Genomic DNA, 115,343 nt, shown 5'->3' on the forward strand with positions numbered 1-115,343 from the left:
GTCGTCGATGCGGGCGCGGAGGCTGGCCTGGTCGACCTTGCCGGCCAGGGTGGTGGGGATGTTCTCCACCGGGATGACGGCGGCGGGCAACATGTAGCTGGGCAGGCGCTGGGCCAGGGCCTCGCGCCAGGCGGTAGTGTCCGGCAGGCCGGCGCCGGTGGCGAAGGCGTAGAGCGCCTGGTTGCCGGCGGCATCCTTGTGCACCAGCACCACGGCCTGGCGCACGCCCGGCTGCGCCTCGATGGCGGCGGCGATCTCGCCCAACTCCACCCGCTGGCCGCGCAGCTTCACCTGGCCGTCGGTGCGGCCCAGCACCAGCAGCTCACCCCCGGCCGTCCAGCGGCCCAGGTCGCCGGTGCGATAGCGCCGTTCGTTCGCCGTGGTGGGGAAGGCGCGCTTGGTCAGGTCGGGCCGGTTGAGGTAGCCCCGGGCCAGGCTGGCGCCGGCCACCCAGATCTCGCCGATGGCGCCGGGCGGAACCTGCCGGCCCTGGGCGTCCAGGATCATGACGCGCACGTTGGGCAGGGGCCGGCCGGCCGTCAGGCGTGGCGCGTCGGCATCGATACGGCCGATGGTGGTGGCGGCCGTGTTCTCCGTGGGGCCGTAGCCGTTGTAGCAGGCCAGGCTGCGGGCATAGTGGCGGGCGTCGGCCGCGATGGGCGCCTCCCCCACCGTCATCAGGATGCGCAGGGGCGGCAGCGCCGCCCGCTCGAACAGGCGCAGGTATGAGGGCGCCATGGCGGCGACGGTGATGCCCCGGCCGGCGATCAGGCCCGGCATCGCCGCGATGTCGTCCATCTCGGCCCGCGTCAACGGGGACAGGGCGGCACCCGCCGCCCAGGCCATCACCACATCCGAGATCCACAGGTCGAAGGTGGGGGAGGCCAGGGTCAGCACCCGGTCTCGCGGCGTCAGGGCGAAGCGCTCACCCAGGCCCACGGCCAGGTTCATCAGGCCGGCATGGGTGATGACCACCCCCTTGGGCGTGCCGGTGGAACCGGAGGTGTAGAGGATGTAGGCGGCATCCGCGCCGACATCCTCGGGCAAGGCCTCCGCCGCCAGGGCGGCATCGCGGACATCCCCCGGCCGCAGCAGGGGCAGGCCCAGGGTGGCCAGGGCCTCCGGCGGGGTGTGGCCGTCCAGCGCCAGGATCATCCGGGCACCGGCGTCCTGGGCGATGAAGGCCAGCCGGTCGCCCGGCAGGTCGCTGGTCAGGGGCACATAGCAGCCGCCGGCCCGCCATACCGCCAGCACGGCGGCGGGCAGTGCGGGGGACCGGTCGGTCAGGATGCCCACCACCTGGCCCCGGCGCAGGCCCTGCCGGCGCAGGGCCGCGGCCAGGGCGCCGATCTCGGCATCGACCTCGGCGTAGCCGCGGACACCGGCGGCCGTGACCAGGGCGGGGGCGCCGGGCTGGGACCGCGCCAGGTCCTGGAACAGGCGATCGAAGCGGGCCGCCGCCGGCGTCAGCGCGGGCCCGTGTTCCCACAGCGCCACCTGGGCGGCCTCATCCGGCAGCAGGGTGGGCAGGGGCTGGTCGGCGCTCCCTTGCGCCACGTGGCGGGCCAGGGCCGCCAGCGACAGCGCCCAGGTCTCCACCGTTTCGCTGTCATATAGCTCCGCATCCACCACCCATTGCAGCACCAGGCGGCCATCGGCCAAAGCCTCGTGCGTCAGGGCCATGTCATGCGCGGCGGCCAGGGGGCTCAGGCGATAGGTGGGGCGTTCGGGGATGGCGACCGTCGTCGTCGTCAGCGCCCAGTCCGCATCCCCACCGCTTCCCGCCGCCATCGGCGTCTCGCTGACCAGCAGGTTGTACAGCGGGTGGCGGCCAGGCTGGACCAGCGTGGGATGCCGGTGGCGGAAATCCGCCAGCATGCGGGCGATGGGGTAGCGGGAGTGGCCGAGGCCATCGGCCAGCGACTGCTGCACCCCGGCCAGGACGTCGGCCAGCGTGTCGGCCAGGGTGTCGCCCTCTGGCAGATGGCAGGCCAGGGGCAGCATGTTCAGGTAATAGCCCACCACCCGGGCCTCGTCCGCCGTCTCACGGGTGGAGGCGGCGGTGCCCAGGGTGAAGCGGGCCCGGCCGGTGCGCCGCCGCACCTCGATCGCCATCAGCGCCAGCATCAGGGCATGCAGGCTGGCGCCCTGGCCCTGGGCGATGCGGCGCAGGCCGGCGGTGGTGTCGGCATCCAGGCACAGGCGCAGGCTGTGGCTGCCCTTCGCGGCCTGGCCACCGCGGCCCAGCGGGCGCGGCGCGTCCAGCGGCCATTCGTCGAAGGGGCCGTTGCCCTCCGGCGCCGGGCTGGCCACCAGATGGTCCAGCGTGTCACGCCAATAGGCGGCGTCGGCATCGGCCGCCGGGCTGGCCAGGTAAGCCTCTTCCCGCGCCGTTGACCGGGCCAGGGTGCCGGACAGCGGCTGCGGCGTTTCCCCGCGCAGCAGGGCGGTCAGGTCCTCGATCAACACGGCCAGCGACAGGCCGTCACCCACGGCGTGGTGCAGGCCCAGCCAGAACACCGCCTGGTCCGGCGCCCGCACCAGGCCCGCCCGCCACAGCGGCGGCTGGCTGAGCGGGATGGCCGTGGCGGCATGGGCGCGCGCCTGGGCCAGCGCCGCGCCGGCATCGGCCGCCGTCTCGACCAGGAAGTGACTGTCGACCAGCGCCCCGGCGGCGTCCGCGTCCAGCACCGGGCGGCGCAGACCGTCCTCACCGGCCTCTTCGAAGTGGCAGCGCAGGGCGTCATGGCGGCGGACCAGGGCGGTCCAGGCACGGCGCCAGGCGGCGTCATCCGGCACGGCGCCCGTGACCGTCAGGGCCAGCGCCATGGTGAAGGCGCGCGTGTCCAGCCCGGCGCCCTCCGCCACCCAGAACTCCCGCTGGCCTTCGGTGGCGCGGTCGCTGCCGTCACCGACCACCAGCGCCTCGCCCTGGCCCAGTTGGGCCACGCGGCGGGCGAAGCCGCGCAGGGAGGGATCGCTGAACAGCTCGCGCGCCGGCACGGGATGGCCGAAGGCCTTCTCCAACTGGTGCGATACGGCGATGGCCAGCAGGCTGTGCCCGCCCAGGCGGAAGAAGTCGTCCTCGCGCCCCACGGGGCCACAGCCCAGCACCTCCCGCCAAACCGCCGCGATGCGTTCCTCCACCGGGCCTTGGGGTGGAGTGGTGGCACGGTGCGCGCCGTCCTGCCGCAGGCGGTATTCGTCGATGCGGGCGCGGAGGCTGGCCTGGTCGACCTTGCCGGCCAGGGTGGTGGGGATGCTCTCCACCGGGATGACGGCGGCGGGCAGCATGTAGCTGGGCAGGCGCTGGCCCAGGGCCTCGCGCCAGGCGGTGGTGTCCGGCAGGCCGGTGCCGGTGGCGAAGGCGTAGAGCGCCTGGTTGCCGGCGGCATCCTTGTGCACCAGCACCACGGCCTGGCGCACGCCCGGTTGCGCCTCGATGGCGGCGGCGATCTCGCCCAGCTCCACCCGCTGGCCGCGTAGCTTCACCTGGCCGTCGGTGCGGCCCAGCACCAGCAGCTCGCCCCCGGCCGTCCAGCGGCCCAGGTCGCCGGTGCGATAGCGCCGTTCGTTCGCCGTGGTGGGGAAGGCGCGTTTGGTCAGGTCGGGCCGGTTGAGGTAGCCCCGGGCCAGGCTGGCGCCGGCCACCCAGATCTCGCCGATGGCGCCGGGCGGAACCTGGCGGCCCTGGGCGTCCAGGATCATGACGCGGATGTTGGCCAGGGGCCGGCCGGCCGTCAGGCGTGGCGCGTCGGCATCGATACGGCCGATGGTGGTGGCGGCCGTGTTCTCCGTGGGGCCGTAGCCGTTGTAGCAGGCCAGGCGGCCGGCATAGTGGCGGGCGTCGGCCGCGATGGGCGCCTCCCCCACCGTCATCAGGATGCGCAGGGGCGGCAGCGCCGCCCGCTCGAACAGGCGCAGGTATGACGGCGCCATGGCGGCGACGGTGATGCCCCGGCCGGCGATCAGGCCCGGCATCGCCGCGATGTCGTCCATCTCGGCCCGGGTCAAGGGAGACAGGGCGGCGCCGGCCGCCCAGGCCATCACCACATCCGAGATCCACAGGTCGAAGGTGGGGGAGGCCAGGGTCAGCACCCGGTCTCGCGGCGTCAGGGCGAAGCGCTCACCCAGGCCCACGGCCAGGTTCATCAGGCCGGCATGGGTGATGACCACCCCCTTGGGCGTGCCGGTGGAGCCGGAGGTGTAGAGGATGTAGGCGGGATCGGCGCCCACATCCTCGGGCAGGGGCTCGTCCGCCAGGGCGGCGGCCTCCCGCACTCCCTCGGGCCGCAGCAGGGGCAGGCCCAGGGCGACCAGGGCATCGGGCGGGGTGTGGCCGTCCAGCGCCAGGATCAGGGCAGCACCGGCGTCCTGGGCGATGAAGGCCAGGCGGTCGCCCGGCAGGTCGCTGGTCAGGGGCACATAGCAGCCGCCGGCCCGCCAGACCGCCAGCACGGCGGCGGGCAGTGCGGGGGACCGGTCGGTCAGGATGCCCACCACCTGGCCCCGGCGCAGGCCCTGCCGGCGCAGGGCGGCGGCCAGGGCGCCGATCTCGGCATCGACCTCGGCATAGCTGCGTACGCCGGCGGCGGTGACGAGGGCCGGGGCGTCCGGCTGGGCCCGGGCCAGGTCCTGGAACAGGCGGTCGAAGCGGGCCGTGGGCGGGGTCAGCGCGGGCCCATGTTCCCACAGCGCCAGCTGGGCGGCCTCATCCGGCAACAGGGTGGGCATGGGCTGGTCGGCGGCCCCGCGCGCCACATGCCGGGCCAGGGCCGCCAGCGACAGCGCCCACCTCTCCGCCGTGTCCCGGCCGTAAACGGTGGCGTTGACGAACAGCTGCAGCGCGTGGCCGCCGTCGGCCCGGGCTTCGTGGGCCAGCACCATGTCCTGGGCCGGGGCGTTGGTGGTCAGGCGATAGTCCAGCGCCCCGATGGCCGGGAGCTGCTGTGGCACGAAACGCCAGGCGGCGCCATGGCCGGCGTCGCCGCCCATATCGCCCGGGTTCTCGGTCACCGCGATGTCGAACAGGGGGAAGCGCCCCGGCTGGACCAGGTCGGGGTATTGGTCACGGAAGTCGGCCAGGATGCGGGCGGTGGGGTAGCGGGAGTGGGCGAGGCCGTCGGCCAGCGACTGCTGCACCCCGGCCAGGACGTCGGCCAGCGTATTGCCCTCTGGCAGATGGCAGGCCAGGGGCAGCATGTTCAGGTAATAGCCCACCACCCGGGCCTCGTCCGCCGTCTCGCGGGTGGAGGCGGCGGTGCCCAGGGTGAAGTGGGCCCGGCCGGTGCGGCGTCGCACCTCGATGGCCATCAGGGCCAGCATCAGGGCGTGCAGGCTGGCGCCCTGACCCCGGGCGATGCGGCGCAGGCCGGCGGCGGTGTCGGCGTCCAGACATAGACGCAGGCTGTGGCTGCCCTTCGCGGCCTGGCCACCGCGGCCCAGCGGGCGCGGCGCGTCCAGCGGCCATTCGTCGAAGGGGCCGTTGCCCTCCGGCGCCGGGCTGGCCACCAGATGGTCCAGCGTGTCACGCCAATAGGCGGCGTCGGCATCGGCCGCCGGGCTGGTCAGGTAAGCCTCTTCCCGCGCCGTCGACCGGGCCAGGGTGCCGGTCAGCGGCTGCGGCGTTTCCCCGCGCAGCAGGGTGGTCAGGTCCTCGATCAACACGGCCAGCGACAGGCCATCGCCCACGGCGTGGTGCAGGCCCAGCCAGAACACGGCCTGGTCCGGCGTCCGCACCAGGCCCGCCCGCCACAGCGGCGGCTGGCTGAGCGGGATGGCCGTGGCGGCATGGGCGCGCGCCTGGGCCAGCGCCGCGCCGGCGTCGGCCGCCGTTTCGATCCGGAAGTGGCTGTCGACCAGCGTCCCGGCGGCGTCCGCGTCCAGCACCGGGCGGCGCAGACCGTCCTCACCGGCCTCTTCGAAGTGGCAGCGCAGGGCGTCATGGCGGCGGACCAGGGCCGTCCAGGCACGGCGCCAGGCGGCGTCATCCGGCACGGCGCCCGTGACCGTCAGGGCCAGCGCCATGGTGAAGGCGCGCGTGTCCAGCCCGGCGCCCTCCGCCACCCAGAACTCCCGCTGGCCTTCCGTGGCGCGGTCGCTGCCGTCACCAACCACCAGCGCCTCGCCCTGGCCCAGCTGGGCCACGCGGCGGGCGAAGCCGCGCAGGGTGGGATCGCTGAACAGCTCGCGCGCCGGCACGGGGTGGCCGAAGGCCTTTTCCAACTGGTGCGACACGGCGATGGCCAGCAGGCTGTGCCCGCCCAGGCGGAAGAAGTCGTCCTCGCGCCCCACGGGGCCGCAGCCCAGCACCTCCCGCCAAACCGCCGCGACGCGTTCCTCCACCGGGCCCTGCGGCGGGCCACCGACCGGACCGGCGACAGCTTGCGCGCCCGACAGCGCCAGCAGGGCGCGCAAGGCCGCGCGGTCGACCTTGCCGGACGGGGTCATGGGGATGGCATCCACCACCACCAGGGCCGCCGGGATCATATAGGCGGGCAACCGGCCGGCCAGCGTCTCGCGCCAGCCCCCGGCCAGCCATTCCGGCGCGCCATCGGCCTGCGGTCGGACGAAGGCCCACAGGCTCTTGCGGCCGGGTTCGCCGTTGGGGTCGCCATGGGGGGCGGCCTCCAGCGTCACCACGGCCTGGGCCACGGCGGGGTGGGCCTCCAGCGCCGCCTCGATCTCCCCCAACTCGATGCGGATGCCGTTCAGCTTGACCTGATGGTCGCGCCGGCCCAGCACCTCCAGCACCGGCAGGCCGCCATCATGGCCGCCACGCCAGCGGCCCAGATCGCCGGTGCAGTAACGCCGCTGTCCGCCCTCACCGATGAAGGCGGCGGCGGTCAGGTCGGGCCGGTTGAGATAGCCCTCGGCCAGGTTCAGGCCGCCCAGCCAGATTTCGCCCACGGCGCCGGGGGCCGCCAGGGCGCCGTCGCCGTCGCGGATTTCCGCCAGGGTGTTGGGCAGGGGGCGGCCGGTGGCGAGCACGCCGTCCAGCCCCGCCAGGGGTAGGGCGCCCATGGTGCTGGTGATGGCGTTTTCCGTGGGGCCGTAGGCGTTGACGTAGCGTAGGCGGCCACCGTAACGCGTCACGTCGCCAGCCAGCGGCGCCTCGCCGCCCGTCACCAGGATGCGCACGCCGTCGGGTAGGGCGCCATCCAGCAGGCGCAGGTAGGTGGGCGTCAGATCGGCGACCGTGACGCCCCGGTCGCGGATCAGGTCCAGCAGCGCCGCCGGCCGCTCGATGACTTCCGCCGTCGCCAGGCAAAGGGTGGCGCCGAAGACCAGCGGCAGGCCGATGTCGGACAGGGACACGTCGAACGCCGGGGACGCGAACATCAGCGTGCGGTCGTCGGCGGTCAGGCCATAGTCCTCGCCCACGCCCAGCAGGGTGTTCAGCAGGGCGGCATGACCCACCCGCACGCCCTTGGGCAGGCCGGTGGAACCGGAGGTGTAGAGGATGTAGGCGGTGTCGGTGGACCGCCCCCGCGGCAGGGCGATGTCGTCCCGGGCCGCCCGCTCCACGGTCGCCAGCCCATCGGCCGTCAAGTCCAGGACATGGGTCGCGTCCGCGTCGCGGATCATGAACGTCCGCCGGTCAGCCGGCAGGTCGGCGGCCAGGGGCAGATAGACCGCGCCGGCCAGCCAAAGGGCCAAAAGCGTCGCCGGCAGGTCGACGGCACCGCGCGGCGTGACGACGGCCACCACCGCGCCCGGCGCCACGCCCTGGGCCACCAGGCCGCGCGCCACCCGGTTGGCGCGACCCAGCAGTGTGGCGTAGGAAACCTCGCCCCCACCCGCCAGGATCAAGGCCGGATGCTCCGGCCGGGCGGCCGCCTGCGCGGCGATCAGGTCGACCGGGCGGGCATCGGGCCGGAAGACGACGGGGCCGGCCTGCCAGCGCGCCAGCAGCGCCTGCTCGGACGGCAGCGCGGAAGGCACGGCACCGTCCATGGCCGGCTGATCCGCCAGCCAGGCGGCCAAGTCCAACAGGCCCTTCAGCCAATGGTGTGCCGTATCAACATCATAGATGGCAGCGTTCATCTGCCACTTCAGCACCAGGCCACCATCGGGTAGAGCCTCATGCGACAGCGCCATGTCCTGGCCGGCCCCATGCGGCGCCAGTTCATAGTGGATGCCGCCGGCCTCGGCGCCGCTCAGCCGCGCCAGACGGGTGCCGGCCAGGTCTGCGCGGTGCGCGCCGGGCAACTCCGGCGTCTCGGTCACGACGATGTCGAACAGGGGGAAGCGGGCGGGGTCGCGCAGGGCCGGGCGCTCGCGCCACAGATCGTGGCACAGTCGGGCGAAGGGGTAGCGGGCATGGTGCAGTGCCCGGGCCAGCTCATTCCTTACGGTATCAAAACGGTTGGCGAGAGCCTGGTCGTCCGCCAGATTGAAGGCGACCGGCACCAGCGTCACGGCGTAGCCCACGGCTTCCGCCACCGCCGCGTCCTCGCGCAGGGACACGGTGCTGCCGATCAGGAAATCACGGCGACCGGTGCGGCGGAACACTTCCGAACCCAAGAGCGTCAGCATCAGCGCGTGCAGGCTGCCCTGACCCCGGCGGGCCAGGCGGCGCAAGGCGTCGGTCTGTTGAGCGGGCAACACCGCCTCCAGCCGGTGGCTGCGGGCCGACGCGTCCAGGCGGCGGGGGTGATCCAGGGGCCACTCTTCGAACGCCGCGTCGGGCAGGGCCCGCAGGATGTCGCCCCAGGCCTGGGCATCGCGGGCGGCGTCGGGGCCGGCCAGATAGGCCGCCTCCTGCCGGGCCAACGCCACGGCATCCACGGCGGGGGCCGGGATCTCATCCCCGCGCAGCAGCGCGGCCAGGTCCCGCATCAGCACCTCCAGCGAGGCGCCGTCGCCCGCCGCATGGTGCAGGGCCAGCCAGAAAAGGGTGTCCCCCTCGGCGATCGTCACGACGCCGGCGCGGTACAGCGGCGCCAGGCGCAGGGACAGCGGCGCGCACTGCCGGTCGCGGATATGGGCCAGGGCGGCGGCGCGGTCGCCGACCGCGGTGAATTCCAGTTTCGCGACCGCAGCGTCCCGGGGGGCCGTCACATGCCGGCGCACGGTGCCGTCCGCGTCGGTGGCGAAGGTGGTGCGCAGGGCCGCGTGCCGGGCCACCAGCGCCTGCCAGGCCGCGTTCCAGCGCGCCGCGTCCGGCAGCGGCCCCACTACGCGGCGGATCAGGGGCATGGTGAAATGCCCGGTGTCGAGGCCGGCGGCTTCCGCCAGCCAAAACTCCCGTTCGCCCAGCGTGGCCAGGGTGGGGTCCGCATCGGCGTTCCCGTCGGCGCCCCCGTCGGCAATCGTGGCGCCGTCCGCGACGGTCTCCGCTGCCGCCAGGTGGGCCGCGAATTGGGCGAGGGTGGGGGCGATGAACAGGTCGCGCGCCGGCACGGGGCGGCCCAGGGCCTGCGCCAGCTGGTGCGCCATGGTGACGGCCAGCAGGCTGTTGCCGCCCAGGGCGAAAAAGTTGTCCTCCCGCGCCACGCGCGGCTCACGCTCGCTCAGGCCCGGCCCCAACAGCGCGGTCCAGACGCCGGCCACCGATTGCTCCAGCGCGGTCGCCGGCGGGGTGCGCGCCCCTTCTTCCAGGGGCGGTGCCAACGCCAGCAGGGCGCGGGCGTCGACCTTGCCGCTGGGTGTGGTGGGAATGGCGGCCACGGGCGTATAGCTGGCCGGGATCATGTGCGCCGGCAGGCGGGGGGCCAGCCAGGCCTGCCACCCGTCGCGGGTGGGCAGGGCCTGATCGTTCTTCGCCACCAGGAAGGCGCGCAGGGCCACGTGCCCGGCATCGGTGGAGACCAGGACCGCGGCCTGGTGCATCGCCGGATGGGCCAACAGGGCCGCCTCGATCTCGCCCAGTTCCACCCGCTGGCCGTGCAGCTTCACCTGCTGGTCCATGCGGCCCAGCAGTTCCAGGCGACCATCGGCCGTCCAGCGGCCCAGGTCGCCGCTGCGGTAGGCCCGGCCCTCGGCCGTCATGACGAAACGGTCGGCCGTCAGCTCGGGATTGTTGAGGTAGCCCCGGGCCACGCCGGCGCCGGCCAGCCATAGCTCGCCCACCTCACCCGGCGGCACGGGTGTGCCGTCGGCACGGCGCAGGCTGACGCGGGTGTTGGCCAGGGGGCGGCCGATGGACAGCGGGCGGCGGGGGTCGGCGTCGCCCTCCACCAGGCCGATGGTGACGATGATGGCGGTCTCGGTCGGCCCATAGGCGTTCCAGAAGGCGATGGGGGGGCCATGCCGGGCGGCGTCGCTGTGGCGCGGCGCCTCGCCGCCGGTGTTCAGGATGCGCAGACCCTGGAACGGCGTCTCGGCGCTGACCCGCAGGTATGAGGGGGCGTGGAAGGCGCAGGTGACGCCCAGGCGGGTGTAATGGCGCTTCAGCGCCCAGGGATCGTCACGCAGCGCTGGGCCGATGGGCGCCAGGCCGCCGCCGTTCAGCAGCGCCATACCCAGTTCCCAGGGGCTGGCGTCGAAGCCCGGCGTCGCCACCAGGCTGGTGCGGTCGGCGGCTGTCAGACCCACGGTGCCGGCGTGGGACAGGATGGTGTTGACGTAGCCGCGATGGGTGACGGCGACACCCTTGGGCCGGCCGGTGGTGCCCGAGGTGTAGATGATGTAGGCCACGTCGTCCGGTCCGGCGCCGGCATGGTCCACGGTCCTGGCGGGGGGCAGGGTGCCCGCATCCAGCACCGGGCCGAGGCCCGTCAGCAGCGCTGGCGGCGGTGCCTGTCCGTCCCCCGAGGGAACGGTGATCAGCACCTTGGCGCCCGCATCGGATGCCATGTAGGCCAAGCGCTCGACGGGCAGGTCGGCGGCCAAGGGCAGGTACACGGCCCCCGCCTTCCAGATGCCGAGAATGACCGCCGGCAGGGCCGGCGCGCAATCGGTCAGGACGGCGACGACACGGTCCGGCCCCAGGTCCTGGGCCAGCAGGCGGTTGGCGACGCCGTTGGCGGCGGCGTCCAGGTCGGCGTAGCTCCGGGTTTCCTCCAGGGTCAGCACGGCCGCGGCGTCCGGCTGGCGCCGGGCCCAATCCTCGAACAGGGCCTGGGCGCCGACGGCCGGCCGCTCCACGGTGGGGCCAGCCTCCCACGCCGCCAGCACCGCCGCCTCGTGCGCCAGCAGGGCGGGGGGCGTCTGGCGCAGCCGGTCCGGATCAGCCGCCAGCCATTCCGCCCAGGCCACCAGGCTGTCCAGCCAGGCTTGCGCTGTCGTGGCGGCGTAGACGTCGGGATTCCAGTGCAGGACCAGGCGCAGATCCTCGCCGGCCTGGTTATCGGCCGTCTCGGCCCATTCATAGCTGAAGGCCAGGTCCACGCCGGCCAACGGCGGCAGGCCCAGGCCAGGCAGGGGATGGCGGCGCAGGCCGTGCGCCCCTCCCTCCGAGAGCGGCGGCGGGTTGGCCGTCAGGGTGATGTCGAACAGGCCGGGACGTTCCGCCGCGCGCCGGCCGGGCCACCGCTGCTGAAACTCCCGCGCGATCCAGCTGCCGGGATAGCGGGCGTGGCCCAGGGCGGCGCGCAACGTGTCGCGACTGTGCGCCAGCCGGCCGGCCAGGGTGTCGTCCGCCTTATCCAGCACCAGGGGCAGCACGTTGACGTAATGGCCGATGGCGGCCTCGGCGCCTGAGGGGCGGATGGAAAAGCCGCTGCCGATGATGACGCGCGGCCGGCCGCTGCGCCGTTGCGTCTCCCACCCCAGCAGGGCCAGCAGCAGGCCGTGCAGGCCGGTTCCCGCCTGGCGGGCCAGCCGGGCCAGGACCCGGGCCGTGGCGGCGGGGATGACGGCGTGGCGGGGGGCGGCCGGCGCCAATTGGGGCGTGGCGGGGCGGCTGTAATCGGTGGCGAGATCCGCCAGAACGTCATCCGCACCGGCCGCCGCCGCGTCCAACTGGTCCTGCCAATAGCGCTGATCCGCCTCGCGCGCGGCAGAGGCGAGGTAGCGCGCCTCGGCCATCGTGGCGGCGCGGATGCCGTGCGCGGCCGGGCCAGCGGCATCACCCCGCAGGCGGCGGGCCAGATTGTCCTGCAAATGGCCCATGGCCAGGCCATCCACCACCGCATGGTGCGCCACCACCCAGAACAGCAGGCGTCCCCCGTTGGCGGGCAGGCGGATGAGGCCGGCGCGCGCCAGCGGCGCCTGGGTCAGGTCGAAAGGCTCGGCGACGGCGGCGGCCAGCCGGTCCCGTGCCTCCCCCTCGTCGGCGCAGTCCCGGAGCAACGGATCCGGCACCGCCAAATCAGCCACGGTGTGCCAGTGGACGGCGCCGTCGGCCTGCTCCCGGAAGGCGGTGCGCAGGGCGGGGTGATCGGCGACCAGGCCGCGCCAGGCGACCCACCAGTCCTCAACCGTGGCTTGACCCGCCGCCTGTTCCAACACCCGGACCACATGGTGGCCCACCCCGGCCAGGCCCAGGCGGTGGGCCAGCCAGAAATCGGCCTGGCCCGCGGTGGCGGGGCCTTCGTCGCCCGCGCCGTCCTCGTCGGGGGCGGCCCCCCCGGCCGCCAGATGGGTCGCCAGGGTGCGCACCGTCAGGGTGGACAGCACGTCCTGGACCGTGGCCGCGTGACCCAGGGCCTGCAGACGCAAGGCCACCTCGATGGCGCGCAGGCTGGTCCCACCCAGGCTGAAGAAATTGTCGTCGCGCAGGATCAGGCCTGGGCCCAGCACCGCCTGCCAGGCGGCGGCCACAGCCTGTTCCACATCCCCTTGCGGCAGGGTTTCGGGCGTCGCGACACGGGCCGCGCGCTGGTCGCGGGCCAGCGTCAGCAAGGCCTGGCGATCGATCTTGCCGGCGCTGCTGGTGGGCAGACGGGGCAGGGCGATGACCCGCGCCGGCACCATGTAGGCCGGCAGCAGGGTCGCCAGATAGGCCGTCCAGTCGATGCCGGGCGACACCGTGCCGGCCACGAACCCCACCAGGCCGCCGTCCACCAGCACGACGCTGGCATGGGAAACGTCGGGGTGGCGGGCCAGCGCGCGTTCGATCTCCGCCAAAGCCACGGCTTGGCCGGAGACCTTGACCATGTCGTCGCGGCGGCCCAGCGCCTCCAGCAGGCCATCCTCGCGCCAGCGGCCCATGTCGCCGGTGCGGTACGCCCGGCCGAAAGCGGTGTCGACGAAGGTGCGCGCGGTCAGGTCGGGCTGGTTCAGATAGCCGGGCGACAGTCCCTCACCCAGGACATGGATCTCGCCCACCTCACCCGCCGGCACCGGGGCGCCCTCGCCATCCAGGACGAGCACCCGCACGCCGGGGAAGGGACGGCCGCTGGGCAGGCGGTCGGCATCGGCCCAGCCCTCCGGCGTCACGCGCAACAGGCAGATGGTGCCGCACACCTCGGTCGCGCCGTGCATGTTCCAGTAGGCGACGCGGGCGCCGTAGTGCAGGGCGTCGGCGACGTTGGGCCGCTCCCCCGCCGTCATCAGGCAGCGCAGGCCGGCGGGCACGCGCCCGTCCAGCAGCCGCAGGTAGGATGGGGTGAACGAGGCTACGCTGACCGCGTGGCGTTCCATCAACGCCAGCAGGGCGGCGGGATCGTCCAGCAGGGCGCGGGTGGCCGGCACCTGGGCGGCGCCCAAGTACAAGGGTAGGCACAGCTCGCGAAAGCCCAGGATGAAGCCCGGCGCGCTGGACAACAGGAAACGGTCATCGCGGTGGAACCCCTGCGCCTGGGCGTGGCCGCGCGCCATATGGGCGATGCCCCCGTGGCGGATCAGCACACCCTTGGGCCGGCCGGTCGAGCCGGAGGTGAACAGGATGGCGGCGATGTCGTCAGCCGTTCGCCCCGGACGGGGCGTGGGGGCGGCGTCGAGGGCTTCGGTGGCCAGGACCGTGATCGGATCGATCAATCCGCCGGCCAGCCCAGCCAAGCGGTCCATGACCTCCACCGGCGGCACCGAACCGTCCAGGGCCACGATGAAACGGATGGCCGCGTCCTCCACCATGGCCAGCAGGCGGGCGGGCGGATGGTCCGCGGCCAGTGGCACATAGACGGCGCCCACGCGCTGGATGGCCAGGAACACAAACGGAAGTTGTGCGGAACGGTGCACAAATACACCGACCGCCTCGCCCGGCGCCACGCCGCGGTCGGCCAGGAGGGCGGCCAGGACGTTCGCCTTGCGGTTGATATCGGCGGCGGTCTGGATGCCGCCGTCCGTCAGAATCGCCGGATGGTGCGGACGGCTTTGAGCATGGTGATCAAAGGCCTGATCGATGGCGACAAAATCCTGAAGGTCGCGCGCAGGCTCCATCATCGGTGACAGGCCGATGTTTCTGATGGCTTTGGCGCCTAGAACAGACCCGGGCATAGAAGCACCATCGGTGAATTTCAGATAAACAGATAGATGTGGCAAAAGATACCACCCATAATGGCCGACTAAGGTCCCATCGTTCGATTGGATTCAAAAATTAGCACGCACCATGTAGTCGATATTCTAATTGGTGAGTTGGTTTATGCTATTGATTTTCTGAAATATGTTGGTCTTCCATGACTGTATTAAGGCATTTATATAAATAAACCTTGATGTTTTGCCCATGGAACGCAAAGTCGGCAACACGGAGCAGTATGTCGGCTTCGTCACCAACCAAGTTCATAAAAGTTGCATTAACGTGGCGTCCATGCCCGCACTAATGGGTGGCATGGGTATAGTGCGGTGCGCGGAACATCACAAGGATTATTTCCCTGGCACGTTGTATCCAATCGCCTCGACGCATCTTAAGCCTTTCGTGCGGGCGCGCGCCGAACGGGATATAGGCGGCAACCACGGCGTGTAGTAAGGAAAGAAGCGGAAGGCGGGGCTGTCGGCCTGGCGTTCAGGCACCGCGGCCGGGTGCTGTTTCCCGCATCCGCGTGAGGACGGGCAGCACAAGCAGGGCGACCAAGGCGATCATGACGCCGGGAACAAAAAGCCAGGCTGTGCGGCTCACCAGCGCGTGGGCGATGAAAGGCGTCAGCCCGCCGAACAAGGCCGTGGCCCCTGTGGCCCCCAGCGCCAGGCCCGTCAGCCGCCCTTCGCCAGGAAACTGCTCGGCCGTCGCCACGGCGCCCACCGCGCTGACACCGCCCGCCACGGCCGCCAGCAGAATGGCCCCGACCAGGGCCCGGCTTACGGACCCGCTGGCCATCAGCCAGAACAGGGGCGCCGGCAACAGCGCGCTTCCCAGGGTGAGGCCGATCAGCACGGGCCTGCGGCCCAGGCGGTCCGACAGCAAGCCGACGACCGGCGTCACGGCGATGACCACCACCGCGGCGATGGTGGACAGCCACAGCGACACATCTTCACTCAAGGATCCTGTGGAGGTGAGGAAGGCCGGAACATAGGTGATGCCGATATAATAGGTGATCGACCCCAGGGCGGAGATGGCGAACGACCGGAAGATGCCCGCGCGATGGTGGGTGAGGGCGTAGGCCAGCGGCCGGACCGGCGCCGCCCCGGCCGCCGCCTGCCGCTCGAAATCCGGCGACTCCTCCATGGCCGACCGCGCCACCCAAACACCACCCGCCAGCCCCGCCCCCACCAGGAAAGGGACGCGCCAGCCCCAGGCGGCGAGATCCGTTGCATCCAATAGGTGCACGGTCACCGCGGACACGCCGACAGCCAACAGCCCGCCCACCTCGCTGGCCGCCGAGGCGCAGGAGGTGACCAGACCCCGCCGGCGCGGCTTGGCCCCCTCCAGCAGGTAAGCGACGACGCCGGTATATTCCCCACCCACGGAAAAACTCATGACACAGCGCAGCAACAGCAGCAGCCACCCGGCGGCGGCACCGATGGCCGTGTGGGTCGGCAGCAGGGCCGTGGCCACCATCGCCAGGCTCATCATGGCCATGGACAGCAGCATCATGCGTCTACGCCCCAGACGGTCGCCGACATGGCCGAACGCCACGGCCCCCAGCGGCCGCAGCAAATAGGCAATGGCGAACCCCGCCAGCGCGGTGATCAGCGACCCCTTGTCATCCCCAAAAAAGATGCGGGCGACGGTCGGCGCGAAATAGAGGTAGAGCGTGAAGTCGTACCATTCCACCACCGTGGAGAACGCCGCGATCGCCATCGAGCGCCGGGAAACGGTTGGATGCGCCTCGGGCAGGGGCTTCAGCTCATCCACCAGGCTCTCCCTTGTCGCCGATCCATGCCGCACCGATCCCGTGCCAAGGTAACGGCCTTGGTGTCCGCACTCCAGGACGGAAACCATCGGGCCTTGAATGTCGCACTTCGGGATTGAATCCACCCCGAATGCGCGACATGTTTCAACCGGATAGAAGTGTCAGGGTATCCTGCAAAGTAGAACTGTCAGTGCGGGGGTGGGGCGGGCCGCGAAGCCAGCGGCGGAGCGGACCGGCCCACCCCCGCAGGGCGCCCCGGCAAACCCCGCTTGCGCCCCGCTTTGCCCCCGGTCTGGACATAGCCAACGCGCTCACTGTTGGTCTGGACCTTCGGTGCCGGCATCGCCTCCTGCGTCTCCCGGATCTCAGCCAACACCGCCGACAGCCGCTTATTCTCAACCACCGCCGCGTGGCTCACCCGCTGGTTCTTGTCAAACGCGGTGTAGGGCAGGGCCACTCCCTGCCAGCGGAACTCCAGCCGCCCGTCCGCAAAGGCGTAGCTGTCCACATACTGCCCCACCAGGCCCCGCGTCACCGCCGTCTCCGCCAGCATCACCCGCCGCCGCTCATAAGACAGCGTCAACTGCCGCCCCACATACCGCCGCTCCCGCCAGCATAGAATGTCCCGCAGCCGCTCCGTCGACACCGTCAGCGGACGGTGCACATCCTCCGGCCGGGCAGGGGCCACCGCAAACCGCCCGTTGAACCGCTCCATGAACCCGGGCAAAAAGGCGTTCCCCGCCGCCATGTCGCTGATCCCCGCCAGCCGCAACTCCTTCACCAGCCGGTCCTGCAGCGTCCGGTTCACCCGCTCAACCCGCCCCTTCGCCTGACTGGAGTTCGCGCACAGGATCTCGATCCCCAACTCCGCCAAGGCCCGACCGAACTGCGTCATCCCTTGCCCCGTCCGCGCCTCCGTCTTCGCCACCCGGAACACCGTGTGCTTGTCGGAGTAAAACGCCACCGGCCGGCCATGTCGCGTCACGTATCCCTCCAGCGCCGCGAAGTAGCTGAACGCGCTCTCCGACGCCGCAAACCGCAGTTCCATCAATCGGCCCGTCGCATCGTCGATGAACACCAGCAGGCTGCACGGGCCAGCCCGGTCCTCAAACCACCGATGTTCGCTGCCGTCGATCTGAACCAGTTCGCCCAAGCGCTCCCGGCGCAGGCGAGGGCGATGGAACTGACGCCGCTGATGCCGCGATACCCACAACCCCGCCGCGGACATCCACCCCCGCAGCGTCTCCCGCGACACAACCAGGCCGTGACGCTCCGCCAACTGCTCCGCCGCCAGCGTCGGACCGAAATCCGCATAGTGCCGCCGCACCAGCTCCAGCGCCAACTCGCGCAGCCCAGACCCCAACGTGCGGTTCGACGGCCGACCCCGCGCCCGGTGCACAAGAGCACCACCTCCGCCCGATCGATACCGGCTCAGCAACCGCCATACCTGACGCTCGCTCAAGCCCAAAACAGCTGCCGCTGAGCCAGCTGTCAGACGGCCACCCACAACATCCGACAGCACCTCAACCCGACGAACGTCCCGTTCGCTCATCACGACCCAGCCCACCGCAGCCTCCCACGTCGGACACAGCCAACCGGAAGACTGACAGTTCTACTTTGCACAAGTCTGACATTTTAACTTTGCGCCTACACGACAAAAACCGGTAAGGTATATTATGGAAATAATTATCTGAGCCATCCAGGACTTGACCGCTGGGGTGGCGCTAAAAGAGCGGCCGGGTGTAGGCCCATGTGTCCTTGCCACTGGGGCGGCCGCCCGCGACCTCGCCCAGGTCATCGTCCGACAGATCGATCGGCCGCGCCGGAAGAACCAGGGTTTGGACGGTGGCGGTGTCTTCCACCACCTTGATGGCGATACCCGTCGGGACCGCCAGGCCCTCGGCCTCCATGACGGTGGCCGGGTCGGCCAATAGTCGGGCCTTGTAGTCTTCATCGGCCCAGGCCCTGGCGATGATCCGGCCAGTGATCTTCATGCTTCCGTCGTTTGTCATGTCGTGTCCCCACGGCCCCGTTCGCTTATGCGGAATAAATGCGCTTGTGCATCCGTTGCCGGGCACCGGCCCGACATCATCTGTATTAGGGCCCACATGTACTGGACGCCTATCCCGCGCGAGAGTATTTGGGGAGGTGGATCCTGTCTGTAGAACAAACGCGCGACAATTCACATTGCCGCCCGCTTTCGCTGTCACATGCTGGGATGGACGGGGCGACGCCTGTGCCGTCGCCCGCCCGTGGGCCGATGAGTAGGAGTCCCTGACCGTCCATGCCCGATGGAAGCGCCCCTTTTCCGCCCGTCCTAGGCGGCGGTGGACCCAATCACCACCCCGGCATGCGCAGCACCGGCTTCACCGTCCGCCCGGTTTCGGCGTCGTGGATGGCCTGGTTGATCTCGGCCAGGGGGTAGAAGGTGATCAGCCGGTCAAAGGGGAACTGCCCGGCAAGATGCAGGTCGATCAGCGCCGGGATGAAATGGTGCGGGTCGGCGTCCCCCTCGACGATGCCGCGCACGGCGCGGCCGCCGCTCATCAGATGGCCGCCGTCCACCGGCAGGGCCTGGCCGAAGGGCATGGCGCCCACCAGGCCACAGACGCCACGCGGCGCCAGGCAGCGCACGGCGTCGCCGACAACGGCCGGACGGGCCGTGGTGTCCAGGGCGTAATCGACGCCGATACCGCCCGTCAGCGCCATGATCTCCTCCACCACCGATGTCCGGGTGGGATTGAAGGCATGGGTGGCGCCCAACTCCCGCGCCAGATCCAGGCGCGCCTCCACCACGTCGATGGCGATGAGGGGTGCGGCCCCCATGACCCGGGCCGCCATCACCGCGCTGAGGCCCACGGCCCCGGTGCCGAAGACGGCCAGGGACCGGCGCGGTCCCACCCGCAGGGCGTTCATCACCGCCCCCGCCCCGGTCAGGACGCCGCAGCCCAGCGGTCCCAGGATCTCCAAGGGCACCGTCGCCGGCACCGTGACCACGTTGCGCTCATGGCACAGGGCGTGGGTGGCGAAGGAGGACTGGCCAAAGACGTTGCCGCCCAGCGGTTGGCCCGCCCACCTCAAGCCGCTACTGCCGTCGGCGCGCCGGCCGCTGAAGTTGCGGCCGAAGAAGTCATGGCAATAGGCTGGAAGATGGTCGTCGCAGGAGGGACAGGCGCCGCAGGAATTGAAGCTCATGACCACGCGGTCGCCCGGGGCGACGCGGGTGACGCCGGCCCCCACCCGCATGACGATTCCCGCTCCCTCATGCCCCAGCACCGCCGGCGGCGGCACCGGCAATTCCTGGTCGCGCATGGCCATGTCGGTGTGGCAGACGCCGGTGGCCACCACCCGCACCAGCACCTCACCGGGGCGGGGGTCCTCGATCTCCACGGTTTCCAGGGTCAGGGGGGCCTTGACGCCGTGGGCCACGGCGGCGGTGATCTGCATGGCTGTCGCGTCCTTGGGCGCGGGCATCAGAAGGGATAGGCCGGCGCCTGGGGCTGGGTGGTGGTCCAGCGCCAGGTGGTGAACTCATCCCAATTGGCGGGGCCGCTGATGCGGCTGCCGTTGCCGGACGCCCCCATGCCGCCGAAGGGCGCCTGGGGCTCGGCCACGACCGTCTGGTCGTTGATGTGCAGGTGGCCGCTGCGCAGGCGGGCGCCCAGGCGGCTGGCGCGGTCGACGTTGGCGCCGATGACGCCGGCCGCCAGGCCGTAGCTGCCCCGGTTGGCCAGATCCACCGCCTGGTCGTCGTCGGCGAAGGCCGTGACCACCGCCACCGGCCCGAAGATTTCCTCCTCGAACGCCGGCATGCCGGGGGTGACGCCGGCCAGGACGGTGGGGGCGTAGCAGCGGCCGTCATGCGCGCCGCCGGCCAGCAGGACGGCGCCGGCCGCCACGCTGGCCTCGACGATGGCATGCACCCGCGCCACCTGGCCGGGGTCGATCAGCGGCCCGATAACGGCCCCGTCCAGCGGATCGCCCACCGGCAGGGCCCGCGCCTTGGCCACCAGGCGGTCCACCAGGGCGTCGTGCAGGCTGTGGTGCACCAGGATGCGGCCGGTGCTCATGCAGATCTGGCCCTGGTGCAGCCAGGCGCCCCAGGCGGCGTTGCGGGCGGCCAGGTCGATGTCCGCATCCTCCAGGATGACCAGGGCGTTCTTGCCGCCCAGTTCCAGCTGCACCTTCTTCAGGTGGCGCCCCGCCAGCTCCCCCACCGCGCGGCCGGCGCCGGTGGAGCCGGTGAAGGTGATCATGGCGATGTCCGGGTCGGCGCACATCGCCTGCCCCACCTCCGCCCCGCCGGGCAGGATGTGCAGGAGCCCCGAGGGCAGGCCGGCGGCGGCGAAGGCCTGGGCGATGAGGAAGCCGCCGGAGACGGGTGTGCGGGGATCGGGCTTCAGCACCACGGCGTTGCCGGCCGCCAGGGCCGGCGCCACCGCCCGGATGGACAGCACCAGCGGGAAGTTGAAGGGGGAGATGACCCCCACCACGCCCAGGGGCACCCGCTCCGCCACGCTGGTGCGCGGCGGGGCCGAGGCCAGGATGTGGCCGCGCGGCTCCAGCGCCATGGCGGCGGCGTGGCGCAGGAAGCCCAGCGCGTGCTCATGCTCCACCTGCGCCTTGCCGCCGGCGGAACCGCCCTCGCGCATCAGCCAGCGCACCACGGCGTCGCCCATGGCCCCCATCACCCGGGCCGCGTCCTCCACCACCTGGGCGCGGGCGGCGCCCGGCAACGCGGCCCAGGCCGGTTGGGCAATCCGCGCGGCCTGGGCGGCGGCGCGGACGTCCGCCGGATCCGCCCGCCCCACCCGGGTCAGGAGCCGGCCGGTGGCCGGCTCCGTCACCTCGATCGCCCCGCCCTGGGCCACGACCCAGGCGCCGGTGAAAATCCGCCCCTCGCCCCGGGCATCCCACGGGTCGTCTAGGGCGTCAGACGCGTCGGACACCAACTGCTTGATCATTTCTTCTTTCCCCGGATCAGTACTTGTATTTCAGGGTGGCGAACCACTGGGCTGGCGGGCTGTAGGTGCCGAAGATGACGCCGGCGGCGTCGTTCTCGTTGCCGGTGGTCAGGTAGCGGTCGTTGGTGATGTTGCTGCCGCCCACGGTGGCCTGCCAGCGCTCGTCCGCCGTGGTGTAGGTGACGGAGGCGTTGACCACGTTGGTCGACTGCCGCTCCAGCAGGGCTGTGTTGGCGGTGTCGTTGTACATGGGGTTGGTGTGGGTGTAGTCGACGGTGACCCGCAGGCTGGCGCCGTTGGCCAGGCTGGCGGTGTAGGCCGGGCTGACGCTGAACTTCAGGTCCGGCGTCTTGGGCAGGCGGCTGTCCAAGGTGACGCCCACCACGCGGGGATCGACGCTGGTGTAGCGGGCGTGCAGGTATCCCAGCGTGCCGTCCAGGGTGAAACCGCCGCCCAGCAGGGCCTGCGCCTCCACCTCGCCGCCCCAGATCTCGGCGTCGCCGGCGTTGTGCAGGGTGGGTGAGACCCCTTCCTGGAAGTTCAGCTGGATGCCGGTGTAATCGGTGTGGAAGCCCGCCACGTTCAGGCGCAGGCGCCGGTCCAGCAGTTCCGACTTCACGCCCAATTCCACCGTCTCGGCCTTTTCCGGGCCGAAGCCGGGGGCGGTGCTGAGCGGGTTGGACAGGCGCGTCGTCCAGCTGCCCGACTTGAAGCCCTTGGACCACGAGGTGTAGGCCATGACGTCGTCGGTCAGGTGGTACTCCGCCCCCAGCCGGGGCGTGAAGATGTAGAAGTCCTTCGTGTTGACGCCGGCGGGGTAGTAGCGCAGCGGTTCCCCGGCCACGGGGAAGCCCAGGGCCGCCCGGCAGGCCTCCGACACCGGATAGCAGCCGGAAATCTTGTAGTTCAGGCCGTTCAGGTCGGACTGGAAGCCCTCGAACGTCTTGTGTTCCCAGGTGTAGCGGCCCCCCAGCGTCAGGCCGATGCGGTCGGTCAGCTGATAGTTCAGATGGGTGTAGGCGGCCAGCGAGGTGGTATCCAGCTTGTTGGGCCCATCCAACTGCAGCAGCCCTTCGTCGAAGGTGACGTAGTCGTGCAGGTTGCCGCCCTCGTTGAAGAAATAGAGGCCGTTGACGAAGTGCAGGCGGCCGTCCAGGGCCTTGCCCGTCAGCTGGAACTCCTGCGAGGTCTGGTGCTGGTCCATGCTGAACGACAGCTCGGCGATGGTCAGCGGGCTGCCGTCGGCGTCCAGGCCCGTGCGCCACAGCAGGCGGCGATAGGCCGTGATGGACTTCAGGTTCAAATCCTCCCCCAGCTCCCAGTCCAAGGTGTTGGCGATGCCATAGGACTGCAGGCGGGAGAAGCTGAGGCCGTTGCCGTAGGTCTTGTCGATATCGCCGGTCAGGAACTGGTTGCCGAAGGTCAGGCGCGGCCCCGTGGTCAGGGCGGTACCCACCACCGCCCGGGGAAGGGTGCACAGGTTGGTGAAATTGGGGTTGCCGCCCACGCCGCTGATCGCGTTCAGGGTCGCCGCTGGCAGCGTGACGCAGGCGTTGTAGAGGGCCGACAGGCCGCCGCCCGTCACCGTGCCCAACAGGCTGTTGGCCGTGGCCGACTGGTCCTCCTGCGTGTAGTCGGCGACCAGCGTGTCGGTGACGGGGCCGGACCCCTTCCAATAGAGCTTGGCCCGCACCGTCTGGCTGTTCTGCCCGCCCTGGGTGTCGGAGGTGCCGCTGCCGGAACGGGTGAAGGCGGCCGCGTCGGTCACCGTGCCCGCCGCTCCGGGATAAGGCACCACCTGCTGGTAGCCGTCCCGCTTCTTGGAGGAGACGGTGATGGTGCTGAACAGGGTGTCGGTCAGGGGGATGTCGGCGGAGGCGCCGACGTCGATGCGGTTGAAGCTGCCGCCGGTGATGGCCGCCGTGGCGTGATACTGCTCCGACGGCTGGCGGGTGACGATGCTGATGGCGCCGCCGATGGTGTTGCGGCCGAACAGCGTGCCCTGTGGGCCCTTCAGCACCTCGATATGGTCGACGTCCATCAGGTCGCCGTTGGCGCCCACGGTGCGCGCCAGATAGACGCCGTCGACATAGACGCCCACGCCAGGGTCCAGGTTGAAGGCGAAATCGTCCTGGCCGATGCCACGGATGGAGGCTGAAAGGACGGAGGTGGAGCCGGAGAAGGGCGAGCCCGCGTCCAGGGTGACGTTGGGGGCCAGGCCGCCGATGCGCTGGACATCATCGATGCCCTTGCCTTCCAAGGCGGCGGCGGAAAAGCTGGAGACGGCGATGGGCACGTCCTGCACGTTCTCCGCCCGCTTCTGCGCGGTGATGATCACGTCCTGCAGCTGGTCGATCACGGGGGGCGTCTCCGCCGCCAGGGCCGCCGGCGCCATCACCAGGGCCGAGACGCCGGCCAGCAGGGCCCAGCGCCGCAAGCCCAGCCCACGCATCGCTATCCTCATCCTCATCTCCTCCCGTTCCCGTCCGGGCCTTGGAAACCGGCCCGGTTGTCGATGACGGCAGGAGAACACGGGGTGCCGCGCCGGATTCTTGGAACGGAGCGAAGGGGTTTTGACGCGGGGCGAAGGGAAAGGGCGGCGGTTCACCGCGGGCCGCGATAGTGGCCCCAGGCGACCCGCAACGCCGCGCGCGGATCCCCCTCTTCCCGGTCCTCGGTGTCGATGACGCGCGTCAGGCGGGCGGCCGCGTCGTACGTCGGCCAGCCGGGCGACACCCCGTCGGCGAAATCCAGGAAGGCGCCCTGGAAGCGCCGGCTGACCCGCTTGGAGGTGCGGCGGCGGAACAGGTCCAGGCGGCCCAGGTCCCCCTCCCCCGTCGTGCCGAACAACAGGGGCAGGTCCAGCGCGTGGGTGGCGCCACCGAACATCAGGCGGGCCAAGGGGGTGGCGTAGTCGATGCGGTACATCCAGGTGTCGGCGACGGCCGCATGCCCCTGCGCGATCAGGACGGACGGTGCCCAGAAGATGAAATCGCCGCCCATGTCGATCGCCGACCGGCGGGAGGGGTAGCCGCGATAGGCCGGGGCCACGCGGGCCCGTACCTCTGGATCCGTGGCCTGGAACATGGCGTCCAGCCGGTTGACGCGGCTGGGCAGCAGGGGCAGCCCCTTGTCCAGGATCGCCCCCTCGCGCGCCATGGTGCCGATGACCAGCGGTATGGGATGGGCCTTCCCCTGGCGGAAGGCGTCCACCGGATGCCAGGGCAGGAAATTCCCGTCGATGACCGGTGACGTCGCCAGGACGCCGGGGTAGGCGTCCGGCCCCTGGTCAAAGAACAGGCGGAAGGACGCGTCCACCAGGCGATCGGCCGGCAGGTCGTGCAGGGCCCGCCCCACGGCCGCCTCGTCCGCATGATCGATCTCCAGCGCGGCCAACAGGTCGCGCGCCAGTCCCGCATGGCGTTCCGGGCCGTAGGCGCACTGCGCGGCGGGGCTCATCACGAAGGCGCGGTGGAACAGGCCGGCGGCGGCTGGCGCGCACATGAGACACAGCACCGACATGGCGCCGGCCGAATGACCGGCCAGGGTCACGTTGCCCGGATCCCCGCCGAAGGCGGCGATGTTCCGTTTCACCCACGCCAGGGCGGCCACCTGGTCACGCAGGCCCACATTGCTGTCCAGGGGGCGGCCGGGCGTGGACCAGGCGCTGAAGTCGCTGAAGCCGAAGACGCCGATCCGGTAGTTCAGGCTGACGAAGATGACGTCCCCGTCCTTGACGATGCGGTCGCCGCGATAGAGAGGGCCGCGCGAGCCGCCCAGGGCGAAGGCGCCGCCGTAAAGCCAGACCACCACGGGGCGTGGCGCCCTGGCGGGCGCCAGGGGTGCCGTGATGTTGAGGGTCAGGCAATCCTCCGACATCGGCGTCGTGTCGCCGGCGCCGCCCATATGCTCGAACCCGCGCCGCTGCATGGGGATGGGGCCGAACTCATGCGCGGCGCGGACACCCCACCACGGTACGACGGGGCGCGGCGCGCGCAAGCGCAATGCCCCCACCGGCGGCGCGGCGTACGGGATCCCGCGCCAGGCCCGCACCCCGTCCTCGACCATGCCAAAGACCTCGCCCCCTTCCGTCCGCACATGAAGGGTATCCGTCTGGTCCATCGCCAACATCCCGAGTCCCCTTGGCCATCGCGCCGCATGCGGGTCCCGAGCGGGCCGCCGGACGCAGCTAACCATGCGCGCGGGCGGGAGTTCTTGGCAGGGAGCGAAAGGAACTTGGCGTGGGGCGAAAAGACGCCCCCGGCCGCCCCCATGGCGACATTTTCGCCATCACAATTGTTGTGCAATATAACAATCATGGCTATGGTGAGGGCAAGCGGCGTTCCGGTGGGCAGACGACGGCCCATTCCGCGGACGCCCGAAACAGGGAGGAAAGAGAGCCATGGGCCTCATGGAGCGCTTTTCCGTGGACACCATCGCGCCGGAACAGCGGCGGGAGAGCTGGAACGACATCGTCGCCCAGGCCTTCCCCAACGTGGCCGTCGACCCCCGGGACCAGGATTTCACGGCCCATCTCGTCCGCCAGCCCTTGGGCCGGTTGGACTTCGCCTATGTCAATTCCAGCCCGGCCAAGGTGTGCCGCCTGCCGCAGGGTCGCCCGCAGGCGGCGGAGGAGCCCTATTTCAAGATCCACGCTCAACACCGGGGCCGCAGCCTGAACCGCCAAGGGGCGCGCGAGGCCTGGCTGAACGATGGGGACTGGACGCTGTGCGACAGCCGCAGCCCCTACTCCATCGCCTTCGCCGACACCAACCAGATGCTGGTGGTGAAGCTGCCGCAATCGCTGCTGACCCGGCGGGTGGCGGATCCGGAACGCCTGGTCGGGGTGCGCATGGCGGCCGACCGGCCGGAATCCCGCATGTTGCTATCGCTGCTGCGCTCCCTGGCGCCACAGGCCGATCTGCCGACGGAAGCCGGCTGGACCGGCGCCGTGGCGGACATCCTGCTGGACGTGCTGGCCCTGGCCTGCCGGGCCGACACCGCGTGTGAACCGCCGCCGGACGGGGCCGGCGTCCCCGCCCACGGCGCGCTGGTCCACTGGACCCGCCAGGTGCGGGGGCATGTGGACGCCCATTTGCGCGACCCCTGCCTGAACAGCGCCCGCATCGCGACGGCGCTGGGCATCTCCTCCCGCTATGTGCAGATGGCCTTCGCCAGCCTGGGCACCACCGCGACCGCCTACATCCTGGCGCGGCGCCTGGAATTGGCGGCCGCCACGCTGCGACGGACCCGGGACGCCGCCGGCACCATCAGCGACATCGCCTACGACGTCGGCTTCAACGATCTGTCCCATTTCAGCCGCAGCTTCCGCGCCCATTTCGGCGTCAGCCCCCGCGCCTACCGCGCGGGCCGGCCGGCCGCCTGAACCCCGCCAGACACCCGTATCGAATTAACCCATGAGGGGTCGCGAGGACCCCGTGACAGGAACAGGACCATGACTGCCGATACCGTTGCTTACCATGTCGCCGATGGCATCGCCTGGGTGCGCTTCAACCGGCCTGAAAAGCGCAACTGCATGAACCCCACCCTTAACCGCCGCATGATGGAGGTGCTGGAGGAGCTGGAGTTCCGCGACGATGTCGGCGTGCTGGTCCTGTCGGGTGAGGGCAGCGCCTGGTCGGCCGGCATGGACCTGAAGGAATATTTCCGCGAGACGGAGGCCAAGGGCCTGGGCGCCGTGCGCCAGTCGCAGCGGGAAAGCTATGGCTGGTGGCGCGCCCTGCGCTGGTACCAGAAGCCGACCATCGCCATGGTCAACGGCTGGTGCTTCGGCGGCGGTTACGGCCCGCTGTACGCCTGCGACCTGGCCATCGCCGCCGAGGAGGCCAAGTTCGCCCTGTCGGAGATCAACTGGGGCATCCTGCCCGGCGGCGGCGCGACCAAGGTGGTGGTCGATCTGATCCCCTTGCGTGATGCCATGTACCATGCCCTGACCGGCGAATTGATCGACGGCAAGAAGGCCGCCGAATGGCGGCTGGTGAATGAGGCGGTGCCGCTGGAGCAGTTGCAGGACCGGGTGACGCAGGTGGCCAGGATGCTGCTGGAAAAGAACCCTGCGGCGCTGAAGGCCACGAAGGACGCGGTGCGACGGGTCAAGGAAATGACCTACGATAATGCCGAGGACTATCTGGTCCGCGCGCAGGAAGCGGCCAATTTCCATGACAACACCGGCCGCAAGGAAGGCATACGCCAGTTCATCGACGAGAAAAGCTACAAGCCCGGCCTGGGCGCCTACCGGCGGGGATGAGGGCCCCGCCGCCCCCTCCCACCCCTTCCCCTCGGCAACCGCGAAGCCCGCCGCCATGACCGTGCCCCCCTCCTTCCTGCCCGCACCGGACCCGGTCGCCTTCCAGGCGGCGGCGCAGCCGGACACGCTGGCCCTGGCCGACCTTACCAGCGGCCGGCGGTACACCTATGCCGCGCTGGACCAGGCGGTGAACCGCTGCGCTGCCTGGCTGGCGGCGACGTTGGGCGCCCCCGCTAGCCAGCGCGTCGCCGTCCTGGGCCGTAACGACGCGGCCATGATCGTGCTGCACCTGGCCGGCGCGCGGCTGGGGTCCATCTTCGCGCCGCTGAACTGGCGCCTCACCGTGCCGGAACTGGCCTTCCAGGTGCGGGACGCCGAACCCGCCCTGCTGCTGGCCGATGCCGAATTCCTGGAAACCGCCCGCCGGGCGGCGGAGGGCACCGCGACACGCGTCTTGACCCTGGCGGCGGCGGAAGCGGACTGGGACCGGGCCGCCCCCTTGCGCCCAGGCGGCCCGCCCCACGCCGACACGCCCAGCACCCTGCTTTACACCTCCGGCACCTCCGGCCGGCCCAAGGGCGCCTTGCTGACGGAAAGCAACCTGTTCTTCACCACCGTCAACTTCGGCCTGATGAACAAGATCGGCGGCGGATCCGTCGTGCTGTGCGACATGCCGCTGTTCCATGTGGTGGGGTTGGTGTCGCTGGCGCGCACGCCGCTGACCCACGGCGGCACGCTGCTGGTGTCCCGGGGGTTCGAGCCGTCGACGACCTTGTCGCGCCTGGCCGACCCGGCGCTGGGCATTACCCACTACATGTGTGTGCCGCAGATGGCCCAGACGCTGCGCCAGCACCCCGACTACGACGCGGCGCGGCTGCGGCGGCTGGTGGCCCTGTGCACCGGCGGCGCGCCCATGCCGGCCGCCCTGATCCAGCGCTTCTGCGACGACGGCATCACCATCGCCGACGGCTACGGCATGAGCGAGGCGGGGACCGTGCTGGGCATGCCCCTCGGCGACCGGGCCCGCATCGCCGCCAAGGCGGGGTCGGCCGGCATCCCCGGCCCCACGGTGCGCCTGCGCCTGGTGGATGACGACGGACAAGACGTGCCCGACGGCCAGGTGGGGGAGGTCTGGATTAGCGGTCCCAACCTGTCGGCCGGATATTGGCGCCGGCCGGAACTGCCCACGCTGGCCCAGTTGGGCGGGTGGCTGCGCACCGGCGATGCCGCCCGGCGGGACGCCGACGGCTACTACTACCTGGTGGACCGCAAGAAGGACATGTTCATCTCCGGCGGCGAAAACGTCTATCCGGCGGAGGTGGAGGCGGCGGTCATGGAGCTGGACTGCGTGGCCGAGGTCGCGGTCATCGGCGTGCCGGACGAGCGGTGGGGCGAAACCGGCTGGGCCTATGTCGTGGTCCGGGCCGGGCAGACCGTGACCCCGGAACAGGTGCTGGCCCACCTGGACGGCCGCATCGCCCGCTACAAGCGCCCCCAGCGGGTGCTGATCGTCGGCAGCCTGCCCCGCACCGGATCGGGCAAGGTGCAGAAGCATGTGCTGCGGCAGCAGGCGGCGGAGGAGTGACGCCCAGGGAAAAGGCTGGCGGCCCTGCGATGGACCGCCAGCCCTGACCTCGCCTCAGAACTTCGTGTCCAGCCGGATGTAGACCTGCCGGCCCAGCGCATCCTCCAGGCTGGGCAGATAGCCGGTGAACTTGGCCCAAGGCGGGTCGCGGTCCAGCAGGTTGACCGCACCCACGCTGACCCGGACGGCATCCGTCGCCTGGAAGGCGTACTGCGCGTCCCACACCACCCAAGCCCCCACGGTGGCCGAACTGGCCGCCCCCAGGTTCACGCCGTAATCGTCGACCACGCCGGAGGTGTAGCGCATGGTCAGGGTGGCGGTGTGGGGCCCGTGTTCCCAGGTCAGGTAGGTGTTGTCGCGCCAGCGCGGCGTGACGGGGGCGAAGCTGTTGGCGTTGCGGTGGCCCACCACCTCGTAGGTGGGATCGCCGGGGTTGTTCTGGATCTCATAGCTGCGGATGTAGGCCAGCGTGCTGCGCAGGGTCAGCGCGTGATCGTCCAGGTCCCAGGTATAGGCGGCGGACACGTCGATGCCGTCGGTCTTGACCGCGCCGGCATTGAAGTAGCCGACATTGACCCCCACCAGCGTGCCGCTGGCGTCGCGGATGACCGCCGGCCCCGTCGGGTTGGCGTTGATCACCGCCTGCGCGTTCTGCAGCGCGATCTTCTTCTGGAAGTCATAGTTCCAGTAATCGACCGAGACCTCGGCGTGGCGGATCGGGTTCCAGGTGATGCCCAGGTCGTAGTTGGTGGAGGTTTCCGGCTGCAGTTTGTTGTTGGGCACCGTGTTGACGTTGCGGAACGTGCCCTTGTCCCCGGCCACCAGCGGGTCATACAGGTTGGACGTGCCGCTGGTGGCGGCACTGCCCACCGACTGGGCCAGGGCCGGTGCGCGGAAGGCGGTGCTGGCCGCCGCCCGCAGGGTCAGCTCCGGCGTCGCGTGCCAGTTGACGCCGATCTTGGGGTCCACGCTGTCGAAGGGGCCGTAATCCTCATATCGGATGGCGCCGTCGACATAGAGATCCTTCAGGATGGGCAAGCCCAGCTCGGCGAAGCCGCTGCCGATCTGGCGGGTGCCCGATCCCGACACGCCCGGCGGCAGGTAGGCGGTGCGGCCGCTGGTGCGGAAGGCGTCATAGAGGATGGACCGGTATTCGTTGCGGAACTGGCCACCCACGGCCAGCGCGCTGGTGCCGCCGGGCAGGTCGAACAGCTTCCCCGTCACCACGCCTTCCGCGATCATGTATTCCGACACGGTGCGCGAGGTGGTGTAGGTGAAGAACTGGTCGATGACCGCCTGGCTGTTGACCTTCTGGTCCTTGCCGAAGGGGCTGAAATAGGAGCAGCCGTTGGTGCCGGGGGCGAAACTGGCGGTGCCGTTGAAGGACACCGGGCAGCCGGCGCCGCCATAGCCGTTGACGGCGTATTGCAGCGACACCAGGTCGGTTTCCTTGACGTCGTAGACCTGCTGCTCCCGCGAATAGACGCCGTCCAGCGAGTATTCCCAGTCCCCCCACAGCTTGCCCTTGGCGCCCAGCACCAGGTGGGTGCCGGTCAAATCCGTCTTGTCGTCGTCATGGGGACCGTTCACGCCCATGACACGGCCCAGGAAGGTGACCGGCACGCCGAACGGATTGCCGGGGTTGCTGGCGGGCACGATGATGCTGCCGCGGGTGATGGGCGTGCTGGCGACGCCGTAGCGGTCGGAATCCTGGAAGTAATAACGGCCTTCGAAGAAGATCTGCTGGGTGTCCGTCAGGTCGTAGGTGCCGCGTACGTGCGACAGCACCTGCTTGTAGGCCGGCTGGATGGGGTTCATGGCCTGGTAGCTGAACTGGCAGGCGCCCAGGGGGAAGCTGTTGCCCACGAACACGCCGCCGGTGCCGGGGACGTCGCAGCTGGGGTCCGCCACCTGCACGTTCTTGGTGGCCGTCGCCGTCGGGTTGGCCCCGGCGGCGACGCGGGCGGCCACGGTGTTGTTGTACAGCTGGGTGTAATCGATGGCGCCGTTGACGCCGTTGTTGATGACGACGTCGCCGCCGTTGGCCGTGTGCGGGGCCGAGGACAGGATGAAGTTGCCCGGCTGCGACGTGCCCGAGGGGCTGTAGAAGTTCGTCACCCGGCGTTGGGAATTCTGCAGGTTCTCCTGGTGTTCGTAGCTGAACGACCCCACCACGTGGAAGCGGTCGCCGCCGCCGCCGAACATGCCCTCCACCAAATACTTCGGCGCGCCGTCGATGAAGGTGTACTGCCCGCCCGCGGCCACGCCGTTGAACTTGTCATCGGTGATGAAGTTCATGACGCCGGCGATGGCGTCGGAGCCATACAGGGCCGACGCGCCGTCCAGCACCGTTTCCACCCGCTGGATTTCGATCAGCGGAACCAGGGTGTTCAGGTTGACGTAGGGGTTCAGGTTGCTGTCGGTGTCCGTGGCCGCCGTGCGGTGGCCGTTCAGCAGCACCAGGGTGGACGACGGCCCCAGGCCGCGCAGGTTGGCGGAACGGGAGCCGTGGTTTTCCGGCCCGCCCTTGGACAGATCCTGCGCGCCGCCCATGCTGCCGATGTTGGCCGGGGTCAGGTTGGTCAGCTGGCTGAGGTTGCTGACGCCCGAGCGGCTGATGGCGTCGCGGTCCAAGGTCTGGGTGGGGTCGGGAATATCGGCCTGGCTTTTCACCTTGAGGTAGGTGCCGGTGACGACGATCTCCGCGATGCCATCATCGGCCGGATCCGCGTCCTTCTGCTGGGCCATGGCGGGATGAGCCCCAGCACACAAAGAAAAAAGCGCCACGACCGAAGCGGTCGCCCGCAAACGAGCTGCAAATCCAGGCGCGGATACACTTCCAATTTTCATTATTTTCCCTCCCCGATTGGCGTTTTATGCCGACCCACGACGGCATCGCCTTCTCTATTCATGGGGAGTATTGTAGGGGCCGTTAGATTTGTAAAATTTGTTTTTTACATGCATTAATAAACTGCACTTATCAATGCAACCATCACAAAACTGCCCGCCAGGCATGGCAGCGTCGGGCATTGCAGTGATTGTGATGAATGAGGGTGCTGTGATAGGGAATTTATATGGATGTCAATCTTCGGCAGATCCGCGCCTTCCTGGCGGTGGTCGGGCTCGGCGGCTTCACCCGGGCCGCGGCCGCGCTGAACATTTCCCAACCCGCCCTGACCATCCGCATCCGCCAGCTGGAGGACCAGATCGGTCTGCGCCTGTTCGACCGCAACACCCGGTCGGTGCAGCTGACCCGTGTGGGCCAGGAACTGCTGCCCGTGTTCCAGCGGCTGATGAAGGATTTCGACAGCGCCATGGCCGACATCCGGGAATTCTCGGAAGAGCCGCGCGGCACCATCCGGGTGGCCGTCCTGCCCAGCTTCGCCGCCGGGCCCCTGCCCGCCTTGATCGCCGACTTCCGTGCCCGCAATCCCCGCGTCTCCTTCGTGCTGAAGGACGCGGTGGGCAAGCGCGTGCTGGCCATGGTGCGCAATGAGGAGGTGGATTTCGGCATCGGGGTCGGCGGCGTGGATGAGCCCGACCTGGACACCATCGACGTCTTCGAGGACCGGCTGGTGCTGGTCTATCCCCGGGGGCATGCGGCCGGTGAGCTGCCCCTGGCCTCCGTGCCCGTCATTTCCCAATTCCCGCTGGTGCTGATGGACAAGGACACGAGCGTCCGCCGCCTGGTGGATGAGGCCTTCGCCGGCGCCGGCTCCATCGCCACCCCGGCGTGCGAGGCGACGTACATGTCCACGGCGGTCAGCATGGTGCGCGCCGGCCTGGGGCTGGCCATCCTGCCGGCCTCCGCCATCGAGATCCGGGGATTCGCCGACATCGCCACGCGGCCGATCGACGACGCCGGCTTCGTCCGCCGCATCGTCATCATCAAGCGCCGGGGCAGCTCGCTGCTGCCCGCCGTGGAGGAGTTCACCAAGGTGCTGCTGGCGGCGGCCAACTCCTGCGCCGCGACGCCGGGCCCGTGCCTAGATGTCGAGGTCCAGGATGGCGGAGCTGAGGCACTTGCCGTGGGCGTCCAGGGCCAGTGACCGCGTGACACCGCCGCCCAGCGTGCGCGTCAGGACGAAGTTCAGCGCCCCCAGCCCCGGCAGGGCATAGCGCACCACCTCCCCCTGGATCAGCGCGCCCAAGTGATGGCGCACCCGCTCCACCGTCACCGCCGCCTCCAGCCGCGCGTAGTCCTCCGCCCGGTAGGCGATGACGGAGATGTTGGAGGTGTTGCCCTTGTCCCCGGTGCGGGAATGGGCCAGGTCGCGCAGCTTCATGGCTGAACCTCCATCATGTGGACTTGCGGGTTGACCAGTTCGCGCGGGATCAGGGTCGACTGCACGGCGATGACCTCCTTGGCCATCTTGGTGGCGCCGCCGCCGCCGGCCGGGCCGTTGGTGTAAAGGCCCTCCACCTCGTTCCCGATGCGCTCGGCGTCCTTCAGGGTGTGGGTGCGGCCGGCGACGCGCAGGCGGACCTCGTAGGGTTCGGGGGCCGCCGCGGACAGTTCGGGGCCGTGGATGGCGTCCACGCCAATCAGGTCCAGCCGCAGCTCGCGCAGGGGCAGGCCGATGATGCGCAAGCGTTCCGCCACGATGTCGCAGGCCAGACGCGCGCGGGCCAGGGCTCCGGGCCCGGCGTAGGAGATCTGGCCCTCGCCGATGTACCCATCGCCGTAGCCCAGCGAGACCTTGAGGCTGGCGGGCCGCGCGGCCCCGCCGCCGCCATCCACCCGCACCTGGTCCGGCCCCGCCTCGGTGATGGACACGCCGCTGAAATCGGCCGCCACGTCCGGCGTCAGATAGCGCGCGGGATCGTGCACCTCATACAGCAACTGCTCCCGGCAGGTGGCGCCGGTGATCAGGCCGCCGCTGCCCGCCACCTTGGTGATGGTGGCGGCGCCGTCGGCCGCCACCTCGGCGATGGGGAAGCCCAGGCGCGCCAAGTTGGGCACATCTTTGTAGCCGGGATCGGCGAAATAGCCGCCGCTGACCTGGCCGGCGCATTCCATGAGGTGGCCGACCAGCGTGCCCTTGCCCATCAGTCTCCAGTCATCCGCTGCCCAGCCGAATTCATGCACCAGCGGCGCCAGGAACAGCGACGGGTCGGCCACCCGGCCGGTGATGACGATGTCGGCCCCGGCCTTCAGCGCCCGCACGATGGGCTCCGCCCCCAGATAGGCGTTGGCGGATACCAGGCTATCCGCCAGGCTGGACACCGGCGCGCCCGTCTCCTCGATCGTCAGGTCCTGGCGGGCGCGGATGATCTCCGTCACGTCGTCGCCGGTGACGATGGCGACGCGCAACGGCCCCAGGCCCAGTGACCGCGCGACGGCCGAGACGGCGGCGCCGGCGGCATGGGGGTTGGCCGCGCCCATGTTGGTGATGATGGTGATGCCGTTGCGCCGGCAGGCGGGCAGGACGGCCATCATGCGATCGGTCAGCAGCGGATCGAAGCCGGCGGACGGATCCCGCCGCTTGGCCAACTGGGCCAGGGCGATGGTCCGTTCCGCCAGGCATTCGAAGACCAGATAGCGGATGTCCCCCGCCTCGGCCAGTTCCACCGCCGGCTCGATACGATCGCCGGAATAGCCGGCGCCGGTGCCTAGTCTGACGCGTTTCAACGCGGATGCCTCCTGGTCGCGGGATCCCTACAGGGGCAGCACGCCGATGACGACGGCCACCACCGTCATCAGCAGCGTGGCGCCGAACAGGTAGGGGATGCTGAATTTCTGATGCTCCCCCAGGCCGATGCCGGTCAGCCCGATCACCAGGAAGGTGGCGGGCGTCAGGGGGCTGACGGGGAAGCCGGTGGTCATTTGGCCCAGCACGGCGGCCTGCGCCACGTGTACGGGCTGGCCGCCCAGGCTGCCGTGAACCGAGGCGATGACCGGCAGGATACCAAAGTAGAAGGAGTTGGGATCGAACAGCAGGCTGAGCGGCATGGACAGCACGCCCAGGATGACGGGGATGTGCCCCGCCATGCCGGACGGCATCACGGACACCGCCGCCCCCGCCATGGCCTTCAGCATGCCGCTGCCCTGCATTATGCCGGTGAAGGCGCCAGCGGCCAGCAGGATGCCGGCCATCATCAGCGCCGCCTTGGCGTGGGCATCCACCCGCCGGCGCTGTTCCGCCACGTCGGGGTAGTTCAGCATCAGGGCCGCCACCGTGCCCAGCATGAACATGACCACCGGATCCACCCAGCCGCCCACCATGACCGTCATGACGGCGACCGTCAGGGCCAGGTTCAGCCAGAACAGCCGGGGGCGGCGCAAGGCCCGTTCCTCCGCCGTCAGCGGCCGTTCGGCGGCCGGAATGGCCCCCGCGCCCGCCGGCGTCCCGGCCAGGGCCAGGCGGCGTTCCTCCCGCCGGCCCAGCCACCAGGCGGCGGCGAAGACGAAGGCCAGACCCGCCGCCTGCACCGGCAGCAGCGGCCGGAAGATGTCGGACACCGGCAGGTGCAGGGCGGCGGCGGCGCGAATCATGGGGCCCGTCCAGGGCAGGAAATTCACCCCCGCCGCCAGCGAGGTGACGCAGGCCAGGATGCGCCGGTCCATGCCCAGCCGGTCGAACAAGGGCAGCATGGCGGGAATGGTCACCAGGAAGGTCACCGCCCCCGACCCGTCCAGGTGGATCAGCAGGGCCAGGAAGGCGGCACCAATGGTGATGCGCCAGGGGCGGTGCCCCACCAGGCGCAGGATGCGGCTGATGATGGGGTCCAGCATACCGGCGTCGGTGACCACGCCGAAATAGAGGATGGCGAAGACGAACATGCCGGCCACCGGCGCGATGGCCTTGATGCCGTCCAGGATGAAGCGGCTGGTTTCCAGCCCGAAGCCGCCCAGCAAGGCCCCGGCGACGGGCACGGCGATCAGGGCCACCAGGGGTGACAGCCGGTTGCTGAGGATGGCCAGGAACAGAACGGTGACCGTGCCGAAACCCAGTACCGCGATCATGCCTCTCCCCCTTCTCCCGCGCCCGGTTCAGCCCGGACGTCGTGGCCTTGGCGCCTGATGGTTCGATGCTTAGGGTTAAGGACGAAGGCCCGATAAGGGAAATAGATTTGTTCTATGGTTGCGATAGTAAAGTTTAATGAATTCCTTGCCACGCCCGAGGCCGAGCGGCGGCGATAATCAAAATCTATCAATCGCATAAAGTTAATCTAATTCCTTCGTCCTTTCCGTCATGGCATTCCCGGAGACAGAACACGGGAACAGGCTGGGGAGGATGACCATGCGCGTGATGACCTGGACGGGGGCGGCGACCGGTGCGCTGCTGGCATGGGCCGCGACGGCCCATGCGGCCCAGGCGGCGACGCCGACCACGGACTGCGCCAGCCTGGGCGGCCGCACCCTGCCCGAGGCGCGCATCCTGTCGGCCGAGCCTGTCGCCGCCGGCCCCTACAAGGCGCCGGACGGCACCATCACCTTCCCCGATCTGCCCGCCTTCTGCCGCGTGGTGGCCATGGCCGAGACGGAAGTGAAGGTGGAGGTCTGGCTGCCCGAGACGGCCTGGAACGGCCGATTCCAGGGGGTGGGCAACGGCGGTTTCGCCGGCAACTTCAGCTACTACGCCATGGGCCCGGCCCTGCGCGCTGGCTATGCCGTGGCCGGTACGGACACGGGCCACGGCCCGGCGGAGGGCAAGCCCGGCGCCCGCCTGGACTGGATGCACGACCCCGTCCAGCTGGCAAACTGGGGCCACAACGCCATCCATCGCATGACGGTGGCGGCCAAGGCCATCGTCGCCGCCCGCTACGGCACGCCGGCGGCCAAGGCCTATTTCGAGGGCTGTTCCACCGGCGGTGCCCAGGCCATGACGGAGGCGGAGTATTTCCCCGGCGACTATGACGGCATCCATGCCGGCGCGCCGGGGATGAACTACACCCGCCTGATGATGAGCTTCCTGTGGAGTTCGCGGGCCACCTTGCTGGATCCGGCCAGCACCCTGCCGGCGGAAAAGCTGACCCTGCTGCACCAGGCGGTGCTGAACGCCTGCGATGCCGCCGATGGCGTCAAGGACGGGCTGATCGAGAATCCGCCAGCCTGCCGGTTCGACCCGACCGTGCTGCAATGCGCATCCGGCGCCACGGACACCACGGCCTGCCTGACGCCGCCGCAAGTGACGGCCGTGCGCGCGCTTTATGCCGGTCCGCGCAATCCGCGCACGGGCGAGGCGATTTATCCCGGCCTGGTGCCGGGCAGCGAATGGGGTTGGGATTTGCAGCAGGGCAAGCTGCTGGAGGCCTATGTCATCCCCCTGTTCCAGAACATGGTCTACGACAACCTGTCCTGGCGCTGGCAGGACTTCGATTTCGACCGCGACGTGACGCTGACGGACGACAAGGTCGGCGCCACCATCACCGCCGTGTCGCCGGACCTGTCGGCGTTCAAGGCGCGCGGCGGCAAGCTGATCATGAGCCAGGGCTGGGCCGACCAGTTGAACGCCCAGACCTATCCCATCCAGTATTACCAGGCCGTGGCGGGCACGTCCGACCCGGCCCAGGCGCGGGCGCGGCTGGGGGGATATTTCCGCCTATTCATGGCGCCGGGCATGGGACACTGCTACGGCGGCCCCGGACCAAACCGTTTCGATGCCGTAACGGCCTTGCGCGCGTGGGTGGAACAGGGCAAGGCGCCCGACTGGCTGGTCGCCGCCAAGCACGAGAAGGATTTGGACCCCACCTCCCCCGTGCTGCGCACACGACCCCTGTGCCCCTACCCCGCCGTCGCCCATTGGACCGGCAAGGGCTCCAGCGACCAGGCCGCGAACTTCACCTGCCAGTGAAGCCTCGGGCCCACATGTGACGCCTCAGGTCAGCATCATGCCGCGCGCGGCGGCGATGCGGTCGGCGATGTGCTCGCGCACGGCGGCGATGCGCCGGGTGTGGTGGCTGTCGGGATGGCTCAGCAGCCAGTAGGTGCGGGTGAACCGGATGTCCGGCAGCACCCGCACCAGTTCCGGAAAGCCCGCGGCCGCATAATCGTGCAGCACGCCGATGCCATGGCCGGACCGCACCGCCTCGATCTGCGCGACGACGCTGCCGCATTCGTAATGGCGGTCGGTGTGGCGGCCGACCTCCCCGGCGTAGTCCAGGGCCCGGCTGTAGGCGAAGTCCTCAACATGGGTGACGAACAGTCGCCCGGCCAGATCCGCCGTCGTGCGCAAGGGGCCGTGGCGGTCCAGATGCCGCTGGCTGGCGTAAAGGCTCAGGGAATAGTCCGTCAGCTTGCGCACCATCAGCCGGCCGTGGTCCGGCTGTTCCAGGGTGATGGCCAGATCCGCCTCGCGCCGGGAGAGGGAGAAGGTGCGCGGCAAGGGCACCAGCTGGATGGTCAGGCCGGGATGCCGCTCCGCCAGGGCGCCCAGTTCCCGCGCCAGGAAATAGGTGCCGATGCCGTCCGGCGCCCCCACCCGCACCGTGCCGGTCAGCCGGTCGGCGCTGCCGGACAGACCCGAGAGGATGGAGCCCGCCTGCAGCAGCTCGGATTCCATGCGCTCAGCAGCCGCCATCAGCGTCTCGCCCGCCGGTGTCAGGGTGCAGCCTTGGGGCCGCCGCTCCACCAACAGCACACCCAGGGCGGTTTCCAGCGCCGTCAGGTGGCGGGCCACCGTGGCGTGGTTCAGGCCCAGGCGCTGCCCGGCCCCCAGGATTTGCCCGGCGCGGGCGACGGCCAGGAAGACGCGGACCTGATCCCATTCCATCGGCAAATCCAGACTATAAAATCCGCACAACGAAGCCGCGACATTGCGCGTTGATGCGCAGTTCCTCAAGCCGGATAAGCGAAGGGCAAACCGGCGGAGGAGCCCCATGACCAAGTCCATCCCCCATCACATCGGCGGCCAGGTCCAGGCCGGCCGGTCCGGCCGCACGGCGCCGGTCCACAACCCGGCCACCGGCGAAGAGACGGGTCGCGTGGACCTCGCCTCCGCCGCCGAGGTGGCGGAGGCCGTGGCGGCGGCATCGGCCGCCTTCCCCGCCTGGGCCGCCACCCCGCCCCTGCGCCGCGCCCGCATCCTGAACCGCTTCCTGCGCATCCTGGAGGAGCGGGCGGACGAATTGGCCGCCATCATCGTGTCGGAACACGGCAAGGTGCATTCCGACGCGCTGGGCGAAATCCAGCGGGGCATGGAGGTGGTGGAGTTCGCCACGGCCGCCCCCACCCTGCTGAAGGGCGAGGTGACGGAGAACGTGGGCACCCGGGTGGACAGCCATTCCCTGCGCCAGGCCCTGGGCGTGGTCGCCGGCATCACCCCGTTCAACTTTCCGGCCATGGTGCCCATGTGGATGTTCCCGGTGGCGCTGGCCGCCGGCAACACCTTCATACTGAAGCCGTCGGAGCGGGACCCGTCGGCCGCCCTGGTCATCGCCCGGTGGCTGGAGGAAGCGGGCCTGCCCGCTGGCGTCTTCAACGTGGTGAACGGGGACAAGGTCGCGGTCGATGCCCTGCTGACCGCCCCCCAGGTGCAGGCCATCAGCTTCGTCGGCTCCACCCCCATCGCGCAGTACATCTATGAGACGGCCGCGCGCCACGGCAAGCGCTGCCAGGCCCTGGGCGGGGCCAAGAACCATATGGTCATCCTGCCCGACGCCGACCTGGACCAGGCGGTGGACGCCTTGATGGGCGCCGCCTACGGTTCGGCCGGTGAGCGCTGCATGGCCATTTCCGTCGCCGTGCCCGTGGGCCGGGCCACCGCCGACGCGCTGGTGGGCCGCCTGGCCGACCGGCTGCGCACCCTGAAGGTGGGGCCGGGCACCGACCCGCAGTCGGAAATGGGCCCCCTGGTCACCCGCCAGCACCTGGACAAGGTGCGCGGCTATATCGACGCCGGCGTCGCCGAGGGCGCCACGCTGGTGGTGGATGGCCGCGACATCCGCCTGCAGGGCTACGAGAACGGCTATTTCCTGGGCGGCACCTTGTTCGACCACGTGACGCCGGCCATGAGCATCTATCGGGAGGAGATCTTTGGGCCCGTCCTGTCGGTGCTGCGGGCGGACAGCTATGACCAGGCGGCCCAGTTGATCAACGACCACCCCTACGGCAACGGCACCGCCATCTTCACCCGCGACGGCGACGCCGCCCGCGAGTTCGCCCACCAGATCCAGGTGGGCATGGTGGGCATCAACGTGCCCATCCCCGTGCCCATGGCCTTCCATTCCTTCGGCGGCTGGAAGCAGTCGCTGTTCGGCGACCACCATATGCATGGGCCCGAGGGCATCCGCTTCTACACCCGGCTGAAGACCATCACCACCCGCTGGCCTACCGGCATTCGCGCGGGTGCTGAGTTCGTGATGCCGACGATGAAGTGAGGGGGGTGCTTATTGTTCGGCCAGGCTGAAGATGCGCTCCGCCGGCACCCATTTCTCCCCCAGCTTGGCCCAGGGCAAGGGGCGCTGAAAGGTATCCATCAGCGCCTCCCACGCCTGGACGTCCGCGTCGGCGGCGTCCGCTTCGGCTTTGGCCACCGGGTCATAATCGTCCGTCACCTCCACGATCATCGCCAGCCGGTCACCGCAGAGATGGATTTCCATCTCCAGGATGCCGGCCTGGCGGATGGCGCGCACCACGGCCGGTGGCACCTTCCCCGGCGCGTGCCACTGGCGATACCGCTCGATCAGCGTGGGATCGGACTTCAGGTCCAACATCAGGACATGGCGGCTCATCATTGTCTTTCTTGCGATAGTCACACCTTGACCGGTGCGAAGGACGGCGGCCGGTCGGCGGGGTCGGCACCGAAGCGGGGGTTGGGCTTGGGGCCCATCTGCAAGGTCAGGCGCCCACCTGCCGCCAGGCTGGCATGGCTGATCCAGCTCTTGGTATACGCCGCGCCATTCCAGGAGACGGACTGGATGTAGGGGCTGTCGGGCCCGTTGCCCGGCGCCTCCACCACCAGCCGGCGGCCCTGGCCCACGGCCAGCTCCGCCCGCCGGAACAGGGGCGAGCCGAAGACGTAGATGGGCGTCACGGGGTCGACGGCGTACAGGCCCAGCGCGCTTATCAGGTACCAGGCGCTCATCTGGCCGCAATCCTCATTGCCGGCCAGGCCGTCCGGCTGGTCCTGGTGCATGGTCCGCAACAGCATGCGCACCCGCGCCTGGGTCTTATAATGGGCGCCGGCGTAGGCGTAGAGATAAGCCACGTGGTGGCTGGGCTCATTGCCGTGGGCGTACTGGCCCACCAGGCCGGCGATGTCGGGCGGCGCGTCCGCCGGCATTTCCGAGCTGGTGGTGAACAGCTCATCCAGCTTGCGCTCGAACGCCTCCGGACCGCCGAACATCTCCATATAGCCGTAAAGGTCATGCTGGTTCAGGAAGGTGGCCTGCCAGGCGTTGCTTTCGGTGAAATCCCGCCACTTCTTCATGTGGCCCATGGCGCGGGGATCGAACGGCTCGATCCACTTGCCGACGCTGTCGCGGGCGCGCACGAAGGTCAGCGCCGGGTCGAAGACATGGCGGTAGTTGCGTGAGCGTTCGGCCAGGGCGCGGGCGTCGTCCCGGGCGCCGGCCCCCGCCGCCAGGTGGGCCAGGGCCCAGTCATCATAGGCGTACTCCAGCGTCTTGCTGACCGCCTCGTCCACCGTGTCGCTGGGGATGTAGCCCAGGCGGCGGTACTCCCCCATGCCCAGGGTCGTGTCCTCGAAGGCCCGCTTGCGGAACACGGGCCAGGCGGCCTTGTAGTCGATGCCCTTGAAGCCCTTGGCCTGCGCCTCCGCCAGCACGACGGCGGAATGCCAGCCGATCATGCAGCCCGTCTCCCGCCCCTGCAGCGGCCAGACGGGCGGGCCCGCCGGGCTTTCCACCGCCATGCGCACCAGCCCGTCCACCAGGTCGGGCACGCGGTCGGGCTGCACCAGGGTGAACAGGGGGTGCAGGGCGCGATAGGTGTCCCACAGCGAATAGGTGGAATAGGTGTGGCGCCCCGGCGGCATCTGGTGGATGGCGTCGTCCATGCCACGATAGCGCCCGTCCACGTCGCTGAACAAGGTGGGCGCCAGCAGGGCGTGATACAGGGCGGAATAGAAGATGCGGCGGTCTACATCGCTGTCGGCGTCGATACGGATGCGCGACAGTTCCGATTGCCAGGCGTCACGGGCGGCCCAGCGCACACGGTCGAAGTCCCAACCGGGGATATCGGCTTGCAGGTTGCGCAGCGCGCCGTCCTCGTCCACCGCCGACAGCCCGACCTTGACCAGCAGCGGCGCCTGGGCCGCATCCGGATAATGCAGCGCGCATTTCAGGTTCGTGCCGGCGGCCTGGTCGCCTGCCACCGGCTGGTCGTCGGAATACAGCTGACCCTTGGTGAAGGGGCGCGACAGCTTCAGGGCGAAGTGGATGTGGCGCCCGTCGGCCCACTGATGCACCCGCCGGCCACCCACCAGCGTGTCGTTGCCCACCAGCCGCAGGCTGGCGTCGGTCACCCGCGTGGGCACGCCGTGCTTGTCCTGCATGCCGTGGTGGAAGTCGATCAGCAAGTGCGCCCCGTCCCCGTTGGTTCCCGCGCCCGCCGGGAAGGTGTAGCGGTGCAGGCCCGCGCGGGCCGTGGCCGTCAGTTCGGCGGTAATGCCGCTGTCCTTCAGCCGCACGCGGTAATAGCCGGGGGTGGCCTGTTCATCGGCATGGTCGAAGCGGGCGCGATAGCCGCCTTGGGGATCCTCCAGGCTGCCCGGTTGCAGCACCACCGGACCGACCCTGGGCACCACCAGCACGTCCAGCATGTCGCCCACGCCCGTGCCACTGAGATGGGTATGGGAAAAGCCCATCAGGGTGCGGTCGTCCTGGTGGTAGCCGGAGCATGAATCCCAGCGGCCGTTGTCCGTGTCCGGGCTCAACTGCACCATGCCGAAGGGCACGGTGGCGCCGGGGTAGGTGTGGCCATGCCCGCCCGTCCCGATGAAGGGATCGACCCAGCGGGTGAGGTCCTCGCCCTCCCCCGCCCAGGCCGCCGCCACCGGCAACCCACTTCCGCCCAGTAAGGCCAGGCCGGCGGTGCCCCCCAGCAACGTCCGACGTGTCAGCATGATCTTCTCCTTCCCCATCGCGCCCTCGCCTCCTGGCGGGGCGCCCGCGGCGACGCCCTCCCCCAAAGGAGACGGCGGGCTTATTGCGTGGATCCCTATTCCTTGACCTGTCCCGGCAGGTCCCAAATCTGCGCCCGGCCGCCGGCCAGGCTGGTGTCCTGGACCGGATGCAGGTCGAAAACGACGACCTCGTTCATTCCGACCTTGAGGAAGCTTTCCGGCACGAACAGGGTGCGCTGTGGGCCCACCGACCAGTGGCGGCCGAGATTGTGGCCGTTGACCCAGGCGTAGCCTTTGCCCCAGCCGCGCATGTCCAGGAAGGTGTAGCCGGCTTCCTTGAGCTCGAACGTGCCCCGATGGAACGCGGGGCCGTCGCCCTGGCCAGCCTGGAACGCCAGGCCACCCAGGTCGTCCAGCGGCAGTCCCTCGTGGGTCCAGCCCTGCAAGGGCTGGCCATCCAGCGTCACCCCGCCGATGAGGCCCTTCTGGTCCCGGCCGATACGCTCGCCGTAATTGACGTGCCCCATGGTGTCGACCAGGATCTCCAGGCTGTCCCCCGCCTGGGCGGACAGGGCGATTTCCCGTTCGTTCAGGCGCCGGTCCAGCACGCCCACGCGGCGCCCGTTGACCGACACCACGGCGTAATCGCGCACCTCGCCGATGCGCAGGACGCCCTTGGCCGCCTTGGCGAACCGGTGGCGATAGCGCATGAGGCCATAGCTTTGGCCCAGCGATTCCAGCGTCCGGGGGGCGGGCGCCTCCACTGGCCGTCCGAACAGGGGCGTGACCGCCGCCGTCTCGGTCAGCCGGAAGCGGGGGATCTCCAGGGCCTTTTGCGGCGCCGGCAGGGGGGCGAACCGCTCCGCCGGCAGATAGCGCTTCATCACTTCCAGCACCGCGCTGAACTTCGGCGTGGGGCGTCCGGCCTCATCGAGCAGGGCGTCATAGTCGTAGCTGGAGATGTCGGGCTGATAGGTTTCGGTCTTGCGGTCGAAGTTGGCGCCGGCATCGAACCCGAACGACGTGCCGCCATGCGCCATGTAGAAACTGACCGAGATCTGGCGGTCCAGCATCCATTTCAGGCTGTCCAGCAAGGGCGGCGCCGGCATCGCGGCATGCACCTCGCCGAAATGATCGAACCATCCGCCCCAGAGTTCGGTGCAGATGCGCGGGCCGGACGGCTTGAACGCGGCGTAGCGCTTGAACTCTTCTTCCGCCTTGTCCGTCGTGCCGAAATTGATGCCGTTGATCAGCGATGGAAGGGCGCCCTTCTCGATGACCGCCGCGCCATCGACGGTGTAGAGCGGCCCGTCGAAGCCCGCCGACCGGATCTGGTCGCGCACCGCCTCCATATAGGCGCGGTCCTGCCCGAAGGAGCCGTATTCATTCTCCACCTGGGTCATCAGGACCGGCCCGCCCTTGTCGATCTCCAGGTGGGCGACCTCCTGGCCCAGCCGCTTCAGCCAGCGGCCGGACAGGTCCATATAGGTGGGATCCAGCGACCGCGCCTTGACGCTCTCATCGGGGAAAACCCAGGCCGGCAGCGCGCCGCCATCCCATTCCGCGCAGGCGTAGGGCCCGACCCGCAGCAGGACGTGCAGGCCCTCCTCCTGCGCCAGGGCTAGCCAGGCGGACAGGTCCAGGTTGCCGGTGAAGTCATACCGCCCCGGCGCCTTTTCATGGGCGTTCCAGAAGACATAAGCGCTGAGCGTGTTCAGCCCCAGGCTCTTCAGCTTGCGCAAACGGTCACGCCAGTCCGCACGGGCGATGCGGGGGTAGTGCAGTTCGCCGGCCAGGATCTGCAGGGGCTGGCCATCCAACAGGAAGTGGTCGCCCGCGGTGGTGAAGCGGCTGCTGCCGGCCCGCGCGGCGGTGAAGGGGACCATGGCGCCGGCGGTGAGACCGGCGGCGCCGGCCAGGAAGGTTCTGCGAGGAATCATGGCGGTCCGGTTCATGCGGGTGTGCGCAACAGCGCCGGCTTGCGGGCCAGCAGGTCGATCATCAATTCGCCGAACAGGGTGTTGGCCCAGGCGAACCAGGAACGGGTGAAATGGGTGGGGTCGTCCTGGTCGAAGGCCTCGTGCATGAAGCCGGTGCCGGCGTGCGTCGTCTTCAGCCAGGCCAGGCACTGGCGGATCTCCGCATCATCGTCGCTGGTCAGGGCGCGGACGATGATGGCCATGGGCCAAATCATGCGCAGGCCCTCATGCGGGCCGCCGATGCCCTCGGCCGCCTTGCCCTGGAAGAAATAGGGGTTGTCGGCGCTCCACACCCGCGCCCGGGTGCGGCGGTAGAGGGGATCGTCGGCGGCGCAGCAGCCCAGATAGGGCAGGCCCAGCAGGCTGGGCACGTTGGCATCGTCCATAAACAGGCGGTTGCCGAAGCCGTCGACCTCATAGGCCCAGATGTCCTGGCCGGTCGCGTCGGTCATGCGTCCATGGGCCCGCACCGCCATCTCCACCTCCGCCGCCAGGGTCAGCGCGTCCTGGGCCAGCGCCTCCTCCCCGCCCACCGCCCGCCACAGCGGCGCCAGAAGCCGAAGGGCCGTGACCGCGAACAGGTTGCCCGGGATGTTGAAGGCGTACAGGCAGGCGTCGTCCGAGGGGCGGAACATGGCGTGGATCAGGCCCACCTTGCGCGTGGGGAAGCCGTAGCCGTCCAGCGCCAGCGTCTCCGTCGGCGTTTCCGCCTTGCGCTGGAAGCGATAGGGGCCGGGGCCGTCCTTGCGCTGCTGCTGGCGCAGGGTGGCGACCACCAGGCGCATCGCCGCCCGCCATTCCTCATCGAACGGCGCCAGATCGCCGGTGGCCCGCCAATAGCCATGGGCCAGTCGGATGGGATAGCACAGGCTGTCGATTTCCCACTTCCGCTCCGCCACGCCGGGCTTCATGTCCGTCAGATCGCCCACCGCCCACTTGTTGGGCGTGGTGGCCTTGGGATCCGGTAGGAAGGCGTTGGCGTAGGGGTCGATCAGGATGCAGCGCGCCTGACGATGGATCAGGCCGTGGAACACCTGGCGCAGCACGGCATCGTTCTTGGCCAACGGCAGGTAGGGCCAGACCTGGGCGGAGCTGTCGCGCAGCCACAGGCATTCGATGTCGCCGGTGATGACGAAGCTGTCGGCCTTGCCGTCCAGCCGCCCCAGCTCCACCGTCGTGTCCAGGGTGTTGGGGAAGCAATTCTCGAACAGCCAGGCGAGATCCGGATCCGCAATGGCGGCCTTCACCCGCGCCAGTTCCCGCTCCACCGCCGGGCTGGACACCTTGCGCTGCGCCGGGGGCGGGCGCCGGCTGGCACGGGTCGTCGCACGGGCCGGCGCAGCCGGCAGGGTCCCGGCCAGAACGCCGCCCGCCAGACCCCACAACGTGTCACGACGGCTGATCATCAGACCTTCCTCATTTCGGCAAGACCTGGCGGCCCTGGATGTCCACCGTCTTCTCCACCCCTGCGGTGAAGTCCGGCTGGCCGCCACCGGCGAAGAGCTGATAGCGCCCGGCCTCCACCGCGCGATTGCCGGCGGCGTCCACGCCGCTGAGGTCACGGGGGTCCACCTGGAAGGTCACCCGCTTGCTCTCCCCCGGTTCCAGGTGCACCCGCTGGAACCCGGCCAGCAGGCGGCGTGGCGCCAGGGGGCCGGACGGCGGCGTGACGTACAGCTGCGCCACCTCCTCACCCGGATGGTCGCCCACGTTTCTGATGGTCACGCTGGCCGTCAGCGGCTGGCCGGCCGGCACCTGGGCAGCGGACAGGGACAGGTCTTCGTAGGTGTAGCGGGTGTAGCTGAGGCCGAAGCCGAAGGGGTACAGCGGCGTGCCCTCGAAATAACGGTAGGTGCGTCCGGCCATGGCATAGTCGACGAAAGGCGGCAGGTCGCGGACGGAGCGGTAGAAGGTCACCGGCAGGCGGCCGGACGGGTTGTTGCTGCCGGTCAGCGTCTCGGCCAGGGCTCGGCCGCCCCGCTCCCCGGGATACCAGGCGGCCAGCACCGCGTCGGCATGGTCCTGCGCCCAGGTCAGGGCCACGGCGCTGCCGGACATCAGCACCACCACCAGGGGCTTGCCGGTCGCGGCCAGGGCCTCCAGCAACTGGCGCTGCGGCAGGGGCAGTCCGATGTCGGTACGGTCGCCGCCGTCGAAGCCCGGCACGGCGATGCCCAGCTCCTCCCCCTCCACGTCCGGCGACAGGCCGACGAAGGCGATGATGGCGTCCGCGCCCTTGGTGGCGGCCACGGCTTCCGCCCGCTGCACCTCCGCCGGGGCCAGCCACATCAGGCGCACGCCCTGGTCCTGGCCGCTGTGCACCAGCTCCAAGCGCAGGCGGTGGGGGCTGCTGCCCTCGACATGCAGGGGCACCATCAGGTCGCCGTCCTTGCCCGTGCCGGGATCGTCCAGCACCAGCCGGCCGTCCAGGTACAGGCGCACGGGGTCATGGCCCTGGCAGTCGAAGCAACGGTCCACCCGCACCGCCAGGGTGTAGTCACCCGGCCCCGGCGGCACCAGCAGGCCGGTCCAGCGCACGGCGTAGCGGCGCGCGTCCATACCGGGGACCGGCGGCACCTTGTCCCAGTCGAAATCGACGGTGCGGTCGGTGCGGGTCAGGCGCGGTTCGCCGCTGAAATCCAGGCTGTCGAAATAGTCGCCGGTCAGGCCGGCCTCCGCCCCGCTGCCCGCCCCCGTCTTCAGCGCCGTCTCCGGCACAAGCACGGGCACGCCTTCCGCCAGGCTCGACCCCTGGGCGTAGCGGACGGTGCCAACGCCCGGGGCCATGCGCAGCGCCGCCAGGGGTGTGTAGGCCTGCACCGCGGTGCCGTGGTAGTTGGCCTCCAGCACGCCCAGCGCGTCGGCGTTGGGGCCGACCACGGCCAAGTTGGATCCGGGGGCCAACGGCAGCGCGTTGTTGCGGTTCTTCAGCAGCACGATGGACTTACGCGCCGCCTCCAGCGCCAGGGCGCGGGCGTTCACATCGTCGATGCGTTCCGCCCCGACGTCGGCGTAAGGGTCGGCGGCGGCGAAGGCGCCCAGCCGCGCGCGGGCGGCCATGACGCGCCGCGCCGCCTGGTCCAAGGCCCCCTCGGTCACCAGGTGCTGGCTGACGGCGGCGCCCAGGTCGGCATAGGCGTAGCGGCCGCCGCCACCACAGTTGAGGTCGGTGCCCGCCAGCAGCGCGGCGGCGGCCGAGCCGGCGTTACCGGCGCGGTAATGGTGGAAGCGGGTCATGTCGTCCACCGCGTCGCAGTCGGACACGACATAGCCCTTGAATCCCCAATCCCGCCGCAGCCGGCCGTTCAGCAGTTCCGGATCCGCGCACACCGGGGTGCCGTGCAGGGCGTTGTAGGCGCACATGACGGAGCCCACCTGCCCTTCCGTGACGGCGGCGCGGAAGGCCGGCAGGTAGGTCGCCTCAAGGTCATGCGGCGACACGTCCACGTCGAAGGCGTGGCGCCCGGCCTCCGGCCCGCTGTGCACGACGAAATGCTTGGCGGTGGCGATGGCCTTGGGATGGGCCGGATCCGGTCCCTGGATGCCTTGGATGAAGGCCACGGCCAGGCGGCCGGTCAGGTAGGGATCCTCACCATAGGTCTCCTGCCCCCGGCCCCAGCGCGGGTCGCGGAAGATGTTGATGTTGGGCGACCAGATGGTCAGGCCCTGGTAGCGGTCATGGTCGGCCTTGGGCCCGGCGGCGTTGTACTTGGCCCGCGCCTCGGTGGAAACGGCGTCACCCACCCGGCGCAGCAGGTCCGTGTCCCAGGTGGCGGCCAAGCCTATGGCCTGGGGAAAGACGGTGGCGTAGCCGGCTCGGGCGATGCCATGCAACCCTTCGTTCCACCATTCGTAGGCCGGCAGCCCCAGGCGCGGAATGGCCGGCGCGGCGCTCTGGATCTGGCCGATCTTCTCCGCCAGGGTCATGCGGTTGACCAGGGCGTCGGCATCGCCGGTTTGCGACCAGGCCCCGGCGGGCAACACCAGGGACAGCAGGGCCGCCCCCAGCGCAAGAACCCGCCTCACGACCGCGTCCCCTTGGTGGCGCCGGCCAGTGAGCGTACGGACAGGGCTTGGCGCAGGGCGGCGATGTCGGCCGCGCTGCGCACGGCCAGCGTCACCGTCTGGCCCGGCAGCAGGTCGATGGCGTTGTCCGACAGGGTGGCGTCCTGATCGCCGAACTCCATCCACACGCCCCGGGCCAGCCGCTGCGCCGTGACCGTCAGGGTGTAGCCGTCGGCGGCGGGGTGCAACTCGGCCGTCAGGCCCGGATCCGGCAGGGCCAGATCCACCGCGTCGGCGAAATAGACCAGTTCACGCGACACCGGCTGCCCGCCCTGCAGCAGTTCCACCACGGCCACCGTGCGCTTCGGATCCGCCCCCTTCAGCAGGGCGGCATCCTCGAAGGAGCCGACATCCATGCTGGACAGCGGCGCCAGGGTGACGGGCGTCGTGCGCTCCTGCCGGACGGTGCCGTCCATGTCCATCACCCGCAGGCGCCATTGCCCCGCCACCGGGGCGATCAGGTCCGACACCAGGTGGATGTCGGTCTTGCCGTTATGCCGCTGGGCCGCCGCCAGCAGCGGGGCGTAGAAGCGGCGGGCATGGAACTGCAGCGCCTTCCACCGGCCGAAGTAGTCGATGCTGGACCAGGAGGCGCCGGGCCAAACGTCGTTCAGCTGCCAGTACAGCGACCCCATGCTGTGGGGGCGGGAGGCGCGCAGATGTTCCGCCGCCATCTGGATGCCCTCCGCCTGCATCACTTGGCTGAGATAGACGAAGGCGGCGAAGTCCTTGGGCTCGCCATAGTATTTGCGGATGTAGAACAGCAGGCGGTCGTTGCCGTTGCCATTGGCGAATTTCTGGTGCGCCCGCATGACAGGCGAATTCGGGCTGGCCAAATCCTCGGCATTGGCGAAGGCGCGCACGGTCCGCATCACCGGGAATGATTGCAGGCCGTACTCGGACTGGAAACGCGGCGTGGTGTCCAGGTAATCCTCCAGCGGGGCGGAACCCGACCACACCTTCCAGTAATGCTTGTCGCCGTCGTCCATCTGGTCGGCGGGGCCATCGAAGTCGGTGCTGGGGGTGCTGGCCCAATAGGGCACGCCACCGGCGTACTTGGCCACCACGCCGCGCAGCACATCGCCGAACAGCACGGTCATGCCGGTGACGATGCGCTCCCGCTCCGCCGGCGCGATGCTGTCCTTGAACGTCTGGCGGTCGGGCCAGGATTCCCAGCCGGTCTGCACCTCGTTGTTGCCGCACCACAGGACGATGCTGGGGTGGTCGCGCAGACGCTTCACCTGGTCCACCGCCTCGGCCCGGCTGCTCTCGCGGAAGGCCACGTCATAGGGGGTGATGGCGCCGCCGAACATGAAGTCCTGCCACACCATGATGCCCATCTCGTCCGCCAGGTCGTAGAAGGCGTCGTCCTGGTAGTGGCCACCCCCCCACATGCGCAGCATGTTCATGTTGGCGTCGCGGGCGGATTGCAGCAGGGCGCGCGCGGTATCCGCCGGCACCCGGCTGGGGAAGCTGTCCATGGGGATGAGGTTGGCGCCCTTGGCGAAGACGGGGATGCCGTTCACCACGAACTCGAAGCTCTTGCCCCACTGGTCGGGCGCGCGGCGCAGTTCCACCTGGCGCAGGCCGGTGCGCCGCGCCGCGGTGGCCACGACGGCGGCGCCGTCGTTGATGGTCGCCTTGAAGGTGTAGAGGTCGGGCGCGCCGTAACCCACCGGATACCACAGGTGGGGATGGTCGATGCGCACCGGCAGGCTGACCTGGTTGGTCCCGGCGTCCAGCGCCACGTCCTGAGTGACGGCGGGCAGCGCCGTGCCATCCGGGGCGGTGGGGGTGACCGTCACGCGTACGGTTCCCGGCCGGTCGGCGGTGATCTCGAACTCCGCCCGCACCGACGCCGCCTCGGTCCCCACCTTCTGTTGATCGATGTGGAAATCGGCCAGGCGGGGGCCGTCCCAGGCCTCCAGCCGCACCGGCCGCCAGATACCCAGGGTGACGTAACGGGGACCCCAGTCCCAGCCATACTGGTAGTTGGCCTTGCGCACGTAGTTGGAGGTCTGCTTGCCCGCCGGCTCATCGCCGAAAGCGCTGTCGAACTCACCCGGCAGGGCATAGGGCTGCTTCAGCAGCCAGGGCTGCAGCTTGGCGATGGGGGAGTGCAGCGCCACCGACAGGGTGTTGGCGCCAGGGCGCAACGCCTGCTTCACCGGCACGCGCCAGCGGCGGAACATGTTGTCGGCCGACAGCAGCGGTTTGCCGTTCACGCTGACGTCGGCGAAGGTGTCCAGCCCCTCGAACACCAGGTCGACGTGGTCATGGCGCAGCGTCGCCTCATCCACCGCCAGGGTGGCGCGATAGTCCCAATCGGCCAGGCCAATCCATTGCAGGCCGGCCTCCGCGTCGCGATAGAACGGGTCGGCGATGCGGCCCAGGGCCAACAGGTCGGTTTGCACCGCGCCGGGCACCGTGGCCGCCCGCCAGTGCGTCTCTTCACCATGGGTTTTGGCGGCGGGATCCTGCGGCGCCAGGCGGAAGGTCCAGCCCTGGTCCAGGTCCCGCACCACGGGTGCCGCGTCAGCCAGGCCAGGCGCCATCAGCGCCAGGGCGAACGCCAGGGGCAAGGAACGGTTCAGGGCGCGCGGCATGGAAAATTTCCTCTGGTGCGGCATCAGCTTAGTCATGGTTCGGCCTGCAGGCTGACACTTCCGATGGCATATAGCGGACCATGGATAGACGCCGTGTACGTCAGGCATAGATCATGCTCCCCCGTCGCCACCGGCAAAGGGGCGGTCAGGGGGAACTGCACGGGCGCCTTGGCCGGCGACGGTAGCGGCACGGTGGCGGCCACCGGCCCGTCGCAACCGTCCACCCGCACCACCAGTTCGCCATTGGGCGTGGTCGCGGGATGGCTGCGGACCTTGACGGCGTCGTGGGCCAGGCCGTAGTTGCGCGGCAGGCGCGCGGCCTGAACCGTCAGCGCGGTGACGCCATTCAGCCGGGCCTTGGGATAGACCCAGCAGGCGTCGAACAGGTTGACGTTGAACACGGGGCCGCGGGTGGCCGCGTCCGGTGTCAGGGGAATGCGCAGGCCCATTTCGCCCTCGGGGCAGGCCGCCAGCTCCCCGCTCTGCCGCGTGCGCAGCGCCCCGGTGGAGAGGTCGTACCGGCGGGGGGCGGCCAGCATCTGGCCGGCCTCGCTGAACACGGCCGCGTTCAGGATGGCCGGCGGGGTCAGGCGCAGCGGCGCCTCGTACCGGGGGGACGCCGGGGTCGGCGCGCTGCCGTCGGTGGTGTAGCGGATGGTGCCGAAGCCGGCCTGGTTGGACAGGGCCACCGTGGCGGCGCCGGCGGCGAGGGCCGCGTTGGGCCCGCCCTCCACCGTGAAATCGACGGCGAAGGCGCTGTCGGCCGCGTCCACGCCCAGGTGGCGGTAGCGGGCCAGCTGCGCCGGCAGGCGCCCCAGGAAACCACGCCAGTCGCGCCGGTCCTTGGGCGACCACAGCCCCTCCGCCAGGGCATCGATGCGGGGATAGATGGCATGGGTCACATGCCACGGCGTCATCATGTATTCCGTCCAGAGATTGCCCTGGCCGCCTAGCACATGGCGTGCCTGCTCCGCATCCAGTTCCGCCGGCAGGGCGTCGTAGGCGTAGATATCCGCCAGGGTGACGATGGCCAGGCGGCCGGACGGCTCATCGTTCCGGCGACTTTGCAGGCTGTCCAGGTACAGCGTCGGCGCCGGCGACAGGATCACGTCGTGGTTCATGCGCGCGGCGTCCACGGCACCCTTGGTGCCGCGCCAGGACATGATGGTGGCCGTGGGCGGGATGCCGCCTTCCAAAATCTCGTCCCAGCCGATCATGCGCCGGCCGTGGGCCGCCAGATACTGGCCCACGCGCTCGATGAACCAGGTCTGCAGCGCGTTCTCATCCTTAAGGCCCAGGGCCCGCATGCGCGCCTGCACCTGGGGTGACGCCTTCCACTCATCCTTCAGCGCCTCATCCCCGCCGACGTGGATGTAGGTGGAAGGGAACAGCGCCATCACCTCGTCCAGCACGGTCTGGATGAAGGTGAAGCTGGCCTCATCGACGTTGAACAGATAGGGGTTCACGCCCCAGTCCACCGCCACCGGGGGCCGCGCGCCGGTGACGCCGATCTTGGGATAGGCCGCCATGACCGCCTGGCCGTGGCCGGGCATGTCGATCTCCGGCACGATGGTGACATGCCGGGCGGCGGCATAGGCCACCAGGTCGCGGATCTGGTCCTGGGTGTAAAAGCCGCCGTAGCGCTGGCTCGGAGAGTCGTTCCCGCCCGCGCCGGGCGGCGTGCGCCAGGCGCCCACCTTGGTCAGGTCAGGGTAATGCTTGATCTCCAGCCGCCAGCCCTGGTCGTCCGTCAGGTGCAGGTGCAGGCGGTTCAGCTTGTGCGCCGCCATCTGGTCGACCAGGCCCTTGACGCTGTCCAGGGGCTGGAAATGGCGGGCCACGTCCAGCATCAGGCCGCGCCAGGAAAAACGCGGCCAGTCCCGTATCTCCTGCGCCGCCACGGTAACCGGGCCCTGCCCATATCCCTCCGGGGTCAGCAGCTGGGCCAGGCTCATGGCGCCATAGAACAGGCCGGCCTCATCCCGTGCCGCGACGCGGATGCCCTGCGGCGTCACCGTCAGGGTGTAGCCTTCGGCCTGGGCCACCGGGGCGGCGGCATCCAGGGCCAGGGTGATGGCGGCAGCCCCGCCGTCCCGCACCTCCAAGGTCAGGCCCCGCACCCGCCCCACCATATCGGCCAGCAGCGTGGCCGCCTGGCGCGCCTGGGCGTCGCCAGCCGGCACGGCGATGCCGGCGCCGGCGTTTAGCATAAAGGCTCCTTGTCCTGTCTGGAACTCGGCCGGCACGGGAATGAGGGTGGGCGTCACTCCAGGGGACGGGGACACCGGACCCGACCCGGCGGCGGCACTGCCCGCCACCACCATCGCCACGGCCAAAGCCCCCAAAACGGCCCTAATTCCCATCCCCATCGGCCCCATCCCCATTAACCCAGTCCCCTCAGCCTCGTTTCTGCTTTCAGCGCTGCGCTTTGGGCAACTCGTCCCAGACCTTGGGATCTTCCGAGCCCAGGACCCAGGAGCAGAAGCCCTCCAGGCCGTATTCCTTCACCAGCGCGTACCGGTCATGGAAACTGCGGGCCTCGGGCATGAACACCCACTCACGCATCTGGTCGCGGTAGAAGTAGTAGAACGCCTCGTGCTCCACCGGATCCCACTGGATCTGCGCGCCGTACTGCTTGGCCAGCGGAATGGACTCGTCGGCGTCGAAATAGGCGCCGGCGATGTTGGACGCCTCGGTCCCGTCCGGCTTCACCGGATTGTCGGCGTACCAGCGGTAGCCGTAGAGCGGGATGCCCAGCGACAGCTTGTCCTTGGGGATGAACTGCAGCGCGTACTTCAGATGCTCCATCACCCACGGCATGCCGGCCACGGGGCCGGGCACGGTCCAGCGCGTGTGCTCGTCATAGGTCATCAGGCAGAACAGGTCGACCGCGTCGGCGATGGCCTTGTAGTCGAAGGCGCCGCGCCAGAATTCCCACATCCACTTGGAAAACGGCCCGCGGCCGGCATGTCCCGGGGCGTTGGGCACCACGGCGATGGACAGTTTCAGGCCGGCGCCGTGCAGGGCGGTCGCCGTCTGCTTGATCAGCAGGGTGAAGGCGTCGCGGTCGGTCCAGGCGATGTTCTCGAAATCGAACTGGTAGCCCACCAGGCCGTGCTCCTTGGCCTGCTGCACCAGCGACCCGATCATGGCCTTCTTGGCCGTCTCGTTCGTGATCAGCTCATGGAACTTCTGCTTGTCCACCGGCGAGACGATGGGCATGACCGGCACCTTGTTCTCGTGCGCCAGCTTCAGCACATAGGGGTTGGGCTGGCCATACAGCAGGCCGTTCTGGTCGACGCCGTACCAGGTGGGCACCAGCAGGTCGATCTTGTCGATGTGCTGCTCGAACGAGTTAATCGATTTCTGGGTTTCCATCATATAGAACAGCGCCGTTGGCGCCTTCCCCGTGGATGCCCCAGCGGCGAGCGCCACGGAAGAGGTGCAGGCCATGGCCATCATGGACAGGCCAACGGCCAGCGTTCCCAACAGTCGTTTCATGACATCTCCTTCAAGGCGGCTTTGGCGCCGCTCACTGCATCTCGATGCGGTAGACGTAGGCGGCGACGGCGCCCGCCGGCCGTTGGGGCAGGGTCAGGCGCAGACCGTCGGCGTCCTGGCGGAAGGTCAGCGTGCCGCCCCCGGCACCCAGCAGGGTCACGGCCTTCACCTTGTCCTCCGCCTTCAGGCTATGGATCACGGCCTCCCCCTCCGCCGGCCAGCCCAGTTCGATGGCATAGAGCGCCGCGCCCTTGGTGGTGAAGCGGAAGTCCTGGGCCGTGTAGGGCTTGGTCTTGGTTTCCTGGAAAGAGCCGCTGGCCACCTCGGTCGGGCCTTCACCGAACTGGCGCCAGGGCCGGGTGCCGTAGATGGCCTCGCCATTCACCGTCAGCCAGGCACCCATGGCCATCAGTGTGTCTTGCGCCCCCTGGGGAATGCTGCCATCGGCGCGGGGGCCGATGTTCAGCAGCAGGTTGCCGTTCTTGGACACCACGTCGGCCAGCAGATGGATCAACGCCTGCGGCGACTTGTAGGTGTCGTTCTCGACATAGCCCCAGCTGTCGTTGCTGATGGAGGTGCAGGTCTGCCACACGCGCGGCTGGATGCCCGGCAACTGGCCACGCTCGATGTCCAGCACGCCGGCGCCCTCGGGGAAGGCGCCGATCTTGTAGTTGACGATGGCGGATCCGCCCAGCTTGGCCTGGGCGTTGTAATAATAGGCCAGGAACTTGGGCAGCGTGCCGCGGAACGTCGGGTGGCCGATCCACCAGTCGAAATAGATCAGGTCGGGGTGGTAGAGGTCCACCAGCTCCGCCGAGCGGGCCAGCCAGTCGCTGAGCCATGCCTGCGACACCGGCGTGAAGTCGCCGAACACGTCGGCGTCGTCCGACCCTTTCTCCTTCACCCGCAGCTGGGCGGGGCCGTAGAAGTCGGCGTAGCGCGGATCGTTGACGTCGGAGGGGATCTTGCGCCCCTCATCGAAGAACCAGTCATGCTCCGCCCGGTGGGACGACAGGCCCAGGTGCAGGCCCTGCGCCCGAACCGCCCGCGCCAGGTCGCCGATCAGGTCGCGCTTCGGCCCCATGCGCACCGCCGACCAGTCGGACAGCTTGGTGTCGTACAGGGCGAAGCCGTCGTGGTGTTCCGCCACCGGTACCACGTACTGGGCACCGGCCGCCCGGAACAGGGCGGCCCAGGCGCGGGGATCGTACTTCTCCGCCTTGAACAGGGGGATGAAGTCCTTGTAGCCGAACTTGTCCTGCGGGCCGAAGGCCTTGATGTGGTGTTCGTATTCCTTGGTGCCCTTGGTGTACATGAGGCGCGAGTACCACTCGCTGCCGAAGGCGGGAACGGAATACAGGCCCCAATGGATGAAGACACCGAACTTGGCGTCCGCATACCATTGCGGCACCTGGTAGTTCTTCAGCGAGGCCCAGTCCGGCCGGAACGGCCCCTGCCCGTCCCCCTGCTCCACCTGCTTCAGCTCGGCGGCGACGTCGGACACATGCTTGGCGCCGCGCTTTTCCCACTGCAGGTCGATCTGCGCTGGCGACAGGGTGTCGGCGGTTGGGGCGGTGACGGGTGCCGAGGGCTGCTTGGCTGCCAGGGCCGCCCCTGCCGGAACGGATAGTGCCGTCGCCAGCAGGCACACCCGGATCAGGCGCCCCCCGGTCAAGCGTGAAGAGCGACGGATCATGGCTTGGCCTCCGGTTTGGACAGTTGAATCGAAACGGCGGGCAGTGGCGCTACCCGGCCGTAGGGGTGGATTTGCAACCGCCCTATTCTGCCAAATATATTCTTTAATTTAAAAAAGAATGGGCCGCCGCCAAAGCGCCAGGCGACGGCCCAGGGGAGGGAGGCTTACATCTTGTAGGACATGTTGATGGAATAAACGCTGCCGTTCTTATAGTAACCGATGGGGGCAGCCTTGGTATTATTGTACCAGTAGTACATCTCGTCCAGCAGATTGGACGCGTTCAGGGTGATCTGCATGTGCTCGTCGACGCTGTAGGTGGTCGAGAAGTCGAGCTGCATGTAGGAGTCGACCATGTTGCGCGAGTCCAGCCGGCCGATGCTGGTGAAGTACGGCGACCGCCAGCCCAGGCTGACGCGCGCCTGGATGGGCCCCTCTTCATAATAGGGGATGAAGTTGAAGGTGTGCCGTGACAGGTAGGGCATGTTGACGTTGGCGCTGCCCGTGTCGGCGATCGAGTAGGTGTAGTTGGTCTGCACGCCGAAGCCGTAGGCGATGTTCGTCTGGAACATCGCGGCGAAGCCCTTCACGTTGGCGTCGGAGTAGTTGACCGGCGTCGACACGCTGTAGGTCGCCGTGCCGCCGTGGGTGTTGTCCTGCAACACCATGTCAGTCGCCGTGTTGACGATGTAGGATGAAATCTGCCGGAAGAAGAACTCACCCGACACCAACGAGTCCTTGTTGAAGTACCACTCGGCCGAAACGTCGTAATTGTTGGACTCGTAAGGCTTCAGGTTCGGATTGCCGCCGCTGGCGGTGTGCTGCGTGTCATCCTTGGAGAAGGCGCCGGCCATGTCGGCGTAGCGGGGGCGGGCGATGACTTTCGCCGCGCCGAAACGAACGATGACGTCATCCGCCACGTCGTAAGCGAAGTTGAAGGTCGGCAGGAAGCGGCCGTATCGGCTGGTCTGGGTCACGCCGTACGGGTCGCTGGCCCCGTTGTCGTACTCCCAGTACTTGATATCGTCGGAGGTGTGCACATAGCGCACGCCGACGTTGCCGCGGTACTTATCGCCGGCGAAGTTGACCTGGGTGTAGGCGGCGCTGTTCTGCTCGGTGACCTTATATTCGGAACCGAAGTCCCGATAGTAGGTGGTGTTCAACGACTTCAGGTAGTTGATCACCGAGTCCTGGCTGATGGTGTAGAAGTTCAGCCAGTCGCCCGAGGCGTTCAGGCCATCGAACAGGCCGTTGGGCACCTGGGACGCCCCCAGCGAGGACAGCGTGACCTTGCCGTTGGAATAGGTGCGGCTGCCATAGGCGCGGACCGTGTTCATGTGGTCGGTGTACTTGACGCCGGCCTGCACGCTGGTGATGGGGCCCCAGTTGATGTCGTGGGTCACGTCCATCTGGCCGTAGGCCTCGGAGTCCGCGTTCAGCTGGGCGGCGATGCCGCCGACCTGGCTGCCTGCCGCGTTGGTGGACATGTTCTCCACCGACGGCGAGCCGTTGGCGTAGGTCACGGTGGTGTGGGTGCCGTCGTAGGCGAAGGTGTAGGGCGCCGACGAATAGAACGACAGCAGGTATTCCGGGTCCTTGCCGCCGAAGGCGCGGGTGTAACCGACGTCGGTATAGACCTTCCAATCCTTGGTCGGCGTCCAGGTGCCGGCCAGGTTCACGCGGGCGGTCTGCACCGTGGTCTTGCGGTAGTTGGTATCCAGCTCGGTATAGGCGCCGTCGCCCAGTGTGGCGCTGGTGATCAGGCCGTTGTTCAGGGTCACTGCCTGGAACAGGTTGGTGCTGGCCGCCGGATAGATGAAGCGCGCCTGGCTGTAGTTGTTGTAGACGCCGTGGATGAACAGGCCTGACAGGTTCAGGTCGATGGTGTCCGTCGGCTGGAACTGGATGGCGCCCTGTAGGCCCTCACGTTCACGCGTCTGCTTGAAATAGTCGGAGTTGATGCCGGCCGGGAAGGTCGAATTGGCCAGGGTGCCGCTGCCCGAAACCGTGGGGTTGGAGGTGATGGTGTCGCCCTTCTGGTAGCCGAAGAACTCGATACCGGCGCGCGACAGGTCCTGCTTGTCATAGGTGCCGGCAACCATCACACCGAAGGTGCTGGCCGGGTTCTTCCAGCTGTACAGCAGCGAGCCGCGGGGATTCCCCAGCTCCGACCGCGTGTTGTAGGAATAGCCGACCGAACCGCGCAGGGTGTTGGCGTCCAGGTCCAGCGGCTTGCGGGTGTGGATGATGACCGTGCCGCCCAGGCTGCCTTCGTCGATGCGGGCTTCCGTCGACTTGTACACCTCGGCCTGGTCGATGATTTCCGGCGACAGCAGGCTGTAGTTGAAGGTGCGGCTGTTCGGGTCGTTGGGATTGCCGCCCCAGTCGGCCGAGCCGATGGTCTGGCCGTCGACCAGGATGCGGTTCAGCGCCGGGTCGGTGCCCAGGATGCTGATCTTCTCGCCTTCGCCGAACTGGTGGTCGACGCTGATGCCGGGCAGGTGCGACAGGGATTCCGCCACGTTGGTGTCGGGGAACTTGCCCACGCCCTCAGCCGAAATGACGTCGACGATAGCATTCGCCTCGCGCTTCACCTCGATGGAGCGCTCCAAACTCTTGCGGATACTTGTGACGACAATCTCTTGCAGTTCGTCGTCAGCATTGGCATCCGCCGCGTACGCCCGGACGGGTATGAACGATGTCGCCCCCATGCCCATCAGCATGGTGGTAACCAAGGCATACTTCTTAATTCCCATGATGTGGTTTCCCCTGCTGCGCTTTATTTTTCTGAGCTCTGCCGATGTCTTTGATTTCGATCCGAACCGTATCGGCATTACTGAGTCGGTGTTAGCGGTAACCAAAGTGCCGCAGAGCCCCGCGCTCGTCAATTTTTTTTTAATTTGCTTTCATAATTCCCCTTTTGCCCTGATGATGGGGGCAACGGGCGATGGCGGAAGTGAGGAATACCAGCAGGATACGGGCCGGCCGGCCCATCCGGTCCGAGGGGGCGGAGACAACGCCCCCGACGTCGACCCCCCCACCCGTTCCATTCACGATCACGGACAAGGATGGCGCCCATGGCCCCTGTGAAACCGTCCCCCTCCCCCCATCAGAACCGCGCGTCCATGGTCGTCATCGGGGTTCTTTTCTTCATCTTCGGCTTCGTCACCTGGTTGAACGGACCGCTGATCACGTTCGTGAAGCTGGCGTTCACGCTGGACGACGTGAACGCCTTCCTGATTCCCATGGTCTTCTACCTGTCCTACCTGTTCCTTTCCCTGCCGTCCTCCTGGGTGCTGCGGCGGACGGGCATGAAGAAGGGGATGGGGGCCGGGCTGTTCGTCATGGCCGTCGGCGCCGCGCTTTTCGGCGAATGCGCCACGATTCGGGTCTATCCCGGCGCGCTGGCCGGGCTGTTCGTCATCGGCGCCGGCCTGTCGCTGCTGCAGACGGCGGCCAATCCCTACATCAGCATCCTGGGTCCCATCGACAGCGCCGCCCAGCGCATCGCCGTCATGGGCATCTGCAACAAGGTGGCGGGCATGCTGGCGCCGGTGGCCATCGGCGCGCTGGTGCTGAGCGGCATCGACACCCTGGATCAGCAGGTCAAGGCCGCCCCCACGCCCGAGGCGCGGGAAGCGCTGCTGTCCGCCTTCGCCGCCAAGATTCATCTGCCCTACCTGGCCATGGCGGCGTTGCTGGCCCTGCTGGCCGTCTGGGTCGTCCGTTCCTCCCTGCCGGAAATCTCGGCCGACTCCAATGCTGGCGATGAGGCGCGGGATGGCGACACCCCGCCCTTGAGCCGCATTCCCCATCTGTGGCTGGGCGTGCTGTGCCTGTTCCTATATGTCGGGGTGGAGGTCATGGCCGGTGACGCCATCGGCACCTACGGTCACGGCTTCGACCTGCCGTTGGACGAAACCAAGTTCTTCACCTCCTTCACCCTGGCCGCCATGCTGGCGGGCTACCTGGGCGGCCTGGTGCTGATTCCCCGCGTGCTGTCGCAGGAGCGTTATCTGGCCCTCTCCGCGGCTTTGGGCGTGGTGCTGACCCTCGCGGCCTATGCCACCCATGGCTACGCCTCCGTCGCCTGCGTGGCGGCGCTGGGCTTCGCCAACGCCATGATGTGGCCCGCCATCTTCCCCCTGGGCATACGCGGCCTGGGCCGGCACACGGAGATCGGCTCCGCCTTCATGGTCATGGGCATCGCCGGCGGCGCCGTCCTGCCCCAGCTGTTCGTGCAGCTGAAACAGCATTTCCCCTTCCAGGCCGTCTTCCTGGCGCTGATGGCGCCGGCCTATCTCTACATCTTGTTCTTCGCCCTCTACGGCCATCGCGTCGGCCGCAAGGCGCCCGTCCCCTCCCTCGCCTGATCCTTATCGCTTCTTTTCGAAAAGCTCATGACATCCGATCGCTACTATCTGGGCGTCGATGGCGGCGGCACCAAATGCCGCGCCCGCCTGCGCGCCCCCGACGGCACGCTGCTGGGTGAAGGCCTGGGCGGTCCCGCCAACATCCGTCTTGGCCTTGACCGGGCGTGGGCCAGCATCATGGAGGCCATACAGGCGGCCCTGGCGCAGGCCGGCCTGGACGCCACAGCACTTCCCCGGCTGCATGTCGGCCTGGGGCTAGCCGGCATCGTGACGGCGGCGGACGGTGTCCGCACCCGCGCCGCGGCGCCCGGCTTCGCCAGCCTGTCCGCCGAGACGGACGCCCACGCCGCCTGCCTGGGCGCCTTCTCCGGCCGGGACGGCGCCATCCTGATCGCCGGCACCGGCAGCGCCGGCTATGCCTTGATCAACGGCCAAGGCCACGCCGTCGGCGGCTGGGGGTTCGAGGTCTCCGACGAAGGCAGCGGCGCCAGCATCGGCCGCGAGGCCATCCGCGTCGCCCTGCGCGCCCACGACAGCCTGGCCCCCGAAACCGGCCTGACCCGGCAAATCCGGCAGCGGCTGGGCGGCTCGCCCGCCGCCATCGTCGCCTGGGTGAACGATGCCGGCCCCGCCGACTATGGCCGCCTGGCCCCGGATGTCCTGGCGCACGCCGCCAAGGGCGACGTGGTCGCCTGCACCATCATCGCCAAGGCCGCCAAGGAACTGGAGACCTACATCCGCCACCTGCATGCCCTGGGCGCCCCGAACCTGTGCCTGATGGGCGGGCTGTCCGCCCCGCTGACCCCGTGGCTCAGCCCCTGGGCACGATCCCTGCTGGCCGCCCCCGAGGGCGACGCCCTGGAAGGGGCCCTGCTGATGGCCCGCCAAAACATTCCCACCCCCATCGCCAAGAGCGCCCTGCCATGACCCGTGAAACCCTGATGGCCCCCCTTATGGCGAGCGAGGCCGCCGAGACCCCGGACGCCCTGCGCCGGCAGATCGATCGCTGCACGCCCTTGTTCCGGGATCTGGGCGAGCGCCTGCGCCGCCTGGCCCCCCGCTTCGTCGTGACCGGCGCCCGGGGCAGCAGCGACCACGCCGCGACCTACGGCAAGTACCTGATCGAAACCCGGCTGGGCCTGCCCGTGGCCTCCATCGGCCCGTCCGTGGTGTCGCTGTACCAAACGCCCCTGCACCTGAAGAACGGGCTTTACATCGCGGTGTCGCAATCGGGACGCAGCCCCGACCTGTTGCGCCTGACGGAGACGGCCAAGGCCGGCGGCGCCCTGACCGTGGCCTTCGTGAACGACGAGACCTCGCCCCTGTTCCAGATGGTGGACGTGGCCATCCCGCTGTGCGCCGGGCCGGAAAAGAGCGTCGCGGCGACCAAGTCCTACCTGACCTCGCTGTTCGCCTTCCTGCAGATGGTGGCGCATTGGAAGGCGGACCCGGCCCTGCTGGCCACGGTGGCGGACGCCCCCCGCTGGCTGGAAAAGGCCGCGGCGCTGGACTGGTACCCCGGCCTGTCGCACCTGGCGGCTGTCCGGGGGCTTTACATCATCGGCCGGGGGCTGGGCGCCGCCGCCGCCCAGGAAATGGCCCTCAAGTGCAAGGAAACCAGCCGCCTGCACGCCGACGCCTTCAGCGCGGCCGAGGTCATCCACGGCCCCCTGGCGCTGGTGGGACCGGATTTCCCCGTGTTGGCGCTGACGCAGGATGACGCGACCCTGGCCCCCACCAGCGACGCCATCCGCCGCATGGTCGGCCTGGGCGCCACCGTGCTGTCGACGGCCGGCGACATTCCGGGCGTGGTGCCGCTGCCCGCCGTGGCCGGCGTGCCGGCGGAACTGGCCCCGCTGACGGCGGTGCAAAGCTTCTACATGGGCATCCACCGCATCGCCACCGACCGGGGCCTGAACCCCGACGTTCCCCCCAACCTGGCCAAGGTGACGGAGACGGTGTGACATGCGCCATCTACTGACGGGAGCCCGGCTGTTCACCGGCGACGTGCTGCTGGATGACCACGCGCTGCTGCTGGCCGGGACCGACATCCTGGACATCGTGCCGGCCGTCGCCAGCGTGGCGGGCGCGGCGCGGGTGCCCCTGCCCGAGGGCAGCCTGCTGGCCCCGGGCTTCATCGACACCCAGGTCAACGGCGGCGGCGGCGTGCTGTTCAACGACACGCCCACCACCGCCGGCGCGCTGGCCATCGCCGCCGCCCACCGGCGGTTCGGCACCACGGCGCTGCTGCCCACCGTTATCACCGACGACCTGGACACCATGATGGCGGCGGCGGAGGCGGCGGCCGAGGCGGCGGCGGTGCCGGGCAGCGGCATCATCGGCGTCCATCTGGAGGGGCCCTTCCTCAATCCCACGCGGCGCGGCGTCCATAAGGAGGCCCACATCCGCCGTCCCAATGGCGTGGATCTGGACCGGCTGAGCGCCCTGCCCCGGCATTTCGGCGACCTGGGCCGCGTGCTGCTGACCCTGGCGCCGGAACAGGTGGACGATGGCGATATCGCGCGGCTGGTGCGCGCCGGGCTGATCCTGGCCGGGGGGCACTCCGCCGCTAGTCATGAACGCACGCAAGCGGCCCTGCGCGCCGGTCTGCGCGGTTTCACCCACCTGTTCAACGCCATGCCCCCCATCAGCAACCGGACGCCCGGCATCGCCCTGGCCGCCATGACCGCCAAGGACGCCTGGTGCGGCCTGATCGTCGACGGCGTGCATGTACATCCCGACCTGCTGGCGTTGGCCCTGGCCGCCAAGCCCCGGGGCAAGATGATGCTGGTCACCGACGCCATGCCGCCCACCGGCACCGACGCCACCACCTTCACCCTGTACGGCGAGCGCATCCACCGGCACGATGGGCGGCTGGTGACCGATGACGGGGTGCTGGCCGGCGCCGACATCGATATGGCGCAGGCGGTACGCAACGCCATGCGTCTGCTGGGCGTGGAGTTGGAAGAAGCCTTGCGCATGGCATCGCTCTATCCCGCGCGCTTCCTGGGCATGGACGGGCGGCTGGGACAACTGGCCGCCGGGTTCCAAGCCGACCTGGTGCTGCTGGACACGCAGCAGCGGGTGCTGGGCACCTGGGTCGCCGGCCAGCGGGACGGAGCAGCCTCGCCCGCCTGAGTGATCGGGCACCTGGACAGGGCATTATATTTTATATGCTATCCCACTGTACAAATGTGCAGCGAACTTTCTTTGCCCGTTCGCAATTGCGTCATTGTGTCTCTGACAGCGGTGTCTCATCATGAGGTGGAATAAAGAAATTAAATTGCATAAGGGAACCCGGCCGGATGCAGCCGCCCCTCGCCCACCAACAGCCTGAGCTTCACCCCACCCTGGGGGCCAGCCTTTCCGGCACGAATCTGGAACGCGCCGGCGACCATAACCAGCGGGTCATGCTGCAGGCCATTCGCGTCAGCGGTCCCCTGACCCGGGCCGACCTGGGACGAATCACCGGCCTCACCCCGCCGGCCATCGCCAACATCACGCGGCGCCTGCTGAACGACAGTCTCATTCTTGAGGTCGGCCGGTTGCAGGGCACGCGCGGGCAGCCCGCCATGCGCCTGGCCATCAACCCGGACGGCTGTTTCGCCATCGGCGTCAATGTCGACCGCGACCATGTGACCCTGGTGGTCCTGGACCTGTTGGGCCAGGTGCGCCACCGCGCCGTGCTGGAGGTGGACTTCCCCCTGCCCGACACCGTCGCCGCCTTCTTCAAGGCGCAGGTGGAGGAATTGGTGGAAAGCCAGACCTTCCCGCGCAACCGCCTCATCGGCATCGGGGTGGCGCTGCCCGATGACCTGGGCCGGGTGAACCTGCCCAACCGGCCGAAGAGCTTCGAAGCCTGGAGCACGACGGACATCCCCGACCTGTTCACCGCCACCCTGCCCCTGCCGGTGTTCATGGAAAACGACGCGGCGGCGGCGGCATTGGGGGAACTGCAGTTCGGCCACGGCCTGAGCGACCCCAGCTTCTTCTACGTGCTGGTCAACCAGGGCCTGGGCGGCGGCATCGTCATCGACGGCCAGTATTTCCGGGGGGCCCAGGGCCGCAGCGGCGAATTGGGATTCCTGCCCATCACCTCCCCCCGCACGCTGGCGCGGACGTTGGAGGAGGCGGTGTCGCTCTCGGCCCTGTATGCCTACCTCGCCGCCCGGGGCCGCGCCGTCACGCGGCCGGAGCAACTGCTGGAATTCGACCCCGTGGGCCAGCAGCTGCTGAACGATTGGCTGGATCTGGCGGCCGAGCTGCTGACCACGCCCATTGTGGCGGTCAGTTGCCTGGTGAACCCGGAGGCGGTGTTCTTCGGCGGCCGCTTGCCGGCCCCGCTGATCGACCGCCTGGCGCAAATGATCAACGACCGGCTACGGGCGCACGCGGGCGCCATCCCCGTCATCGTTCCCGTCCGCCGCGCGGCCACGGCCACCGACGCGCCGGCGGTGGGGGCGGCCCTGTTGCCCTTCAGCGACCGTTTGCTGCCCACCCGGACGACGCTCATGAAAACGGCGGCCGACTGATTGTATTAATTATTTCATTTTTCCTTTTTAATGAGTATGGTCCTGTCTAGGGAGACATCCGAAGACCCCACGCACGGGAGGGGGCCCGGACCACGCACCATCAGACGCACCATTCCCATCCGTTAGCAGATGGCCTGCGAGAGGGCTTACGCATGATTCAAATCGGGGTCGATTTCGGCGGCACGAAGATCGAGGCCGCCGCCCTGGATCTCAACGGCCGTTTCCTGTCGCGCCTGCGCGAACCCAATCCGGGCAGCTATGACGCCGCCATCGCCACCATCTGCCGCCTGATCCATCGGGTGGAGACGGAGGCGGGGACGCAGGGCACCGTGGGCATCGGCGTTCCAGGCTCGATCTCCCCACAGACCGGCCTCATGCGCAACGCCAATTCGGTTTGGCTGAACGGCCGCGTCTTTCACAGCGACGTCGCCGCCGCCCTGGGCCGTGAGGTCAGGGTCGCCAACGACGCCAACTGCCTGGCCCTGTCCGAGGCCGTGGACGGTGCCGCCGCCGGCGCGCGCATCGCCTTCGCCGTCATCCTCGGCACCGGCTGCGGCAGCGGCCTGGTGATCGATGGCCGCCTGATCGAGGGCGCCAACGGACTGGCCGGGGAATTGGGCCACATCTCCCTGCCCTGGCCCAAGGCGGATGAGGTGCCGGCGCCCGACTGCTGGTGCGGCAACAAGGGCTGCCTTGAAACCTGGGTGTCCGGCACCGGTTTGAGCCGGGAGTTCCGGGCGGTCACCGGCCGCAAGATGGATGCCGAGACCATCATCCAGAGCATGCGCCGCAACGAGCCGGATGCCGTGGCCGCCTTTGACCGCTTCATCGACCGACTGGGCCGCGGCCTGGCCGTGGTCAGCAACATCGTCGATCCGGATGTCTTCGTCTTCGGCGGCGGCTTGTCCAACGTCACCGAAATCTATGACCGGCTGGCCGGCGCCATCCGGCCCTATCTCTTCACCGACGTCTGGGAAGCGAAGCTGGTCCCGGCCCGCTGGGGTGATTCCTCCGGCGTGCGCGGCGCCGCCCGCCTGTGGGAACGCGCGCTGTAATGCTGCCCCCTCGGCACTGGGTCGCGGTGGTCTTGACCGCCATGGCCGCCGCCGTGTCACTCAGCGCACGGGCCGCCTCCCCCCTGGACCTGTCGGCGGCCGTGGTCGTGGCACCCGGGATCAAGGGGCCGGAAGCCGCCGCCGTGGGCATGCTGGTGGATGAGGTGCGCAAGCGTACCGGCGTTGCCTGGCCCAAGGTGTCGGTGGCGCCCGACGGGGCAGCAGCCCGCATCGTCATCACCCACGCGGTTGGCAAGCCGGAAGGTTATCGCCTAACAACCGAACGGCGCGGTGGGGAAACCGTTTTGGTGGTCGCCGGCAACGACAGCCGGGGCGTGTTGTTCGGCATTGGGCACCTGCTGCGCACGCTGACCATGACGCCCGGGCACATCGTCCTGGATCATCCGTTGAACCTGTCCACCAGCCCGGCCCAGCCCGTACGCGGCCATCAGATCGGCTATCGCTACAAGAACAACACCTACGACGCCTGGACGCTGGCGCAGTTCGAACAGCAAATCCGCGACCTGGCGGTGTTCGGCGCCAACGCCGTCCAGCTGATCGCCCCCGCCTCGGACGACGAGCCGACCAGCCCCCTGTTCCCGGCCCCGGCCTTGGAAACCACCCTGGGCATCGCCCGCCTGCTGGACAAATACGGCCTGGATTGCGACCTGTTTTATCCGGAGATGCGCCAGGACTACGCCGATCCGGCGACGGTGGCGGCGGAACTGGCGGCGTTCGAGGACCTGGTGCGGCGCTTCGCCCATCTCCACGCCGTCTACGTGCCGGGCGGGGATCCGGGGCACACGCCGCCGGATCTGCTGTTTCCCCTGCTGGAGCGGCAGGCGCGCATCCTGAGACGGTATCATCCCCATGCCCAGCTGTGGGTATCGGGCCAGGGCTTCGACCAGGCGCACTATGAGGCCTTCTATCATCTGCTAGCGCGGCGGCCGGCCTGGCTGACGGGGGTGTTCTTCGGCCCCCAGTCGCGCGACCCCTTGCCCGTGCAGCGCGCCCGCATTCCCCGGCGCTACCCCATCCAGTTCTACCCGGATATCGGCCACACCCTGCACGCCCAGTTCCCCGTACCGCGCTGGGATCCCGCCTTCGCCTTGTTGGAGGGGCGGGAGCCCATCAACCCCCGCCCCCGGGATGAAACACTCATCTTCCGTCATTTCGCCGGCCTGACCGTCGGGTTCGTGACCTATTCGGAGGGGGTGAACGACGATGTCAACAAGGTGCTGTGGACGCGCCTGGGCTGGTCCGCCGCCACCCCGCCGGAGGAGACGCTGCGCGACTACGCCCGCTATTTCCTGGGTGGGGCGGAAGGGGACAGGCTGGCCGCCCTGATCCTGGCGCTTGAGCGCGACTGGCGGGGTCCCATCACGGACAACAGCGGCATCGCCGCCACGCTGCAGGACTTCCAGGGCTTTAAGGACCGCCCCGACCTGAGGGAGAATTGGCGCTTCGAATCCCTGCTCTACCGTGCCACCTACGATGCCTATGCCCAGGCGCGGGCCAGGGCCGAGGCACGGCGCGAGGCCCAGGCCCTGGACACCCTGGCCCAGGCCCCGGCCCGGGGCAGCCGCGACGTCATGGCGGCGGCGACCATCGCCCTGGCCCAACCCGACGATGCCGAAACCGGCCGCCTGCGCGACCAGCTGTTCGACCTGGCCGGCCGCCTTTACGCGCACGTGGGATTGCAGCTGAGCGTCACCCGCTACGGCGCCTCGGGCGTCGAGCGGGGTGCCAACCTGGATCGGGTGGACACCAGCCTGAACGACCGCGTCTGGCTGACGCGGCGCTTCGCCGACATCGCCCAGCTGCCGGACGAGGCGGCGCGCCAGGCGCGCCTGGCCGAGATCGTCACCTGGCGGCGACCGGTGCCAGGCAGCCTGTACGATGACCTGGGCGACCCGGGGCAGGAGCCGCACCTGGTGGGGGGCAAGGCCTACGGCCAGGATCCGGAACTATACGACAGCGACATCGACGGCATCGCCGACCGGACACCGGACGACGGCTGGCGGCTGTCCTGGGTCACCTATGCCGAGACGCTGTATGAACGCCCCATCCACCTGCGCTACCGTCGCCTGGATCCCACACGCCATTACACCCTGCGCGTCACATACGCGGGCGAGGATTACGCCCTGCCCATGCGCCTGACCGCCAATGGCGGCATCGAGATCCATGCGGCCCTGCCTCGGCCCTCGAACCCGGCGACCCTGGAATTCGACATCCCCCAACAGGCCACCCACGACGGCCGGCTGGATCTGGAATGGACGCGGCCCCCGGGGTTGGGCGGCAGCGGGCGGGGGCACCAGGTGGCCGAGGTCTGGCTGATGCCCCAGCCTTGACCCGTCAGCGCGTCACGATCCCCAGTTCCGCGAAGGCCACCAGCCCCTCGCCACCGGCGGCCCGGGTGATCTCCAGCCGCACGAACCGCCCGGGGCGCGCCTCGGGGAACATCACCCGCTGCTCCCCGGCATTGGCGGCGATGTTGGCGAATTCGCCCGCCACCACCGGCCCCCAGGCCTTGCCGTCGACACTGGCCTGGATGCGGTAATTCCCCGGCGCGCCCACGCCCGGCGGACGCTGGCCCGCCGGCAGCAGGGTGATGCCCTTCAGGGGGCGCATGGCCCCCAAATCCAGCACGACCTCATGGGGCAAGGGCCGTCCGCTGGTGACCCATAGGCTGCCGGGGTCTTCATCGATGATCGCCTCGGCCCCCGGCGCCGTGGCCGACACCACCCGCCAGTCCGCCTTGGAAACGTCGAACCCCCGCATGGCCACGCCGCTGCTGGCACCGGTGCGCGGCAGATGGCAGATGGCCTGAACGATACCGCCCTCCGGCAAGGGGAACGGATCCTGGTAGAGGGGGGAGCGCAGGGTCGGAACCTCGCCATCGGTGGTGTAGTGCAGGATGGCGCCCGGAATGTCGCTGGATAGGGTCACCAGCCCGTGGCGATCGCGGCGGATGCCCGGCTCCTCCACCAGGTCAGGCAGGCGGAACAGCGCCACCTCGCGGATGGCTGGGCAAGCGTCCGCGTCCAGGATGCGCAGGCGCAGGCGGGTGGTGGCGATCGGGGCGGTCAGCCGCACCAGGCGCTGGCTGCCGATGGCGGTGTGGCGGGCGACCTCCGCCCAGCTTCCCTGACCGTCGTCCCAAACCTCCAGCGCGAAGGCGCCGATCCGCTGGCCCAACGGCAAATATTCGCGCAGGCGCACGACGTTGAAGCTACGCGCCTGGGGCCATTCCAGTGTCAGGTCGGCAACGTGGGCGGCATCCGGCGGCGCCCAATAGCTGTCCGCCCGTCCGTCCAGAACGTTACGGGGGTCGAAGCCGGGCCCGCGCACGGCGCTCGCTTGAACCACGGCCCCCTGGGCCAGGTCCGTGCCGAAGGTGGCGCGCAGCAGGTCGCCCCAGCCCTTCAGCATCGCGGCGTCATGGTCGGGTACGCGGCCGCGCCGGTCGGGCGGCAGGTTCAGGATCAGGTTGGCGCCCCGGCCCACGGACTCGAAATACAAGCGCACGAGCCGCCCCACCGACTTCACATCGGCATCCTCCTGCGCGTGCCAGAACCAGCCGGGGCGCAAGGACACGTCGACCTCGGCCGGCCGCCAGTGCGCCCCGCCCCGCGTGCCATGCTCTCCAATCTCCTGGGTGTAGGGGGCGTCGCCCACCGTGGCGCGGCAGGGGTCGCCGGCATACCCTTCCTCATTGCCCACCCAGCGCGCATCGGCACCCCAGGGCCCGTGGGCGTCGCGACCCCAATTGCCCCAGATGACGGCATCCGGCTGGTACTGCCGCACCAGCGCCCAGGTGTTGGTCCAGTCGTAATAGCTTTCGGCGTCGATGGAGCGCTTCTCCCGCGCCCCGCCGTAAAAGCCGTCGCCACCGTTGGCACCGTCGAACCACATCTCGAACAGGGGGCCATAGCCCGTCAGCAGTTCGCGCAGCTGGTTACGGTAATAGGTGATGTAGGCAGGCCGGCCGTATTCCGCGTGATTGCGATCCCAGGGGGAAAGGTAGAGGCCGAACCGCAAGCCGGCCCGGCGGCAGGCGGCCGCCATTTCCCCCACGATATCCCCCTGCCCGTTCTTGTAGGGGCTGTTGCGGATGCAATGCTCGGTGTACCGCGTGGGCCAGAGGCAAAAGCCGTCGTGGTGCTTGGCCGTCAGGATCAGGCCGGTCAGGCCCGCCGCCTTGGCGGCCCCGGCGATCTGGTCGGCGCTGAAGTCGGTGGGGTTGAACAGGGCCGGTGATTCATCGCCGTACCCCCATTCCCGGTCGGTGAAGGTGTTGATGCTGAAATGGACGAAGGCGTAGGCCGCCATCTCATGCCAGGCCTGCTGCCGCGCCGCCGGCACCGCGCCCCATGGCTGCGGCGCCGGCGCCTGGCCCGCCGTGGCGCCGGCCAGGGACAGGATGCTGGAGGCGGCACCGGTCGCCAGGACGGCGCGGCGCGACGGCAGGAACGGGCGGGACATCGGCAAGCTCCCCGGCATGGTGTATCATTAATGAAACTGAATTAAATTAATGATGCCATGCTCGGGGAACCGTTTAAAGACCTTAAGCCCGTGTGGCGGTGAAGGAGGGCGGCCGGTCGGCGGGGTCGGCACCGAAGCGGGGGTTGGGCTTGGGGCCCAGGGTGAAGACCAGGCGGCCACCCTGCACCAGGTCGGCGTGGCGGATCCAGGTGCGGGTATATGGCTTGCCCTGCCAGGTGACCGACTGGATGTAGGGGCTGTCCGGGGCGTTGCCGGCGGCTTCGATGGTCAGGGTCCGGCCCTCGCCCACCGTCACGTCCACCCGGTCGAACAGGGGCGAACCGAAGACGTAGATGGGGGTGACCGGGTCGACGGCGTACAGGCCCAGCGCGCTCATCAAATACCAGGCGCTCATCTGGCCGCAATCCTCGTTGCCGGCCAGGCCGTCGGGATCCGCCCGGTACATGGTCTTCAGCAGGCTGCGCACCCGCGCCTGGGTCTTATGCTGGGCTCCGGTGTAGGCGTAGAGATAGGCGATGTGGTGGCTGGGCTCATTGCCGTGGGCGTATTGCCCCACCAGGCCGGCGATGTCGGGCGGCGCGTCGTCCGGCAGGTCGGAACTGGTGGTGAACAGCTCATCCAGCTTGCGCTCGAACGCCGCTGGCCCCCCGAACATTTCCATATAGCCGTAGACGTCGTGCTGGTTCAGGAAGGTGGCCTGCCAGGCGTTGCTTTCCGTGAAGTCGCGCCACTTGCGGCTATGGCCCATGCCGCGCGGGTCGAAGGGCTGGGCCCAGCTGCCGTCGGTGAAGCGCGGGCGCATGAAGGTCATGTCGCGATCGAACAGGTTGCGATAGTTCAGGGAGCGCTTGCGCAGCGCGTTGGCGTCCTCCGTGGCGCCCACGGCGTCGCCCAGGCCCGCGATGGCCCAGTCGTCATAGGCGTATTCCAGCGTCTTGCTGACCGCCTCCTCCACCGTGTCGCTGGGGATGTAGCCCAGGCGCCGGTATTCCGGCAGGCCGCTGGTCTGACCCTGCAGGGCCTGCTTGCGGAAAATGGGCCAAGCCGCCTTGTAATCGACGCCGGGTATGTTCTTGGCCGCCGCCTCGGCCACCACCACGGCGGAATGCCAGCCGATCATGCAGCCGGTCTCGGTACCCTGCAGCGGCCACACCGGCGGGCCGGCGGGGCTTTCCTGCGCCATGCGCACCAGGCCGCCCACGATGTCGCCCACCCGGCCGGGCGGCTGGGCCAGGGTGAACAGCGGATGCAGGGCGCGGTAGGTGTCCCACAGCGAATACGTGGAGTAGTTGTTGGCCCCCGTCGGCAGCTGGCGCACCGTGCTGTCCATGGCGCGGTAGCGGCCGTCCACATCGCTGAACAGCGTGGGCGCCAACAGGGCATGGTAGAGGGCGGTGTAGAAGATTTTGATGTCGGCGTCGTCGCCGCCCTTGGTGATCGCCAGGCGGCCCAGCTCCGCCTCCCATGCCGCGGCCGCCGCCGCGCGCACCCCGTCGAAATCCCAGCCCGGGATTTCCGCGTCCAGGTTGCGCAGGGCGCCGTCGATGTCGACGGCCGACAGGCCCACCTTGACCAGCAGTGGGCCGCTGTGGGCGTCGGGCAGGTCGAGCACGCACTTCAGCGCGGCCCCCTCCACCGCTTGCGCGCCCTCGGGCAGCGCGTGGTCGTTGCTGTAAAGGCGCGCGCCGGCAAAGGGGCGCGACAGCTTCATCGCGAAATAAATGACCCGCCCCTGCCCCCATTGATGGACATGGCGGCCGCCCACCAGCGTGTCCTTGCCCACCAGGCGCAGCGAGGCGCCGGTGATACGGGTGACGGAGCCGGCGGGGTCCTGGAACCCGTGGGCGAAGTCGATCAGCAGGTGGGCGCCGGCCGCGTCAGGGAAGCGGTAACGGTGCAGGCCCGCCCGCGCCGTGGCCGTCAGTTCGGCCTCGATGCCGCTGTCCTTCAACCGCACGCGGTAGTAGCCCGGCGTCGCCTGTTCGTCCGTATGGTCGAAGCGGGCGCGATAGCCTTCATCGGGGTTCTCCAGCGTGCCGGGGTCCAGGCGTACCGGGCCCACACGGGGCACCACGAGCACGTCCAGCATGTCGCCCACGCCCGTGCCGCTGAGATGGGTGTGGGAGAAGCCCAAAAGGCTGCGATCCTGGATGTGATAGCCCGAGCAGGCGTCCCAGCCGGCGGTGTTGGTGTCGGGGCTCAGCTGCACCATGCCGAAGGGCACGGTGGCGCCGGGGTAGGTGTGGCCATGGCCGCCAGTGCCGATGAAGGGATCGACATGGCGGCAGAAGCCGGCACCGGCTTTCCGCCCCGTGCCGGCGAACGCGATGCCGACACCGCCCGCCAGCGGCACCAGGGCCGCGGCGGCCACGCCGCCCAGCAGGTCACGCCGTGTCATCATGGAAAGGCCCTCCGTCAACGCCGGCTCAGGTCAAAGGTTGGCGCAGCAGTGCCGGCTTGCGCGCCATCAGGTCCAGGATCAGTTCGCCGAACAGGCTGTTGGCCCAGGCGAACCAGGGTCGGGTGAAGTGGCCGGGATCGTCCTGGCCGAAGGCTTCGTGCATGAAGCCGGTGCCGGCGTGCGTACCCTTCAGCCACCGCAGGCACTGGCGGATTTCCGCGTCGTCGTCGCTGGTCAGGGCACGGACGATCAGGGACATGGGCCAGATCATGCCCAACCCCACGTGCGGCCCACCCACGCCCTCCGCCGCGCGGCCCCGGAAGAAATAGGGGTTGCGGCCGCTCAGCACCCGTTCCCGGGTGCGCCGGTACAGCGGGTCCCCCGCGTCGCAGCAGCCCAGGTAGGGCAGGCTCAGCAGGCTGGGCACGTTGGCGTCGTCCAGGAACAGGGCGTTGCCGTAGCCATCGACCTCATAGGCCCAGACGTCCTGGCCTTCCCCGTCCGCCATGCGGCCATGCCGCGCCAACGCCGCCGCCACGGTGTCGGCAAGGCTATGACAGGCGGCGGCCAGGGTGACGTCACCATGGATGGCCTGCGCCATGTCGGCCAGCTGGCGCAGGCTGGCCACGGCGAACAGGTTGGCGGGGACCAGGAAGGGCAGCGCGCAGGCGTCGTCCGAGGGCCGGAACATGGAATGGATCAGCCCGACCTTGGCCGTGGGCGCGCCGTAGCCGTCCAGCGGCAGCGTGTCGTTGGGTGTTTCGCTGGTGCGCTGGAAGCGGTAGGGGCCGGGGCCGTCCAGCCTCTGCTGTTCCCGGAAGGTGCGCACCACCAGGGCCATGGCCTGGCGCCAGGCGGCGTCGAAGGGGATGGTGTCACCGGTCGCCCGCCAATAGCCGTGGGACAGGCGGATGACGTGGCACAGGCTGTCCACCTCCCACTTCCGCTCGGCCACCCCGGGCCTCATTCCTGTCATGTCGTCCTTGGCCCAGCTCAAGGGCGTCGGGACATCGGCGTCGCGGCTGAAGGCGTTGGCATAGGGATCGATCAGGATGCAGCGCGCCTGACGGCGGATCAGCCCCTGATAGAGGTGACGCAGGGCCGCGTCCCGCCGCGCCAGCGACAGGTAGGGCCACACCTGGGCGGAACTGTCGCGCAGCCACAGGCAGGGGATGTCGCCGGTGATGACGAAGGCGTCGGGCCCGCCGTCCAAGGTGCCCAGGGACACCGTGGTGTCCAGGGTGTTGGGATAGCAGTTCTGGAACAGCCAATAGAGCTCCGGATCGGCGATGGCGGCGCGGGCATCCCGTATCACCGCCTCCACCGCCGGGCTCACATAGCCCCGGGCGCCGGGTGCCGGTCGCCGGGAAGCCAGGACGGGCGCGCCGGCGGCGCGAAGCGGACCCGTCAAGCCCAAGCCTGCGCCGGCCACGGCCATCGTCAGCACATCTCGGCGATTAGGCATCTGCATCCCATATCCCGGGCCCGTGATGGGGGCGGGCCGGTTCCGCCCGGCCTTATCCCCGCAGAATAGGGAAAGGCCCTGGTGACCGCCACCAGGACCTTTCGTCCCGCTTCAGGATCAGTAGCTGTACTTCATGCTGACCAGAATGGTTCGCCCGGTATCCACGATATCGGAAATCGCCAGGCTCTCCTTGCCGATATGCGACCAGTAAGAAATATCGTCGAACAGGTTCGACACCGAAACGTCGGCCCGCACGCCGTAGCCGAAATCGTAGCCGGCATGCAGATCCACGCGCTGGACCGGGCGGATCCATAGGTCGTCCCAACTGCCGCCCAGACCCAGGTAATCGTACTGGGTCACGTAGGCCCCGGTGTAGTGGTAGATCAGGTCCAGGGTGAAGCCGTCCTTTTCGTAGAAGGCCTCGATGTTGGCCATCCATTCCGGGGCGTTCTGGATGCGCTCGTTGGGGTCCAAGCCCGGCGCCTTGGTATCGACCGACGTCCATTGCCGGGTGAGGTTGGCGCCGATGCCGAAGCCGTCGAACGGGGCCGGCATGTCCTGGAATTTCTGCCGGGCGGAGAGTTCGATGCCATAGACCTGGCCGTCGCCGCCGTTGGTGGGGTGGTGGAAGATCACCGAACCGCTGTTTGCCACCGCCGGATTGCTGTAGGTGCTGCCGTTGTCATAGATGTAGTTGGACAGTTGCTTGGCGTAACCCGCCACCACCAGGGTGCCGCCATGGCCGCTGTCCCACTGGCCGGAGAGGTCGTAGTTGACGGCGGTGATGGCCTTCAGGTTGGGGTTGCCCTCGGTGATGGTGGTGACGCCGTTGGAGATGCTGGTCTGCGACCCGCCGCCCAGCTGCACGAAGGGCGGGCGGGTGTAGCTGGTCCAGATGGCCGCGCGGTAGACCGAATTCTCATCGGGCCGATAGTTGGCGAAGATGCTGGGCAGGGGTTCGTTGTAGTGGGTGGAGTTATAGCCCCAATGGCCGGCCAGCTCATTGCCGTCGGCATCGTGCGGAGTCACCCAGAAGGTGTTGTGGATGGACGTGTGCTCAAAGCGGAAACCGGGGACGATTTCCAAATCGTCGAATTTCAGGTTGGCCATCACGTAGGCCGCCGACACGGCCTCGGTGCCCTTCTGGGTGTTGCAGTTCCAGTTGTTGATGTACAGGCTGCTGCAGCTGTCCAGATTGCCGGGATAGGCATAGGTGTTGTAGAGGCGGAACAGCGCCGCTTGGTCGATGATCGGCACGGACCAGTTGTAGATGCCGGGATAGACCGATGAATAGTTGCCGCTGATGATGCCCAGCGAGCCGAAGGTGCGGCCGTCGTCGAAATTGCCGTTGTACCAGTCGCGGTTGGTCACCTGGCGCTCGCTGACCTGATACTTCGCGCCGAACTTGATGAATTCCAGCGGGCCGGCGTTGACATCGTAGCGGGTATCAAATTTGCCGCCGCCTTTCACCTGGCCGCTCAGCTGCGCGGTGATCTCACCCCGGTCGCGGGCCGGCAAGCTGGCGACGTTGCCCAGCTGCGCGATGACATCCGAACCGACCAGCGGATAGGGGAAGTCATTCACGTAGGTCGCCAGGGTGTTGTTACCGTAGGCGAAGCCGTTGCCGTCGTTTTGGACCGAACGGGTGGAAATCTCGATATGGTCGGGGCGGTCGTTGTCACCCCAGCTCATGAAGACGTTGGGGCTGAAGGTCCAGTTGCCCCATTTCTTCTCGCCGCCGAACTGGGCCGTCGCCAGGTCGGAATATTCAGGGTTGGTTTCATACCAGAAGCGGGTGGACAGGTATTGGATGTTGGGGTGGTACAGGGGCGTGCTGCCGATCTGGTCATAGGTGACGTTCATGCCGATCAGCTGGCTTAAATTGCTGTTCTGCTGCGTCTCCGCCACCGCGTAGCTCAGGCGGAAATAGGCGCTGGCGGTCTCGTCCGGCTGCCAGTCCAACGAGACGTTGCCGCCATAGCGTTTGGTGAAGCCGGTAGAGACGCCGACGTTGAAGCCGGTGGTTTCCAGGTTCTTGGCCGGGTTCAGGTTGCTGGGGTTCGTGCCGTCGGCATTGGCCACGGCGAAGGCCCAGGCGTTGTCGCAACAGGTGGTTTCCGCGACGGCGCCCATTTCGCTGTTGGCGTAGTGGCGGATATCGTAATAGGCGCTGACATAGACGCCGAACTGGTTGTCGCGGCCGAACTTGCCCGCCCCTTCACCCGCCAGGCCATAGCCCAGGCTGTCCTTCTTGTAATCCTGCGCCCGGGTTTCCAGCCGGCCGCTGGCCGTGAAGCTGAACATCAGCGGTTCGCTGTAATCGAAGGCTGTGGGCGTGCGGAAATCGACGGTGCCGCCGATGGCGTCGCCATCCATGTCGGCCTTGGACGTCTTGTTGACGACAATGGTGTTCAGGCCGGACGGCGGCAGCAGGCTCAGCTGCACCTCGCGGCTGTAAGGCATGCCCTGGGCGACATTGGCGCCGTTGATCAGGTTGACGTTGTATTCGCCGTTCAGGCCACGGATGGAGGTGAACATGCCCTCGCCGCGTGAGGCGGCGCCGATGCCGCCCACGAAGGATTGTCCCTGACTCATGACGTTCACGCCGGGCAGCAGGCCCAGCGCCTCGGCCACGTTGTGCACCGCCGTGTGCTCCAGGTCGGCCGCCGACATGACGTCGACGGTGTTACTGGCGTTCATCTGCAGGCTGGATGCCTGGTAGCGGTTGGCGGCGACGATGATCTCTTGCAGCGCCGCGGTATAGGCCTCGAAGCTGACCGTCACGGCACCGTCCCTAGGCACGGTCACGCGGGTGGAGCTGGTGTGCAGGCCAGAGCGCGAGGCCGTGACCGTGTAGCTGCCCTCGGGAACGTTTGCCAGGGTGAAGGTCCCGTCCTCACCCGAGGCGGTGGAATAGCCGGTACCGGGTATGGTGATGGCCGTACCGGCCAGCGGCTTGCCCGTGCCCGGGTCCACGATCGTGCCAGTGATGCTACCTGCCATGGCCGGCAGCGAGAACGCCATCACCGTCGATCCCGCCAGAAGGCCAGCCCTGAATTTGCCCAGGCCCATGTCTTGCTCCCCGATTTTAGTGGAGCGGCGGCCGGTTTCACCGGGGCATCGGTCCCCGGGGAAAGGATGGTTAAGCGCGCCGTTCTACCTACAGAGGAACGCCCGGCCGGCGGCCAAGTCAATTCATTTTTTCTATTTTCTTTATTTTTGATCTAAAAATTCCATTCCAAGCCCCCTCCCATATGAAACCAAAGTTCAGAGAGGTGGGAAGGACCGCCGGCGAAGATATTGGAATCGCTTGCATCGCCGGGGCAAGACATACGGCCGCGTCGCGCAACAGAAGGACCATGCCGCAAGGCACCGTTTCACAACGGGCGGAAAAGGACGCTTTCCCTACGCTTCCATTGAGGCCGCGCCACTTGCCGATGCAAAGCCCCGGACCAGAGAAAACCCTTGAGGTGCATTCACACGGTTTTAGGCGGCGCGCAGGACCCCGCTTCTTTTCCGACTCGCGGAGATCGCCAACACAACCATCGAATGGAAAATAATTTCCATTATTCTGAAATTAGGAATATATTTATCGAAATAACCCCCGCCACACGACAGGGAAAGCCGCAGCCATGGCCGTCATCCGCCGCCGCCTCGCCACCATCCTGGCCGGCACCGCCCTCGCCACGCTCATGGCGCTGGGCGCTGGGGCCAGGGCGGACACCGCGCCGCCAGCTGCGGCCCAGGCCTATACGCCGACGGCGGAGAACTTGGCCGCGCGGCAGTGGTTCCAGGATGCCCGGTTCGGCGTCTTTTTGCATTGGGGCCTGTACAGCGAACTGGGCGGCGCCGGCAAGATGGGCATCGCCGAATGGATCATGGATGAGAACCAGAATCCCCGCCCGCCACTACGAACGCCTGGCCCGGTTCTTCAACCCCACGGCCTTCGACGCGGACACCTGGGCGCAGACCTTCAAGGCGGCGGGCGCCCGCTACGTCGTCATCACGTCGAAGCACCATGAGGGCTTCGCCATGTTCGCCAGCAAGGCCAGCCCTTACAACGTCGTCGACGCCACCCCCTTCCATCGCGATCCGCTGGCCGAACTTGCCGCCGCCTGCCGCAAGGCCGGGCTGAAGCTGTTCTTCTATTACTCGCAGCTGGACTGGCACCATCCCGACTATTTCCCCCAAGGAACGACGGGGCATGCCTCGGAGCGGCCGGCCGGTGGCGACTGGGACCGCTACATCGATTTCGAACAGGCGCAGCTGCGTGAACTGCTGACCCACTACGGGCCCATCGGCGGCATCTGGTTCGACGGTTGGTGGGACCAGAAGGACACGGCCTACAGGGATCGCTGGCGCCTGGATGAGACCTACCGCCTGATCCACGGCCTGCAGCCGGCCGCCCTGATCGGGAACAACCACCATCAGGCGCCCTTCCCCGGTGAGGATTTCCAGATGTTCGAGCGTGACCTGCCGGGCGAGAACAGCATGGGCTTCAACAAGGCCGGCGTCAGCGCCCTGCCCCTGGAAATGGCCGAGACCATGAACGGCTCCTGGGGCTTCAACATGATCGACGACCAGTACAAGTCGACCGCGACCCTGGTGCGCAGCCTGGTGGGCGCCGCCGGCCGCAACGCCAACTTCCTGCTGAACACCGGCCCCATGCCCAATGGTGAGCTGCAGCCGGAAAACGTGCAGACCCTGAAGGACATGGGGCAATGGCTGAAACGCTATGGCGAAAGCGTCTACCAGACGCGGGGCGGCCCCCTGGCGCCACGCCCCTGGGGCGTCACCACCCAGGCGCCGGGGCGCGTCTACGTCCACGTCCTGGACTGGAAGGACAGCCCCCTATTCCTGCCGCTGACCCAAACGGTCAAGAAGGCGACGCTGCTGCGCGACGGCAGCGCCGTGACGGTCCAGGCCCGGCCCGACGGTCTGGAATTGACCCTGCCGGCCGCGACAGGCGAGGCTATGGACGGTTGGGACCGGGTGATCCGCTTGGATCTCGGCCCCTGAGACGTCAGCGGCGCATGATCCAGTCGTGCGCAGGGTCGTTGCGGAAGATCCAGCGCCGCTCCGGCCCCGCCATCACGTTCAGGTAATAAAGATCGTAGCCGTGCGGGGCGCCCACGGGGTGATAGCCACGGGGCACCATGACCACGTCGCCATCCTGCACGCAGATGGTCTCATCCAGGCTGCGGTCGTCGGTGTAGACGCGCTGGAAGGCGAAGCCCTGGGGCGGGTTCAGGCGATGGTAGTAGGTTTCCTCCAGCGCCGTCTCGTGGCCGGCCTCGGCCGTGTCGTGCTTGTGCGGCGGATAGCTGGACCAATGACCGCCGGGGGTGATGACCTCCACCACCAGCAGGCTGTCGGCCGGCTTGCCCTCCGGCAGGATGTTGCGGACGTGGCGGGTGTTGGCGCCCTGGCCCCGCACCTCGCGCGGCATCTCATCCGCCGCGATCACCCGGGCCTCGGCGCCGGCATGGCCCGGGGCGGTGCAGACCGCCAGCTCCACCGCGTCGATCGCCACCACGCGGTAAGCTTGGTCCGCCGGGACATACACCGCACCCGGTGCCTTGTCCTCGAATACACTGGTGCGGCCGCCGACGGGACCCAGGTCCTGGTCCCCCGCCGTCACCCGCGCCGTGCCGGACAGCACCACCAAGCAGGCCTCGCGCCCCGGCTCCGTCCCCTCCAACATCTGTCCCGGCGTCAGGCGGTGCAGGCGGAAGCCGACATGGGTCCAGCCGGCGCTTTCCGGCGTCACCTCCAACACACAGCCAGTGACATCGGGCGCTTGGGAACGCACCAGCAGGGGCGACGCGGTCATGACGCCACCGTCAGGCCGGCGCCGGCCGCAGCGTAGCGCAAGTGGCGCAGGCCCATCTCGCCGTACTGGCGCGGGTCGGCTTTGGCGGGATCCTGCTCCGCCTCAATGATGACCCAGCCGGCATAGCCGATGTCGGCCAAGGCGCGCATGACGGCGGCATAGTCCAGGCGGCCGTCGCCCGGTACCGTGAACATGCCGTCCAACACGCCATCCAGGAAGCTGCCGCCCCGGTCCCTCAGGGCCTGGAACACGGACTGGCGCACGTCCTTGCAATGGACATGGGCGACGCGGGCGGGGTGGGCGCGGATGACCTCCACCGCGTCGATGCCGCCCAGGGCGGCGTGGCCGGTGTCCACCGTCAGGCCGACGGACGGGCCGGTATGGGCCAGGAACTGGGCCAGATCGTCCGGCCGTTCCACCACCGTGCCCAGATGGTGGTGATAGGCGAAGCGCAGCCCCTGCCCCGCGATATAGTCGGCGACCTCGGTCAGGCGCCGGCCGAAGACGGCCCACCCGTCCGCGTCCAGCCGGGGCGTCTCCGCCAACGGGCGGGCGCGGTCGCCATGGATGGCGTTGCTGGTCTCGGCATGGACGAAGACGGTGCTGCCCATGGCCTTCAGCAGGGCCAGGTGCCCCTGCAGGGCGGCGATCTCGGCCGCCGCGTCATGGGCCAGCAGGTTGCCACTGTACCAGCCGCCCACCAGGTCCAGCCCATGGCCGGCCAGCAGGGGCTTCAGCGCCTGCGGATCGCGGGGGAATTTGCCGCCCAGTTCGATGCCGCTGAACCCGATGGCGCGGGCGTCGGCCAGCACCGTTTCCACCGGCGTCGCCCCACCCAGTTCGGGCATGTCGTCGTTGATCCAGGCGATGGGACTGACGCCGAAGCGAATGGACCCTAAGCGGGTAGACATGGGGGCTGACCTCCCTAACGTTGGTCTTTTGTCTTCTCGTCATACGCCGCACGGGCCTGGCGGACGGCCGCGCGGTCGGACACCTCGGGCACCGCCACGTCCCACCAGGCGCCGCCGGCGGCGGTGGACACGGCCGGGTCGGTGTCGATGACGATGACGTGCACGCCCGTGCCCGACCGCGCCTCGGCCAGGGCGGCCTCCAGTCCAGCGATATCCGCCACCTTGCGCGCCGCAGCACCCAGGCTGGCGGCGTGGGCGGCGAAGTCGATGACCGGCAGGGCCGCGTGGCGCGCGTCGGCCAGCAAATTGTTGAAGGGCGCGCCGCCGGTGGCCCGCTGCAAGCGGTTGATACAGCCGTAGCCACGGTTGTCCAGCACGGTGATGGTCAGCTTCAGGCCCAGCATGACGGCCGTGGCGATCTCGGAATTCATCATGAGATAACTGCCGTCGCCCACCACGACGTGAACGTCGCGCGCCGGCTCCGCCATCTTCACGCCCAGACCGCCGGCGATCTCATAGCCCATGCAGGAATAGCCGTATTCCACGTGGTAGCCGCCGGGCCGCCGCACCCGCCACAGCTTGTGCAATTCCCCCGGCAGGCCACCAGCGGCGCAGACCACCACAGCGTCCTCCCCCACCTGACGCCACACGGCGCCCAGCACCTGGGCATCCGTGGGCAAGGCCTCGGCGTCGCCCCTGGGGGCTGCCGTCGCCGCCTGCCAAGCCTCCTCCCAAGCCCGTGCCGGGGCCGCCAGTACCTGCGTCCACTCCGCCGGGACCCGCCAGCCGGCCAGCAGCGGCGCCAGGGCGGCCAGCACGGCGCCGGCATCGCCCACCACGCCCACGGCGCCCTGCTTGGCCGCGTCATGGGCCGAGACGTTGACCTGCACCAGCGTGCGCGCGGCACCCCGGAACAGGGCGCGGGAACCGGTGGTGAAGTCCTGAAGGCGCGTGCCGATGCCGATGACCAAGTCCGCCTCGGACGCCGCCGCGTTGGCCACGCCGGTGCCGGTGACGCCCACGGCGCCCAGATTGGACGGATGATCCCAGGGCAACGCCCCCTTGCCCGCCTGCGTCTCCGCCACCGGAACGCCGGTGGCCGCCGCCAGGTCGGCCAGCAGGGTTTCCGCGCCGGCGTACAGTACGCCGCCGCCGGCGATGATCAAGGGCCGCCGCGCGGCCCGGATGCGCACCACCAGATCCGCCAGATCGAAGGGATCGGCCGGCGGGCGGCGGAACCGCCACAGGCGGGGGGCGAAGAAATCCTCCGGATAGTCCCAGGCCTCAGCCTGCACATCCTGGCAGAAGGCCAGGGTGACGGCGCCGCAGGCGGCCGGATCGGTCAGCACCGCCATGGCCTTGGGCAGGGCGTCCAGAATCTGCTCGGGCCGCGTCAGACGGTCGAAATAGCGTGACACCGGCCGGAAGCAGTCGTTGGCCGACACGGTGCCGTCGCCGAAATCCTCGATCTGCTGCAATACCGGATCCGGCCGGCGGGTGGCATAGACATCACCCGGCAGGAACAGCACGGGCAGGCGGTTGACATGGGCCAGCGCGGCCGCCGTCACCATGTTGGTGGCGCCCGGCCCGATGGAGGTGGTGCAGACCATGGCCCGCCGGCGGCGCGCCTGCTTGGCGAAGGCGATGGCGGCGTGGGCCATGGCCTGCTCGTTATGGGCGCGATAGGTCGGCAGGGCGTCCTGGCTGGCCTGCAAGGCCTCCCCCAATCCCGCCACGTTGCCATGGCCGAAGATGGCCCAGCAGCCGGCGAAGTAGGGCGCCGGCTGTCCATCGGCCCCCTCGACCCGTTGCGCCGCCAAATGGCGCACCATCGCCTGGGCCGCCGTCAGGCGCAGGGTCCCGGCGGTCACTTGCCCCCACCCCAGGCCACGGCCGCGCGGGCCTGTCGCCAGGCGTCCACCAGGGTCTTCAGCTTGCCCGCCATCATGGCCACCACCTGTTCATCGTCCAGCCGGTTGGCAAGCCAGCCGCGCGCGACATCATAGAAGATGGTCCGCCCGACGGCGAAGCCCTTGACGATGCCCGACGGGGCCGCCGCCTGGAAGGAGGCCAGCAACTCCTCCTCCGGCGCGGACAGGCCCAGCAGCACCACGCCCCGGCAATAGGGGTCGTTTTCCAGCACCGCCCCCTCGATGTTACGCCAGGCCTCGGGGTTGGTCACCGGTTCCAGCTTCCACCAGTCGGGCTTGATGCCCAGGGCGTACAGGCGGCGGATAGCGCGGGCCACCGTCAGGGCGTCGACGCTGGATCCGGCCGGCACGATCAATTCGACCAGCAGCTCATGCCGCGTCTTGCGGCAGGCGTCGAACAGGCGCAGCAGCTGCCGTTCCTGCCGGTCGCGCAGGTCGGCGGCATCATCCGGATGATAGAAGACCAGGCATTTCACCACATGGTGCAGCGGCCATTCCGCCAGTTCCGTCGCCACGTCGGCGGAGCTTTCGAACACCAGCGGGCGGGACTTGGGCTCCTCGATCGGCCGGCCGATCCAATAGGCGTCGTCGGCGGAACTGGCCAGGGCATCGAAGCCGTAGCGGCCGTCCAGCAGCAGGCCGAAGCGGTCGTCGCCGCCGGCCACCGTCTCCACCGCCCGCAGGGCCAGTATCTTGAACGCCGGGATTCGGGCCGGGTCGGCGCCCAGCTCCCGCACCAGGTCCTCGAACTGGCTGCGGTGGTCCACAGCCAACACGGTCAGCTCGTCATAGCGGTGCCGCCGGGTGGTGGCCCAGTGGATGTGTTCCAGCTCGGCGCTGTCGCGCAGGCGGTGGGGCAGGCTGGGTTGGGCCAGGAACCATTCCAGTTCCGGCCAGGTGGGCATGGCAGGGGCGCAGCCGTGGCGCGACACGACGATGGCGCCGCAGGCGTTGCCCCAGGCGCAGCACCGTTCCAGCGGCTCATCCCGCAACCAGCCGCGCAGGAAGCCCGCCATGAAGGCGTCGCCGGCGCCCAGGACGTTGAACACCTCCACCGGGAAGCCGGGCACCACGACGCCGTCCGCCAGGCTGGCCGGAATGGCGCCGGGGAAGGCGGTGCAGCCGCCCGCCCCCTGCTTGCAGACGATGAGGGCGCCGGTCAGGGCGCGGATGGCGCCCAGCGCCGCCAGCGTGTCGGTCACGCCGCCCAAGATATGGATTTCCTCCTCCGTGCCGACGATCAGGTCGCACAGGGGCAACACCTCGCGCAGGCGCTGGGTGACGCCCTCGTGCGCGACGAAGCGGTCCTCGCCCCGGTCGCGGCCGGCCAGGCCCCACAGCACCGGGCGGTAGTCGATGTCGAACACGACGCGGCCGCCATTCTCCTTCACCAGCCGCGCCGCCGCCACGCTGGCGGCGAAGGCTTGGGGCCGCGACAGGTGGGTGCCGTTGATCAGCACCGCGCCGGTGTGGCGCAGCCAGTCGCGGTCCAGGTCCGCCACGTCCAGCGCCATGTCGGCGCAGTTCTCGCGATAGAAGATCAGGGGGAAGTTTTCCCGATCGCGGATGCCCAGCACCACCAGGGCGGTCAGCCGGTCGGGGTCGGAGACGACGCCGGTGACGTCCACCCCTTCCCGCTCCAGCTCTTCCCGGATGAAGCGGCCCATGTGGTCCGCCCCCACCCGGGTGATGAGGCCCGTGCGCAGGCCCAGGCGTGCGCCGCCGGCCGCGGTGTTGGTGGGACTGCCGCCCAGGTACTTGGCGAAGGACGCCATGTCCTCCAGCCGACCACCGACCTGCTGGCCGTATAGGTCGACGCTGGATCGGCCGATGGCGATCAGGTCCAGCGACTTGGGAAGGGTTTGGACGGGGGATTGCGCAGAAGACGCCATGCCGGTTCCAGCCTTGGGGGCGCCGGATCGGCGCCCGATAGAATGGAACATATATTCCACGTTTCCGGTTTTTGTAAATAACGTATCGCCAAATAGGTCAGGCTTTCCGGCGGCGGGGTCGCGACACCCCCTTGGCGCCCACCCGCTCGCGCTCGAACGCCAGGCTGATAACCAGGGTTTGCGCCAGACACAGCGAGGCCGCCAGCGAGCGGAAGCCGCGCACCTCGGACTCGCGCACTTGCAGGACATGGGCCGCCATCTTGGCCATGGGGCTCACCAGGCTGTCGGTGATGGTCAGGACCTTGGCGCCGGCGGCGACGGCGGCCTCGACGGCATGCATCGTTTCCTCGGCATAAGGGTGATAGCTGACGGCGATCAGCAGGTCGGTTTCCCCGACCGCGCCCATCTGCTGGCTGGTCAGGCCGCCCACGCCATCGACGAAGATGGTGCGCTTGCCCACCTGTTGGAATGAATATGCCAAATATGACGCCACCGGGAACGCGCGCCGGAAGCCCATGACGTATAGGATCTGCGCCTGGTCGATCAGTTTCACGGCGCGCGCGAGGTCGGCCTTGGTCATGGTCTGGCCCAGGTTTTCCAGCGCCAGCGTGTCGCGTTCCACGAATTCCGCCAGCAGGTCACTGTCGTCGCCAGCCCCCGCCTGGTGGTCCAGGGCGGCGTTGAATTGGCGCACGCGCTCGCCATAGCCCAGGGCGGTGTGGTTGGCCAGCAGGCCGTCGCGCAGCAGGCGCTGCATGGGCATGGCGCCGGAATAGCCCAGCGCCTTGGCGAAGCGGACAATGGCCGAGGGCTGGACGCCCGACCGCTCCGCCACCACGGCGAGTGTCTCCAGCGCCAGATCGTCCGGATGGTCCAGGACGAAGCGGGCGATCTGCTGCAGCCGCTTGCTGAAGGTGTCGTAGCGTTCCAATATGGCGGCCCGCAGTTCCTCGGCCGTGCGCGGCACGGTGGCACTCCCCGTCATTGCCCCTCCAAAATCCTATGTGGCCCCAGAATAGACGCTCACCGGGTGAAGGCAACGCCACCCGGCGTTATGGATATTCCATCATACCCCATGGTATGATATTTTCATTCCATAATGTGTTGATGACCGCCCCACTGGTGCCGAAAAAGCCCGCCAGCCGGGCGGCCGGGCCTTGACAGGGAGCCTGCATGTTCGACATCGCCATTCTGGGCGCCGGCCGTATCGGCCGCATCCACGCCCGCAACGTCGCGGCCCACCCGGCCCTGCGCCTGAAGTACGTCACCGACCCCAACACAGCGGCCAGCGACGCCGTGGCGGCGGAAACGGGCGCCGCGGTCACCGACCTGGACACGGTCCTGGCGGACGAGGGTGTGCGGGGCGTGATCATCGCCAGTTCCACCGACCTGCACCTGGACCAGGCCGCCCGCGCTGTCACGGCCGGCAAGGCCGTGCTGTGCGAGAAGCCGCTGGACATGGATCTGGCGCGCGCCCAGGCCGCCGCGCCCGTCCTGGGTGGCGACGTTCCCCTGATGCTGGGTTTCAACCGCCGCTTCGACCCGCACTTCGCCACCTTGAAGGCCCGACTCGAGGCCGGCGCCGTGGGGGTGCTGGAAACCCTGCAGATCACCAGCCATGACCCGGCCCCGCCGCCCGTCAGCTACATCAAGGTGTCCGGCGGGCTGTTCAAGGACATGGCCATCCACGATTTCGACATGGCCCGCTGGCTGCTGGGCGAACCGGTGGTGGAGGTCTACGCCGCCGCCAGCTGCCTGGTGGATCCGGCCATCGCCGCCGCCGGCGATGTCGATACCGCCAAGACCATCCTGCGCACCGCCACGGGCAAGCTGTGCGTCATCAGCAACAGCCGCCGGTCCGGCTACGGCTATGACCAGCGTATCGAGGCATTCGGCTCCAAGGGCCTGCTGCGCGCCGACAACATCCTGGAGAGCAGCGTTTCCACCTGGGGCGGCGCCGGCGGCAACCCCGGCACGGCCAGCGACGCCTTCCAGAACTTCTTCCTGGACCGCTATGCCGAGGCCTACCGGCAAGAGGTGGTCCATTTCGCCGAGATCCTGGCCGGCACGGCCAAACCCGGCGTGGGGTATGCCGACGGCGTGGCGGCATTGGCCCTGGCGGAGGCCGCCGCCCGGTCCGCCGCCACCGGCCAGGCCGTGCGCCTATGATGACGGCGGCGGAGCCTTCTTCAGCCCCGGCCTTGAAACCGGTCCGCGGCATCGGCCTGGGTGGCGGCCTGGCCGCCAACATCCTGAACATGGTGGGCATCGGCCCCTTCATCACCATACCGCTGGCCATTTCCGCCATGGGCGGGCCACAGGCCATGCTGGGCTGGCTGCTCGGGGCCGTGTTGTGCGCCTATGACGGCCTGGTGTGGGCGGAGCTGGGATCCGCCTTCCCCCGCTCCGGCGGGCCCTACCATTACCTGCTGCACGCCTTCGGACCCGCCCGCCTGGGCCGGCTGTTCAGCTTCCTCTATCTGTGGCAGTCGCTGCTGATCGGCCCCCTGTCCATCGCCTCGGGCACCGTGGGCCTGGCGCAGTACGCCAGCTTCCTGGCCCCGGACATGAAGCCCTGGCACATGATGGCCATCGCGGCGGCCGTCTGCCTGGTGAACACCGCCCTGTTGTACCGCGACATCCGCTCCATCCAGCGCCTGTCCATCGCCATCACCGTGGTGGTGGTGGCCGCGTGCCTGTGGATCGTGTTCAGCGGCGCCCTGCATTTCGACGCCAGGCTGGCCTTCGACTTCCCTGACGGGGCGTTCAGGCCCACCGGCGCCTTTTGGATGGGCATGGGCTCGGCCACCCTGATCGCCGTCTATGATTACGGCGGCTACAACAACGTCTGCATGATCGGGGAGGAGATAAAGAACCCCGGCCGCACCATCCCCCGCGCCGTGCTGCTGTCCATCGCCATCGTGGCCTTGCTGTACCTGGGCCTGAATCTGTCCATCCTGGGCACCTTGCCCTGGCAGACGGCGCAGAAGTCCAGCGCCGTGGTGGCGGACTTCATGCAGGTGATCTACGGCCACTGGGGCGGCGTGGTCGTCTCCGTCCTCATCCTGATCGCCAGCTGGGGGTCGGCGCTGGTGGTGCTGCTGGGCTTCTCCCGCGTGCCCTACACGGCGGCGGTGGACGGGCGCTTCTTCAAGCCCTTCGCCCGGCTGCATCCCACGGGCCGCTTCCCCACCGTGTCGCTGCTGTTCATGGGCGTGGCCTCGGCCATCGCCTGCTTCTTCTCGCTGGCCGACCTGATCGCCGTGCTGATCGTCATCCAGACCCTGTTCCAGTTCACCGCCCAATGCGTGGCCGTGGTCATGCTGCGCCGGCAGGGGGCGGCCCAGGGTGCGACTGCCCCGGGACAGTTCCGCATGCCGCTGTACCCCTTGCCCGTCATCATCACCATCGCCGGCTGGCTGTACATCGTCGCCACCAGCCAGCCCCGGCACATCGCCATCGGTATCGGCATGCTGGCCCTGGGCGTGGCGATCTACCTGGCGCAATCCCGGCGCGAGGGGGCCTGGCCCTTCCGGGTGCCGGCCTGGCGGGCGCCATGACCGTGGCCAAGACCCACGACGTGGCCGTGGTCGGCGAACTGTACATCGACCATGTGCTGAGCGGCTTCACCACCTGGCCCCGGCCGGGGGAGGAGGTGGTGACCGACGCCTACACCCGCGAGGTGGGCGGCGGGGCCGCCAACACCGCCTGCGGCCTAGCCCGCCTGGGCCGCACGGTCCAGCTGGTGGGCCTGGTGGGCGAGGTGGACGCCGCCTGGTTCCGCCAGCGCCTGGCCCCTTATGCCCTGGACACCGGCGGCCTGCGCGTCGGTGACGGCGCCACCGGGATCAGCATCAGCGTTTCCACCCGCGAGGACCGGTCCTTCTTCACCCATATCGGCGTCAACCGCGCCCTGCCGGCCCTGCTGGCCGACCCGGTGACGGTGGCCGGCCTGGCCCGCGCCCGCCATGTCCATTTCGCCCTGCCGCTGGATCGCGCGGCGGCGGGCGCCCTGTTGCCCGCCCTGCGGGACGCCGGTTGCACCACTTCGCTGGACGTGGGCTTCCAGCCCGGCTGGCTGCCCGATCCGGCGAACCACGCCACCTGCCGCGCCGTGGATCACCTGCTGCCCAATGAGAAGGAGGCGGCGCTGTTCTGCGGCAGTGACGCGGCGGAGGATTATCTCACCCTGGTCCGCCGCCTGGCCCTGCCCAACCCCGTCCTGAAACTGGGACGGCGCGGCGCCATGGGCCTGGACGGCGACGTCACCGTCACCGCGACCCCGCCGGCCGTGGACGCCATCGACACCACCGGCGCCGGCGACGCCTTCGACGCGGGCTACATCGACGCGCTGCTGGACGGCGCGCCGGTGCTGGAACGCCTGCGCCGCGCCTGCATTTGCGGCGCCCTGTCCACCCGGGTGGCGGGCGCCTTGGGGGGCATCCCCGACCGAACGGAACTATGGAGCACTTATGAGCAATCCTACCGATCGTAAGATCGCGATGATCGGCGGCGGCGGCGTGCGCACCCCGCTGGTCATCTTCGGCATCAACGAGGCGGCGGCGGCCCTGGGCGCCCGCGAGATGGTGCTGTACGACCCGGACCAGGAGCGTCTGAAGGTCATCGCCGCCCTGGGCCGCGCCGTCGTCGCCAAGGAAGGCGGCAGCCTGATCATCCGGGAGACCGCTTCCATCGAGGACGCGGTGGCGGGCGCGGACTTCGTCCTGAACAGCGTGCGGGTCGGCGGCATCGCCTCACGCGCGGCGGATGAGCTGGCGGCCATCAAGCACGGCTATCCCGGGCAGGAGACCACCGGCCCGGCCGGGGCCGCCATGGCCCTGCGCACCGTGCCCGTGGCCCTGGACCACGCGCGGGTGGTGGAGCGGCTGGCGCCGGGCGCCTGGATCGTCAATTTCACCAATCCCGCCGGCCTGATCACCCAGGCCATCAGCACCCATACCAAGGCGCGGGTGGTGGGCATCTGCGACACCCCCACCGAGCTGCTGCACCGCATCGCCCTGGCGCTGGGCGCCCGGCATGACGAGGTGGTGTGCGACTATGTCGGCCTGAACCACCTGGGCTGGGTACGCCGCATCCGCCTGCGCGGTGAGGACGTGACCGACCGTGTGCTGGACGACGACCGCATCCTGTCGCAGCTGTACACCGCCCCGTTGTTCGACTTCGCCATGATCCGCACCCTGCGGCTGATCCCCACAGAGTACCTGTTCTTCTATTACAGCCGCCGCCGCGCGCTGGAGAACCAGAAGCGCCAGGGCAGCAGCCGGGGCACGGAGGTGGAGCAGTTGAACCAACAGCTGTTCGCCACCCTGAAGGACCGGCTGGGGGCCGACGATGGCGAGGGGGCGGTCGCCGCCTACGCCGCCTACCTCAACCGCCGCTCCGGCTCCTACATGAAGCTGGAGGCCTCGGCCGGTTCCGCCTTCGACAAGGACGCGCCCTTCGATGAGGATCCCTTCCGCGTGGCCAGCGGCTATCACCGCATCGCCCTGGACGTCATGACGGCGCTGTGCGGCGACAAGCCGAAACGCATCATCGTCAACACCCGCAACGACGGCGCCGTGCCCAACCTGCCGGACGGCGACATCGTCGAAACGCCCTGCCAGATCAGCCGCGACAGCATCATCCCCGAACCGCTGGAGCCCCTGCCCGACGAAGTCCACGGCCTGGTGCAGTCGGTCAAGTCCTATGAGCGGGCGGCCATCCGGTCCGCCATGAACACGGACCGCCTGACGGCGCGCATGGCCTTCCTGATCCATCCCGCCATTGGGGAATGGGAACCGTCGGACCCTCTGCTGCACGATCTGCTGGACCGCTGCATCCACTGCTGATCCCAGCCTCGCGAGGGAGAGGACGGCCCATGTGCCCATCGCCCGCACCCCCGCACCCCGCCCGCCGGGTATCCGTGGGCGAAGGCTTGTCGGGGACGACCGGCGCCCAGGCGCGGGACCACAACCAGCGCATCATCCTGCAATGCATCCGCGCCGCCGGGTCGCTGTCCCGGCCGGAGGTTGCGACCATCACCGGCCTGACCGGGCCCACGGTGGCCTATATCTGCCGGCGCTTGGTACGGGATGGTCTGCTGCTGGAACGGGACCCGCCGGTCCACGCCCGGGGCCGGCCCGGGCGGCTTCTGTCCATCAACCCCACGGGGGCGTTGGCCCTGGGCGCGGATATGGAAGGGGACCGGCTGACCCTGACGCTGATGAACCTGGGCGGGCGGGTCGTGGACCGCCTGACCCGGCTCATCCCGCGCAAGGCGCCCGCCGCCTGGGCGGACGCCATCCAAAGCGGTGTCGAGGAGCTGTGCGGTCCGGCGGACGCCGGGCCCACGGCGCCGATGGGGTTGGGCCTGGCCTATGCGTCGGATCCCGGCCAGGCCCTGGCGGCGGAGGTTGTGCGCCGGCTGGCCGCGCGGCTGCCCTATCCCATCCATACCGAAACCATGACGGTCGCCGCCGCCGCGGGTGACCTGCATTTCGGACCCGGCCTGCATGAACCCAGCTTTTTCCAGATCCTGATCGGGCGGGAGTTGAGCGGCGGCCTGGTTCTGCACGGCCGGCCCTTCACCGGGACCGGGGGGCACGGCAACGACATCAGTCTGCTGATACCCCACGGCGGGCCGTCGGCCGCCCAGGGCATGGGCCCTCAAGGCATGGGCGGCATCGTCTCCCTGCCCGGCCTGCACCGCCACATGGCGGCCCATGGGCTGACCACCGACAGCCTGGAGGGCCTGTCCACCCTGTCGGGGCAGGGCGAAGCCCTGGCGGCGGACTGGGTCGACACCTGCGCCCGCCTGCTGGAAGGGCCCATCGTGACCATCACCTGCCTGGTGAACCCACCCGCCATCCATCTCAGCGGCCAGCTGCCGGGCCCCTTGCTGGATCAGTTGGCCCGCGCCTTGAACCGGCGTCTGGACGGGATGACCCACCTGCCGGGCCGCGTTCGCATCGTGGTGGCGCCCGATGCCATGACCATAGGGGCCGCCACCCTGCCCTTCCTGCACCGGCTGCTGCCCAAGCACGACGTCCTGCACAAGACCGCCGCGCAGCGGGCCCAACGGGGGGCCCCAGGGGAAGCCCAGCGCGGTACCCCGGCCAGCGGTCAGGCCTGACGCACCGCGACGTTGCGGCTGAAGCCGAACTCGGCCCCGGCCGGCGTGCGGAACAGCACGTCCAGGCGCCGGTCGCCGGCTCTGGGGGCCAGGTCCACCGTCAGCGGCCCCGGCGCCGTTTCCGTCTTGCGGCCCAGCAGGCGGCCGCCCTCATAGATGTCGCACGCGCCGACCAGGCTCAGAAAGGCCACGCGCCCACCCTGGCGCCCCACCTTGGCCTGCGGTGTGAAGCGGACGGAGCATAGGGTGAAGCCATCCGCCGTTTGCGGGTCGTGCGCCCAGCGGGTGCCGAAATCATCCCAACCGGCCATGTCCGCCCCTTGGTAGGCCAGCGCCGCTTCCGCCGTGGCGGCAAGGGGGGCGGCGTACCAGGTGTCCAGGATCAGGTCGGTGGGCGCCGTCGCCTGTCCCGCCGGGGCCGCCGCCGGCTCAATCGCCACGCGCGTGCTCGCCGGCTTGAGGCCTGGTGCCGTGGCCGTCAGCGTGAGGGGGCCGCGCCCACCCGCCCGCGTCCGCGCGATCACCTGGGCTAGGCCGTTGAACAGGGCGCGGCGGTCCCCCTTCTCAGGGGCCGCGCTATTGGGATCGCCATTGCCCAGGCCGATGATGTCACCGCCCTCGATGGCGAAGGTGACCATGTCCTGGGCCAGCGGCACGGGCCGGCCCTGGGCATCCACGGCCGCCACCGTGACGGGCATGGCATCCAGACCGTCGCCGCGCAGGCGGTCACGGTCGGGCGTCAGTTTCAGGGCGACGGCCGGGCCCGTCGTCTCCACCTGGGTGCGCGCCGTCACCGCGCCCCCGGTGTAGCCCACCGCCTCCAGCCTGCCGGGGGCGTAGGCCACCATCCAGTGGTTCATCTCGTAGGGATCGACCGCCTGGCGGCCCAGGGAACGGCCGTTCAGGAACAGCTCCACCTCCTCCATGTTGGCGCAGGCCATGACCTTGATGGGCTGGCCCTCGCGCCCCGCCCAGTTCCAATGGGGCACCAGGGCCAGCACGGGCCGGGCCGTCACCCATTGGGCCTGGTGGATGTGGAAGGCCGCCTTGGCGAAGCCGCACAGATCCATGATGCCGAAGAAGGAAGAGTTGGATGGCCAGCCCCAGGGTGACGGCTCCCCGTGATAATCGAAGCCCGTCCAGACGAAGCCGCCGGCGATGAAGTCGCGCGTCGCGATCGCCTTCCAGGCGGCGCGGTGGGTGTTCCAGTCCTTCACCGGGTCGTCATAGCTGGCGATGGTGCGGCTGTCCTTGTCCGTCACATAGGCGCCCCGGGTGCTGAAGGCGCTGGTGTCTTCCGACGAGATCAACGGCACGTCGGGATGGGCGGCGTGGAAGGCGTCGTACTTGTCCTGCTGATAGTTGAAGCCGACCACGTCCACCGCCTGGGACACGTTGACGGGGGTGAACAGGCCGCCGTTCATGGCCGCCGTGACGGGGCGGGTGGCGTCCAGCGCCTTCACCGCGTGGGCCATGCGCCGCACCATCTCATAACCGGCGGCCGACCCCTGCATCGGTTCCTCATTGAACACCGACCAGAGGATGACGCAGGGATGGTTGCGGTCGCGCCGCACCATCCATTCCAGCTGGGCCAGGGTGTCCGGCGCAGGGTTGAACTGCCGGTTCTCATCCATCACCAGCAGGCCGTACCGGTCACATAAATCCAGCACCACGGCCGATGGCGCGTTGTGGGTGCAGCGGATGGCGTTGCAGCCCAGCTCCTTCAGCCGGCGGATGCGATAGTCCCACAGCGCATCGGGGATGGCGGTGCCGACGCCGGCATGGTCCTGATGCACGCACACGCCCTTGATCTTCAGCGCCCGGCCGTTGAGGAAAAAGCCCTTGTCCTTGTCGAACCGGGTGGTGCGGAAGCCGCAGGTGGTGGTGACGGCATCCGCGCACCGGTCCCCCGCCATCAGCCGGGTCTGGACACGATAGAGGGTGGGCGCCTCCACGCTCCACAGCCGGGGGCTGGCGACGGGCAGGTCCAACCGGGCGACGCCCCGGTCCAGGGATGGGATGGTCACCGGCGCCTGGCCGCTGGCCACCACCCGGCCATCGGCATCCTCCAGCGTGCTGACCACGGTCATGGCGGCGGCGGTCTTGCCGGCGTTGTAGGCGGTGACCTCCACCGGCAGGATCCAGCCGTCCCCCCGCGGCACGGGGTGGGCGTAGACGCCGTCGGTGACGATGTGGACGGGATCGCGCTTCACGATGCGGACAGGGCGGTACAGGCCGCCGCCCTCATACCACCACCCCTCCATGGCGTGGGCGTCCACGCGGATGGCCAGGGTGTTCAGATCGTCGCCAAAGGTGGCGAAAGGCGTCAGGTCGATGGTGATGCCGTTGTAGCCGCTCCAGTTCCGGTCCACGACTGTGCCGTTGAACCAGAGGGTGGCGTGGGTGGCGATGCCGTCGATCTGCAGTTCGATATGGCGGCCTTGGTCGGCCGGATCGAAGCGCAGGGCGGTGCGGTACCAGGCGATGCCCCGCCGGCGGTAGCCCTGGGCGCGGTTGGCGTCGGCCTCGATGGGCTGGAAGCTGACGAAATCGTGGGGCAGGCGCACGTCGGCCCAGTCGGAATCATCGAAGCTGGGGGCGGCGGCCCCCCAGGCCTTGCCCGCCTTGGCGTTGTCGTAGGAATCATCCTGGCTGAGGATTTCGGGGAACGGGATGTCGCCCTCGAAGAAGCGCCAGCCCTGGTCCACTGCCAGTACTTCGCGGGACGAAGCGGGGGGCCGTGCCGTCCCGGCCGTCGCCGCGACGGCCCGCGCGGCATGGATGGGACCGCATCCGGCCGCCGTCACGGCCACGGCGGCACCCGTCTTCAACACCTGCCGCCGGCTGATGTCCCTGCCGCTGATCCCCACCGCGCCCTCCCCCGCTGATTTCCTCGGTGGATGCTAGCGGGCGGCTTCCGAAGTCGCAACGGCTATTTCATATTTATATTATTTAGAAATTCCATTCTATATAGGCTCGTCATGTCAAACGCAGGCTGGGGGTGAGCATGAGGCAGAGCATGGCCCCCAGGGAAGGCAGGATGGTCATGGGCACGATCAGGCCCAGGGTGGAAACGACGGCCTGACGATCCCCCGCCCGCCAGACCAGGACCTCGCTGACCACCAGGATGGCCACGGCGCAGGCCACCTTGATGCACAAGGTCAACAGCCCGAACACCTGCGTCGGCGCCAGGCGATGACCGGACGGCGGGGGCGACGCGGCGCACGCCCCGGCAGCCGCCCATAACAGCATGCTCATGCCCCCCAGGCCCGTCCCCAACAGGCCAGCGGCGGCGGCCGTAAGCGGCAGGCTGTGGGCGCCGAAGACCAGAAAGGCCAACGCCCCGGTGATGGCCGCCGCCGCCGAGGCGCGAAACGCGGCCGACGGGTTGTGGCGGTCCACCACCAGGGTCCACAGCGGCTGCCCGACCAGGCCGCCGATGGCCACACAGGCCATGACGGTTCCCCGCGCCAGGGAGGAGGTGAGGACGGTGGCGGCGAAATAAGGCTCCAGCCGCGTGAACACCGAGGCCGTCCCAGACAGGACGAACTCCGCCGCCAGCACGGCGGCCAGAGCCATGGGGAAGCGAAATTGCGACAGGAAAGGGCGCGTCATCGCCGGCATCGAAGGTTCAAGGACTAGGCCGCGACGCGCAGCCCACCAGAACCAGCCGGCGCTGGCCATGCCCAGCACCCAAAGCACCAGGGCGAAGACGGCGAAGGCGCGCGCCTGTTCCGGCCCGCTCCGCGCCAGCAGCAGCGGCGCCGCCACCGCGATGGACAGGGTGGCGAGACCGGCGCCGACGAAGCGCAGGGCCGACAGGGCGGTGCGCGCCCTGTCACCGGCGACCATGCCCAGCACGGCGTTCTGCGGCACGTCGTACAGGGCGTAGGTCAGGCGGAACAGCAGCCCCGTGGCGAACGCGTAGAGGATACGCCAACCGGCGGGCACCAGCCCCGTGGCCAGGAACAGCAGCAGCGAGGCCCCCGCGAGGACGCTGCCCAGGGCGTGCAGGCGGGCGGCGGCGGGAATGGTGGCCGCCCGGCGCCGCAGCACATGGCCCATCACCATGTCGGTGCCGCCGTTGATCACCAGCGACACCGCCAGCACGGCCCCCATGGCACGGGGCGGCAGGCCGCACGCCTCGGTCAGGAAATAGGCGAACAGCAGCTCGCTGCTGTACCAGATCAGGCTCTTGCCATAATGGCCGACGCTGTAGGCGCGCCAGACGGCCACCCGCAGCATCCGCGCCCATTCCGGGCCGCCATTCCCATCCACGCTGGACATCCGGCCCACCCGGCTTTGTTCGGGCGGCACACTAGCCCGCGCGCCATTGCGGCTTTATGACAGGACGTTAGGCGAAGAACGCCTCGCGCAGGGGCATGACGGCGGCGCCCAGCGCCACCGGGTCTCCCGGCGCCTCCGCCATCACCACGGCGGGAAGCGGGGGCGGATAGCCCCGGCGGTTGGTCGGCACCGGCACGACGATACGGTCGGCCAGGGCCTGGGCGATGGACGGGGCAGCCGGCCACCGATGACGATGAGGCCGGGGTCCATGCTGTAGGCCAGAAGCCCGCACAGCATGGCGAAGGACGGCTGCGCCTGGTCCAGCCAATCCGCCACGCCGTCCCAGCCCACGTCGATGGCCTGCACCATGTCCTCCACCGTCGCGAAAACATGACCGTGGTTCTTCAGGCAGGTCTGCAACAGGTCCAGGTTGGCATAGGTCACGCCAGCCAGTGTCCAGATGCCGCCGAATTCCCCCGCGTTGCCGTTCTGGCCCCGGAAGGGCTTGCCATCGGCGATGATGCCGCCGCCGAAGCCGTTGGTCAGGTGCAGGTAGGCGAAGTTGCGGCAGCGCCGGCCCACGCCGAACAGGCTTTCGCCGATGGCGGCCACGGTGCCGTCGTTGTCCACCCGCACCGGCAGGCGCAGCGCCTCTTCCAGAATGGGCTCGATCTCCACCATCGCCCAATCGTCCAGGTAGGCCGGCGGGTTGAACAGCCGCCCCCGCCCGACATAGAAGGCGGAAATGCCCACGCCCACGCCCACCAGGCGCCGGGGATCGATGCCCGTCTCCTCCTCCAATTCCCGGCGGAAGGCCCGCAACCGCTCCAGCACCACCGGCCGCGCCATGGTGGGCATGGCGGCGCGCCGCTGCCCCCGCACCTTGCCCGTGAAGTCCATCAGCGTCATGGACACGGCGTCGCCCAGCAGCGACACGCCCAGGGCATAGGCGAAGTCGGGATTGAGGGAGACGTGGACGCTGGGGTGGCCCGGCCTGTCCGCCTGCCGCGCCGCCGTGCGCACCAGCCCGTCCTGGTGGAACCCCTGCAGCAACCGCGTCACCGTCGGCTGCGACAGATCCAGCGAGCGGGTCAGTTCCGCCTGGCTCAAGCCCCCGCTTTTCAACAGCAGATCCAGGATACGCCGCCCGCCCTCGCTGACGGGCCGGGTGACGGACACCATGGGAAGGGCGGGATCGGGATCGGGGAACATCCGCATGGGAACAGGCAGCCGGTAACGGTGACGACAGCGTCATAGAGACATAAGCCCGCGCCGTCATCAAGACGTCATACATTCCGCATAGTATGCATACTGCATACATTTAACGCGCCATGGGCGCCTGCGGTTCCATCCGCGGTTCAAGGGCCGGAACAGGCCAGGGGAAAGAAATGAGGTTGGGGACCATGCTCTGTGATAAACGCCGCCGACGCGTGCTGATGGGATCCGCGCTATCCTGGGGGCTCCTGCACGCGACGACCGCCTGGGCGCAGCCGGCCACGGATGCGGAAACGGCGGCACCCGCCGATACCGCCGACAGCCCGGAAGAGATCATCGTCACCGGCGTGCGCCGGTCCAACGCCAAGGCGATCGACACCAAGCTGAACACGCCCGGCGTCACCGACGTCATCAGCGCCGACGACGCTCAGTCCCTGCCGGACCGCACCATCGTCGAGGCGCTGCGGCGCGTGCCCGGCCTGTCGGTCCTGCCGGCCACCGACAACGAGCATCCACGCGACGAGGCGGCGACCCCCGTCATCCGGGGCCTGGGGCCCGCCTACAACAACGTGACCATCGACGGCGTGCCCATCGCCAGCCCGGGCACGCCCAACGGCAACCTGGGTTCCATGGGGCGCGGCGTGCGGCTGGACATCCTGCCCACCTCCATGATCAGCGAACTGCAGGTGACCAAGACCTTCACCGCTGATCTCGACCCCAACGCCGTGGGCGGCGCCATCAACCTGAAGACGCGCAGCGCCTTCGACAACGGCGGCCGCCCCTTCTTCACGGCCGAGGGCGCGCTGGGCATGGCCAACGACCATGGCCAGCCGCGCAGCCAGGACCCGCTGGGCCGGCGCATCAGCGGCACGGGCAGCATGACCTTCGGCCCCGACCACATGTTCGGCGTGGTGGTGTCGGCCAATTACCAGAAGATGGACAGCTTCACCGACACCCACATGACGACGGACACCGTCCACTACAACTTCTACAACAGCGCCGGCGTCCTGCAGAGCAATAACAACCTGGGCAACGGCATCGCCGTGCCGCAGCAGGACAAGTACTGGTATGTTGAGGACAGCCGCCAGCGCGTGGGCGTGACCACCAAGCTGGAAGCCCAGCCCACCGACAGCCTCTACGGCTTCCTGACGCTGGGCCATTACCGTTTCGTCGACACGATGGAGCGTAACGAGGTGATCCTGGATCCCCGCAACACCGCGCGGGTCTACAACCAGACCCCCACCTCCGGCAGCTATCCCGGCGGGGATGTGGAGGTGGGGTTCGAGCATTCCAACATCATCACCAGCACCAACCTGGCGCAGGCGGGCATGGACTGGCGCCCGGCCAACAACCAGGTGCTGTCGGTACGGGGCGACATGTCGCGGTCAACCTACCGCGAGCCGTTCAACATGGTGAAGTACATGAGCGGGGTGAGCTATCCCGCCCCCGGTTCCGCCGGCGCCATCACCTCCAGCGCGGCCAAGCCCGCCTATGGCTTCAGCTACGACACCAGTCAGCTGAACCAGCAGTTCGCCATGCCGCCCAGCGCCTATTACAACCTGTCGAATTACGGCGGGCTGTACTGGCGCGATGCCAAGCGCTCGGCCGACGACGACATCAAGAACGCCCGCACCGACTATCGTTACAACATGGGGGCCAAGGACCAGGGCCTGGGCTTCGCCGTGGGCGCCAGCTTCACCGACGACCGCCCCGACTACAACGTCTGGCGCAATGATTGGGAGCCGAACAACACCGCCGGCCGCGTGCTGCTGGTGGACGCCGCCGGGCCGGCCGGCGCGCCCATGAAATATTCCAACGGCCTGAACCTGCTGACCATCGATCCGGCCAAGGCCTGGGCCGTGTTCAACGCCAACCCGTCCTGGTTCAACCTGACCGACCAGTCGTCCTTCAACAATCAGGACAACTTCAAGCACGTCGAGCAGACGGTGGGCGCCTATGCCACGGTCGCCTATGCCCTGGACGATTTCCACGCCCAGGTGGGCCTGCATAACGACAGCACCGACCAGGACACGATCAGCCGGGCCAAAATCTCCGGCGCGTGGACGGACCTGAAGACCAGTTCCAGCTATGACTACCTGCTGCCCTCCGCCCTGGCCAGCTATGACATAACCCACGACCTGGACGTCCGCGTGGGCGCCAGCCAGACCATCGGCCGGCCCAGCTACGACGCCTACGCCGCGCGCACCTCCATCAGCTTCACCAACGCCTCGGATCTGGGCAATCCCAACGCCACCGGCGTGTCCGTCACCATCGGCAACCCCAACATCAAGCCGCGCCTGTCCACCAACGTCGACCTGGCCTTCGACTACAAGCTGCCCAACGAGGGCGGCGGCCTGCTGTCGCTGGCCCTGTTCAACAAGGACATCAAGGACGAGATCTTCACCGCCAGTTCCATCGGGTACACCTACCAGGGTGTCACCTACAGCAACGCCGTGGTCTCCACCCCGCAGAACGCCAGCAACGCCTCCATCCGGGGGGTGGAGCTGAACGCCATCGTCAACTCGCTGGAATGGATCCATCCGTGGCTGCGCGACTTCGGCGTCAGCGGCAACTGGTCCTTCATGGAGGGGGAGCTGTCGGTGCTGCGGTCCAACGGCGCCACCCGCACCTTGAGCCGCCTGGTGGGCCAGCCCAACCAGACGCGCAACGTCCAGGTGTTCTATAGCGACAGCGATTTCGAGGTGCGCCTGGCCTACAACCGCCAGGGCAAGGCCCTGCGGTCCATCGTGCCGGACATCGCCTGGCAGGACCTGTACTGGGCGCCGCGCGAACAGCTGGACCTGCAGGCCAGCTACAAGGTGCGCGACAGCGTCACCCTGTTCGGCGAGGCCAGCAACCTGACCCATAGCCGCCTGACCAGCCTGGTGGGCCCCAACCAGAACCTGCTGAAGGACAGCTACTCCGTCCCCACCGTGTTCTGGGTGGGCGTGCGGTTCACGCCCGACCTGTGACGGACCGTAAGCCCCGGGGGCAATGGTCCCCGGGGCGCTTTTTCACCCTATCGACGCGAGACCACCGCCGTGCGGTTCACCCGACGCCATCTCCTCTCCGCCGCCGGCGGTGCCGCCCTGCTCGCCCCCATCCGGCGGGCGCTGGCCCTGTCGCCGCCCCCGGCCGGCGGCGGCCTGGGCGACATCCGCCATGTCGTCATCCTCATGCAGGAAAACCGCTCCTTCGATCATTATTTCGGGACGTTGCGCGGCGTGCGCGGCTTCCACGACCGGGCGACGGCGCCCGGTGGCAACGGCGACATCTGGCGCCAGGCGGATGGCCAGGGCGGGCATGTGCGCCCCTTCCCCCTGGACGGGGCCGCGACCGCCGCCCAGAACATCGCCTCCCTGCCCCATTCCTGGGTGGATGGGCATGCCGCCTGGAACGGGGGCCGCAATGACAACTGGGTGCCGGCCAAGGGGCCGCTGACCATGGCGCATTACACCCGCGCCGACATCCCCTTCCACTGCGCCCTGGCGGACGCCTTCACCATTTGCGACGCCTTCTTCTGCTCCACGCCCAGCGCCACCAATCCCAACCGCATCCATCTGATGACGGGCACGGCCGATCCCTTCGGCAGGGCCGGCGGCCCGGTGCTGAAACAACCGGCGGAAGGGCCGGACTTCCAGCCGCTGAACGGTCCGCCCTTCTCCTGGACCACGTACCCTGAGCGCCTGGAACAGGCCGGCATCTCCTGGTGCGTCTATCAGGGGGTGGACGCGGACGGCCCCTTCACCATCGACGTCCAGGACATGATCCGGCCGCGTCACCGCCCGGCGGTGGATGAGAACGACGGCGTCAGCTGCTTCAACGCCCTGCGCTTCTTCACGCAGTTCGCCCACGCTCCGGTGGGGTCGCCGCTACACACCAAGGCGATGACCCGCCGACCACCCAGCGTCTTCGCCGCCGATGCCAAGGCGGGCCGCCTGCCCGCCGTCTCCTGGCTGATGCCGCCGCACAACCACTCCGAACATCCGCGCTATGCCCCGTTGGACGGCGCCGCCTACATCGCCACGGTGCTGGAGGCCCTGACCGCCAATCCGGAAACGTGGCGCCATACCGCGCTGTTCGTGCTGTACGACGAGAACGACGGCTTCTTCGACCATGTGCTGCCGCCGGCCCCCCCGGCGGGACCGGGCGGCGGCCAGTCGAACGTGGACCTGGCCGGTGAGATCAACGCCGGCGATGGCCAGCCCTTCGGCCTGGGCGCCCGGGTGCCCATGATCGTCGTTTCCCCCTGGACCACGGGTGGCGCCGTCTGCTCGGAAGTGTTCGACCACACCTCCGTCCTGCGCTTCCTGGAGGCGCGGTTCAGCGTGGCGGAGCCCAACATCAGTCCTTGGCGCCGGGCGGTGTGCGGCGACCTGACCAGCGCCTTCGACTTCGCGCGGGCGCCCCAGATGCCGGTGACCCTGCCGGACACGCGCGGCTATCGCGCCGAGGTCGAGGCGCAGGCCCACCGGCCGGACCCGACACCCCGCCGCCACGAGACGCCGTTGCCCCAGGAACCCGGTCAGCGCCCGCTGCGGCCCACGCCGTATGAGTTGGCGGTGGATCTGGTCGCGGCTGCAGGGGGGCAGCCGGCCACCTTGCTCTTCCACAACAGGGGCCGGACCGCCGCGGTCTTCCACGTCTTCGACCGGCTGACGCCCGGCGCCGGCCCGGCCCGGCACACGCTCGCCGCCGGCACCAGCCTGCCCATGCCGTTGCCGCTGACAGCCGGACAGGGGTGCGATGTGCTGGTGCTGGGGCCCAATGGCTTCCTGCGCCACCTGACGGCCGGCGCGGACATGGCCACCCGCCTGTCGCTGTCGGCCGCGCCTGGCACGGCCGACATGACGCTGGCCTTGACGGTGCGGAACCAGGGTGGCGGGACGGTGCGGGCGCAGGTGACTGACGGCGCCTACGGGGCCGCGCCCGTCACGGCGACGGTGGCGGCCGGGGCATCCGGCGCGCTGTCCTGGCCCACCGCGGCCAGTGACGGATGGTACGACGCCACGCTGACCCTGGCGGCGTCCGCCGGCCAGCTGAGCTGGCGCCTGGCCGGCCATATCGAAACCGGCAGGCCGGGCCGGTCCGATCCGGCATGGGGGGCGTCGAGCTGAAAGGGCTCATACAGCCAGCGCGCAAGCGCGTCTCTGGATAAACGCGCCTGGCTCTGGATGGACGGTCACGTCACCGGCGACGCGGCGGGGGACGGCGGGCGGGGGTGGCGCCGCCGGGCCGCTCATCCTTGTGGCGGTAGGTGATGCGGCCCTTGGTCAGGTCATAGGGCGTCATCTCCACCGTGACACGGTCACCCGCCAGGGAGCGGATACGGCTCTTGCGCATCTTGCCGGCGGTATAGGCGATGATCTCATGCCCATTTTCCAGCTTCACGCGGAAGCGGCCATCGGGCAGCGCCTCTTCGACATAGCCGTCGAATTCGAGAAATTCTTCCTTGGCCATGACATTCTCCCAAGACAGTAAAAAAAGCGGCGGCCTGTCCATACAGGCCGCCGCCGCTCGTCCGGATCGGGAGGAGGTCAGATAGCGCGCAGGTTCTCCGCGGCGGTCTTGCCCTTGCGCGGGTCGCGCACGGAATCGAAGCTGACCTTCTGGCCTTCATTCAGCCCGCTGAGGCCGGCGCGCTCAACGGCGGAAATGTGGACGAAAACGTCGGCGGAGCCATCCTCGGGCTGGATGAAGCCAAAACCCTTGGTGCTGTTGAACCACTTGACGGTACCGGTGGACATGGGAGGCCTTCTGGGATTTTTCCCGTTCGGAGCTGCCCGCCGCGAGAGTGCGGACGGGCATCAAAGTTACGACAGGGAACAGAACCGGCATCAGCCGGTAGATAGCCCAGTAGCAAAGTCGACCATCCCAGCATCAACCTCACGGGACCGAACCACAAGCATTTTCGGCATGCCGTTTAGGACATGGCTGCAAAACGCCGGCTCTCCCATGCGGGGTATGGCGTCCAGCGCGACCCAATCCACGTGGCATGCGGGACCTGAATTAATGCGCGCGCGCACGCGCCTTAGGCACCCAGCCGGCGCAGATCGGCGTCGACCGCGGCGGCGTAGGCTGGGCCGAACAGCCGCAGATGGACCAGCAGTGGCCAGAGCCGATAGACGGGCAACCGCTCGCGCCACCCGGGCGCCAAGGCCAGCGCGTCGAAGAAAGACGCGGGCGGATGGTCGAACAGGGTCAGCATGGCCGCGTCCACCTCGCGATCACCGAAGTAACAGGCCGGATCAATCAGACCGGAGACCCGGGGGCCGGACACCAGCACATTGCCGCCCCATAGGTCCCCATGCAGCAGCGATGCCGACGGGCTTCGCGGAACGTGGTCACCCAGCCGGTCGGCCAAACGCCCGACGCGGACGCCGAGGCCGGTGTCGAGATGGGGGATATGGCAGCGCAACCGATGTTCCGCCCAGAAGCCCGGCCAGTCCTCGGCGCGACGGTTCGGCATGGCGACAGAACCCAGGCTGTGGTCGTGGGACCAACCATAGGGTTCCTCCGCCGGCGCGTGCAGCCGGTTCAGCTGATGGGCAAGGTCATCCCACGCCGCCGGCAGCGCGCCATCGGCGGGCAACTTTTCCATCACCAGCCATACGTCATCCACCGCCAGCACCGCCGGCGCCGGAACGCCCGTGGCGGCGATGGCCCGCAGCATGGCGCCTTCCCGCGCGGCGCCGTTCCCGTGTTTGGCGACCGCCCGCGCGCCATCCGACAGCGCCAGCTCATAAACGACGGAGAGGTCGCCCCCCGCCATGCGGCGCAGGGACACCACACGCCGCCCCAGCAGGCCGGACAAGCGGTCCATCAAGGCGTCCATGTCACCCCCATCCGTCACAGGTCCCAAAGAGTAAACAGCCAGGCGGCCCAGATGCCCAGCGCCAGACAGGGGCCGAAGGGCATGGGGGTGGTCCCGTCCACACGCCGGCCGGCCAGGCGCAGCGCCGCCATGGCCAACAGGCCGGCCAGGGCCGCGATCAACAGCACGTGGGGCACGGCGGCGGGTCCCGCCCAGGCGCCACCGGCGGCCAGCAGCTTCGCGTCCCCCCGGCCAATGCCGTCGCGGCCCCTGAAACGCCGGTACAGGGTCTCCAGAAGGACCAGCCCGGCATAGGCCACGGCCGCCGCCGCCAGCTGGTCGACCGGTAAACGCCCATCCCGGGCCCATCCCACCAGGATGCCCGCGGCGACCAGCGGCAGGGTCAGCACGTCGGGCAGGATCATGTGACGCAGGTCGATCCATGCCAGAGCCAGCAAGACCCATCCCAGGCCGGCGCCGGCGCACAGCGTCAGGGAATCCAAGGGCATCAGGAACGCCAGGCACAGGGGCGGCACGACGGCCGCCACCTCGATGGCCGGATGAAAGGCGCCGATGGGCGCGGCACAGTACCGGCAACGTCCCTTGGACCATAGGTAGGAGAGGACGGGCACCAGCGAGGCCGGACCCAGCGTCTGGCCGCACCGGTCGCAGGCCGAGCGCCCCCACACCACCGAGCGCCCCGCCGGCAGCCGGGTGACGACCACCCCCAGGAAGCTGCCGACGAAGGGGGCGGCGATCAGCAATGTCCAAAGGGTGATGATGTCCACTTTCCCGTCCCTCGACGCGTCCCGGGCTCCGCGCAGAACCGCCCGCCATACCCCTCCGATTCGCGAGGGATTTCAACAGCCAATCGGTCCCAGCCGATGGAAATGAGCCGTTAACACCGCCGGAACGGCGCCACACTTTTGAATCCTTCAAAATTTTAAGTACAGGTTCGATGCCACCGGTTACCTGTCCGGATAGACGATGCACCCATCCTTTCGATGGCTTGCGCGCTGGCGAAGCACTTCTCGGTGTTCCAGGTAACGATGTAAACCATTGCATCATGTTCGAAGTTGTAAGCGAGGACTTTCTCCTTTTGGACAGTTACATTCGAATTTTGTAACCATTGTGGCCATACGAAATCAGAACATGGTGGAGTAACGTTGGGAACGACATCGATAACATTTTAGGAATTAACCACTTCTTTGACTCGACAGTGCCGGCTTATACAGCCTCCCGAAGAAACGCGCCCGCTCAGGCGGCGCTACTGCAAGAGAAGACGGGGCATGTCTCTCGCAAGTTGGGGGCTTAAAATGACAGCTCGTGCCTTGCTCGCGTCCTTACGGGCGCTGAGGGTTTTGTTTGTTGGGTTAATTATTAGCGGTATTTTAGGAATGTCCGCCGCCTGGGCGGACAACGGCACGGCATTACCGCCGTCCAACCGCATCACCATCAACCTGGGCGAAACGCCGTGGCGCTTCCTGAAGGACAGCGACCCGGCCAACGCCATGGATCCGGCCTATAACGATACCCCCAGCAATCCGAACCCGAACGAGGTATGGACCTCGGTCGGCGTGCCCCATTCGCCCAGCGACAACGATACCTTCCTGAACGTGAAGTCCGGCGGCGGCCAGGGCCAGCTGACAGGCAACATCACCTGGTATCGCAAGCACTTCTCCCTCGATAACGCCTACAAGACCCGCAAGATCTTCGTGGAGTTCGAGGGCGCGCACATGGGTGCCCGCGTCTTCATCAACGGTCATTTCATCCCGGGCAACAGCCTGGTCAACCCCAACGCCACCCACGTCGTGGGCTTCGTGCCCTTCATCGTCGACATCACCGACTATGTGAAGTTCGACGGCGCCGACAACGTCCTGGCGGTCAAGGTGGCGCGGGGCGACACCTTCTTCACCAACCCCAACTTCTCCGGCGCCTTCCGCTTCGGCCAGGCCGACAGCGGCCTGTTCCGCCCGGTGTGGATGTACATCACCGACCGGGTGCACATCCCCCGCAACACCTACGCCGTGCTGAACACCTGGGGCACCTACGTCTCCACGCTCAGCGCCAGCGACGCGTCGGCCACCGTCCGGGTGCAGACCAACGTCGCCAATGAGTACGCCAACGCCCAGACGGTGACGCTGAACACCCAGATCGTGGACGCGGCCGGAAATGTCGTGGCCTCGGCCCAGGACACCAAGACGCTGGCCTCGGCGCCGCTGCCGGCCGTGCCGGCGCAGAACGCACCCGAGACGGCCCCGCCGCCCGCCACGTTCGACCAGACGCTGACGGTCGACCACCCCACCCTCTGGTACCCCAACAACAGCCAGTGGGGCCGTCCCTACATGTACACGGTGGTGCACACCGTCAGCGTGGACGGCGTGGTGGTCGACGCCACCACGACGCCGCTGGGCATCCGCACCATCGCCTGGGACCAGAACTTCCCCATCATCAACGGCCACGCCCATTACCTGTGGGGCGCCTCGGGCCGCTACGACTACCCCGCCCTGGGATCCGCCGTGCCGGAGGAGCAGCAGTGGCGCGACGTGGCCCTGCTGGCCAACGCCGGCGGCAGCCTGTACCGCCCCGGCCATTCCGCCCAGGGACCGGAGTTCCTGGCCGCCGCCGACGCCTATGGCGTGATGATGGTCCAGCCCAGCGGCGACGGCGAGAACGGCTTCGCCCACCTGTGCCCGGGCGACACCTATGTCGGTAACTGCACCGCCTCCACCCTCGACATCGAGATGAAGAAGGAGGTGCACCGTGACATGATCGTGCACGACCGCAACAACCCGTCCGTGCTGGCGTGGGAGGCGGACAACGGCGTCACGGACACCGGCTTCGCCCGCGCCCTGAAGTCCCTGTCGGAAACCTGGGACCCGGTGCTGACCCGCGCCCAGTCCGACCGCACGCCCGATGCCGCCAACGGCGACATCCTGGGCTGCTCCGGCGACGGCTGCGACATCGGCGTGAAGCGCGACAACCCCAACGTTCCGGCCTGGGGCTCGGAATACTGGGACAACGGCGTCGGCCGTGACCTCTATGACTTCGAACTGCCCTTCGCCGCGCTGTACATGAAGCAGTGGGTGCAGAGCGTGGCCATGAAGTCCTTCGGCATGGCCCATTGGTACCTGGCCGACACCCCGGGCGAAATCGTGACCCAGGTGGACGGTCCCGGCTCCCCCACCGGTTCCGCCAGCGGCCATACGCCGGAAAGCATCCGTGGCAACGGCGCGTCGATGATGGACGCCAACCGCATTCCCCGCCTGCTCTACTACATCTACCAGGCGGCCTGGACCCCGTACGACACCCGGCCGGTGGTGAAGCTGGCCTATCACTGGAACCGCATGGGCCAGGTGCGGGTCAACGCCTTCTCCAACTGCCCGTCCGTGCGTCTGCTGCTGAACGGCCAGCGCCAGGGCGGCGACATGACGCCCAACCCGCTGACCAGCGACGTCAGCCCGGACATGACCCAGAACACCACCCTGCTGCCCACGCAGGTGCATTGGGACGTGATGTGGGCCGCCGGCACCCTGACCGCCCAGTGCCTGGACACCAACGCCCGCGTGGTGCTGGACGCCGCCGGCAACCCCATCCAGGACACCCAGGTCACCGCCGGGACGCCGGATCACATCCGCCTGACCGTCACCCCGGAACTGGTGCGCCCCAGCGGCCAGCCCTTCGCCGTGCAGGCCAACGGCACCGACGCCGCCTTTATCACGGCCGAGGTGGTGGACGCCAACAATGTGCGCGTGCCCAACGTCGCCCCCACCCTGACCTTCGCGGTCAGCGGGCCCGGCACCTACCGGGGCGGCGCCGACCATTATGTGAATGACAGCCAGCCCGAAGGCTACCACGCCCCCGGCGACGTCAACCTGACGGCCGAGGGTGGTGTCACCCGCATCGCCGTGCGCGCCCAGTTCACCCCCGGCACCGTGACGGTCACCGCCACGGCCCCCGGCCTGCGCGCCGGCACCGCCAGCTTCCAGACCGTGCCGACCACCGGGCCCAGCCTGGGCGGCAACGGCAACCTGTCCGTCCCGGCCACGCCGGCCGGCCAGCTGTCCATCGTCACCCCACCGCAGGACCAGACGGTCACCGTCGGCCAGACGGCGACCTTCACGGTGCTGAGCGCGGGGGCGGCGCCCTTGAGCTACCAGTGGCAGCGGGGCGGCGTCGCCATCCCCGGCGCCACCAGCTACAGCTACACCACCCCCGCCACCAGCCTAGGCGACAACGGCGCGACCTACAGCGTTATCGTCTCCAACGCCTCGGGCGCCAGCGTCACCTCCACGGCCGCCCTCCTGTCCGTGGTGCCCCCCACCATCCCCACCGTGCTGACCCAGCCCAAGGGGGCGACGGTCATCGCCGGCCAGAACGCCAGCTTCAGCGTCCAGGCCAACGGTTCGCCCGTGTTGAAGTACCAGTGGTTCAAGAACAAGACGGCCATCGCTGGCGCCACGGGGGCGATCTACAACACGCCCGTGCTGACGCTGGACGACAACGGCGCCAGCTACACGGTGGTGATCACCAACACGGCGGGCAGCGTCACCTCCGACGCCGCCATCCTGACCGTGGGCGCCGCCACGCCGCCCACCATCCTGACCCCGCCCGCCAGCCAGGCGGTGCCGGTGAACCAGACGGTGGTGCTGTCGGTCCTGGCTTCGGGCACGGCGCCGCTGCATTACCAGTGGACGCATGATGGTGTCGCCGTCGGCCCCGACGCCGCCAACTTCGTCATCCCGTCGGTGCAGACGGGTGACGCCGGCGCCTACACGGTCACCGTCACCAACGTGGCGGGCACCATCACCTCCAAACCCGCCGCCACCCTGTCGGTCAGCGGCAGCAACGGCACCAACCTGGCCCAGGGCAAGACGCCGCTGGAAAGCAGCGAGCAGAACGGCGGCCTGACCGCGAAGTACGCCTTCGACGGCAACGCCACCACCCGCTGGTCCTCCGCCCCGCAGATCGACCCATCCTGGGTGGGCGTGGACCTCGGCTCCCTCCAGACCTTCGACGAGGTGGTCCTGGTGTGGGAGAACGCCTACGCCTCGGAATACCAAATCCAGGTTTCCAACGACGAAGGCGACAACAAGACCTGGACCACCGTGTACCCCGCGGACGGCAGCATGGCCGTGGGACACGGCGGCACGGAAACCTTGGCCTTCCCCAGTACCACCGCCCGCTTCGTGCGCATGCTGGGCAACAAGCGCGCCACCGACTACGGCTACAGCCTGTTCGAGTTCCAGGTCTACGACGTGCCCCAGTGCGGCACGGCGACGGAACGCTACACCCTGCAGCCGGCCAAGTCGGGCACCTATGTCTCGCCCATCGCCGGCATCCCCAACGGGCCTTTCGTGCCCACCGTGGTCGACAACATCAGCGGCCTGACCTGGCAGCAGTACGTGACGACCTTCACCCAGGCGGGTGCCCAGTTCACCCGGCCGGTGGCCGAGCAGTACTGCGCCTCCGTGGGCATGCGCGTCCCCACCCAGGACGAGGCGCTGACCATCGCCGGCAACAACTATTCGGCTTGCGCCTTCCCCAACCCCTGGACCACCTGGACGGAAACCGACGTGGCGGGTGAGACCGACCGGTCCTACTTCGTCTCCTCCGCCGGCCAGTCGTCCTCGCAGATCACCGACAACTCGCCGGGCTGGGCCCTGTGCGTGATGGGCAAGTCGCTGGCGGCTCCCACCATCACGGCGCAACCCGCCAACCAGACGGCGCCGCTGGGCGGCACCGCTACCTTCACCGTCGGTGTCGGCGGCCCCGGCCCCTTCAGCTACCAGTGGCTGGAGAACGGCGCGCCCATCGGCATCACCACCGTCCCCACCTTCACCACCGCCCCCTTGCAGGCGACCGATGACGGCGCGTCCTTCAGCGTCATCGTCAGCAACGGCGGCGGCAGTGCCACCAGCGCCACGGCCATCCTCACCCTGAACGGCACCGCCGGCGACGGGAACGGCAACACCGGTAACGGCGGCAACGGAAACACCGGCGGCAACGGCGGCAACACGGGCGGGGGCAACAATGGCGGGGGCGGCACCGTCGATCCGCTGGCGCCCCCCACCAAGTCCCCGGCGTCGGATCTGGCCGCCGGCAAGAAGGCCACGGCCACCAGCGACCAGGGCGACGGCTATCCGGCGTCGGCCGCGACGGACGGCGACCTCAACTCCCGCTGGTCCTCGGGCTTCAGCGACACGGAATCGATCACGGTCGATCTCGGTGCCGTCCAGACCGTGGACCGCGTGGTCCTGCGCTGGGAGGCCGCCTACGGTGTCGGCTATCTGATCGAGGTGTCGACCGACAACCAGCATTGGAGGACGGTGCACACCGAAACCCAGGGCAAGGGCGGGGTCGACGACATCCGCTTCGACGCCACCCAGGCGCAGTTCGTGCGGATGAGCGGCACCAAGCGCTCCAGCCAGTACGGCTACAGCCTGTTCGAGTTCGAGGTCTACAATACCGCCACAACGCCGCAGTACACCCTGACCGCCACGGCCGGGGCCAACGGCGCCATCCTGCCGGGCACGGTGTCGGTCCTGGCCGGCGCCACCCAGACCTTCACCTTCCAGCCGGCCGCGGGCTTCGCCGCCACCGGCGTGACGGCGGACGGGCAGAGCGTGGGCCAGGTGGCCAGCTACACCTTCACCAACATCCAGGCCGCCCACACCGTGGCCGCCACGTTCAGCGTCGCCTCGGCGGCGGTGGACCTGGCCCTGCACCAGCCCGCCACCTCCAGCGAGCTGGAGAACGCAGGCTACCCCGCCGGCAACGCGGTCGACGGTGATCCCAACACCCGGTGGTCGTCCGCCGTCGGGCCCACCGCCTGGCTGCAGGTGGACCTGGGCGCGCCCAAGGCCTTCAACCGCGTGGTGCTGAGCTGGGAGAACGCCTACGCCGTCGGCTACCAGGTCCAAGTGTCCAACGTGGGCGGCGCCGATGACCAGAACTGGACCACGGTCCATCCCGAAACCAACGGCAAGGGCGGGATCGAGGACATCACCTTCACCGAGGTGACCGCCCAGTACGTGCGCCTGAAACTGACCCAGCGGTCCGGCCCCTACGGCTACAGCCTCTGGTCCTTCCAGGTGTACGACATGCCGACCCCGCCGACGCTGACGGCCCAGCCCACCAACGTCGCGGTGACGGCCGGCCAGACCGCGCAGTTCACCGTGGCCGCCACCGGCACCGCCCCCTTCACCTACCAGTGGTATGTGAACGGCACGCTGGCGGCGACCACCGACGCCCCCTTGTTCACCACCAAGAGCCTGACCACCGCCGACAGCGGCACCACGGTGTCCGTGGTCGTCAGCAACGTGGCGGGCACCGTCACCAGCGCCAGCGCCACGGTCACGGTGACCACCCCGCCCCAAACGGGCACGGGCGACACCGGGAACGGCAATACAGGCAATGGCAACACGGGCACCGGCGGCACGCCGCCGGTCTCCACCAACGCCAACCTGGCCCTGGGCGTCACCATGACGGCCAGCGGCACGGAGAACGACGGCTACCCCGCCGGCAACGCCGCCGACGGCAGCACCAACTCGCGCTTCTCCTCCAACTTCGATGACCAGGCCTGGCTGCAGGCCGACCTGGGCGCCGTGCGGGCGGTCAACCGCGTGGTCCTGCGCTGGGAGAACGCCTACGGCGTGGGCTACCTGATCCAGACCTCCACCGACGGCAAGACCTGGGACACCGCCTACACCCAAACCAACGGCAAGGGCGGGGACGAGGACCTTTCCTTCGCCACCGTCAACGCCCGCTATGTCCGCCTGCAGGGGGTGAAGCGGTCCTCCGGCTACGGTTACAGCCTGTTCGAGTTCGAGGTGTACAACGCCGCCAGCACGCCCCGCTTCACCGTCACGGCGACGGCGGGCGACAACGGCGCCATCACCCCGTCCGGCGCCACCCAGGTGCTGCAGGGGGCGGATCCGCGCTACACCTTCACCGCGGCCGACGGCTTCGTCGTCACCAAGGTGGCGGTGGACGGGCAGGACATCGGCCCCCAGGCCGGCTACACCTTCACCAACGTCCTGGCGCCGCACAGCCTGGCCGTCACCTTCGGCCCGGCCTCGGCCGGCGTCGACCTGGCGGCGGGCAAGGCGGCCACGGCCAGCGGGACGGAGAATGACGGCTATCCCGCCGGCAACGCGGTGGACGGCAATCCCAACACCCGCTGGTCCTCCGCCTTCGATCCGTCGTGGATCGCCATCGACCTGGGCTCCGCCCAGACCTTCAACCGCGTGGTCCTGAGCTGGGAGAACGCGCACGGCGTCGCCTACCTGATCCAGGTGTCCAACGTGGGCGGCGCCGACGACAAGGACTGGACCACCGTCTACACCCAGGCCGCCGGCAAGGGCGGGGTGGAGGATCTGGGCTTCACGCCCGTGACCGCCCGCTATGTCCGCCTGCTGGGCACGCAGCGGTCCAGCCCCTACGGCTACAGCCTGTTCAGCTTCCAGGTGTTCAACAACCAGGCGGACCAGGCGCCCACCATCACCAGCCAACCGCAAAACCAGACCGTGGGCCTGGGCCAGAGCGCCAGCTTCTCGGTCACGGTCAGCGGCACCGGTCCCTTCACCTACCAGTGGCAGCGCAACGGGGCCGACATCCCCGGCGCCACCAGCGCCAGCTACAGCACGCCGGCCACCACCGGCGCGGACAACAACGCCCAGTACGCCGTCGTCGTGACGGGCCCGCAGGGAACCAAGGTCACCAGCGCCCCGGCCATCCTGACGGTCAACACCAGCGGCCTGCCCTACACGGTCTTCCCCGGCTTCGTCGGTGTCGACCTGCAGAACAACACCCACGGCGCCTACAGCGACGACCAGGTGTACGTGGCCGTCATCGGCCGCGACCCGGCCACGGGGCAGTTCGCCTGGCTGAAGCCGGACGGCACCCTGACGGCCGCAAGCGCCGCCGACAACGACGGCGCCGGCCACCTGACCAAGAACGGCCAGAACTACAGCAACTACTTCTTCACCCTGGCCCAGGCCAAGCAGCTGAAGTTGCCCAAGATGGACAGCGGGCGCGTGTTCATCGCCCTGGGCGAGCCCCTGTACATCAAGATCCTGATGGATGCGAACAACCAGGTCGGCTACGCGGGCCCCAACCCGCTGAACGGCACCGATCCCAACATCAACGTCTATTACGACTGGTACGAGTTCACCTACAACGCGTCCGGCTTGTGGATCAACACCACCCAGGTGGACCAGTTCGGCCTGCCGCTGCTGCTGGACGTGTATGGGGCCAACAACAGCTTCCACAAGCAGACCGGCATCAACCAGAGCCGTGCGGCCCTGTATGACGCCTATGTCGCGGAGACGCCGGCGGCCTTCCATTCGGCCCCGCTGTCGCCCTACCGCATCATGGCGCCGTACAACAGCACCTTCGACGCGGGCCAGGCCAACGCCACCTACTTCGATGGGTACGTCGACCAGATCTGGGCCTTCTACGCCACCAACACCCTGACCATCGACATGTGGGGCGGCGCCCGCCGCTTCACCGGCCAGGTCCAGGGCGGCCAGATGGTGTTCAGCGAGGTCGACCTCAAGAACGGCGCCTATGTCGGCGGCAGCTACATCGTGAACAAGCCGACGACGCAGGACGTGCTGCGCGGTGCCGGGGCGCTGGCCACCGGCAACGCCACCGAGCTGGCCCTGGAGGCCCAGCTGTGCGCGGCCTTCAACCGCCACATCACCGACAACGCCGCGGCCTGGGCCACGCCGTCCGTCTGGTACAGCGCGGCGCCGGCCAACTTCTACGCCAAGTTCTGGCACGACCACAGCGTTGGCGGCCTGGCCTACGGCTTCGCCTACGACGACGTGTCGGACCAGAGCTCCACCATCACCACCGACAAGCCGGAGCACGCGGTGTTCGGCATCGGCTGGTGATGGCGGCGGCCATCAAGGACTGAAAGGAACGGCGGCGCCCCGGGGCGTCGCCGCTTCTTCGCGTTTTGGAACCAGTGATCTTTGGGGGTAAAGGGAATGAGGGGCTTCAAGAACAGGGCGCGGGAACAAGGCTTCACCCTGCTGGAACTGCTGGTCGTCGTGCTGATCATCGGCCTGCTGGCCTCCTACGTGGGCCCCAAATACTTCTCGCAGGTGTCGAAGTCCGAGGTGACGACGGCCAAGGCGCAGATCGAGGCCTATGCCAAGGCTGTCGATAATTTCCGCCTG

General features: G+C 69.0%; 66 protein-coding genes (1 of these 66 running past the window's edge). 27 read left to right on the top strand and 39 right to left on the bottom strand.

The window, feature by feature from the left end; all coding sequences use genetic code 11:
• Positions 1–14,163, bottom strand: a 14,163-nt coding sequence (locus UAJ10_RS06175; protein ID WP_322915010.1) for a non-ribosomal peptide synthetase, incomplete at its 3' end; no start/stop codon positions are given.
• On the opposite strand from UAJ10_RS06175, the gene UAJ10_RS06180 reads away from it, so the two are divergent.
• Positions 14,062–14,277: a hypothetical protein gene (locus UAJ10_RS06180; protein ID WP_322915023.1), complete on the top strand. Its 216-nt coding sequence runs from the start codon at positions 14,062–14,064 to the stop codon at positions 14,275–14,277. The two genes, UAJ10_RS06175 and UAJ10_RS06180, sit on opposite strands and share 102 nt — an antisense overlap.
• A gap of 274 nt (positions 14,278–14,551) precedes the next feature.
• On the top strand, positions 14,552–14,791 hold the full coding sequence (locus UAJ10_RS06185) for a hypothetical protein (protein ID WP_322914508.1): 240 nt from the start codon (positions 14,552–14,554) through the stop codon (positions 14,789–14,791).
• A gap of 39 nt (positions 14,792–14,830) precedes the next feature.
• On the opposite strand, the gene UAJ10_RS06190 is transcribed toward UAJ10_RS06185, so the two are convergent.
• The 7 genes from UAJ10_RS06190 to UAJ10_RS06220 all read right to left on the bottom strand — a co-directional run bounded on the left by UAJ10_RS06190 (position 14,831) and on the right by UAJ10_RS06220 (position 25,204).
• Positions 14,831–16,120, bottom strand: a complete 1,290-nt coding sequence (locus UAJ10_RS06190) for an MFS transporter (protein WP_322914509.1) — start codon at positions 16,118–16,120, stop codon at positions 14,831–14,833.
• Between the two features lie 185 nt (positions 16,121–16,305).
• Positions 16,306–17,685, bottom strand: a complete 1,380-nt coding sequence (locus tag UAJ10_RS06195; RefSeq protein ID WP_416235340.1) for an ISNCY family transposase — start codon at positions 17,683–17,685, stop codon at positions 16,306–16,308.
• A gap of 157 nt (positions 17,686–17,842) precedes the next feature.
• Positions 17,843–18,130: an NHLP leader peptide family RiPP precursor gene (locus UAJ10_RS06200; protein WP_322914510.1), complete on the bottom strand. Its 288-nt coding sequence runs from the start codon at positions 18,128–18,130 to the stop codon at positions 17,843–17,845.
• A gap of 325 nt (positions 18,131–18,455) precedes the next feature.
• Positions 18,456–19,565, bottom strand: coding sequence for an NAD(P)-dependent alcohol dehydrogenase (locus UAJ10_RS06205; RefSeq protein WP_322914511.1), 1,110 nt, complete (start codon positions 19,563–19,565; stop codon positions 18,456–18,458).
• 26 nt (positions 19,566–19,591) lie between these two features.
• Entirely contained in the window at positions 19,592–21,082 is a 1,491-nt protein-coding gene (locus UAJ10_RS06210) for a benzaldehyde dehydrogenase (RefSeq protein ID WP_322914512.1), read from the bottom strand.
• Positions 21,083–21,098: 16 nt separating this feature from the next.
• Positions 21,099–23,546 (bottom strand): TonB-dependent receptor, encoded by a 2,448-nt coding sequence (locus tag UAJ10_RS06215; protein WP_322914513.1) that lies wholly within the window; start codon positions 23,544–23,546, stop codon positions 21,099–21,101.
• A gap of 140 nt (positions 23,547–23,686) precedes the next feature.
• Entirely contained in the window at positions 23,687–25,204 is a 1,518-nt protein-coding gene (locus UAJ10_RS06220) for a carboxylesterase/lipase family protein (protein ID WP_322914514.1), read from the bottom strand.
• A gap of 280 nt (positions 25,205–25,484) precedes the next feature.
• On the opposite strand from UAJ10_RS06220, the gene UAJ10_RS06225 reads away from it, so the two are divergent.
• From UAJ10_RS06225 to UAJ10_RS06235, 3 genes are all read left to right on the top strand, one after another.
• The gene (locus tag UAJ10_RS06225) at positions 25,485–26,468 is read left to right on the top strand and encodes an AraC-like ligand-binding domain-containing protein (RefSeq protein ID WP_322914515.1); all 984 of its coding nucleotides are present in this window, start codon (positions 25,485–25,487) and stop codon (positions 26,466–26,468) included.
• Positions 26,469–26,537: 69 nt separating this feature from the next.
• A complete protein-coding gene (locus tag UAJ10_RS06230) occupies positions 26,538–27,350 on the top strand; it encodes a p-hydroxycinnamoyl CoA hydratase/lyase (protein WP_322914516.1) in 813 nt (270 codons plus the stop codon).
• 55 nt (positions 27,351–27,405) lie between these two features.
• Positions 27,406–28,935 carry an AMP-binding protein gene (locus UAJ10_RS06235; protein WP_322914517.1) on the top strand — a complete coding sequence of 510 codons (1,530 nt, stop codon included), beginning with the start codon at positions 27,406–27,408 and terminating at the stop codon, positions 28,933–28,935.
• A gap of 54 nt (positions 28,936–28,989) precedes the next feature.
• On the opposite strand, the gene UAJ10_RS06240 is transcribed toward UAJ10_RS06235, so the two are convergent.
• Positions 28,990–31,683, bottom strand: coding sequence for a TonB-dependent receptor plug domain-containing protein (locus UAJ10_RS06240; protein WP_322914518.1), 2,694 nt, complete (start codon positions 31,681–31,683; stop codon positions 28,990–28,992).
• A 326-nt stretch (positions 31,684–32,009) separates the two neighbouring features.
• Here UAJ10_RS06240 and UAJ10_RS06245 point away from each other — a divergent pair, with 326 nt between their 5' ends.
• Positions 32,010–32,984, top strand: coding sequence for a LysR family transcriptional regulator (locus tag UAJ10_RS06245; RefSeq protein WP_322914519.1), 975 nt, complete (start codon positions 32,010–32,012; stop codon positions 32,982–32,984).
• Here the strand turns inward: UAJ10_RS06245 and UAJ10_RS06250 are convergent.
• The 3 genes from UAJ10_RS06250 to UAJ10_RS06260 are packed head-to-tail and all read right to left on the bottom strand — an operon-like array spanning position 32,922 to position 35,902.
• Positions 32,922–33,221, bottom strand: a complete 300-nt coding sequence (locus UAJ10_RS06250) for an AtuA-related protein (protein WP_322914520.1) — start codon at positions 33,219–33,221, stop codon at positions 32,922–32,924. The genes UAJ10_RS06245 and UAJ10_RS06250 overlap by 63 nt on opposite strands.
• Complete coding sequence (locus tag UAJ10_RS06255; RefSeq protein ID WP_322914521.1) at positions 33,218–34,567, bottom strand: acyclic terpene utilization AtuA family protein; 1,350 nt, start codon at positions 34,565–34,567, stop codon at positions 33,218–33,220. Before UAJ10_RS06255 ends, UAJ10_RS06250 begins: the two co-directional genes overlap by 4 nt.
• A gap of 27 nt (positions 34,568–34,594) precedes the next feature.
• Positions 34,595–35,902 (bottom strand): CitMHS family transporter, encoded by a 1,308-nt coding sequence (locus UAJ10_RS06260; protein ID WP_322914522.1) that lies wholly within the window; start codon positions 35,900–35,902, stop codon positions 34,595–34,597.
• Positions 35,903–36,179: 277 nt separating this feature from the next.
• Here UAJ10_RS06260 and UAJ10_RS06265 point away from each other — a divergent pair, with 277 nt between their 5' ends.
• Entirely contained in the window at positions 36,180–37,733 is a 1,554-nt protein-coding gene (locus UAJ10_RS06265) for a tannase/feruloyl esterase family alpha/beta hydrolase (protein ID WP_322914523.1), read from the top strand.
• 24 nt (positions 37,734–37,757) lie between these two features.
• On the opposite strand, the gene UAJ10_RS06270 is transcribed toward UAJ10_RS06265, so the two are convergent.
• Positions 37,758–38,651, bottom strand: a complete 894-nt coding sequence (locus UAJ10_RS06270; RefSeq protein WP_322914524.1) for a LysR family transcriptional regulator — start codon at positions 38,649–38,651, stop codon at positions 37,758–37,760.
• A 106-nt stretch (positions 38,652–38,757) separates the two neighbouring features.
• Between UAJ10_RS06270 and UAJ10_RS06275 the strand changes: the two genes are divergently transcribed.
• Positions 38,758–40,257, top strand: coding sequence for a CoA-acylating methylmalonate-semialdehyde dehydrogenase (locus tag UAJ10_RS06275; RefSeq protein WP_322914525.1), 1,500 nt, complete (start codon positions 38,758–38,760; stop codon positions 40,255–40,257).
• Between the two features lie 9 nt (positions 40,258–40,266).
• On the opposite strand, the gene UAJ10_RS06280 is transcribed toward UAJ10_RS06275, so the two are convergent.
• From UAJ10_RS06280 to UAJ10_RS06325, 10 genes are all read right to left on the bottom strand, one after another.
• Positions 40,267–40,611, bottom strand: a complete 345-nt coding sequence (locus tag UAJ10_RS06280) for an L-rhamnose mutarotase (protein ID WP_322914526.1) — start codon at positions 40,609–40,611, stop codon at positions 40,267–40,269.
• A gap of 20 nt (positions 40,612–40,631) precedes the next feature.
• Complete coding sequence (locus UAJ10_RS06285; RefSeq protein WP_322914527.1) at positions 40,632–42,965, bottom strand: GH92 family glycosyl hydrolase; 2,334 nt, start codon at positions 42,963–42,965, stop codon at positions 40,632–40,634.
• A 95-nt stretch (positions 42,966–43,060) separates the two neighbouring features.
• Positions 43,061–44,905 (bottom strand): glycoside hydrolase family 35 protein, encoded by a 1,845-nt coding sequence (locus UAJ10_RS06290; protein WP_322914528.1) that lies wholly within the window; start codon positions 44,903–44,905, stop codon positions 43,061–43,063.
• 11 nt (positions 44,906–44,916) lie between these two features.
• The gene (locus UAJ10_RS06295) at positions 44,917–46,350 is read right to left on the bottom strand and encodes a glycoside hydrolase family 125 protein (RefSeq protein ID WP_322914529.1); all 1,434 of its coding nucleotides are present in this window, start codon (positions 46,348–46,350) and stop codon (positions 44,917–44,919) included.
• Positions 46,351–46,360: 10 nt separating this feature from the next.
• A complete protein-coding gene (locus UAJ10_RS06300; RefSeq protein ID WP_322914530.1) occupies positions 46,361–48,970 on the bottom strand; it encodes a glycoside hydrolase family 3 protein in 2,610 nt (869 codons plus the stop codon).
• Entirely contained in the window at positions 48,967–51,615 is a 2,649-nt protein-coding gene (locus UAJ10_RS06305; protein ID WP_322914531.1) for a beta-mannosidase, read from the bottom strand. Before UAJ10_RS06305 ends, UAJ10_RS06300 begins: the two co-directional genes overlap by 4 nt.
• 32 nt (positions 51,616–51,647) lie before the next feature.
• The gene (locus tag UAJ10_RS06310; RefSeq protein ID WP_322914532.1) at positions 51,648–53,999 is read right to left on the bottom strand and encodes a family 20 glycosylhydrolase; all 2,352 of its coding nucleotides are present in this window, start codon (positions 53,997–53,999) and stop codon (positions 51,648–51,650) included.
• A 31-nt stretch (positions 54,000–54,030) separates the two neighbouring features.
• A complete protein-coding gene (locus UAJ10_RS06315) occupies positions 54,031–55,116 on the bottom strand; it encodes a glycosyl hydrolase family 18 protein (RefSeq protein WP_322914533.1) in 1,086 nt (361 codons plus the stop codon).
• 31 nt (positions 55,117–55,147) lie between these two features.
• On the bottom strand, positions 55,148–56,812 hold the full coding sequence (locus UAJ10_RS06320; protein WP_322914534.1) for an alpha-L-fucosidase: 1,665 nt from the start codon (positions 56,810–56,812) through the stop codon (positions 55,148–55,150).
• Between the two features lie 164 nt (positions 56,813–56,976).
• A complete protein-coding gene (locus tag UAJ10_RS06325; protein ID WP_322914535.1) occupies positions 56,977–59,544 on the bottom strand; it encodes a TonB-dependent receptor in 2,568 nt (855 codons plus the stop codon).
• On the opposite strand from UAJ10_RS06325, the gene UAJ10_RS06330 reads away from it, so the two are divergent.
• The 8 genes from UAJ10_RS06330 to UAJ10_RS06365 all read left to right on the top strand — a co-directional run bounded on the left by UAJ10_RS06330 (position 59,519) and on the right by UAJ10_RS06365 (position 69,120).
• Complete coding sequence (locus UAJ10_RS06330) at positions 59,519–59,899, top strand: hypothetical protein (RefSeq protein WP_322914536.1); 381 nt, start codon at positions 59,519–59,521, stop codon at positions 59,897–59,899. The genes UAJ10_RS06325 and UAJ10_RS06330 overlap by 26 nt on opposite strands.
• Entirely contained in the window at positions 59,887–61,182 is a 1,296-nt protein-coding gene (locus tag UAJ10_RS06335) for a sugar MFS transporter (RefSeq protein ID WP_322914537.1), read from the top strand. Before UAJ10_RS06330 ends, UAJ10_RS06335 begins: the two co-directional genes overlap by 13 nt.
• 27 nt (positions 61,183–61,209) lie before the next feature.
• On the top strand, positions 61,210–62,109 hold the full coding sequence (locus UAJ10_RS06340; RefSeq protein WP_322914538.1) for a glucosamine kinase nucleotide-binding domain-containing protein: 900 nt from the start codon (positions 61,210–61,212) through the stop codon (positions 62,107–62,109).
• A complete protein-coding gene (locus UAJ10_RS06345; RefSeq protein WP_322914539.1) occupies positions 62,106–63,146 on the top strand; it encodes an SIS domain-containing protein in 1,041 nt (346 codons plus the stop codon). The genes UAJ10_RS06340 and UAJ10_RS06345 overlap by 4 nt, the downstream gene beginning before the upstream one ends.
• Position 63,147: 1 nt before the next feature.
• Positions 63,148–64,320, top strand: a complete 1,173-nt coding sequence (gene nagA / locus UAJ10_RS06350; RefSeq protein ID WP_322914540.1) for an N-acetylglucosamine-6-phosphate deacetylase — start codon at positions 63,148–63,150, stop codon at positions 64,318–64,320.
• A gap of 167 nt (positions 64,321–64,487) precedes the next feature.
• The gene (locus UAJ10_RS06355) at positions 64,488–65,714 is read left to right on the top strand and encodes an ROK family transcriptional regulator (protein WP_322914541.1); all 1,227 of its coding nucleotides are present in this window, start codon (positions 64,488–64,490) and stop codon (positions 65,712–65,714) included.
• 152 nt (positions 65,715–65,866) lie between these two features.
• The gene (locus tag UAJ10_RS06360; protein WP_322914542.1) at positions 65,867–66,769 is read left to right on the top strand and encodes an ROK family protein; all 903 of its coding nucleotides are present in this window, start codon (positions 65,867–65,869) and stop codon (positions 66,767–66,769) included.
• Complete coding sequence (locus tag UAJ10_RS06365; protein WP_322914543.1) at positions 66,769–69,120, top strand: hypothetical protein; 2,352 nt, start codon at positions 66,769–66,771, stop codon at positions 69,118–69,120. The genes UAJ10_RS06360 and UAJ10_RS06365 overlap by 1 nt, the downstream gene beginning before the upstream one ends.
• Positions 69,121–69,124: 4 nt before the next feature.
• Here the strand turns inward: UAJ10_RS06365 and UAJ10_RS06370 are convergent, their stop codons facing one another.
• The 4 genes from UAJ10_RS06370 to UAJ10_RS06385 all read right to left on the bottom strand — a co-directional run bounded on the left by UAJ10_RS06370 (position 69,125) and on the right by UAJ10_RS06385 (position 78,213).
• Positions 69,125–71,254 carry an alpha-L-fucosidase gene (locus UAJ10_RS06370; RefSeq protein WP_322914544.1) on the bottom strand — a complete coding sequence of 710 codons (2,130 nt, stop codon included), beginning with the start codon at positions 71,252–71,254 and terminating at the stop codon, positions 69,125–69,127.
• Between the two features lie 82 nt (positions 71,255–71,336).
• Positions 71,337–73,676 (bottom strand): GH92 family glycosyl hydrolase, encoded by a 2,340-nt coding sequence (locus UAJ10_RS06375; protein ID WP_322914545.1) that lies wholly within the window; start codon positions 73,674–73,676, stop codon positions 71,337–71,339.
• Between the two features lie 25 nt (positions 73,677–73,701).
• Positions 73,702–75,141 (bottom strand): glycoside hydrolase family 125 protein, encoded by a 1,440-nt coding sequence (locus UAJ10_RS06380; protein ID WP_322914546.1) that lies wholly within the window; start codon positions 75,139–75,141, stop codon positions 73,702–73,704.
• 117 nt (positions 75,142–75,258) lie between these two features.
• On the bottom strand, positions 75,259–78,213 hold the full coding sequence (locus UAJ10_RS06385) for a TonB-dependent receptor (RefSeq protein WP_322914547.1): 2,955 nt from the start codon (positions 78,211–78,213) through the stop codon (positions 75,259–75,261).
• A 560-nt stretch (positions 78,214–78,773) separates the two neighbouring features.
• Here UAJ10_RS06385 and UAJ10_RS06390 point away from each other — a divergent pair.
• Entirely contained in the window at positions 78,774–79,163 is a 390-nt protein-coding gene (locus UAJ10_RS06390; RefSeq protein WP_322914548.1) for an alpha-L-fucosidase, read from the top strand.
• Positions 79,060–80,160, top strand: coding sequence for an alpha-L-fucosidase (locus UAJ10_RS06395; protein ID WP_322915011.1), 1,101 nt, complete (start codon positions 79,060–79,062; stop codon positions 80,158–80,160). Before UAJ10_RS06390 ends, UAJ10_RS06395 begins: the two co-directional genes overlap by 104 nt.
• Positions 80,161–80,164: 4 nt before the next feature.
• Here UAJ10_RS06395 and iolB read toward each other — a convergent pair whose 3' ends face one another.
• The 5 genes from iolB to UAJ10_RS06420 form a co-directional block, all read right to left on the bottom strand.
• Positions 80,165–80,974: a 5-deoxy-glucuronate isomerase gene (gene iolB / locus UAJ10_RS06400; RefSeq protein WP_322914549.1), complete on the bottom strand. Its 810-nt coding sequence runs from the start codon at positions 80,972–80,974 to the stop codon at positions 80,165–80,167.
• Positions 80,971–81,885 carry a myo-inosose-2 dehydratase gene (gene iolE / locus UAJ10_RS06405; protein ID WP_322914550.1) on the bottom strand — a complete coding sequence of 305 codons (915 nt, stop codon included), beginning with the start codon at positions 81,883–81,885 and terminating at the stop codon, positions 80,971–80,973. The genes iolB and iolE overlap by 4 nt, the downstream gene beginning before the upstream one ends.
• A gap of 14 nt (positions 81,886–81,899) precedes the next feature.
• Entirely contained in the window at positions 81,900–83,756 is a 1,857-nt protein-coding gene (iolD, locus tag UAJ10_RS06410; protein WP_322914551.1) for a 3D-(3,5/4)-trihydroxycyclohexane-1,2-dione acylhydrolase (decyclizing), read from the bottom strand.
• Positions 83,753–85,708, bottom strand: coding sequence for a bifunctional 5-dehydro-2-deoxygluconokinase/5-dehydro-2-deoxyphosphogluconate aldolase (locus tag UAJ10_RS06415; protein WP_322914552.1), 1,956 nt, complete (start codon positions 85,706–85,708; stop codon positions 83,753–83,755). The genes iolD and UAJ10_RS06415 overlap by 4 nt, the downstream gene beginning before the upstream one ends.
• A 97-nt stretch (positions 85,709–85,805) precedes the next feature.
• A complete protein-coding gene (locus tag UAJ10_RS06420) occupies positions 85,806–86,693 on the bottom strand; it encodes a MurR/RpiR family transcriptional regulator (protein WP_322914553.1) in 888 nt (295 codons plus the stop codon).
• Positions 86,694–86,881: 188 nt separating this feature from the next.
• On the opposite strand from UAJ10_RS06420, the gene iolG reads away from it, so the two are divergent.
• The 5 genes from iolG (at position 86,882) to UAJ10_RS06445 (ending at position 92,840) form a co-directional block, all read left to right on the top strand.
• Positions 86,882–87,877 (top strand): inositol 2-dehydrogenase, encoded by a 996-nt coding sequence (gene iolG / locus UAJ10_RS06425; protein ID WP_322914554.1) that lies wholly within the window; start codon positions 86,882–86,884, stop codon positions 87,875–87,877.
• 32 nt (positions 87,878–87,909) lie between these two features.
• Entirely contained in the window at positions 87,910–89,268 is a 1,359-nt protein-coding gene (locus UAJ10_RS06430; RefSeq protein ID WP_322914555.1) for an APC family permease, read from the top strand.
• Positions 89,265–90,203, top strand: coding sequence for a carbohydrate kinase family protein (locus UAJ10_RS06435; protein ID WP_322914556.1), 939 nt, complete (start codon positions 89,265–89,267; stop codon positions 90,201–90,203). Before UAJ10_RS06430 ends, UAJ10_RS06435 begins: the two co-directional genes overlap by 4 nt.
• Entirely contained in the window at positions 90,181–91,557 is a 1,377-nt protein-coding gene (locus UAJ10_RS06440; RefSeq protein ID WP_322914557.1) for a family 4 glycosyl hydrolase, read from the top strand. Before UAJ10_RS06435 ends, UAJ10_RS06440 begins: the two co-directional genes overlap by 23 nt.
• Positions 91,558–91,643: 86 nt before the next feature.
• Positions 91,644–92,840, top strand: coding sequence for an ROK family transcriptional regulator (locus UAJ10_RS06445; RefSeq protein ID WP_322914558.1), 1,197 nt, complete (start codon positions 91,644–91,646; stop codon positions 92,838–92,840).
• Here UAJ10_RS06445 and galA read toward each other — a convergent pair.
• The 3 genes from galA to UAJ10_RS06460 form a co-directional block, all read right to left on the bottom strand.
• Positions 92,831–95,710 (bottom strand): beta-galactosidase GalA, encoded by a 2,880-nt coding sequence (galA, locus tag UAJ10_RS06450; protein WP_322914559.1) that lies wholly within the window; start codon positions 95,708–95,710, stop codon positions 92,831–92,833. The two genes, UAJ10_RS06445 and galA, sit on opposite strands and share 10 nt — an antisense overlap.
• A gap of 109 nt (positions 95,711–95,819) precedes the next feature.
• Positions 95,820–97,127, bottom strand: coding sequence for an MFS transporter (locus UAJ10_RS06455; RefSeq protein WP_322914560.1), 1,308 nt, complete (start codon positions 97,125–97,127; stop codon positions 95,820–95,822).
• 141 nt (positions 97,128–97,268) lie between these two features.
• The gene (locus UAJ10_RS06460) at positions 97,269–98,345 is read right to left on the bottom strand and encodes an ROK family transcriptional regulator (RefSeq protein ID WP_322914561.1); all 1,077 of its coding nucleotides are present in this window, start codon (positions 98,343–98,345) and stop codon (positions 97,269–97,271) included.
• A 218-nt stretch (positions 98,346–98,563) separates the two neighbouring features.
• Between UAJ10_RS06460 and UAJ10_RS06465 the strand changes: the two genes are divergently transcribed.
• Together UAJ10_RS06465 and UAJ10_RS06470 are read left to right on the top strand one after the other, a co-directional pair.
• On the top strand, positions 98,564–101,314 hold the full coding sequence (locus tag UAJ10_RS06465; protein WP_322914562.1) for a TonB-dependent receptor: 2,751 nt from the start codon (positions 98,564–98,566) through the stop codon (positions 101,312–101,314).
• Between the two features lie 69 nt (positions 101,315–101,383).
• Complete coding sequence (locus UAJ10_RS06470; RefSeq protein WP_322914563.1) at positions 101,384–103,459, top strand: phosphocholine-specific phospholipase C; 2,076 nt, start codon at positions 101,384–101,386, stop codon at positions 103,457–103,459.
• A 70-nt stretch (positions 103,460–103,529) separates the two neighbouring features.
• Here the strand turns inward: UAJ10_RS06470 and infA are convergent, their stop codons facing one another.
• The 4 genes from infA to UAJ10_RS06490 form a co-directional block, all read right to left on the bottom strand.
• A complete protein-coding gene (gene infA, locus UAJ10_RS06475) occupies positions 103,530–103,802 on the bottom strand; it encodes a translation initiation factor IF-1 (protein ID WP_463667860.1) in 273 nt (90 codons plus the stop codon).
• A 77-nt stretch (positions 103,803–103,879) separates the two neighbouring features.
• Positions 103,880–104,089, bottom strand: coding sequence for a cold-shock protein (locus tag UAJ10_RS06480; RefSeq protein ID WP_040849878.1), 210 nt, complete (start codon positions 104,087–104,089; stop codon positions 103,880–103,882).
• Positions 104,090–104,373: 284 nt separating this feature from the next.
• Complete coding sequence (locus UAJ10_RS06485) at positions 104,374–105,177, bottom strand: fructosamine kinase family protein (RefSeq protein ID WP_322914564.1); 804 nt, start codon at positions 105,175–105,177, stop codon at positions 104,374–104,376.
• Positions 105,178–105,191: 14 nt separating this feature from the next.
• Positions 105,192–105,944, bottom strand: a complete 753-nt coding sequence (locus UAJ10_RS06490) for a prepilin peptidase (RefSeq protein ID WP_322914565.1) — start codon at positions 105,942–105,944, stop codon at positions 105,192–105,194.
• 609 nt (positions 105,945–106,553) lie between these two features.
• Between UAJ10_RS06490 and UAJ10_RS06495 the strand changes: the two genes are divergently transcribed.
• Positions 106,554–115,055 (top strand): discoidin domain-containing protein, encoded by an 8,502-nt coding sequence (locus UAJ10_RS06495; protein ID WP_322914566.1) that lies wholly within the window; start codon positions 106,554–106,556, stop codon positions 115,053–115,055.
• A gap of 96 nt (positions 115,056–115,151) precedes the next feature.
• Positions 115,152–115,343, top strand: the beginning of a protein-coding gene (gene gspG, locus UAJ10_RS06500) for a type II secretion system major pseudopilin GspG (RefSeq protein WP_322914567.1). The gene runs 237 nt beyond the window's last position; only the first 192 of its 429 coding nucleotides appear in the window; it begins with the start codon at positions 115,152–115,154; the stop codon falls past the right edge of the window.

Origin of the sequence: Nitrospirillum guaranorum (assembly GCF_034653275.1) — a bacterium.
In the GTDB taxonomy this organism is placed as follows: Bacteria; Pseudomonadota; Alphaproteobacteria; order Azospirillales; family Azospirillaceae; genus Nitrospirillum.

Coding starts and splice junctions, on each gene's coding strand:
- UAJ10_RS06320 (WP_322914534.1), bottom strand. CDS start 56,812: ATGATCCGTCGCTCTTCACGCTTGACCGGGGGGCGCCTGATCCGGGTG.
- UAJ10_RS06390 (WP_322914548.1), top strand. CDS start 78,774: ATGGCCGTCATCCGCCGCCGCCTCGCCACCATCCTGGCCGGCACCGCC.
- UAJ10_RS06205 (WP_322914511.1), bottom strand. CDS start 19,565: ATGCAGATCACCGCCGCCGTGGCCCACGGCGTCAAGGCCCCCCTGACC.
- UAJ10_RS06315 (WP_322914533.1), bottom strand. CDS start 55,116: ATGAAACGACTGTTGGGAACGCTGGCCGTTGGCCTGTCCATGATGGCC.
- UAJ10_RS06225 (WP_322914515.1), top strand. CDS start 25,485: ATGGGCCTCATGGAGCGCTTTTCCGTGGACACCATCGCGCCGGAACAG.
- UAJ10_RS06280 (WP_322914526.1), bottom strand. CDS start 40,611: ATGAGCCGCCATGTCCTGATGTTGGACCTGAAGTCCGATCCCACGCTG.
- UAJ10_RS06310 (WP_322914532.1), bottom strand. CDS start 53,999: ATGGGGATGGGGCCGATGGGGATGGGAATTAGGGCCGTTTTGGGGGCT.
- UAJ10_RS06200 (WP_322914510.1), bottom strand. CDS start 18,130: ATGACAAACGACGGAAGCATGAAGATCACTGGCCGGATCATCGCCAGG.
- UAJ10_RS06215 (WP_322914513.1), bottom strand. CDS start 23,546: ATGAGGATAGCGATGCGTGGGCTGGGCTTGCGGCGCTGGGCCCTGCTG.
- UAJ10_RS06245 (WP_322914519.1), top strand. CDS start 32,010: ATGGATGTCAATCTTCGGCAGATCCGCGCCTTCCTGGCGGTGGTCGGG.
- UAJ10_RS06495 (WP_322914566.1), top strand. CDS start 106,554: ATGTCCGCCGCCTGGGCGGACAACGGCACGGCATTACCGCCGTCCAAC.
- UAJ10_RS06440 (WP_322914557.1), top strand. CDS start 90,181: ATGAGCAATCCTACCGATCGTAAGATCGCGATGATCGGCGGCGGCGGC.
- iolB (WP_322914549.1), bottom strand. CDS start 80,974: ATGACCGCGTCGCCCCTGCTGGTGCGTTCCCAAGCGCCCGATGTCACT.
- UAJ10_RS06480 (WP_040849878.1), bottom strand. CDS start 104,089: ATGTCCACCGGTACCGTCAAGTGGTTCAACAGCACCAAGGGTTTTGGC.
- infA (WP_463667860.1), bottom strand. CDS start 103,802: ATGGCCAAGGAAGAATTTCTCGAATTCGACGGCTATGTCGAAGAGGCG.
- UAJ10_RS06375 (WP_322914545.1), bottom strand. CDS start 73,676: ATGATGACACGGCGTGACCTGCTGGGCGGCGTGGCCGCCGCGGCCCTG.
- UAJ10_RS06435 (WP_322914556.1), top strand. CDS start 89,265: ATGACCGTGGCCAAGACCCACGACGTGGCCGTGGTCGGCGAACTGTAC.
- UAJ10_RS06465 (WP_322914562.1), top strand. CDS start 98,564: ATGGGATCCGCGCTATCCTGGGGGCTCCTGCACGCGACGACCGCCTGG.
- UAJ10_RS06345 (WP_322914539.1), top strand. CDS start 62,106: ATGACCCGTGAAACCCTGATGGCCCCCCTTATGGCGAGCGAGGCCGCC.
- UAJ10_RS06370 (WP_322914544.1), bottom strand. CDS start 71,254: ATGTCCCGCCCGTTCCTGCCGTCGCGCCGCGCCGTCCTGGCGACCGGT.
- UAJ10_RS06485 (WP_322914564.1), bottom strand. CDS start 105,177: ATGGACGCCTTGATGGACCGCTTGTCCGGCCTGCTGGGGCGGCGTGTG.
- UAJ10_RS06290 (WP_322914528.1), bottom strand. CDS start 44,905: ATGATTCCTCGCAGAACCTTCCTGGCCGGCGCCGCCGGTCTCACCGCC.
- UAJ10_RS06210 (WP_322914512.1), bottom strand. CDS start 21,082: ATGATCAAGCAGTTGGTGTCCGACGCGTCTGACGCCCTAGACGACCCG.
- UAJ10_RS06415 (WP_322914552.1), bottom strand. CDS start 85,708: ATGGCGTCTTCTGCGCAATCCCCCGTCCAAACCCTTCCCAAGTCGCTG.
- UAJ10_RS06295 (WP_322914529.1), bottom strand. CDS start 46,350: ATGATCAGCCGTCGTGACACGTTGTGGGGTCTGGCGGGCGGCGTTCTG.
- UAJ10_RS06285 (WP_322914527.1), bottom strand. CDS start 42,965: ATGCTGACACGTCGGACGTTGCTGGGGGGCACCGCCGGCCTGGCCTTA.
- UAJ10_RS06385 (WP_322914547.1), bottom strand. CDS start 78,213: ATGGGCCTGGGCAAATTCAGGGCTGGCCTTCTGGCGGGATCGACGGTG.
- UAJ10_RS06330 (WP_322914536.1), top strand. CDS start 59,519: ATGCCCATCAGCATGGTGGTAACCAAGGCATACTTCTTAATTCCCATG.
- UAJ10_RS06360 (WP_322914542.1), top strand. CDS start 65,867: ATGATTCAAATCGGGGTCGATTTCGGCGGCACGAAGATCGAGGCCGCC.
- UAJ10_RS06270 (WP_322914524.1), bottom strand. CDS start 38,651: ATGGAATGGGATCAGGTCCGCGTCTTCCTGGCCGTCGCCCGCGCCGGG.
- UAJ10_RS06220 (WP_322914514.1), bottom strand. CDS start 25,204: ATGGACCAGACGGATACCCTTCATGTGCGGACGGAAGGGGGCGAGGTC.
- UAJ10_RS06250 (WP_322914520.1), bottom strand. CDS start 33,221: ATGAAGCTGCGCGACCTGGCCCATTCCCGCACCGGGGACAAGGGCAAC.
- UAJ10_RS06185 (WP_322914508.1), top strand. CDS start 14,552: ATGGAACGCAAAGTCGGCAACACGGAGCAGTATGTCGGCTTCGTCACC.
- UAJ10_RS06305 (WP_322914531.1), bottom strand. CDS start 51,615: ATGCCGCGCGCCCTGAACCGTTCCTTGCCCCTGGCGTTCGCCCTGGCG.
- UAJ10_RS06265 (WP_322914523.1), top strand. CDS start 36,180: ATGCGCGTGATGACCTGGACGGGGGCGGCGACCGGTGCGCTGCTGGCA.
- UAJ10_RS06235 (WP_322914517.1), top strand. CDS start 27,406: ATGACCGTGCCCCCCTCCTTCCTGCCCGCACCGGACCCGGTCGCCTTC.
- UAJ10_RS06260 (WP_322914522.1), bottom strand. CDS start 35,902: ATGATCGCGGTACTGGGTTTCGGCACGGTCACCGTTCTGTTCCTGGCC.
- iolG (WP_322914554.1), top strand. CDS start 86,882: ATGTTCGACATCGCCATTCTGGGCGCCGGCCGTATCGGCCGCATCCAC.
- UAJ10_RS06365 (WP_322914543.1), top strand. CDS start 66,769: ATGCTGCCCCCTCGGCACTGGGTCGCGGTGGTCTTGACCGCCATGGCC.
- nagA (WP_322914540.1), top strand. CDS start 63,148: ATGCGCCATCTACTGACGGGAGCCCGGCTGTTCACCGGCGACGTGCTG.
- UAJ10_RS06455 (WP_322914560.1), bottom strand. CDS start 97,127: ATGTCCAGCGTGGATGGGAATGGCGGCCCGGAATGGGCGCGGATGCTG.
- UAJ10_RS06460 (WP_322914561.1), bottom strand. CDS start 98,345: ATGCGGATGTTCCCCGATCCCGATCCCGCCCTTCCCATGGTGTCCGTC.
- UAJ10_RS06420 (WP_322914553.1), bottom strand. CDS start 86,693: ATGACGGGGAGTGCCACCGTGCCGCGCACGGCCGAGGAACTGCGGGCC.
- UAJ10_RS06340 (WP_322914538.1), top strand. CDS start 61,210: ATGACATCCGATCGCTACTATCTGGGCGTCGATGGCGGCGGCACCAAA.
- UAJ10_RS06240 (WP_322914518.1), bottom strand. CDS start 31,683: ATGGCCCAGCAGAAGGACGCGGATCCGGCCGATGATGGCATCGCGGAG.
- UAJ10_RS06335 (WP_322914537.1), top strand. CDS start 59,887: ATGGCCCCTGTGAAACCGTCCCCCTCCCCCCATCAGAACCGCGCGTCC.
- UAJ10_RS06230 (WP_322914516.1), top strand. CDS start 26,538: ATGACTGCCGATACCGTTGCTTACCATGTCGCCGATGGCATCGCCTGG.
- iolE (WP_322914550.1), bottom strand. CDS start 81,885: ATGTCTACCCGCTTAGGGTCCATTCGCTTCGGCGTCAGTCCCATCGCC.
- UAJ10_RS06380 (WP_322914546.1), bottom strand. CDS start 75,141: ATGCCTAATCGCCGAGATGTGCTGACGATGGCCGTGGCCGGCGCAGGC.
- UAJ10_RS06275 (WP_322914525.1), top strand. CDS start 38,758: ATGACCAAGTCCATCCCCCATCACATCGGCGGCCAGGTCCAGGCCGGC.
- UAJ10_RS06355 (WP_322914541.1), top strand. CDS start 64,488: ATGCAGCCGCCCCTCGCCCACCAACAGCCTGAGCTTCACCCCACCCTG.